Origin of the sequence: Rubrivirga sp. S365 (assembly GCF_032248475.1) — a bacterium.
Classification (GTDB): Bacteria; Bacteroidota; Rhodothermia; order Rhodothermales; family Rubricoccaceae; genus Rubrivirga; species Rubrivirga litoralis.
The window spans coordinates 1-115,343 of record NZ_JAVTTN010000001.1 but is presented as its reverse complement, the minus strand read 5'-3'; the positions used below and the strand labels follow the sequence as shown (position 1 = coordinate 115,343).

Genomic DNA, 115,343 nt, shown 5'->3' with positions numbered 1-115,343 from the left:
CCCCAACTGCCCCGGGCTCCTCACGCCGGGCGCGTCGGTCAAGGTCGGCATCATGCCCACCATGATCTTCTCGCCGGGCAACGTCGGCGTCGTCTCGCGGAGTGGCACGCTCACGTATGAGGCCGTCGACCAGCTCACGCGTGCCGGCCTCGGCCAGTCGACCGCCATCGGCATCGGCGGCGACCCCATCATCGGGACCCAGTTTATCGACGCCATCCGCCTGTTCAACGACGACCCCGAGACCGAGGCCATCGTGATGATCGGCGAGATCGGCGGGTCGGCCGAGGAGGAGGCCGCGCAGTTCGTGAAGGAGAGCGTGAAGAAGCCGGTCTTCGGCTTCATCGCCGGCCGCACCGCCCCGCCCGGGCGCCGCATGGGCCACGCCGGCGCCATCGTCTCCGGTGGCAAGGGCACGGCCGAGGCCAAGCTGGAGGCCATGTCCGAGGCCGGCATCACGACCGTCGAGAGCCCCGCGGCGATCGGCGAGACCGTCAAGGCTCACTTCGAGGCCGTCGCGTAGAGGTTCGGGGTTCCAAGGTTCAGAGTTCAGGGTTCTGAACGCGAGCCCTGAACCGGATAACCCCGAACCCCGAACCATGAGAGTCCGAGACGCCCAGTTTGTCGGCGCCGCCCCGACGTGGGCGGCGCTCCCGCCCCCGGGCGCCCCCGAGGTGGCGTTCGCGGGGCGGTCCAACGTGGGCAAAAGCTCGCTCCTCAACGCGCTCCTCGGCCGCAAGCAGCTCGCGCGCACGAGCGGGACGCCGGGCAAGACGCAGGCGCTCAACTTCTACGCCGTCAACCCCGCCCCCGACCGGGGCGGGGCGGGCGGGGTGAAGGAGCCCGAGCTCTACCTCGTCGACCTCCCCGGCTACGGCTACGCCAAGGTGTCGCAGGGTCAGCGAGCCGCGTGGCAGCGGCTCGTCGGCCGCTACGTGACCGAGCGGGCCGAGCCCGCGCCCGACCACCCCGCCCCGCTCCGCGCGGTCGTCCAGCTCATCGACAGTCGGCACGGGGTGACGAAGATGGACGAGGAGCTCATGGCGGTGATGTTGGAGAGCCCCGCCCCGCACCTCGTCGCGCTCACGAAGGCGGACAAGCTGTCGGCGAACGCGCGCCAGAAGGCGGTCGCGGGCATCCACAAGCACTTGCGGCCGTACGGGCTCGAGCTCCCGGTCGTCCTCACGTCGGCCGAAAAGAAGACGGGGATCGACGAGCTGTGGAGCTGGATCTGGCGGGTGATGTAAAAGGGAAAAGGGACGCGCGGGCGGGGCGGCGCCGCATTTGTTCCGCCCCGCCCCGTGTAGGCATGGGCGGGGCGGTGACAGCAACGCTGCCGTCAACGGGAGGCGGCGGCAGCCCCCCTCCTGGCCAGGAGGGGCTAGGGGTGGTTGTGACGAGGGCGGGGCGGTCCGGCATGACGCCACCCCGCCCGGTGAACGACCCGCCGCCCCGCCCGTCGCCGCCCCGCCCCGACGCCGCGACGGCGTTGCATGCAACGCCGCTACGGCGGCCGCCCCGCCCTCATGCACCGCGGGCGGGGTGGGGCACCTTCGCTGCCCGCTGCCCACCGATATTCCGGTCGTCCGCCCCGCCCGTGGCGCCACCCCGCCCCGCCCGGCACCTTTCTCACTTCTTACAGCCGCACGCGGACCGTCTCCGCCCCGCCCGCGAGGCTCTGGAGGCGGAGCGTGTCGCCGTCGAGGCGGACGCGGAAGCGCTCGGCGCCCTGGGCGTCGGAGAGCGTGAGGACGGAGTCGCCGGCGACCTCGTAGCGGGCCTCGAACGACTGCGGCTCGCCGACCGGCGGGCGCTCGACGAACCGGGCCGTCCCGTCGCCGAGCAGCGTCATCCGCGAGCCCAGCGTGTCGGCGCCGGCCGGCCGCCACGTGCCGACGTAGGCGCCGCGGCCGTCGCCGCCGCACCCCGCGAGCGCCGCCGCCCCGCCCCAGAGCGCGGCGAGGGCCAGGAGCGTGAGGGCGGGGCGGGCGGGGCGGAGCATCGGCGGGGCGCGTACGTCGAAGGTAGCCGTTTCCCACCTCGCCCCTTGGGTCCGCCCTCTGGGTCCGCCCCCCGGCCTGATCCCGGGGCCGCACCGCTGCTCCGCATGATCGACGTTACCTCGATGCCCCCCGTCACGCTGTTCTTCCTGCTCCTGAACGGGGTCGTGGGGGCGTACACGCTCCTCGTCAACCCGGAGCTCATCGACCGCTGGGCGTTCAAGCCGTTCCGCGTCGTCCGCGATCACGAGTGGTCGCGGTGGCTGACGGCCGGGTTCGTGCACGTGGGGTTCGCGCACCTCGCGTTCAACATGATCACGCTCTACTTTTTCGGGCCGTACGTCGAGGCCGCGCTGGGGTCGGGGCGGTTCCTCATCGTGTACCTGGGGTCCGAGCTTACGGCGAACGCGCTCACGTACTGGCGGCACAAGGACAACCCGGCGTACTCGGCCGTGGGCGCGTCGGGCGCCATCTCGGGTGTCCTGTTCGCGTTCTGCTTGTTCGAGCCGTTCTCGCTGCTCTACATCTTCTTCGCGATTCCCATCCCGGCGATCCTGTTCGCGGTCCTCTACGTGGCGTTCTCGGTCTACGCCTCGCGGCGCCAGGTGGGGCGCGTGGCCCACGAGGCGCACCTGGGCGGCGCGCTCGGCGGCCTCGCGCTGACGATCCTGTTGTACCCGGGGGCCGTCTCCATCTTCCTCCAGCAGATCGGGTTGGGGTGACGGGGAGGGTAGCCGGCCGCCCCGCCCTGCGCGGGCGGGGCGGTGGAAAGGGGATTGACGAGGGCGGGGCGGTGATGTAGCCTCGGCCGCCCCGCCCGCCGGGTCCGCCCTGCCTGACTATGCGCGCACTCTCGCTCGTCGCCGCCGCCCTGCTGCTCGCCGCCTGCGACTCGGGCGGTCCTGACGCGCCTGGATCCGGCCGGTTCGAGGCCGAGATCAGCGGCGGCCTCTCGCGCTCGCTGGAGGGGACCGCTGGGCTCCTGTCGGTCTTCGACGGACCCGGTGAGGAGCCCATCCTCTCGGTCACCATGCTCGATCAGAGCGTCCTGATCCGCTCGATCTCGCTCTCCGATGAGGAGGGCGTCCTCGACGGGGAGGGGACGTACGGCCTCGGCGGTGGCGGGCCGCTCCAACTCCTCTACCAAGACGGGCTCGGGGCCGATGGAGGCTCCTACGTGTCCGCCTCGGGCACCCTCCGCGTGACGCGCTACGGCGACGACCGGATCGCGGGCACGTTCACCGCGGAGCTGGCCCCCGCGTTCGGGCGGGACGAGGGCGCCGCCGCGTCCCTCTCCGGCACGTTCGACGCCGTTCGGATCCCGGCGCCGTTCTAGCCGCCGGGGCGGGGCGGCGCCCTACGCGATCTCCAGCAGGTCCAGGAGCGCCCGCCAGTCCTCGACGACGGCCGCGCCTTCGGGCGCCCGCGCGTCGTCGCCGCGGAGCCACGCGACGCGCCACCCCGCCCCGACGCCGCCCTCGACGTCGGAGTGGAACGAGTCGCCGACGTAGAGGACGTCGGCGGGCGCGAGGGCGGGGCGGTCTAGGACGCCGCGGGCGAGGCCGAGGACGTGCTCGAACAGGCGCGGGTCCGGCTTGCGCACGCCGACCTCGTCGGAGATGACAGCGAACGCCGCCAGCGCTTCGACCTCGGGGAGTCGGGCGAACTTGGCCCGCTGCTGCTCTGAGAACCCGTTCGTCAGCACGCCCACGGGGAAGCGCGTGGCGACGGCGCGGTAGGCGTCGAGCGCGCCGTCGGCCCAGCGCCAGTGCTCGGCGTAGCGGGCGAGGTAGTCGCGCGAGAACGTCTCGGGGTCGAGGTCGTGGGCCTCCAACGCGTGCAGCACGCGCTCCGACCGGAGCCGCTTGAGGTCGGCGGCCGTGATCCGCCCCGCCCCGAAGTCGCGCCACAGCGGCACGTTGTGGGCGTGGTACGTGTCCTGAACGTGGCCGACGCCGTGGTGCCCGAGGTGCGCCGCGTGCATCCGGTGGACGTCGGCGAGCGCGGCCCGCTCGGCGCCGCGGTGGTCGAGCAGCGTGTCGTCGAGGTCGAAGACGACGAGGGCGGGCATGAAGGATGCGGGATAGAGAGACGGAGGGATGAGCAGAAGGCGGGCAGGGCGGCGGCTCTGCCCACCCCCCGCCACATTTCTCAATCCCTCTCCAAAAGACCGCCCCCGACGCGCAGGGCGCCGGGGGCGGTCACAGCCTCGGGGGCGGGGTGGCCTACGCCTCGACCGGGTCGATGTGGACGAACTTGCGGCCGCCGCGCGACGCCGCGAAGCGGACGCGGCCCGACGCCGTCGCGAACAGCGTGTCGTCGCCGCCCCGCCCGACGTTGATGCCGGGGTGGAACTTGGTCCCGCGCTGGCGGACGATGATCGAGCCGGCCGGGATGACCGCGCCGCCCGGCGACTTCACGCCGAGCATGTTGGGGTTCGAGTCGCGCCCGTTCTTCGACGAGCCGACGCCTTTTTTGTGTGCCATCTGGGGTACCTGCGGGTTGGTGAACCGGCCTCGCCCGGGGGCGGGGCGGCGGGGGCGCTAGTTGACGGAGAGCCCGCCGATCTTGATCTGCGTGTACGGCTGCCGGTGGCCGTTCTTGACCTTGTAGCCCTTCCGGCGCTTTTTCTTGAACACGATCACCTTGTCGCCCTTGACGTGGTCGAGGACCTCGGCCGTAACGGTCGCCCCGCCCACGACGGGGGCACCCACCTGGACGCCGTCGGCGCCGGAGACGAGGAGGACGCGGTCGAACGTGACCGTGTCGCCGACCTCGGCCTTCATGCGGGGAACGTAGAGGCGGTCGCCTTCGGCGGCCTTGAACTGCTTGCCGGCGATCTCGACGATGGCGTACATGCGTGTGCGGGCTTGTGGAACCCTCCGTGTGGCGGTCCCGGCGGCGTGCCGGGCAGGCCCACGGAGGGGCGCGGGACAGAGCGGACGAATCTAGGGCGGGGCGGGGCGGCCGTCCATCGCGGGGGCTTCAAAATGGCGGGGCTCACTGCGCTCGCGGGACTGGGGGGTGAGGGACTGGGGGGAGAGCGCGCCTGCGCGGGCGGGGTGGCATGGGCGGAGAGTGCGGCCATCTTCCACCGTCTCTCCACCCCGCCCGTGGCGCGAACCGGGCGGGGCGGCCATCTTCCAGTCCCCAGTCCCCAGTCCCCAGTCCCCAGTCCCCAGTCCCCAGTCCCCAGTCCCCGTGCCCTCTCTTGCCCTTTTCGGCGGCTCGTTCAACCCGCCCCACGTCGGGCACCTGGCCGTGGCCGAGGCGTGCGCCGAGGCCGTCGGACTCGAGCGCGTGCTGTGGGCGCCGGCCGCCACCCCGCCCCACAAGCGCGGGCACGCGGACATGGCGCCGGCCGCGGACCGGCTCGCGCTCGTGCGCGCGGCCGTCGCCGGGAACGAGCGGTTCGAGGCGTGGGGAGGAGAGGTCGAGCGGGGCGGGACGAGCTACACCGTCGACACGCTGCGGGCGCTCGCGGAGCAGCACCCGGGCGCCGAGATCGCGCTGGTCCTGGGCGGCGACAGCCTGGCCGGCTTCGCCTCGTGGCGCGAGCCCCGCGCCATCCTCGACTTGGCGCGGCTCGTCGTCTACGACCGCCCCGGCGCCGACCTCGCCGACGTGCCGGCGTGGGTGACGGACCACGCGACGCGTGTCGCCGGCCCGCTCGTCGACCTGTCCTCGACCGAGCTCCGCGCCCGCATCCGGGCGGGGCGGACGGTCCGCTACCTCGTGCCCGACGCCGTCCGCGCCGAGATCGCGGCGCGTGGGCTCTACGCCGCCCCGCGCGACCGCCCCGCCCCGGACGCCGGTGAGAACACGGCCCGCCGTGTCCGGGCGGGGTGATCCACCATGACCGCCCCGCCCCGGGCGCGCGGGTGGGGTGGGGTGGGGGGGATCGGTGCCCTGGCCGGGCCGTAGGAACGGGGCGCCCCGCCCACCAGCCGACCCGCCCGTGCCGCTCTCCCTCGAAGACAAGGCCGCCGGCCTCCTCGTCGTCCGCCTAGGAAACAACCTGCCGCCGGCGAAGACCGCGAGCGAGCAGGAGGACGAGGTCGCCGCGCTCCTCGACCGCTACGCCGTCGGCGGGCTCATCCTGTTCAACGGGCGCTGGCCTGAGACGCGCGACACGCTCGCGCGCCTCCAGGCGCGCTCCGACCGCGGCCTCCTCGTCACGACCGACATGGAGCGCGGGTTCGGGCAGCAGGTGCTCGGCGGGACGGTGTACCCCCACGCCGCCGCGTTCTCGTACGCGGGCGGGGCGGACGACGTCCGCACGTTCGCGCGCCAGGCCAGCGAGGAGGCCCTCGCGTGCGGCGTCCAGGTGACGTACTCGCCCGTCGCCGACGTGGACCGCAACGAGCGCAACCCGATCATCGCCTCGCGCGCGTTCTCCGACGACCCGGCGCGTGCGGCCGAGCTGACCGCCGCGTTCGTCGAGGGCGTTCACGAGGCGGGCCAGTTCGCGACGGCCAAGCATTTCCCCGGCCACGGCGGCACGTCCGGCGACTCGCACGCCGAGATGCCCCAGATCGACGACGACCGGGCGACGATCGAAGCCGTCGATCTCGCCCCGTTCCGCGCAGCCATCGCCGCGGACGTCGACCTCGTGATGACGGCGCACGTGGCGTACCCGGCGCTCGACCCGTCGGGCTTGCCGGCCACGCGCTCGCGGCCGATCCTGCGCGGCCTGCTCCGCGACGAGCTCGGGTTCGAGGGCGTCGTCGTCACCGACAGCCTCCAGATGGCGGGGGCCAAGGACGCCGACCAGACCGAGGGCGACCTCGCCGCCGGCCTCCTCGATGCCGGCGTCGACCTGTTCGTCGACGCCGTCGACCCCGAGGCCGTGATCCGCGGGCTGGCCGAGGCCGTCCGGGCGGGGCGGCTCGACGAGGCCCTGCTCGACGCCGCGCTCGCCCGCGTCGAGCGCCTCCGCGAGCGGTTCCGCGCCCGGTTCGGCGCCGACGCCTTCCGCACGCCGCCCCGCCCCGCCCGCTTGGTGGGGGCGGATGAGCACCGGGCGCTCGCCGAGCGCGTGGCGCGGGACGCCGTCGAGGTCGCGCGCGGCCCGCTCCCCGACCTGGGCGACGGGACCGGCACGCTCGTCGTCCTCATGAAGCGCGCGCCGCTCCCCAACGAGCCCGAGACGATGCCAATGGGCGAGGCCGTCGCCCGCCTCCTCCCCGGCGCCGTCTACCGCGAGCTCGAACCGACGCACGAGGACGAGGACGACCCGTTCGACGAGATCCGCGTGCTGGCCCGCGACGCCGAGCGCCTCGTCGTCGCGACCATCGTGCGGCCGGCGGCGTGGCACGCGTTCGGGCTCGAAGCCCGCGAGCGCCGGTTCGCGCAGCGGCTCATGGAGGCGCACCCGACCACGCTCGTCGTCCTGGGCGGCGACCGCGGGCTCCGCGGGTTCGACGCCTGCGACTCCGCGCTCGTGACGTACAGCGACGTCGGCCCGTCGCAGGTGGCGGCCGTCGAGCGCCTGGCGGGCCGGTAGGTCTGCGAGTTCGTAGAGCAGAAACGGCGCCGGGCGGGGCGGCCGGCTCCTCCTGCCCGCCCCGCCCTCGCCCTCGATACGGACCGCTGTTCTACAAGCGGGCGGGGTGGAGAGAGCCGTGGGCGCCGCCCCGCCCTTCGCGCCGCACGGGCGGGGCGGGCACTCCGGCCTTCCCCTACCGCTTCCAGAACGCCGGCGAGAACAGCAGGAGGACCGTGAAGATCTCCAGCCGCCCCGCCATCATGAGCAGCGAGAGCACCCACTTGCCCACCGCCGGCACGTGCGTGTAGTTCTCGGTCGGCCCCATGGCCCCGAACGCCGGTCCGACGTTGCCGACGCACGAGAACGTGGCGCTGAACGCGCTCCAGATGTCGAGCCCCAGGGCGCCCATGATCAGCGTCCCCAGCCCGATGAGGCCGACGTAGAAGACGACGAAGGAGAGCACGGTCCGCATGATGCCCTCCGGGACCACGCGGTGGTCGAGCCGGATGGGGAGGATGGCCTGCGGGTGGACGAGCTGCCGGAGCTCGCGGAACGCGTTCTTCAGGATGAGCACCACGCGGACCACCTTCACCCCGCCCCCCGTCGACCCGGCCATGCCGCCGACGAAGAACAGCGCGAACAGGACGACGAGCGCCAGCGGCGGCCACAACTCGTAGTCCGCCGTCCCGAATCCGGTCGTCGTGATGATCGACGCCGCCTGGAAGGCCCCGTAGCGGAGGGCGTCCCCGAACGAGTCGTAGCGGACGACCGTCCGCCCGCGGACCTCGGCCGGGGCGAGGTCCGCCCCGCCCCCGATGTCCTCGCCGCCCGCCCGGTCCCCGTCGCGCGTGGCGAGCTCGTCGCCGACGGCCTCGCCGTCGGTCCGCTCGGCGGCCACCTGCTCGGTCACGATCTCGCCGTCGAGCGTGACCGGGTGGAACAGGAGGTCGCCCGTGGGCGCCCAGAGCGCGAGCGTGAGCAGGACCGTCGCGAGCCCGATGATGGCCCCGTAGGCCCGGAGCTCCTCGTTTTTCGCGACCGCCGTCACGTTCCGGTGGAGGAGCTGGTAGTGGAGCGCGAAGTTCATGCCGGCGAGCACCATGAACACCGTGATCACCCAGTCGATGTAGGCCGAGTCGTACTGGCCCACGCTCCCGTTCTCGGTCGAGAACCCGCCCGTGGCCATCGTCGCGAACGCGTGGTTGACGGCGTCGAAGAGCGACATGGCCGGGAGCAGCAGGAGCACCTCGACGAGCGTGAGCGCGAGGTAGATCGCCCACAGCCGCTTGGCCGTCTCCGTCACGCGCGGCGTGAGCTTGTCGGCCGACGGGCCGGGCACCTCGGCCTTGAACAGCTGCATCCCGCCCACGCCGAGCAGCGGGAGCACGGCGATCGTGAGCACGATGATGCCCATGCCGCCCAGCCAGTGCGTGAGGCTCCGCCAGAACAGGAACCCGTTGGGGACCGCCTCGATGGCCGGCGTCGTCGCCCCGCCCAGGATCGTGGCGCCGGTCGTGGTGAACCCGCTCATGACCTCGAAAAAGGCGTCGGTATAGCCGGCGAGCACGCCGGTGATCACCCAAGGCAGCGCGCCGACGAGGGACAGCACGAGCCACGCGAGGGCTACGATCGCGAACCCCTCGCGCACGCGGAGCTCCTGCTGCGGCCGGAACGCCCACCACAGCGCCCCGCCCCCGACGAGCGACGCGGCGGCCGTCGCCGCGAACCCCCACCACTCGGCTTCGCCGTAGGCCAGCGAGACCACGGCCGGCGCGACGAGCGACACGCCGAGGGCGACGAGCAGCACGCCCAGCACGCCCACGACCGCTTTCCAGTCGATGATCATGCGTGTGACGGGTGATGAGTTACGGGCGATGGGTCAGAGCGGTAGCCCCGAGCGCCCCGCACTCGCAGGGGCGGGGCGGTCCTCCTCCGGGATCCGCCGCCCCGCCCCCGGCGGCCGCTCCGGCGCCCGTCCCCCTCCCCGGCCGTTGGGTCCGGCCCTCGTCCGGTGGGGGAGGGGGAACCTCCATCAAACAGTTTGTGAGGGGAAACGCCAGTGCGCTCGCCTCCAGACGGACGGGGCGGGGCGGCCTGGGGCGGGGCGGGGCGGAGAGCCCGGCCACCCCGCCCGACGATCCCGAGTCCGCGGTCGCTCGTCCCCATGGTCCCCACGTCGCTAGGCCGAAAACAGCGGCTCGACCTCCTCCACACGCGCGGGCGTGGCGAAGACGACGGCGCGGGCGCCGGGCTGCACGACGGTCTGGCCCGTCGCGATCTCGACGCGCTTGCCGACGACGGCGCCGATGAGCACGCCGCTCGGGAGCCGCTGCTCCGCGAGCGGGGCGCGCGTGATGGGCGCGCCGGGGTCGGCGACGAGCTCGAGGATCTCGGCGTCGAGCCCGGGCACCGTGGCGACCGAGCGGACGTGGGCGCCGCGGAGGAACCGGAGCACCTCGCGCGAGACGGCCAGCTTCTGGCTGACGGCGGCGTCGAGCCCGATCGACTGCGAGATGGGGATGTAGGCGCTCTTGGACAAGAGCGCGACCGTCTTGCGGACTTCGAGGTGCTTGGCCATGAGGCACGACACGAGGTTCGACTCCTCGTCGGCGGTGACGGCCACGAGCGCGTCGGTCTCGGCGAGCCCCTCGCGGGCGAGCAGGTCGATGTCGCCGGGGTCGCCGTGGATGACGAGGACGCCTTCGAGCGTCTCGGCGAGCGCCTGCGCCCGCGCGCGGTCGGCCTCGACGACCTTGACCTCCATCCCGCCCCCCTTGCGCGGGCGGCCCGAGAGCCCGGCGGCCACGCGTGCGCCCACGCTCGTCCCGCCCAGGATCATGACGTGGCGGAGCCGTCCGGCCTCCTTGCCGAGCACGCGGGCGGCCTCGGCGACCCGGCCCGTCTCGACGAGCACGAACACCTGGTCGCCGGCCTGGATCGTCGCCCCGCCCGAGGGCAGGATCGTCCGCACGCCGCGCGAGATGCCCATGACCCGGAACGGGAGCGGGCTGCGCCGGGCGAGGTCGACGAGCGTGAGCCCGGCGGCCGGCGAGTCCCGCTCGATGCGGATGCCGACGAGCTGGACCCGGTTGCCGCAGAACTCGATGATGTCCGTCGCCGCCGCCCGTCGCAGCAGCGAGACGACCTCGTTGGCCGTCGACTGCTCGGGGTGGATCAGGTGGTCGATCCCGAAGTCGGAGAGCCGGAGGACCGAGTCGGAGCCCGTGAACTCGGCGCTCCGCACGCGGGCGATCGTCGTCGTGAGGTCGGCGGGTTTGCCGACGCGCTCGGCGAGCATCGACGCGATGATGTTGACCTCGTCGACGTCGGTGACGGCGACGACGAGGTCGGCGTCCTCGATGCGGGCCTCTTGGAGCGTCGTCGCGCTCGTCCCCGACCCGACGATGGCGAGCACGTCGAGCGTCTCGCGGACGGCGGCGACGCGGTCGGCGTCGGTGTCGATGACGGTGACGTCGTGGCGCTGGAGGGAGAGGAGCCGGGCGACGTCGTACCCGACGTCGCCGGCCCCGACGACGATGGCGCGCATTCGCGGACCGGGGCGGGGAGGTGCCGAAGCTACGGGTGCAGCCGGGGGGTAGACGCCCGCCCCGCCCGTGAGGAATCGGCTTGGGCGGGGGGGCGGCTCCGACGCGGTCCGTCACCCCGCCCACGCTGACGGAGGCGGGCCGGGGCGGGGTGGCGCGGCTCGGCTGGGGAGCACCCTCCGCGCTCCCTATGGAGCTGCCGAGGCCGGCGGCCGCTCGGCCGGCGAGTCCGACCGCCCCGCCCCGAGGTTCTGTCGCGGCCTTGCTGCGCGGTCCGCCTACCGCTGGTTGTCGCGCACGACGCGCTGCCCCCACACCAGGAACACCAGGATGCCCAGGACCGGGACGCAGAACAGGGCGATCAGGAGCACCTTCGTCCCGATCGCGAGGTACGTCTTCCACGTCGCCAGCGCGGCGAGGAGCGCGAGCACGCCGTTGAGGACCGCGATGAGCGTGACCAGCAGGGTCTTGGCGAGACCGGCGAGCGAGGCGGCGAGGACGAGCGACATGGGGAGGTAGAGAAAGACCCCGCCCTACGGCGCGGGCGGGGCGGAGTTGCACGCGGTGGCGCGGCGCGCGCGGGCGGGGCGGCGGCGATTCGGCCGGTTTCTCACCGAGCAACCCGCCCCGCCCGCGTAGGTTACGGCATGCGCATCGGCGACATCGACCTCGGCCCCCGCCCGCTCCTCCTCGCACCGATGGAGGACGTGTCCGACCCCCCGTTCCGCCTCATCTGCAAGCGGTACGGGGCGGACATGCTCTACACCGAGTTCATCTCGTCGGGCGGCCTCCTGCACGGGGCGGCCGGGTCCGTGCAGAAGCTCGAGTTCTACGAGGAGGAGCGGCCGGTCGGCATCCAGATCTTCGGCGGCGAGGTCGAGCAGGTCCGCGAGGCGGCGCGGATCGCGGACGCCCAGGGGCCGGACCTCATCGACATCAACTTCGGGTGCCCCGTCAAGAAGGTCGTCTGCAAGGACGGCGGGGCGGGCATCCTGCGCAACCTGGGCAAGATGGAGGCCATCACGCAGGCCGTGGTCGAGGCCGCCACGCGGCCGGTGACGGTCAAGACGCGGCTGGGGTGGAACGACGAGTCGATCCGCATCGAGGAGGTCGCCCGGATGCTCGAAGCGACCGGCGTGTCCGCGCTCGCCGTTCACGCACGGACGCGGGCGCAGATGTACCGCGGCGAGGCCCGCTGGGAGTGGTTCCCCAAGATCCGCGCCGCCCTCCGCGACACCCCGTTCATCGGCAACGGCGACGCGACGACGCCGGAGCGCGCGCGCGCCATGTTCGAGGAGACGGGCGTCGACGCCGTGATGATCGGGCGGGGCGCGATCGGCAACCCGTGGATCTTCCGCGACGCGCGCGCGCTCCTGGACACCGGCGAGATCCCCGCCCCGCCCTCGTGGGACGAGCGCGTGGCCGTCGTCGCCGAGCACCTCACGCTCAAGTGCGCGTGGCTGGGCGAGCGGAAGGGGGTGCTGGAGATGCGGCGGATGTACGGGGGCTACTTCAAGGGCCACCGCGGCGCGAGCGCGCTCCGCATGCGGCTCATGGAGCACACCGAGCGCGACGCGGTCCTGGAGGTGCTCCTCAACTGGCGTCCTGAGGACGAGGAGACGTCGGTGCTCGTGGCGCGGGCCGTCCGCCCGGCGGCGGTCGCGGCGCGGCTGCCCCGCCCCGCCCGGCTGCCCGCGAAGGCCCGGCTCCCCGAGCGGCCGGCGGCTTAAGCGCAGGGCCGAGGAGTCTTCTGCTTTGTCAGCGTCTCAACCGGGCGGGGCGGGGTGGGAGGAGTCCCCCCTCCTGGCCACCGCGAAGCGACGGCGCAGCCAAGAGGGGCCAGGGGTGATTGTCGAATCGAGCGCCTGACTCCAACTCCGCGTGAGACCTCTTGCCGCTGCACGAGCGCGGCCCCGCGCGCGAGGGCGGGGTGGAGGCACCCCGCGTGCCGCGCGACGGTAGGACGGGCTCACACCGGGTTAAACCTATGCCTTTCCGCCTCCTCCTCGTGCTCCCCCTCCTCGCCGGTCTGTTCGCCGTCGCCGCCGGGTGCGACACCGACGACGGCGAAGACGCAGACCTCCCCGACCGCCCAGGGCTCGCCGTGGCCGAGAGCGACGCGGGCGTGGCTACGTCGTTCGGCCGGCTGACCGACGCCCTCGACGCCGCCCCGCCCGTGTCGATCGTCGCCCGGGTCGACCACGCCGCGAACGCGGCCTCGGCGGGCCTCGACCTCCGCCCGACGCGCGTGGTCCTGTTCGGCAACCCGGCGCTGGGGACGCCGCTCATGCAGGTCAACCAGCAGGCCGGGCTCGACCTCCCGCAGAAGGTGCTCGTGTTCGAGGACGCCGAGGGCCAGACGGTCGTCGGCTACAACACGACCGACTACCTCGCCCAGCGTCACGGCGTGGGCGGGGCGGAGACGCTGGGCCGGATCGCCGGCGCGCTCGCAACCTTCGCGGGCGTGGCCGCTGGCGACAGCACGGTAAACGTCGAGGTCGGCGGCGGCCCGGTCTCGCGGGACGAGGGCGTCGTGACCGCGACGAGCGCGAACGACGTCGGGGCGACGTACGCCGGCCTCGTCTCGGCCATCGAGTCCAACCCGAACCTGACGGTCATGGCCGAACTGGACCACGCCGCGAACGCGGCGTCGGTCGGCCTGGAGCTCCGCCCGACGCGGCTCGTCGTGTTCGGCAACCCCGCCCTCGGGACGCCGCTCATGCAGGACGAGCAGACGGTCGGGATCGATCTCCCGCAGAAGATGCTGGTGTATGAGGACGCCGCCGGCCGCGTGGTCGTCGCCTACAACGACCCGGGCTACCTCGCCGAGCGTCACGACCTCGACGACAGCGACGAGGTGATCGACAGGGTCCGGGGGGCGCTCCGGGCGCTCGCCGCCGCGGCCGTCTCGGGCGACACCAACGACTAGAGCACCCTTCGGGTGGGTACGGGGTACTGGGTACGGGGTACGGCCCGATCTGACTTCGGCGCGTGCGTACCTCGCACCGAGCACCCTGTCCCTACCTCCACGGTGCTCTAGGTCCGCGCTCCGGCGGCCCTGGCCGCCCCGCCCTCGGCCATCCGCCCCGCCCTCGGCCGTGAGGGCGGGGCGGCGTGGGTTAGACTCCGGCTCCCACCATCCCGCCCCGTCCTATGCGCCTCGCTATCGCTCTCGTCCTCGCCGCCGTCGTCGCGGCCCCCGCCCTCGCCCAGACCGCCCCGCCCGCGCGCGTGCTCGTGCACTGCGGGACGCTCCTCGACCCGGCCGCCTCCGACGAGCCCCTGGGCGAGCGGACCGTCGTCGTCGAGGGCGGGGTGGTCGCCGCCGTCGAGGCCGGCTACACCGCCGCGGGCGGGGCGGACGAGGCCGTCGACCTGCGCGCGGCGACGTGCATGCCGGGCCTCATCGACATGCACACGCACCTGACGAGCGAGAGCCGGCGCGGCGGCTACATCGACGACTTCCGCCTGAGCCCGGCCGACAAGGCGTTCAAGGCGGCGCAGTACGCGCTCTCGACCGTCCTCGCCGGCTTCACGACGGTCCGCGACCTGGGCGGGTCGGAAGGCATCGACCTCGCGCTCCGCGACGCCGTCAACCGCGGCGACGTGGTCGGGCCGCGGATCTTCACGGCCGGCAAGAGCCTGTCCATCACCGGCGGCCACGCCGACCCGACCAACTCGTACCGCGAGGACATCGTGGGCGTCCCGACCGAGACGCTCGGCGTGGTCGACGGCGCCGACTCGGCGCGGCGTGGGGCGCGAATCGCCATCAAGCGCGGGGCCGACGTGCTCAAGATCACGGCGACCGGCGGCGTGCTCTCGCTCCAGGGCGACGGCTCCGGCCCGCACTTTGCCGAGGACGAGATCCGCGCCATCGTCGAGACGGCCGCCGACCGCGGGCTGAAGGTGGCCGCCCACGCCCACGGCGACGAGGGCATGCAGCGGGCGATCCGCGGCGGCGTGGCGTCGATCGAGCACGGGACGTACATGTCGGACGAGACCATGCGGATGATGCGCGAGCGGGGCGTCTACCTCGTCCCCACGATCACCGCCGGCAAGTCAGTCGCCGACTCGGCCCGGATCGCCGGCTACTACACGCCGCGCGTGACCGAGAAGTCGCTCGAAATCGGCCCGCTCATCCAGGACACGTTCCGCCGCGCCTACGCCGCCGGCGTGCCGATCGCGTTCGGGACCGACGCGGGCGTGTTCCGCCACGGCCGGAACGCGAACGAGTTCGCTTACATGGAGGAGGTGGGCGTGCCCTTTATGGAGGCCCTCCGGTTCGCGACCGTCAACGCCGCCGACCTTCTGGGGCGGGGTGGCGAGCTGGGCTCGCTCCAGCCGGGCTTCGCCGCCGACCTCGTGGCCGTCGCCGGCGACCCGCTCGCGGACGCGGCGGCGATGCAGGACGTGGCGTTCGTGATGAAGGGCGGGGCGGTCGTCAAGCGCGATGGCCAGTTCGTGCCGCCGCCGCCGCGCGCGCGGTGACCGCCCCGCCCCGCCCGGACGTGGGCGGGCGGGGTGGCTGCGCACTCCTCGCGCTGGCGAGCGTTCTGGCATCCGGGGTGTTCGCGGTAGGCCTCGGTGCGGCGCCGGACGTCGCGCCGGGCTTGCGCGGGGTCGAACGGGAAGCGGCGCGGCTCGCGGTCGAGGCGGCGCGAGGCCTCACGGCCGGGCCGCCCGAGAGCCTCGTCACGACCGGGCTCCGGGTGGTCCGTCTGGAGCCGGACCCGGCGTGCGGGCCGGGCGGCCGACCCGCCGAGGCCTACCGCGCCGAGGTCGAGCTGCGGACGGCGTTCGGGCTCCCGTACCGGACGGTCTGGACGTGCGGGGGCGGGGCGGCGTACGATTCGGCGGCGCTGGCGCGGTAGGTCTGCCGCCCCGCCCGGAGCGAGCGCTGGGGTTGCTCTCGAGCAACCGGTAGTTCTCCCGAGCCAGCTTCTGAACGGTGCTCAGGTTGAGCGTCGAATCGCTTCCAGAAACCGGCCGTCGTACGGTGCTTCACGGGAGCGGACGGGTGCGCCCGGCTGAGATGTCCGCTTGAGCGTCGCGGATCAGCGAGTTGAGCCGACCGCCCCGCCCGTAAGTCGATTCCGATCCCCCTCCCCGGCCCTCCCCCGCTGGGGGAGGGGGATCCCAAACAGCCTCTCAGGAGTGCACGTCGGAGTTGTACTCGTCCATCAACTCACGCAAACGCCGGTAGTCGGCTAGAAGCGAACCTCGATTCGCCCAGTTGTTGTGCTCGTCCTCCACGCTCGGGTTGATAAACGTGCCGCTCGGGGAGACGAAATGTTCGTCTGCGATCCGGTCCTTCGTCACGTCCCAATCGTTGTCGAAGACTAATTCGAAGGAGGAGGCGAAGGCGCCGAGAGCTTGTTCAAACTCGTGACGCCGATCTTGCTCTTGGGACATTATTTCGAGATGAGTGCCAGGGGCTACGCATCACCATGAGTAGCGTAGGAGCCGGTTTCGCTCCGCTCCACCGCTCATGGCTCTGCTTGGAGGTCACTTCGACCTCATCCCCGACCCGCGCCGAGACCACGGCAAGCGCCACGCGCTCTCCGACATCTTCGGCCTCGCGCTCTGCGCCATCACGGCCGGTGCCGACAGCTTCCTCGCCATCGAGGCCTTCGGCAAGGCGCGCCTCGACTGGCTCCGGCGCTGGTTGCCGCTCACCCACGGCGTCCCGTCGCACGACACCGTCCGCCGTGTCTTCGCCCTCGTCGACCGCCGACACTTCGAGCGCTCGTTTGCCGCCTGGGCGCAGGAGGCCTTCCGCAAGACCGACGGCCGGGTCGTCGCCGTCGACGGCAAGCGGCTCCGGCGCGCCCGCGACGCGGGCGAGCCCATGCTGACGGTCGTCTCGGCGTGGGCCACCGAGGCGGGCGCGGCACTCGGACAGGTCACCACCGACGACGGCGAGGGCGAGGTGTCAGCCGTCCCGCGCCTGCTGGCGCTCTTGGACCTCTCGGGCTGCATCGTCACCACCGACGCGGCCGGGTGCCAGACCGACATTGCGAAGCAGATCGTCGACGGCGGCGGGGACTACGTGTTCGGCCTCAAAGGCAACCAGGCCGGGCTGCGCGAGCAAGCCGAGCGCTGGATGATGGAGGCGACGCTCTCGGGAGACGTGGACGCCTTCGAGACCTCTGAGCGTGGCCACGGCCGCGTCGAGACGCGGCGCTACTGGTCGGCCGCTGTGCCGGACGAGGCGCTGCGGAGGCTGCTCTGGGCCGGACTGACGAGCGTCGGGATGGTGGAGTCCACGCGGACGGTGGGCGGCAAGACCTCGACCGAGCAGCGCTACTTCGCGACGAGCCTGGCGGTCGACGCCGAGACGCTTGCGCGGTCGGTGCGTGGGCACTGGGGCGTCGAGAACGGGCTGCACTGGTCGCTCGACGTGAGCTTCGGCGAAGACGCGAGCCGGACACGGACCGATTACGCAGCGGCGAACCTGGCGGTAGCGCGGCGGGTGGCGCTGACGCTGCTGCGCGCCGAGACAACGGCCGAGGGCGGCGCGCCGACGAAGCGGATGCGATGCGCCTGGGACGCCGACTACCTCGCGACGGTGCTCCGGCTAGAGTGATGCGTAGCCCCTGGATGAGTGCTGCCTAACCTGAACGTTGGCTACCCCGCCCGTCGGCATAGAAGGCGGATCCAACCATGATACGCCACACCAATCTGCGTAGAAGGCGGAGTTCGTCCATCGTGTGGAACCGCCCCGCCCCGCCCAGATCAAGCCGCCCCGCCCTCACCTGGGCGGGGCGGTCGTTACGCCCGCCTCCGGCGCGCGCGGACGAGGGCCTCGTCGAGCGCCCACAGCGCGAGCCCGACGACCGCGAAGCCGGCGAGCGCCTCGGCCGGGCGCCAGATCACGAGCCCGCCCAGCACGCCGAGCACGGCGCCGAGGTACTTGATGTAGTTGAGCTGCTCGTTCGACGTCGACTTGAGGAGGTCCTCGAGCTGGCTCTCGTCGAAGCCGCGCGCGCGCTCCTGGATCATCGTGCGCACGTCGAAGCCCTCGACGAACGAGAGCACGGCGCGCGTGGCGATCTCCTCGATCTCGTCGGCCCGCGCCTCGACCTTGGCCGGGACGGCGTCGAGCGCCGTGTCGATCCGGTCGAGGAGCGGGGTGACGGCGCCCGGGAGCTCGTCGAGCGCGCGGTCGAGCCGGCGCTGGAAGTCGTCCTCGGCGAACGTCCGGTAGAGCCCGAGCGCCACCCCGCCCAGGCCGCGCCCGGCCGTCTCGACGCGCTGGAGCGCCAGCCGCGCCACCTCGCGGCGGACCGGCTCCGAGCCCAGCACCTCGCTCGCGTAGTCGGTCGCGAGGCCCTTGAGGTCGGCCCGGAAGCCCGGGTCCTCGACCGTCCCGCGGACGACGCCCAGCGCGAGGTCGCGGTAGCGCCCGATGACGCCGCTCTCCTGGATCTTCTGCTTGATGATGTCGGCGTTGATGAGCTCGCGCGAGATGGCCTCGCTCAGCCGGTAGATCACGCGCTCGCGCTGGGCCGGGATGAGCCCCTGCGGCACGATGGCCCGCTTCTCGCGCGGCTGGAACAGCATGGTGATCGCCAGCCAGTTCGTCGCGAACCCGATCAGCCCGCTCACCGAGAGCACGCGGAGCAGGCTGCCCTCGACGTCCCACAGGAAGCTGGCCGCGAACACGACGGCGAGGAGCCACGGCACCACGCGGAGGACGGGGATCAGCTGCCCGACGCGGCCGACCATCCGCGGCGGCCCGGCGTCCGGGCGGGGCGGGGCGGCCTCGGGCTGCGGCACGTGCGCGCGCCCGTAGCGGAGGACGAGCTGGACGAACTCGCGGCCGCGGCTCCGCGTGGCCTCCTTGGCCGAGTCGACGACGTCGCGGGGGGGCGCGAGCCGACCGCCCCGCCCCGCGCCCGCCGGTGGGGCGGGCTCCGGCTCGGCGCGCCGCGGCTCCGCCCCGCCCTCCAGCCCCGGCGAGAGGTCGGGCTGCGCGGGGTCGGGCGCGATGGGCGGGGCGGGGGAGAAGGGGTCGGGGACGGCCGGCGGCGGCACGAGCGGCTCGTTGGGGACCGCGTCCAGGTCCTCGTCCGGCGGCGGCTCCGGCTCGGCCGGCGGCGGCTCGTCCGCGGCCTCCTGGACCGGCTCGGCCGGGGGCGGGGCGGCCTGAAGCGGCTCGGCCCGGGGCGGCTCGGCCGGAGCCGCCGGGGGCGGGGCGGTCGGGGCGGTCGCGCGGGGCGGGGCGCCGAAGGTGTCCGGCTCGGCGTCGGGCTCGGCGTCGGCGCGGGCGGCGGCGTCGAGGTCGTCGGGCTCGAGGTCGTCGAGGTCGATGACGCCCGGCACGGGGACGAAGCGGCGGGGGCCTTGCGGCCAGGAGTCGGACATGGGCGGGCGGGGTGGGGCGGCGTCGGGGGCAGCGGCGGGGGCTCCTACGCGAACCCGAGGCGCGAGGCTTCCCGGCGCATCCCGTCGATCACGATCTGGACAAGGTCGCTCAGGTCGAGGCCCAGCTCCTCCGCCCCCTGGCGGATGTCGTCGCGGCTGACGGCGGCGGCGAACCGCTTGTCCTTCAGCTTTTTCATCACCGACCGCGGCGTCATCCCCTCCAACCCGCCCGGGCGGACGTGGGCGACGGCCGTGACGAACCCGCTCAGCTCGTCGGCGGCGAAGAGCGCCTTCGCCATGTCGCTCTCGCGGGGAACGCCGAGGTAGGGCGCGTGCCCGAGGATCGCTGTGCGCACGGCCTCGGGGTACCCGCGCCGCTCCAACTCCGCCACGCCGACTTCGGGGTGCTCCTCGGGGGCGGGGTGGCGCTCGTAGTCGAGGTCGTGGAGGAGCCCGGCGATCCGCCACGTCTCGACGTCGGCGCCTTGCCGCCGCGCGAGCTCGGCCATCGACGCCTCGACGGCGTAGCCGTGGCGCCGGAGGCTCTCGGTCTGGGTCCACTCGTGGAAAAGGGCGAGGGCGTCCGAATAGCTGGGCACGGGGAACGGGGGAACGAGGAACGGGCAGGAGGAGCGGGGCGGCCAGAGCCGACCGCCCCGCCCCCAAGAGGGTACCGCCGCTCGGGGGGAAGCGGTGGCGTACGACGAGGGGCTCCTCTGCCCGTCCCCTATTCCCCGCCCCCCGTTCCCGCGAGCGAAGCGAGCCCCGGCCCGCCGTAGCGCTCGAACCACGCGAGGATGTAGCCCACCTTCCGCATGAGCCCGCTCGGCCGCGCCGCGATCCCGTGCGCCGCGCCCGGCACGCGGACGAGCGCCGACGGGACCCGCTCGATCTGGAGCGCCTGGTAGTACTGCTCCGACTCCGACATCGGCGTCCGCGTGTCGTCCTCGCCCGTCAGCACCATCGTGGGCGTGGTCACGTTGCCGACGTAGGCGAGCGGCGAGCGGTCCCAGTAGGCGTCGGGGGCCTCCCAGGGGAGCGTGTCGAACCAGTACTTGGCCCCGAACGGGTACATGTCAGCGGTCAGGAGCCAACTCGCCCAGTTGATGACCGGCTTCGCCACGACGGCCGCCGCGAAGCGGTCGGTGTGGCCGACGATCCACGCCGTCAGCACGCCGCCGCCCGAGCCGCCCGTCACGTAGAGCCGGTCCGGATCGACGGTGCCGCGCGCGACGAGCGCGTCGACGCCGCTCATCAGGTCGTCGTAGTCCTGGCTGGGGTAGTTGTTGTGGATGAGGTTGCCGAAGTCCTCGCCGTAGCTCGTCGACCCGCGCGGGTTCGTGTAGAGGACGACGTAGCCGGCGGCGGCGTAGAGCTGGGCCTCCATGGAGAACCGCGGGCCGTAGTTGGCGAACGGCCCGCCGTGGATCTCCAAGATCAGCGGGTACCGCCGCGACGCGTCGAAGTCGGGCGGGGTGAGGACCCACCCCTCGATCTCGCGGCCGTCGGCCGACGACGCGAACGTGATCTCCTCGACGGCGCCCGGCCGCTTGGTGGCAAACAGGTCGCCGTTGAGGTCCGTCAGCCGCTCGACCACCCCGCCCTCGAGCGGGACAACGGCGACGTCGGCGGGGTGGCTCGGATCGGTCATCGTGAACGCGACGCGCCCGCCGCCGACCGAGAAGGAGCCGCCGCCGTAGGGCCGCCCGATCGACGTGCCGCCTACGTCGGACGCGATCTCGCGGGGGCCGCCCCGCCCGTCGGCGCGGGCGGCGGCGAGCCGCGTCGTGCCCTCGTCGTCGTACTGGAAGACGATCTCGTCGCCGCTCCACGTCGGGTCCTGCACGTCGCGGTCGAGGGCGGGGAGGAGCCGGCGCGGCGTGCCCCCGTCGAGGTCCATGACGTAGAGGTGCGACACCTGGTAGCCCAGCCCGCGGTCGTCGGTCCCGACGTAGGCGAGGCGCCGGCCGTCCGGGCTCACGGCCGGCTGCCCGTCCGGCCCCACGCGGTCGGTGAGCGCCGTGAGCGCGCCCGTCCGCAGGTCGACGCGGTAGAGCTCGGAGTTGCCCGGGTCGAACTCGGCGCCGTCGCGGCGGTCGGCCGAGACAACGAGGGCCGCGCCGTCGGGCGTCCACGCCGGCGTCCCGCCGTGGTCGTACGGCCCGCGCGTGACCTGGCGCGGCGTCCCGCCCTCGGCCGGCACCACAAAGACGTGGACGTTCCCGGGCGTCGTGAAGCCCTGCCCGTCCTGCCGGTAGATCACCGACTCGATCACGCGCGGGGCCTCGGCCCACTCGGCGCCCTCGGGCGGGGCGGGGAGCGTGGCGAGCGGCGTGGCCTCCCCCTCGACAAACCGCGTGAACGCGATCTGCGTCCCGTCCGGCGACCACGCCACCCCGCCCGGCGCCGTCTCCAGGCGGGCAACGGGGACCGTCGCGCCGGTTTCGAGGTAGCGGACCACGAGGTGCCGCCGGTCCTCGTCGGCGTCCCGAGCCACGTAGGCGAGCCGCGTCCCGTCCGGCGACCACCGCGGCGACGACGCGTCGACGCCGGTCACGAGCGGCCGGTGGTCCTGGCCGTCCGCGCCCACGGCCCACAAGTCGCCGCGGACGCGGTCGGTCTGCACGTCGAGCCGGTTCCGGCGGTAGACGACCGTCCGCCCGTCGGGCGAGACCTGGGGGTCCGACGCGTACTCGAGCTCGAACACGTCCATGAGCCCGAGCCGTCCCGCCCCGCTCGCGCCCGTCGTTGGCGGGGCGGTCTGCGCCACGGCGAGGGCGGGGAGGAGGACGAGGAGAGCAGCAAGGGCGGGGCGGCGCATCGGGTGGGGCGGGGTGGGGTCCCCGATGGTACGGCCGCCCCGCCCTCACCGGCGGGCACCTGTAGAGACACGACGTGTCGTATCCGGCGCGACGCACCCAACGGGCGGGGCGGTCCGGGATACGCCGCCGCCGCCCCGCCCGGTGCCGCCCCGCCCGGTGCCGCCCCGCCCGGTGCCGCCCCGCCCGGTGCCGCCCCGCCCGGTGCCGCCCCGCCCGGTGCCGCCCCGCCCGGTGCCGCCCCGCCCGGTGCCGCCCCGCCCGGTGCCGCCCCGCCCGTGCCGTGGGCGGGGCGGTCGAGCCCTAGAGCAGCGCGCAGGGAGGTACAGGGCACTCGGTACGGGGTCCGCGCGCGCCGAGGTCAGATTGGGCCGTACCTCGCACCCGGTACCTCGTACCCACCCGGAGGGTGCTCTAAAACACCTTCACGATCCCGTCCACCTCGCGGAGGTAGCGGCCGGGGTCCGCCTGGAAGTCCTGGAGGATCTGCTGGAGGCTGGCCGCCGCCGCGTTCGCGTTGTAGTACAGCGAGGGGTCGTTGAGGAGCAGGCCCGCCGTGCCCTCGGTCGAGTTCAGCGTCGAGTCCAGGTCGGCCGTCAGCGACGACAGGTTGGTCGTGAGGCCGTCGAGCGTCTCGAGCTGGCCGTCGACGCGGCGCAGCGCGGCCGAGAGGTTGTTGACGGCGGCCGTGACCGAGTCCGCGTTGGCCTCGGCCAGCGAGCGGACGACGGCCGACGTGGCCACGACGTCGTTGCCGACGACGACCGAGAGGTCCTCGACGTTGCGGCCGACCCGCTCCGAGACCGCGCTCGCGTTCGCGGCCCCGGCCTCGAGCGAGGCCAGCGTCCGGTCGATCCGCTGGCGCTCGTCGATGAGCGTCGTGGTCGCGGCCTGCGTGAGGAACCGGAGCTGGGCGAGGATGGCTTGCACGTCGTCGCCCGAGTTCGAGAGGATCTGGTCGAGCGTCGTGAACGTGTTGACGGCCCCGATGAGCGCCGTGTCGGCCCGGGCCGTGAGGCTGTTCGACTCGCCCGCGATGAGGTCGAAGATGTCGGGCGTCGTCGAGGCCACGAGAGTGTCCCCGCTCGTCAGCGGCCGCCCCGCCCCTGCTCCCAGCGGCGGCGTGACCTCGACGTTGACCTCGCCGAGCGCGCTCAGCCCCGACGTCTGGAGCGTCGACCCGCGCGGGATCTGGACGCCGTCGTTGATGGCCAGCGTGACGAACACCTCACGCGCGCCCGGCCCCAGCCGGACCGACGACACCTCGCCTATGCGGACCCCGTTCAGCCGGACGGCCGCCCCGGGGGTGAGCCCCTGCGCGTCCTGCCACATGCTCACGACCTCGTACCCGCCCCCGAAGAGCGACTGCCCCGACAGGAACCGGACGCCGACGAAGACGACGACGGCGGCGAGGATGACGGCCAGGCCGACCTTGATCTCGTTGGTCATGGGTGCGGGTAAAGGGTGACGAGTGAAGGGTGACGAGCAAGAGGGGCGGGTCGGGCGGGGCGGTCGAGAGGGGAGCGCCAACCCGTCGCTCGTCACCCGCGACGCGCCGCCTCACGCCGTCCGAGACGGCGCCCCGATCTTGTACTCGTTGGCGCGGACGAACGACAGCAGTGTCGGGTCCGTTGCGTGGTGGAGGTCGTCGACGGTCCCGGTCCACGGGATCTGGCCGTCGTGGACGAACGCGATCCGGTCGGCGATCGACAGGACCGAGTGCATGTCGTGGGTCACGACCACGCTCGTCGTCCCCATCGTCGAGCCCAGCCGCTCGATGAGGTCGTCGATCGTGTTCGAGGTCTCGGGGTCGAGGCCCGAGGTCGGCTCGTCGTAGAGGATGTACTTAGGCTCGATGGCGATGGCCCGCGCGAGCGCCACGCGCTTCTGCTGGCCGCCCGAGAGCTCGGCCGGCATCTTCGGCCCGGCGTCCGGGAGCTCGACCAGCCGGAGGCACTCGTCGGCCCGGGCGCGGATCTCGGTCCGCGAGAGGGCCGTGAACGTGCGGAGCGGGAACTCGACGTTGGCCCGGGCCGACATCGAGTCGAACAGCGCCCCGCCCTGGAACAGGACCCCGAACCGCCGGCGGACCTGCCGGAGCTCGGCGTACGTGAGCTCGTCGAGCGGGGCGCCGTCGACGACCACGCTCCCGCGGTCGGGCTCCAAAAGCCGCACGAGGTGCCGGAGCAGCACGCTCTTGCCCGACCCCGACCGCCCGATGACGCACGTGACCTCGCCCTCGGGCACGTCGAGGTCGACGCCCCGCAGCACGGGCGCGCCGCCAAAGCTCTTGTGCAGGTCGCGGACGGTGATCACGGGCTCGGTACGGGGTACGAGGTACGGGGTACACCACGGGCGGGGCGGTCCGTCTTCGACGTACCCCGCACCCTGTACCCTGTACCCGGCGCTCTCACAGCAGGACGACGGCGCAGAGGTAGTCGGCGAGGAGCACGAACACGCAGCCGAGCACGGCCGCCCGCGTCGTCGCCTCGCCCACGCCCGACGCCCCGCCCTCGGCCTGGTAGCCCGTGTAGCACGCGATGGACGTGATGACGAACCCGAACACGACCGACTTGATGAGGCCGAAGACCACGTCGTAGGGCCGGAAAAAGAGCCGCGCGCCCTCCCAGAACGTCTGCACCGAGATCCCCGAGAACTCGGCCACCACCCCGCCCGTGACCATCCCCACGGTCGCCGCAACGACGTAGAGGACCGGGAACATGAGCACGCCCGCGACCACGCGCGGGACGACGAGGTAGCTCTGCGAGTTGAGGCCCATGGCCTCCAGCGCGTCGATCTGCTCCTTGACCCGCATCGTGCCCAGCTCGGCCGCGATCCGCGCGCCGACCCGGCCGCAGAGCACGAACGCGGTTACGAGCGTGCCCAGCTCGAGCAGGATCGACTGCTCGGCGAACGTGCCGACGATGGTGAGGGGCAGGAGCGGGTTCTCGAGCTGGTAGACGGCCTGGACCACGATCACCCCGCCCGAGAACGCCGTCGCGAGCGACACGATGGGGATCGAGTCGATGCCGACCTTCACCATCTGCTCGGCCAGGTTGCGCGCGTAGAGCCGCGGGCTGAGGTCGCGCGGGAGGTTGAACGCCCGCGCCAGCAGCAGGCAGTACGCCCCGAACCCGCCGACGAGCGCGGCCGGGACCGCCCACAGCGGGGCGACCCCGGCCCGCACCTTCGCCCACGTCCCGTGGGAGACCTCGGGCGGGGTGGACGCGGGCGGGAGGGCGGAGGACTCCATCGGGCGGGCGGGGCGGCGGCTCGGGGCGGATCCGGTGAGCTGCGCCCTGAGGCGAGGCGGTGACGGACGGGTGGCAGCCGCGGGGGCGACCTTCGGGACGCGGCGGGCCGTCTCCGGCTCGTGCCGCGCTCGGCCCCGCCGAAGCTACGCGGGCGCCGCCCCGCCCGCCGGGGCCGCCCCGGTCTCCTTCCCCTCTCGATCTCCACCCCGCCCCCGCGCGCCGCCCGATGGCCAAAGCCAAGACCCAGTACGTGTGCCAGGACTGCGGCCACTCCTCGATCCGCTGGGAGGGCCAGTGCGGCGGGTGCCGCGCGTGGAACACGCTCGTCGAGGAGGCCGTGCCGACGGCCGTCAAGGCGCCCGTGCTGCGCTCCGGCGGGCGGGGCGGGGCGAGCAACGGCGCGGCGGGCGGCGGCGGCTCGGCGCCGCGCATGGCCGGCGCCTACGGGGCGGCCCGGCCGCAGCGGCTCAAGGACGTGACGATCGCCGAGCGGCACCGGATTTCGACCGGGCTCGGCGAGTTCGACCGCGTCATGGGCGGCGGCGTCATGGTGGGCAGCCTCACGCTCGTCGCCGGCGACCCCGGCATCGGCAAGTCGACGCTGATGACGGAGCTCGGGCGCGGGCTGGACGGCGAGACCGTCCTCTACGTGACCGGCGAGGAGAGCGCGCAGCAGGTGAAGCTGCGCGCGCGGCGCATGGGCGTCGACACGGACGCGCTGTTCCTCTTCCCCGAGACCAACGTCGAGGCCATCCTCGCGGCGGCCTACGACCTCCAGCCGGACGTGATGGTCGTCGACTCGATCCAGACTGTCTACCGCCCCGACCTCACGAGCGCGCCGGGGTCCGTGGCCCAGGTCCGCGAGTCGACGGCGGCGCTCCTCGACGTGACCAAGTCGCTGCCCACGACCACGTTCCTCGTGGGCCACGTGACGAAGCAGGGCTCGATCGCCGGGCCGCGCGTGCTCGAACACATGGTCGACACGGTCCTCCACTTCGAGGGCGACCGGCACCACGCCTACCGCATCTTGCGCGCGGTCAAAAACCGTTTTGGGGCGGCCAACGAGCTCGGCGTGTTCGAGATGCGCGAGGGCGGGTTGGAGGAGGTCGGCAACCCGAGCGCGCTGTTCCTGTCCGAGCGCCAGTTCGGGTCGTCGGGGTCGTCGGTCGTGTGCGCGCTCGAGGGCACGCGCCCGCTGCTCGTCGAGGTCCAGGCGCTCGTGGCGCCGACGTCGTACAACACGCCGCAGCGGACGGCGACGGGCTTCGACGCGAAGCGGTTGCAGGTTCTCCTGGCCGTGCTGGAGAAGCGCGAGGGGCTGCGGTTCTCGCAGCACGACGTGTTCCTCAACGTGGCCGGGGGCGTGCGCCTGGAGGAGCCGGCCGTCGACCTGGGCGTGGCGCTGGCCGTCGCGTCGAGCTTCCGCGACGTCCCGCTCGACAGCTCGACGGCGATCGTGGGCGAGGTGGGCCTGGGCGGGGAGGTCCGGGCCGTGGGGCGCATCGAGGCGCGGCTCGCCGAGATCAAGCAGCTGGGGTTCGAGCGGGCGCTCGTGCCCAAGGCGAACCTCAAGGGGCTCCAGCCGCCGGACGGCCTGGAGGTGCTCCCGGTGCGGCGGCTCGCCGAGGCGCTGGACCTGATCGGGTAGCCGCCCCGCCCGGGCGGGGCGGTGACGCGGAGCGGGGCGGGGGTTTTGCCTGCTCGGGACGAGGCGCCCCCCGGGCGCCACCCCGCCCCGACAAAGGTTGCTCCCACAAAAAAAGAAGCCCGACCGCGGGAGGCGGTCGGGCTTCGGAGACGGCCGGGCCGCGGCTAGACGGCGGGCGGGAGCACGGGGCGGGGAGGGGGAGCGCCGAGGCGCCCGGGGCCGCCGTGCCGCCGCCGATGAGGGGGGCCAGGGGGTCGAAGGGCGCGCGGTGTACCGGGGCACCCCCAGGTCGTTCCGCCGCCGAATCGCGTTGGGGGTTTCCCCGCCGTCCGCCTCGGGGACCAGTGGGTCCGGCGCCGACGGCCGCCCCGCACCTGTAGCTTTCGAGACCGCCCCGCCCGCCGCTCCCCGTTGACCCTGCCGCGCTCCGTCTCCACCGCCGCCCTCCGCGCTGCGCTCCGCCTGGGCGGGGCGGTCCAGGCGCTGCCGCCCCGCCCGGCCGCCGTCGTCCGGCGGGCGTCGGCGCTGCGCCTCACGGCGGACGAGCGGGCGGCCGAGGCCCGGATCGACGCGCTCCGCACCACCCTCGCCGGCTCGACGGACACGGTCGAGGTCGTGGACTATGGGGCGGGCACGCGCGGCGGCGCGCGGCCGCCGGCGCGCGCCGTGGCCGACGTCTACCGCCGCGCGGCGACCGGGCCGGCGTGGGGGCGCTTCCTGTTCGGGCTGGCCCGCGCGCTCCGCCCCGCCCGCGTGCTCGAACTGGGCACGAACCTGGGCGTGGGCTCGGCGCACCTCGCCGCGGCCCTCGCGCTCAACGAGGCCGAGCGGGGCGGGGTGGCGGGGCGGCTTGTGACGCTGGAGGGCGCTCCCGCGCTCGCCGCCCGCGCCGAGCGCGCCCTCGCCGACCTGGGCCACGCCGACCGCGCCCGCGTCGTGGTCGGCCCGTTCGCCGACACGCTTGCGGACGTGGCGCGGGCCGAGCGCTGGGACCTCGTCTTTATCGACGGCCACCACGAGGCGGCGGCGGCATTGAACTACGTCCGCACGCTGGCGCCGCACCTCGCGCCCGGCGCCCTCGTGGTCCTCGACGACGTCGAGCCCGGCCGGCCGGTCCGCCGCGCGTGGCGGGCGCTGCGGGCGGGGCGGGTCCCGGCGCTCCGGGGCGCGGCCGCGTTCTACGCCGGGCGCTACGGGCTCCTGTTCGCCGCCCCGCCCGCCCGGCTCGTCGGGGCCACGCCCGCCTCTGAAGATGGGGGCAGTCTGGGGCGGGGCGGCGTGCCCTGGGGAGCCCCTGCGGCGCTCGCGCGTGAGACGGCCGCCGCCCCGCCCGACCCCGCCGGGGCCACCCCCGACTCCCGCGCCTGACCCGCCCTTATGCCTCCCCCTACCGACGCCGACCTCGTCACGGCCTACCTCGACGAGGGCGACCAGCGGGCGTTCTCGCAGCTCCTCGCCCGGCACCAGGAGCGGATCTTCGGCTACCTCATGGGGATGGTCAAGGACCGCGAGGTGGCCAACGACCTGTTCCAGGAGACGCTCTACCGCGCCATCCAGGCCATGCACCGCCGCCGCGGCTCGTACGAGAGCCAGGGCCGGTGGCTCGCGTGGACCATGCGGATCGCCCGGAACGCGGCGCTCGACTGGCTCCGCAGCCGGAAGAAGTTTTCCGACGTCGACGGGTACGGCAATGAGGAAGAGGGGCCGTCGTTCTGGGACCGATTGCCGGACGAGGCCCCCGACGCCGCCGCCCTCCTCAACCGGGGCGACCTGTGGGAGGAGGTCGAGGCGGCCATCGACCAGCTCCCGCCGGAGCAGCGCGAGGTCGTCCTCATGCGGCACCAGTCGGAGCTGACCTTCCGCGAGATCGCCGAGCTCACGGGCGTCTCGATCAACACGGCCCTCGGCCGGATGCGCTACGCGCTCATCAACCTCCGCAAGATCCTCGAGCCCGAGTGGTTCGACGAGACGACGGCCGACGTCCCCGGTGCCCCGAAGCGCGAGCGCGACGAGTCAGTGACGTAATGGCTTACGCGGCTCCGCTCCTCTTCACACACGAGACCGCCGTCCGCGCCGTTCGCTAGGCCCCCCTCCGATCCGATGTCCGACGCCCTCACCCCGCTCCGCCACGTGTACGGCCTGGAGCCCGACGGCGGCTCCGCACCGGGCGCCCCGGGGCACGCCGAGCAAGAGGCGCTCCGCGGGATGGCCCGAGCGCTCGACGCCGCCTTTGCCGCCGCCCCGACCGCGCCGCCGTCCGCGGCCGCTGTCGACGCCGTTCTCGCGTCGGCCGCCGCGGCGTCGGCCGAGCGCGCCGCGGCGAGCGCCGCCGTCCGGTCCGCGTACGACGAGGGGCCGGAGGCGGGCGGGGCGGTCGAGGCGGCCGTCCTCCGCCAGTCGCGCGAGGCCCTCGACCGGGCGGTCGCCGCCCGCCCCCGGCCGCGCCCCGACGCCGCCGCCGTCGACGCCGTCCTCGCGCGTGCCGCCGAGGCCTCGTTCCAGGCCGCCGTCCCGGCGCAGGTCGCCGCCGACCGCCCCGCCCTCGCCCCGCTCGCGGTCGCCTTGGGCGGGGCGGGCGCGTCTTCGGCCGAGAGCGCGCTGCTCGCGCAGAGCCTGGACGCCCTGGACCGGACGCCGCGGCACCGCCCGTCGGCGGCGGCCGTCGACGCCGTGCTCGCCGCGGCCGCCGCGTCGTCGTCGGCCGGTCTGGACGCGGTCCGCTCCGTATACGAGGGCGGGGCGGCGCCCGACGCGCCGGTCGAGCTCGCCCTCTTGTCCCAGTCGCGCGAGGTCATCGACCGCGCGCTCCGCGCCCGTCCGCAACCGCGCCCGTCGGAAGCGGCCGTCGCCGCCGTTCTGGCGCGGGCCGCCGAGGCGTCGGCCGAGCGCGCCGACGAGCCGACGGTGAGCGACCCGGCGCTCGCCCCGCTCGCGCTGGCGTACGGCCTCCCGCTCGCGGTCGAGGCGCCGGCCGGCGGCGCCGAACTCGCGCTCCTCGACGGCACGCAGGCGGCGCTCGACCGTCTCCGCCCCGCCCGCCCCGACGCCGCCGCTATCGAAGCCGTCCTGGCACGCGCCGCGTCGGCCACGCGCCGTCCGGCGCCGCGGGCCGACCGTCCGGCCGCTCGCCCTGAGCGCCGCCGGTTGCCCTCGCGGGTGTGGGCGGGCGGGGCGGCGCTCGTGCTCTCCGCGCTGACGGCGGTCGCCGTGTTCTCGGGCGTGCTGTCCAGTGGCGAGCAAACGCTAGCGCCGGCCGCCTCCGCGGTGGTCGCCGCGTCGGGCGGGGCGGCGAGCGGGCCGGAGCTCGCCGCGGTCGGCGTGGAGGAGGAGGCCGAGCCGCCGACCGCCCCGCCCTCGGCGCCCGCCGTGGCGGCGCCCCAACTCGCCGCCGTCGCCGCGCCGCAGGCCGCCCCGCCCCGCCCGGCACCGGCCGCCGCTCGACGCGCGCCGGCCGCGCGACCGGCTGCGGAGACGCCGCCGTGGGAGGCGAGCGAGGACGTCCGCGCGCTCTCGCTCCGCCTGGAGGAGCTGGACCGATCGAGCGACGGGCTGGCGTGGGACGAGCCCGCCGAAGCGTTCGGGCGGCCCGGCGGGTCGCCGGGCCTGACGTCGATGCCCGGTCTCCAATCCGTCCGCGCGGGTGCCCCGCCGGCCCGCGCGCGCATCGCGCCCACCGATTCGTCCCGGACGCCGCGATGAGCCTTCGCCGTCTCGCCCTCGTTCTGCTGACGCTCGCCGTCAGCACGGCCGCCCGCGCCCAAGACGAGGGCTCCCACACGTTCCAGGTGGTCGGGGGGGAGGTCCACCTCGACGGCCGCGCGCTCCCCGGCGCCGTTCCTCCGTCGCTCGATCTGGCTGGATTGGCGACGGGGGTGCTCGAGTTTAGCGGCCCCGTCGCCCCGGTGCTCCGCGTGGACGGGCGGGCGTACGTGCTGGAGAACGAGAAGCTGGTCCCGCTCGACGAGTCGTCGAAGGCGGGCCAGGGCGTCTACATCCTGGGCGACCTCGGACCCGAGTCTCAGAGCCTCGACAACCTCCCGCAGGACCAGCTGACGCCGATCGTGGAGGCGGCCTACATGCGCAACGTCGAGGAGGCCGACGGGTCGCTCTACTCGAAGATGCGGACCGAACGGACGATGGAGGCCGAGGCCCTCGGCCTCACGCGACGCCTCCTGCGCCTGCCCGACGCCAGCGACGAGCGCGAGCGGCTCCGGGGCGACCTCCGCACGCTGCTCTCGGACGTGCTCGCGCTCAAGCACGAGATCCGCCGGGAGGAGCTCGACCTCGCCCAAGACCGGCTCGACGCCGCCCGGCAGCACCTCCGCGAGCGCGAGGAGAACCACGAGGCCATCGTCACGCTCCGCCTCCGCGAGCTGACGGGGAAGTAGGGCGGGGCGGGAGCCGAGGCACGAGATCGGACGGACGTTGACGGAGCGGGGCAAACTTCCCGTATTCTGTCGTCCGTCGCCGCCGTCCCCCCCATGCGCGCCTTCGCCCTTGCCGCCGCCCTCCTGTGTGGGCCGGCGGCGCCCTCCGTTGCCACCCCGCCCCCGGGCGGAGTGCCCCACGCCGCCCCGCCCGCCCGCGTCGAGGCCGTCTCGTTCGACCGCGACGGCCGCACGGCGACGGTCCGCGTGCACCTGTCGAGCCCGGTCGAGGCGTTCAGCGCCGACGCGCGGGCGGGGCGGCTCGAGATCGTCCTTGACGGCGCCCGCCCCGCCCCGGCGCTCCGGCAGGGCGGGGCGGAGTGGCCGGTCCAGAGCTACCGCGTCGAGGCCGAGGGCGACCGCGTGGTCCTCTCGTTCCGCATCGAGGGCGGGGTGGCGGTCCGGGCGACGGCGGACGCGGGCTCGGACGACGTGATCCTGTCGTTCTCGGACGGCGCCGCGGGTGGGGCTCGGGTGGCGGGGTGGGGCGCCGCCCGCTCGGCTCGGCAGCCGGAGCGCGCCCGGCCCCAGGCGGGCCGAGCGACTCGCAGCGCCGCGGGCTGGCGGCCGGCGGCCGACCCGGTTCGCCCCGACCTCCCCGCGAACGCGGCCCCGGCCCGGACGCCGGCGGCGCGCCCTTCGCCCCGCCCCGCCCCGCGCGCGGAGCCGCCGCGCCGCCAGCCCCCGCGGCCGGCGGCCCCGGCGCCCCGGCCGATGCCGACCGTGGACCCCGCGCCGACGCAGCCCCGCCCCGCCCCGCCCGTGGCGTCCGGGGCGCTGGAGGCTCAGGCCCCGGACGTCGACCTGCCGGACGCCTCGCGGTGGCAGCTCGACACGGTCGTCCTCGACGCCGGCCACGGCGGCCAGGACCACGGCGCGGTCGGGCACGGGACGAGCGACAAGGAGGTGGCGTGGGGCGTCGTGAGCCGGCTCGGCCCGATGATCGAGCGCGAGCTCGGCGTCCGCGTCGTCTACACCCGCGACGACGACACGTTCGTCGAGCTCCGCGAGCGGGGCCGGATCGCGAACCGCTCGAACGGGAAGCTGTTCATCTCGGTCCACGCCAACGCCGCCGGCTCGTCGTCGGCGTCGGGGACGGAGACGTTTTTCCTGGCGCCCCACCGCGAGTCGTCGGCAAAGGACGTCATGGACCGCGAAAACTCGGTCATCGAGCTCGAGAGCCAGCCCGAGCTCTACGAGGACTTCGACGACCAGGGCGACATCCTCCAGGCGATGGCCATGAGCGCGTACCAGGAGGAGAGCCAGACGCTCGCCGGGCTCATCGAGCGCGAGTTCGTCGCGTCCGGCCGGTCGAGCCGGGGCGTCAAGCAGGCGGGGTTCATCGTGCTCTGGGCGGCGTCGATGCCGGCCGTGCTCGTCGAGACCGGGTTCGTCACGAACCCCGGCGACGCCCGGCTCCTGTCCAGCGACGCCGGCCTCGACGCGACGGCCGAAGCCATCTTCCGCGCCGTCCGCGCCTACAAGGAGCGCTACGAGCGCGGCCTCCACCCGCAGCACGGCGGCTGAGGCGTCGGGGCGCGCTCGGCCCGCCCCGCCTGGTTTCGAGCGGTGCCGGATCTGCCCACCCCGCCCTGCGCGGCGGCGCTACAGCCCATGCCCGCCTCGGCGGTCAGGGTGGGGTGGGGCCTTGCCGCCCGAAGCGGACAGGACGCGTCGTGCCCCTCACCACCCCGCCCGTCCCGGTGCGGGCGGGGCGGGGTGGCCGCATCTTCCTTCCGCCTTCCGCCTTCCGCCTTCCGCCTTCCGCCTTCCGCCTTCCGATGCCCGACTTGCTCGCCGCCGTGCGCACGGTCCCCGACTTCCCGAGCGCGGGCGTCGCGTTCAAGGACCTCACGCCGATCCTCGCCGACCCCGCCCTGTTCGAGGCTCTCCTCGACCGCCTGGAGGCGCCGTGGGGCGGGGCGGGCGTCACGCACGTCGTGGGCGTCGAGGCGCGCGGGTTCTGGTTCGGGCCGGCGCTCGCGCTCCGCCTGGGCGCCGGGTTCGTGCCGTGCCGGAAGCCGGGGAAGCTGCCCGCCGCGACGGTCTCGGCGAGCTACGCGCTCGAATACGGCGAGGACGCCGTCGAGCTCCACGCCGACGCCTTCGGACCGGGAGACCGCGTGCTCGTCCACGACGACGTGATCGCGACGGGGGGGACGGCCGCCGCCGTGTGCGCGCTCGTCCGCGAGCTGGGCGCGGACCTCGTGGGCCTGTCCGTGGCGCTCGAAATCCCGTCGCTGGCGGGGCGGGACGTGTTGCCGGACGGCGTCCGCGTCGAGGCCGCGCTCGTGGTGTAGGGGCGGGGCGGCCTAGCGGACGGCGATGCAGCTGATCTCGACCGACGCTCCGCGCGGGAGCTTGCCCACTTCGAGCGCCTCGCGCGCCGGGGCCGCCCCGCTAAAGTAGCGGGCGTAGACCTCGTTGACGGGGGCGTAGTCGTCCATGTCGCGGAGGAAGAGCGTGGCCTGGACGACGTGGTCGAAGTCCATGTCAGCGGCCCGCAGCACGGCCCCGATGTTGTCGAGGATGCGCGTCGTCTCTTCCTGGACGTCGCCCTCGACGAGCTCGCCGGTCGCGGGGTCGAGGCCGATCTGCCCTGAGCAGTAGAGGGTCTCGCCGACGAGGAGGGCCGAGCTGTAGGGGCCGATCGGCGCCGGAGCGCCGGGCGTCTTGATCCGCTCGCGGCGGGAGGGGGGCGGCGGGGTCATAAGTGTAGGATCTCTTGGTCGGCAAGGTCCCTCCCCGCCCGTCGGGGAGGGGCGAAAAGGACGGGAAGCTCTAGCCCTCCACCGGGGGCCGAGCACAGACCGTGCTAGTTTTCCCGCCCCGCCCTTTCCCGCCCCACTCTGACACCATGAGCCGTCACGGCCGTGTCCTCGTCGCCATGAGCGGCGGGGTCGATTCGTCCGTCGCCGCCGGCCTCCTCCACGAGGGCGGCTACGAGGTCGTCGGCGTGACGATGAAGACGTGGGATTATGAGACGTCGCTGGGCGGGTCGGGCGCGTCGCGGAAGCAGTCCGGGTGCTGCTCGCTCGACGACATGAACGATGCCCGGGCGGTCGCCGTCGCCCTCGGCGCCTCACACACGGTCGTCGACATCCGCGACGAGTTCGGCGGCTGGGTCGTCGACCGCTTTGCCGGCGACTACCTGGCGGGGCGGACCCCGAACCCGTGCGTGCTCTGCAACACGCACATCAAGTGGGCCGCGCTCCTCAAGCGGGCCGACGCCCTCGGCTGCGAGCACATCGCGACCGGCCACTACGCCCGCGTCCGCGAGGCCGCCCCGCCGGAGGTGCCCGCCCCGCCCTCGCGTGTGGGGCGGGGCGGGGCGGGGCGGTTCGTGGTCTCGCGCGGGCTCGACCGCGCCAAGGACCAGTCGTACGTGCTATGGGGCGTGGCCCAGGACCACCTCGCGCGGACGCTCCTCCCGCTCGGCGGCCACGCCAAGCCCGAGATCCGCCGGCTGGCGGCCGAGATGGGGTTCGACCACGTGGCCGGCAAAAAGGACTCGTACGAGATCTGCTTCGTCCCCGACGACGACTACCGCGGCTTCCTACGCCGGCGCCACCCCGCCCTCGGCGACCTCGCGGGCGGACCGCTCGTGCACGTCGAGACGGGCGAGGTGCTGGGGGCGCACGACGGCTACCCGTTTTACACCGTCGGCCAGCGGCGCGGGCTGGGGCTCGCGCTGGGCGAGCCGGCCTACGTCGTCCGCACCGAGCCGGCGACGAACACGGTCGTCGTCGGGCCGCGCTCGGCGCTCGCGGCGCGCGCGCTCACGCTGGACGGCGTCGTCTGGGGCAAGACGCCCGGCCTGGAGGGCGCGGGCGGGGAGGTCGAGGCGTGGGGCCAGATCCGCCACCGCGACCCGGGCGCGGCGGCCGTCCTCCGCCAGACGGGCGCGGACACGGCCGAGGCCGTCTTTGCCGAGCCGCGCGCGGCCGTCGCGCCGGGCCAGGCCGCCGTGTTCTACGACGGCGACGACGTGCTCGCCGGCGGGTGGATCGAGTCGGTCCCCGCCCCGCCCTCGGCCGCCTCGCGCGACGGCGCGTTCGTCGCGCTCCCGACGCTGTGAGCGCCGTCCGCGAGTGCCCGTCGTGCGCGATGGAGGTGCCCGCGGACGCCGCGGTGTGCCCGGTGTGCGGCTACGAGTTCCCGGTCCCCAAGGCCGGCGTCCGCGCGAGCGCGTGGCTGTTCGTGGCGCTCATGGTCCTGTTCGCGGTCCCGCTGCTCGCGTGGCTGCTCGGCTGGTTCGGCTAGCCGCCCCGCCCGCCGAGGGCGGGGCGGCATAAAAAAAGCGGCCCCTCCGCGAGAGCAGAGGGGCCGCCGGAGTCGGGATGGCGGGATTTGAACCCACGACCTCCTCGTCCCGAACGAGGCGCGCTACCGGGCTGCGCCACATCCCGAAAGCCTGCACCCGAAGGGCAGGCGGTCCGCAAGGTACGGCGCGGGCGGGGCGGGCCGACGCCGGGCCGGTGAAGCTGGGGCGAACCCGTGGCGCTGCCCCGCCCACGCCACGGGCGGGGCGGATCCTTTGCCGGCCGCCCCGTCCGGCGCGGCGGGCAACCGCGGGACGCCCCTACGACGGCCACCCCGCCCTCGTGCGGTGCGGGCGGGGTGGCGCATCTTCTGCCCGCTGCCCGCTGCCCGCTGCCCGCTGCCCGCTGCCCGCTGCCCGCTGCCCGCTGCCCGCTGCCCGCTGCCCGCGCTTCACCGCGCCTCCCCGCCCACTCGGCTAGCTTCGGCGGTCCACCCGCGCCCGCCGCGCCTGCATATGCCCGAGACCCGCCCCGCCCCGCCCGCGACGCCGCCCGCCGCCCCGGCCGGCTCCGCCTACGAGCCCGCCGCCGTCGAGCAGAAGTGGTACGCCTACTGGGAGGCCGGCGGCTTTTTCCACGCCGACCCCGAGGCCGTCACCGAGGGCGGGGCGGAGCCGTTCGTGATCCCCATGCCGCCGCCCAACGTGACCGGCCGGCTGCACATGGGCCACGCGCTCCAGGACACGGTCCAGGACCTCCTCACGCGCTACAAGCGGATGCGCGGCTTCGAGGCGCTCTGGATCCCGGGCATGGACCACGCCGGCATCGCGACCCAGAACGTGGTCGAGCGGAAACTGAGGGAGCAGGGGCTCGACCGCAAAGAGATGGGCCGCGAGGCGTTCCTGGAGCACGTCTGGGCGTGGAAGGAGGAGTACGGCGGCGTCATCCTGGAGCAGAAGCGGCGCCTCGGCGACTCGTGCGACTGGCGCTACGAGCGGTTCACGATGGACGAGGGCCTCAGCCGCGCCGTCCAGGAGGTGTTTGTGCGCCTCCACGACGAGGGGCTCGTCTACCGCGGCGACTACCTCGTCAACTGGGACCCCGAAAACCAGACCGTCATCTCGAACGAGGAGGTCGACAACGTCGAGCGGCCGGGGCACCTGTGGACCGTTCGCTACCCGGTCGTGGACGAGGGCGGGGCGGAGACCGGCAGGTACGTCGACATCGCGACGACGCGGCCCGAGACGATCCCGGCCGACACCGCCGTCGCCGTCCACCCCGACGACGAGCGCTTTGCCGACCTCGTCGGAGAGCACGTCAAGGTGCCCGCCGTCGACCGCGTCGTCCCCATCATCGCCGACGACTACATCAAGATGGACTTCGGCGCCGGCGCGCTGAAGGTGACGCCGGGCCACGACGAGAACGACTACGCGATCGGCCAGCGGCACGGGCTGGAGACGGTCTCGCTCATGAACCTCGACGGGACGCTGAACGAGGAGGGCGGCCCGTACGCCGGGCTCGACCGCTTCGAGGCCCGCAAACGGATCGTGACGGACCTGGAGGCGGCCGGCCAGCTCGTCAAGACGGAAGACTACCCGCACACGGTCCCCATCTCGTCCCGGTCGAAGGCCGTCATCGAGCCGCTGCTCTCGCCGCAGTGGTACGTCTCGATGGAGCCGCTGGCCCGCGAGGCCCTCGCCGTCGTCGACGACGGGACGGTCCGGTTCCACCCCGCCCGCTGGGCCAACGAGTACCGGCGGTGGATGGAGGACATCCGCGACTGGCCGATCTCGCGGCAGCTCTGGTGGGGCCACCGGATCCCGGTCTGGTACCCGACGAACGCGGACGGCGAGCGCGACGAGGAGAACTTCGTCGTCTCCGTCGACTCGCCTGGGCCGGGCTACGTGCAGGACGAGGACGTCCTCGACACGTGGTTCTCGTCGTGGCTGTGGCCGTTCGCCACGCTGGGCTGGCCCGACGACACCGATGCGCTCCGGGCGTTCTACCCGGGGAGCGTGCTCGTCTCGGGCTACGACATCCTCTTTTTCTGGATCGCCCGGATGATCATGGCCGGCACGCACTTCCTGGGCGAGGCGCCCTTTACGGACGTGTTCGTCACCGGCATGATCAAGGACAAGCAGGGCCGGTGGATGTCGAAGTCGCTGGGCAACGGGATCGACCCGCTCGACACGATCGAGCAGTACGGGGCCGACGGCGTCCGTTTTACGCTCGCCAAGCTGTGCGCCCAGGGCCAGGACATCCGCCTGGACCCGACGACGTTCGAGGGCGGCCGGAACTTCGCCAACAAGGTCTGGAACGCGTTCAACGTGTTCGGCCGCTTCTTGGAGACCGACGAGGCAGGCCGCCCCGTCCGCGACGTCCGACGGCAGCGAGAATTCTCGGGCCTCACCCTTGTCGAGCAGTGGATGCTCACGCGACTTGACGAGACCATCGTCGCCGTCGAGAAGTCTCTCGACGCTTACCGCGTTTCGGAGGCAGTCCAGACCGTGTACGACACAGTCTGGAGGGACTTCTGTGATTGGTACCTGGAGTTGGCGAAGCCTGGTTATGGCGCGGAGATGGATCAGGAGACGCTTGCGTTCTCCGTAGAAGTGTTTGATGCGATCCTGCGGCTCCTGCACCCGTTCATGCCGTTCCTCACTGAGGAGCTGTGGTGGAAGCTTCGTCCACGAGATGAAGGGGAAGCTTGCATCGCTGCCGAATGGCCCTCAGTGAGCGAAGAGGCCGTTGCTCTAAACAAGAGATATCAGGGGGCTCCGCTTCGCTACGCTGATGAGGCCAAGAAGGCGATCGAAAGCTTCACCCTAGTTCAGGAGGTCGTTACGGCCGTCCGCCAGGTGCGGGCGCAGTACAACGTGCCGCCGTCGAAGGCCATCGACGCGCGCGTCCGCGTGGGCGGGGCGGAGGCCGAGGCGACGGTCGCGGCGCTGGAGTCGGCCCGGGGCGACCTGGAGCGGCTGGCGGGCCTGGGCGCGCTCCAGATCGGGGCCGACCTGGACAAGCCCCAGGCGGCGGCGGCCGTCGTCGTGGACCGCCACGAGGTGTTCGTCCCGCTCGCGGGCATGATCGACCTGGACGTCGAGCGCGAGCGGTTGGCGAAGGAGATCGAGTCCAAGCGGCAGTTCCTGGGCGGGGTGGAGAAGAAGCTCCGCAACGAGCAGTTCACGAGCCGCGCGCCCGAGGCGGTCGTCGAGAAGGAGCGCCAGAAGGCGGCCGACGCGCGCGCCGAGATCGACGCGCTCAAAGCGAACCTGGCCGACCTCGGCTGACCCGCCCCGCCCGTGACCCGCTCCGCTGCCCTGGTCCTCCTAGCGCTCGCGCTCGCGGGCTGCGACGGGTCCGGCACCGATCCGGTGGGGGAGGGCGTCGAGGGGCGGACGCCGGCGTCGCTCGCCGAGGCCCGGGCGGCGTGGGAGGCCGGCGGTGTGAGCGCGTACCGGATCGTCTTCGTCCGGCACTGCGAGTGCTCCCACGCCGTCGCCGGCCCCTGGACAGTCGAGGTCCGCGGCGGGCAGGTCGTCGCGGCCACGTCCGAGGGGGGCGCCGGGCAGCGGGTGGAGCCGCGGACCGTCGCCGGCTTCTTCAGGGTCCTGGACGAGGCCTTCGCCGCCGACACAGTCGCCGTCCGGTTCCGCTACGATCCCGCGACGGGCCTGCCCCTCTCCCTGCTCGTCGACTACGCGGCGGAGGTGGCGGACGACGAGCTGTCCGTGCAGGTCCTCGGCTTCCGCGCCCTCCCCTGATGGCCCGCCGCGCCCCCGGGGCCGCAACCCACCCCGCCCTCAGGAACTCCTCAGGCACGGGCGGGGCGGGCGGGGCGTTCTTCGGCCTGCCGCCCCACCTCCTCGGTCCGCCCGTGTCCATTCCGCCGTCCTTCCGCCCCGCCCGCTTTGCCGCCGCGCTCGCCCTCGTCGGGCTGACGGTCCTCGCCGCCTGCGGCGATGCCCCAGACCAAGTCGGCGTCCACGGCCTCGAACTCCAGCGTCGGGGCGGCGGCTACCCGTCGGTCTCGGGCCACGTGGTCAACGAGGGCGGGGCGGCCGCCCGCTCGGTCGACGTTTCGATCACGCTCTACGACAGCGACAGCCGACCCATCGAAGACCTCCTGCTCCAGGTCCGCGACGTGCCGCCTGGGGACTCGGTCCGGTTCGAGCGCGACCTCGACGTCGTGCCGAACTCGGTCAAGCTGAAGTACGTCGGGGTCAACTGAGGCCGCCCCGCTCGGGCGGGGTGGAAGGGGCGGGGCGGTGCCGTAGCGGCGGGCTAGGTTTCCCTTCACGGAATCCTTATCTTGAGGGGCCGGGTCTCGTTCCCAGTGCTCCACGCCGTCTATGACCCGCCCCGCCCGCGTGTTCGCCGCCGCTGCCGTCTGCGTCACGGTAGGGGAGGCGCGCGGAGCGGCCGGGGGCGCTGCTGAGGAAGGCGTGGGCCGATCGGCCCGAGCGGGGTGGCGTCGCGTCCTGGCGCCGGCGCTCGCCGCGGTCCTGGCCGGGTGCGCCGGGGGCGGGGCGGCCGGAGACGACGGACGGCCCCGCTCGAACCGCAACACGATCACGGCGGCCGAGGTGGCCGAGGCGACCACGGTCGGCAACGCGTACCTCCTGGTCGAGCGGCTGCGCCCGCTGTGGCTGCGCAAGCGAGGACCGAGGAGCATCCTGTTCGACCCGGGCATCATCGTTTACGAGGGGACCATGCGGTTCGGGGACGCTGAGTCCCTCCGGTACATCCCCACCATCGATGTCGAGTCGCTCCGGTTTCTTCCCCCTGACCGCGCCATGCTCATCCACGGCGCAGGCCATCCACATGGAGCGATCGTTGTTGAGGTCAAATCGGGTCCCGACGAGGTCTAGCCTTAGGGGGCAGTAGGGGCGCTTCTCATGGGGAGTTGATGAAGGGCGGGGGGCGAGTGTTTTGACCCTGCTCAAGCTCCTGGGGCGCGGGAGAGCCCTATGGTCCTGATTTGGTGAAGGCTGGGCTCAGAGTAAAGCGCTTCCACGTTCCCCCGGCAACGAGAGAAGTGGGCGGAGTGGGTGTGGCGCGGGCCGCAAGAAGGGCTAGCTTCGGCCCCCGACAGAGAGCGGACCGTCCGTGGCCGGCATGGTCCGTGGTTCCGCCCCGCCCGCGGATGGGCGACCGCCTTCCCCTACTCCTTCATGGTCATGTCTAGACTGTTCACCTTCGTCGTCCTCGCCTGCGCCATGCTCGTGGCCGCGGACGCCGCCTCTGCGCAGGCCACGGGCACCGTCCGCGGCGTCGTCACCGACAGCACGTCGGGCGTCGGCCTCCCGGGCGTGAGCGTCCGGCTCACATCGGACACCTCTGTTGGGGCCGCGACGGACGTCAACGGTGAGTACGAGATCCGTGGTGTCCCAACGGGCGCCCAGGTCCTTATCGCCTCCTACATCGGGTACGAGACGCAGACCGTCCCGGTGGTCGTGGGCGAAGGCGAGACCGTCGTCGACATCCAGCTCTCCGACTCCATCTTGCTCGGTGAGGACGTGATCGTCACCGCGCTCGGGATCGAGCGGGCCGAGCGGTCGCTGGGCTACGCCGCGCAGGCGGTCGAGGGGGATGAGCTGAGCAAGGTCCGCGAGACGAACGTGATCTCGTCGCTGTCTGGCCGCGTGGCCGGGGCCAACGTCTCGCAGGGGAGCACGATCGGCGGGTCGGCCCGGATCGTCCTCCGCGGGCCGAGCTCGGTGTCCGGCAACAACGAGCCGCTGTTCGTGGTCGACGGCATCCCGCTCGACAACTCGAACATCTCGGCCCCAGGCCAGTCGACGGGCGGCGGCGGGTACGACTACGGCAACGCCGCCTCGATGATCAACCCGGACGACATCGCCTCGGTGTCGATCCTCAAGGGGGCCTCGGCCGGCGCGCTCTACGGCGCCCGCGCCTCGAACGGCGTCATCCTCATCACGACCAAGAGCGGCCGGCGGGGCCAGGGCATCGGCATCACGGTCAACCAGAGCGTCACGACCGAGAGCGTCTACAACCTCCCGCCCTACCAGAACCTCTACGGCGGCGGCTCGAACGCCCCGTTCAACGTCAACGGCCAGGGCCAGCAGGTGGTCGATTTCGCGACCGACGAGTCGTGGGGGCCGCGCCTCGATGGTCGCCCCGTCCGTCAGTGGTACAGCTACGACGAGGTCAACGGCCTCATGGGGCAGACCACGCCGTGGGTCGCCGCGCCCGATAACGTTCGAGACTTCTTCGACACCGGCGTCACCTCGAACACGAACCTCGCATTCTCGCAAGGCGGTGAGAACTTCAACTACCGGCTCTCGCTCACGAACGTGTCGACGGACGGCGTCTTCCCGGGCAGCCAGCTCGACCGTCGCCAGGTGAGCTTTAACGGGTCGCTCGACCTCACGCCGCGCCTGAACACCACGTTCACCGGCAACTACATCAACAACGGCGCCGAAGGTCGGCCGGGCACGGGCTACGACGGACAGAACGTGTTCCTCCAGTTCAACCAATTCGGCCAGCGCCAGGTCGACCTCGGCGACGGCAGCTACTCGTTCGAGTACGTCCGCCCGAACGGCGTCCAGCGCGGCTGGAACTGGCGCAACCCGGTCGCGGGGACGCTCCAGTACGCGGACAACCCGTACTGGATCTCGTACGTGAACCAGCAGGAGGACTCGATGAACCGGCTCTACGGCAGCTTCGCCGTCGGGTACGACTTCACCGACGAACTCAACCTCCGGACCAACGTCCAGACCGACTACTACACGCAGCGCCGCGAAGAGCGAATCGCGTTTGGGAGCCAGGCGACGCCGCAGTACCAAGAGGGGATCTACGAGGTCCAGGAAACGAGCGCCCGCTCGCAGCTGACCTACGAGACGGATCTGACGCAGGACGTCTCGCTCAATACGTTCGGCGGCGGCGAGGTCCGGTACAACGGGTACTCCCGCAACCGAGGGATCACGCAGGGCGGCCTCAGTGTGCCGGGCCTGTTCACGCTCGAAAACTCGGTTGCCCGCCCGTTCCTGGAGGACTACTTCGAGGAGCTCGCCGTCTACAGCCTCTACGCCGATGCGACGGTAGGCTACCGGGACCTCGTCTACGTCAACGCCTCGCTCCGCAACGACTGGTCGTCGACGCTGCCGGACGGTGACAACTCGTACCTCTACCCGTCGGCGAACGTGAGCCTCGTGTTCTCTGAACTCGCCCCGCTCCGCAACCAGAGTCTTCTGTCGTTCGGGAAGGTCCGGGCCGGGTTCGCGATCGTGGGCAACGACACCGACCCGTACCGGGTCAACCTGACGTACCCGCTCTCGCTCCCATTCGCTGGATCTCCGCTCCAGCGGCTCCCGACGACGCTCCCGAACCCGGACCTCCGGTCGGAGCAGACGACTTCGTTTGAGGCCGGCCTCGAGCTCGCGTTTCTGAACGGGCGGGCTGGTCTCGACTTTACCGCCTACTCCTCGCAGACGGACGACCAGATCCTGGCCGTCGAGGTCTCGCGTTCAACGGGCTACTCGTTCCAGCTCGTCAACGCCGGGACGATCTCAAACCGGGGCATCGAGCTCGCGCTGCGCGCGACGCCGGTCCTCATGGAGAACGGGTTTCAGTGGGACGTCAACGTCAACGCGGCCCGGAACGTGAGCGAGGTCGAGTCGCTCCTCGACGACCTTGAGGTGTACACGCTCGGAAACGCTCCGTTTGGTGCTCGGGTCACGGCCGCCGTCGGCGAGCCCTACGGCGCCATCATCGGCAACGACTTCGTGTACGACGCCAGCGGCAACAAGGTGGTCAACGTCGACGCCGACGGCAACTTCACCAGCTACCGGAGCAACCCGTCCCAGGTCCTCGGGTCCTACCTCCCCGACTGGACGGGCGGCCTCTCGACGACGTTCTCGTACGGGGGGCTCCAGCTGAGCGGGCTCATCGACGCCCAGTTCGGCGGCGAGTCCTACTCGGTGACGAGCCTGTTCGGCCGCTACTCGGGCATCCTCGACGAAACCGTCGAGAGCGACATCCGCGAGCGCGGCATCGTCCCGACCGGCGTCGTCACGCTGCCGAGGGGGACGACGCCGGAGGAAGCGGCCCAGCTGGAGGGGACTCCTGTTGGAGACGGCGCCATTGATGCGGAGACGTACTTCAAGGGGACGTTCGGCCTCCAGGGCGCGCACATCTTCGACATGAGCTTTATCCGGCTCCGCGAGCTCAGCCTCGGGTACTCGATCCCGGCCCGGTACACGCAGCAGATCTCGGTTCAGAACGTCACGCTCTCGCTCGTGGCCCGGAACCTGGCCCTGCTCTACTCGAAGTCCCCGTTCTTCGACCCCGCCGTCGCGCTGAGCGCGTCGAACGTCCAGGGCATCGAGGCCGGAGCCTACCCGCCGGTCCGCTCGCTCGGGCTCAGCATCACGGCCACGCTCTGAGGCCCCGCCCCGCCCCGCCCGCGCGACGCGGGCGGGGCGGCCGTCGCGACCCGTACACCTTCTGACTCTCCTCCCGTGAACCGATCCATTGCCCTCGTCGGTGTCGTCGCCTGCGCCCTCACGCTGAGCGCCTGCGACCTTACCGAGCTCAACGAAAACCCGAACGAGTCGACGCAGCCTGTGACAGGGTTCATCCTGTCCCGTGCGGAGGTAAACCTCGCGCAGAACTACTTTGACAGCTTCAACAACGGCCGCTTCGGGCTCCTCTACGCCCAGTACTGGACGCAGAACCAGTACACGAGCGAGGACCGTTACCAGTACCGCGAAAACGTCGTGGACGCTTACTGGACTGATCTCTACCTCGTGATCAGCAACCTCCAGGAGCTCAAACGGCTCGTGCCGGAGGACGAGGCCGCTGTCAGCCCGGAGAACCAGGTCGCCGTCGCCGACATCATGCAGGTGTTCGCGTTCCACGTGATGACGGATATCTGGGGCGACATCCCATACACGGAGGCTCTGCAGGGGCGGGACAACCGGGTGCCGGCCTTCACGCCACAGGAGGAGATCTACCCCGACCTCATCCGCCGCCTAACGGAGGATCAGGCGATGATTGACGTGGCCGGGACTGTCCCAGGCGATCTCATTTACGGCGGCAACGCGGCTAGGTGGAAGCGGTTCGCCAACTCGCTCAAGATGCGAATCGCCATGCGGATGTCGGACCAACTCCCGGACCAGGCGGCGCAGGCCATCCAAGAAGCCATTGCGGCCGGCCCGATGAACAGCGTGGCTGACGCAGCGATCCTCGACTTTACAACGTCGGAGCCGTACACGAACCCGATCTACGAGAACTACGAAATCACGGGCCGCGACGACTGGGCCGTAACTGAAGGTCTGGTGACGACCCTCCAGGAGCGGAACGACCCGCGCCTCCCGATTTACGTTGCACCCACCCCGCGTTCCGTGGAGGTGACGCCGGGGGCGCCGGTGTACGAAGGACTCCCGTACGGGCTTGCGCAAGGCGTAGCCGCGGCCATTCCACGGTCCAACTTTTCGCGTCCGGGCGAGATCACGCGGGAAGCGACGTCGCCGGCCATCTTCATGCTCTACGACGAGGTCCTGTTCATCAAGGCTGAGGCCGCCGCTCGCGGGTTCATCAGCGGCGACGCTGACGACCTGTTCGAGGACGCCGTCCGCACCTCGTTTGAGTACTGGGGCGTCGACGATCAGGATGTCGTAGAGGACTACGTCAGTGACCTCCCCGATCTCGACGGCTCCAACTACAGGCAGGTTCTGGGTGTTCAGAAGTGGCTCGCCCTCTACATGCAGGGCATTCAGGGCTGGTCCGAGTGGCGCCGGCTCGACTTTACAGGTGTCCTGATCGAGCCGGTCGGAGGTAAGCTGGACTCCTTCGAGGGGCCGATCCCCGTCCGCCTCGTCTACCCCACCCAGGAGGAGGCTCTGAACAGCGATAACCTGGCCGCGGCCATCGCCAGCCAGGGTCCCGACACACAGGGGACCCGAGTCTGGTGGGACGTTGCGCCCATTGGTCTGTAACCACCCCCGCTCGCTCTCCTGAACCGCTTTATCTGTATCGCCTCCATGCCTATCTCCTCCCGCTTTCGCCCCCTCCTCTTGGGGACCCTCGCCCTCGCGGCGGGGCTCACGGCCTGCGACAACTTCGAGGACAACCTCGACTTTGAAGCCGGGGACTCCCGGACGATCGTCGGCGCGTCCTCCGTCGAGGTCGCCCCTGAGATCCGGTACATGGCGGACACGACCGCGACCGGCGTAACGATTACGAGCGTCGACGTCGAGACTGACCCGACGACGACGGTGCCCTACTACATCCAGGCCTACACGATCGACCAGACGTACGCGTGGAATGTCGAAGGACCGGGCAACCCGACCGGCGTGGTTCGGCGCGACGGCGAGTACTACGACGTTACGTTCGGGACCCGGGGCGCCTACACAGTCACCGTCAGTGACGGGACGTACGCTGGCACCGAGGATGTCACGGTGACGGAGCCGCCGTCCGTCGGGGCGTGCGCCGCGACGTCTTCGTCGCTCGTCCGCAACGGAGACAACGTGACGTACCGGGTGGTCGAAGGCGACCCCATCACGTTCAGCGCGGTGACCGCAGGCCGTCTCGACTCCGAGGTCTCAATCACGTACGGCGTGGACGGTCCTGACGCGGACACGGCCCCTGACGTCGTGCCTGTTGCGTCATTCCCCGTCACCTACACGTACCCGGAGGCCGGGTCTTACGACGCGACAATTGTCGTGGAGAACGAGGACGGGAGCGACTCGTGCACCCTCGACATTGAGGTCCGCGAGCCCGTCACGATCAGCGAGTGTACGGCCCAGCCGAGCGCGGTCCCGGTGGGCGGGGCGGTCCAGTTCAACGGCGTCGTCAACAGCCTGGTCGGCGACGCGAGCGTGTCCGTCGACTACGGCAACGGCGTGACGGCCAACAACGTCAGCCTGCCCCTCCAGTACACGTACAACACGGCGGGGACGTACACGGCCACGATCACGGCCGCAAACGCCCGCAGCAACGCGTCCTGCACGGTCGGCGTGACGGTCGGGAGCTAGATCCGAACCCCGGTTCTACGCTATAGCGGCCGGCGCCTCCAGGGGTGCCGGCCGCTCACGTTTCGTCCGCCCCGCCCGACGGCCGCCCCGCCCGGGCGGGGGCGGTCAGGGCTGCCCCACCGCCTCAACGTGAGGGACCGGCCGCCCCGCCAGGTGCGCGGCGATCCGGGCCGCGTGAATCCGGCCGTTCTCGATAAACCAGCGGCTCGTGTTGTAGCCGCCGCAGACGGTCCCCGCGAGGTAGAGGCCGGGCCGCGTCGTCTCCATCGTATCGTCGTCGAAGACGGGGACGCGAGCGGGGCCGTCGAGCTCGACGCCGGCCGCGGTCAGGAACGAGAAGTCCGGGTGGTAGCCGATGAGCGCGAGGACGAAGTCGGCCTCGACGGCGAGCGGGCCGTCGGGTGTGCGGACGTGGACGGTCGTCGGCGTGATGCGCTCGACGGTCGAGTGGAAGTGGGCTTCGATGGCGCCCTCCTCGATTCGGTTGAGGAGGTCCGGGCGGATCCAGTACTTCACGCTCGTCGTGATCTCCCCGCCCCGCACGACCATCGTCACGTCGCCGCCGTGGCGGTTGATCTCCAGGGCGGCCTTGGCCGCCGAGTTTTTGGCCCCGACCACGACCGTCCGCCGCCCGCTGTACAGGTACGGCTCCTTGTAGTAGTGGGCGACGTGGGGCAAGTCCTCGCCCTCGACGCCGAGCCGGTTGGGCTGGTCGAAGAAGCCTGTGGCGACCACGACCGCCCGGGCCGCGTGCGTCCCCCGCGACGTGACGACGGTAAAGTCGCCCGCCCCGCCCTCGACGGCGAGCACGCGCTCGCCGAGGCGGACATCGAGCCCCTCGCGCTGGGCGACGGCGCGGTAGTAGTCGAGGGCCTCCTCGCGGCGCGGCTTGTAGAGCGTGGTCGCGAGCGGGTGCCCGCCGATCTCCAGGAGCTCGGGCGTCGAGAAAAACTCCATGAGCGTCGGGTACCCGACGATCGAGTTGACGAGCGCCTCTTTTTCGACCACGCGCGCCGTGAGCCCTGCGCGCTCCGCCTCGATCGCGCACGCGAGCCCGATGGGGCCGGCGCCGACCACAAGGAGGTCGACGGCGTCGGGGCGGGGCGGGGCGGGGCGTCCGTTGGGCACGGCGGGGCGGGGCGGTGTCCGGCTGCTACCGCCCCGCCCCCGGCGTGTTGCCAAGCGGACGTGGAAACGGGGCCGCGGACCTGTGCCGCCCCGGCCGCCTTGGTCGCCGCTGCCTGGGCGGGGTGGCCCGCCTCGCCCCCTATGCGCCGCCCCGCCCGTCGGGGGCGGGGCGGCGGGCGCGGAAGAACGCGCGCAGGAGGTCGGCGGCGGCGTCGGCCTCGACACCGGAGACCGTCTCGACCTGGTGGTTGAGGCGCCGGTCCTGGGGGATGTCGAAGAGCGTGGAGGCGGCCCCGGCCTTCTCGTCGAACGCCCCGAACACGAGCCGGTCCAGCCGCGCCCACACGAGCGCGCCGGCGCACATGGGGCACGGCTCCAGCGTCACGTAGAGCGTGCAGCCGGCGAGGTTCTTAGTGCCGAGCGTCTGGCAGGCGGCCGAGACCGCGAGCATCTCGGCGTGTGCCGTCGGGTCGGCGAGTCGCTCGACTTGGTTGTGGCCCCGCCCGACGACCGCCCCGCCCTGCACCACGACGGCGCCGACGGGGACCTCACCGGCCTCGTACGCCCGCTCGGCCTCCTTCAGGGCCATCTGCATCCACCGGCGGTCGGGGTCGAGGAGCGAGGCGAGAGACACGGTCTAGAATGCGGAATGTTGAACGCGGAATGACGAAATGGAATGCGCCTGGGCGGGGTGGGGTGGTAGCCCTTCCGCATTCACGATTCCGAATTCCGCATTCGCACGAGCGGCATCGTCATGCAGCGCGGGCCGCCCCGCCCGCGCGAGAGCTCGTTGCCCGAGAGGCGGACGGCGATCCGGTCCTGCGAGGCCGCCGCGGCGTCGCCGTAGAAGCCCAGGAAGTCATCGGCGCTGACGACGTGGAAGCCGGCCCGGGCGAGCGCCTCGTAGGTCGCCCGGTTGCGGGCGTAGCCGACGACGAGGCCGGGGCGGACAGCGAACAGGTTGGCCCCGTCCGTCCACTGCTCGCGCCGCTGGCGGATCGGGTCGGTGCCGCCGCACGGGATGAACGTGTACGACCGGCCGGTTACCTCCTCGAGCGCTTCGCGGACGCTCGGGAGCGGGCGCATGCGGAACTCGCGGGGTCCGTCGCCGCCCCGCTCTGCGCCGGCCTCGATGTGGAGGACGTGGTCCCGCGGCTCCTCGATGATGGGCGGAAAGACGACGCACGTGTCGTCGTCGGCGAACGTGAACACGGTGTCGAGGTGCATGCAGTAGCGCTCCTTCGGGAGGTTCACCATCAGCACGTGCTCGACGGACGTTCGGTCCAGAAGCGCCCGCGCGACGGCTAGCACGCCGCCCAGGCTCGTCCGCTCGCTCTGCCCGATCATCACCACGCGCTCGTCGACGACCAGGAGGTCGCCGCCCTCGAACGTCACGTCCTCCGGCAGCTCGATGAGCCGCTCGCGGGCCGCCGCGAACCGCGGGTGGTGGTGGTAGATCGTGCGGATGATCGCGCTCTCGGGCCGCCGCGCCGCCGTCGCGGCCAGGCTCAGGATCGGGTGGTCGCCGACGACGGCCGAGAGGTCGCGCGTGAACAGGAGGTTGGGGAGCGGCGTGGCCGAGACCGCGAACGGCGCCTGCCCCGTCAGCGCGAAGCGGTGGAGCGCGTCGGGGCCGAGCGCCTTGAGCTCGGCCTCGTACGCCTCGAAGTTGCGCTCGGGGAGGAGCTCGACGAGCGCCTCGACGAACGACTCGCGCGCGTCGGCCCCGTCGAACGCCTCGCGGAGCAGGTCGGACAGCTGGAGGACCGCCCCGCCCTCGGCGCCGGCGTCGCCGATGGCCGCCTCGAACAGGCGGACGAGCGTGGCGTGCTCCTCGCGGGCCTCCTCCACGAACAGGAGGTCGTCGAACAGCAGCTCGTCCTTGTTCCCCGGCGCCACGAGCGCCATTTCCTCGCCCGGCGTGTGGACCACGACCTGCCGGAGCGGGGCGGTCTCGGAGGAGACTTGGAGAGGCGGGGCGGCGGTGGCAGACTCGGGCATCGGGCGGGGCAAAGTGTAGCGCCCAAGCTACCGCCCCGCCCGCGCTCTACCGCCGGCTCTTGTCGCGGACGAGCTCGACGAACCGGAGCCCCGCGGCCACGACCACGAGCACGATGATCACGCGGACGGCCAGCGCGAGGAGCCACCCGACCAGGTCGAGCACGAGCGCGAGCAGGCCGAACGCCGCCACCAGGACGATGGCGACGACGAGGATCTGGAGCAAACGCTGGATCAGCATGGCGGGGCGTCCGGTGCGGCGGCGTGAGAGCCCATGGTTCGGGCAGGGCGCGGAATGGTTGCGTGGAGTTGCCGTCAACGCTCCGCGTCGCGGTCCGGTGCCCGCCCCGCCCCTATAGCGCCGCGGGCGGGGCGGCGGGCGGGGCGGCGAACGCGGGCTCGGCGTAGTCCACGCGCTCCAGGACGAGGCCGAGGGCCGGAGCGGCGGGGCCGGCCGCGCGGCGGTCGCGGGCGCCGAGGACGCGGACGAGGTCGTCTACCGGCCGGCGCCCGCGCCCGACCTCGACGAGCGTCCCGACGACGGCCCGGACCATACCGTGCAGGAAGCGGTCGGCGGCGATCTCGAAGTCCCAGTCGCCCGCGCGCGCTCCGGGCACCCACCGCGCCGTCTCGACGGTGCACACGCGGTTCGTCGTCTCCGACTTCGTCCGGCAGAACGACGAAAACTCGTGGCGCCCCAGGAGCGTCTCGGCGGCCCGGTTCATGGCGTCGACGTCGGGGGCGGGCCGGAAGAGCGCGCGTGTCCGGCGGTCGAGGGCACGGGGCTCGGTCGTGGCCTGGTACGTGTACCGCCGCCGCCGCGCGTCGAACCGCGCGTGGAACCCGTCGGGTGCGGGCTCCAGGGCGAGCACGGCGACGGCCGGCGGGAGCAGCCCGTTCAGCGCCGCCCGCAGCCGGTGCGCGTCGGGCGCCGCGTCGGTCACGAAATGCGCCACCTGCCCGCGGGCGTGGACGCCCGTGTCCGTCCGCCCCGACCCGACGACGGCGACGGGCGCGCGGAGCGCCGTCGCGAGCGCGGCCTCGACGGTGCCTTGAATCGTCGGCCCCGCCGGCTGGACCTGCCAGCCGCGGAAGTCGGTCCCGTCGTACTCGATCAGAAGGCGCGTGGTGGGCAAGGGGGATGGGGGATGGGGGATGGGGGATGGGGGATGGGGGATGGGGGATGGGGGATGGGGCGGGCGCCGTGAAATGTTCCGGCCACCCCGCCCGGCCCGGTCGCCCCTACGGCCCCGCCCAGACGCTGCGGCCCGACGGCGTTGCATGCAACGCCGCTACGTCGGCCGCCCCGCCCCTGGTGTGGGCGGGGTGGTGCATTCTGCCCGCTGCCCGCTGCCCGCTGCCCGCTGCCCGCTGCCCGCTGCCCGCTGCCCGCTGCCCGCTGCCCGCTGCCCGCTGCCCGCGCGATCTTCCGCCTTCCGCCTTCCGCCTTCCTTCCGTGTCCCCCCGCGTCTACCTCACCGGCTTCATGGCCTCCGGCAAGAGCACCGTTGGCCCGCTCGTGGCCGACCGCCTGGGGTACCGCTTTGTCGACCTGGACTGGCTGATCGAGGCGCGGACGGGGCAGACCATCCCCGCCCTGTTCGAGCGGGGCGGGGAGGCCGCGTTCCGCGAGGCCGAGGCCGAGGCCCTCGCCGAGACCACGAACGCCGAGGGCCTCGTCGTGGCGACCGGCGGCGGCGCGCTCGTGGACCTCGTGAACCTGTGGACGGCGCAGTCGGCGGGCGTCGTCGTGTGGCTCCGCGCGTCCGCCGCGACCACGCTCGCACGCCTCGGAGACGCCGGGGGCCGTCCGCTCCTGGCCGACGGGGCGGGGCGGTCGCTCCAGGGCGAGGCGCTGGCCCAGCGCGTCGGTGCGCTCCTGGCCGAGCGCGAGCCGACGTACGCCCAGGCCCACCTCGTCGTGGACGCCGACCGGCTCCCCGCCCTCGTCGCCCGCGACGTGGCCGAGGCCGTCGTCGAGCGGGGCGGCTGACGGGCGCTCCACCCCGCCCGCGTGTGCTCCGCCAGCCGCCGCCCCGCCCGCGCGTTACCGCGTGAGGCGGAACGAGCGCCGGTGGTGCGGGCTCGGCCCGTGCGCCGCGAGCGCCTCGTAGTGCGCCGCCGTCGGGTACCCCTTGTGCCCCGCCCAGCCGTAGGCCGGGAACGCCGCGTCGAGCTCGACCATGATCCGGTCCCGCGTCACCTTGGCCACGACCGACGCCGCCGCGATCGACAGGCTGAGCCCGTCGCCCTTGACGACCGTCTCCTGCGGGCACGGCGCGTCTGGGATCCGCGTGTTGCCGTCGACCAGGACCGCGTCGGGCGGGGCGGGAAGGGCGGCCGCCGCGCGGCGCATGGCCTCCATCGCCGCCCACAGCACGTTCAGCCGGTCGACCTCCTCCGGCGAGCACTGGCCGACGGCGACGGCGACGGCGACGCGTTCGATCTGGGGGACGAGCGCCTCGCGGGCCGCTGGCGAGAGCTTTTTGGAGTCGTCCAGGCCGGGGAGACGGGCGTCCGGCGGGAGCACGACGGCGGCGGCCACGACCGGGCCGGCGAGGCAGCCCCGCCCGGCCTCGTCCAGGCCGGCGACGGCGCGCCGTCCGGCGGCCCAGTGGCGGCGTTCGAGGGAGAGGTCGGGCATGGCCCGAGGATAGCGCCGCCCCGCCCGCGGGGGCCGTAGCCTCCGCCCCGCCCGACGTGGGAGCGGAGCGGCACGTGCGCTTGCTTCCCGTGGGGAAACCGTCTATCTTCTCCGTCGTCAGAACGTGGCCCCACTCGCGAACCCAACCGACGCAGCCGGGGCACTCTAGGGCCGGCAGTCACGTCGTCGCAGCGGAGCGAGACGGAGCGGATGCCTCCGCGGCCGGCCCGATTGTTGTAACCGTTTCGCACAGGCCCGCGCTGAGTTGGGCCGAGTGCTTGTCCGGCCGCACACGCGCCGGACGCCCGAACGATCCGCACGGACCCCTGCGGCCGCACACGCCTGAGCGCATGCTCGGCCCAGGCCGTCTTCCCCCCCGACGCGCCGGCGCCCGCCGACGCCCTGTATCGCCAGCCATCCATTTCATGGCAGACAAGACGAGCTCGTCGGCCCCCGACGACGCGACGGACCGCCCCGACGACGCTGACACCAAGCGCCGGTCGCGGTCGCGGACCAAGGTCATCGACCTCACCGGGAGCGCCAGCGGCACGAACGGATCGTCCGACGCGGCCGATGCGAAAGCCCCCGCCAAGCGCCGCACGCGCAAAAAGAAGGAGGACGCCCCGGCCCCCACAGAGGACGCCCAGGCCGACGGCGGCTCCGAGGCCCCTAAGCGCCGCCGCCGCAAGACGCGCGACGCCGAGCCCGTCGCCTCCAGCGACAGCCTCCCCGACGAGGGCGGCAGCGACGACGAGGGCGGGGGCCGCCGCAAAAAGCGGAGCCGCTCCAAAAAGGGCGGGGACTCCCCGAAGAAAGGCGGCGACAACAGCAAGGGCGGCGGCCACCCCGGAGAGCCGTTCGAGGGCATGCTCGAGCTGATCGGCGACAAGAAGTTCGGGTTCATCCGCGAGCTCTCGACGTCGCTGACCAAGGGCGACAACGACCCGTTCATGCCGCCCCCGCTCATCCAGAAGTACAACCTCCGCGACGGCGTGCTCCTCAAGGGCACGATCAAGCCGGGCCGCAAGGGGGCCTGGCAAGTCTCCGAGGTCGAGGAAGTGATGGGCATGAGCCCGGACGAGTGGGCCGAGGAGACCGAGGACTTCGACGAGGGCCTCGTCATCTACCCCGAGGAAAAGCTCCACCTCGTAACCGGCTCCGACGACACGTCGATGCGCGTCATCGACATGGTCTCGCCGCTCGGGAAGGGCCAGCGGGCGCTCATCGTCGCCCCGCCCCGCGCCGGCAAGACGGTGCTCCTGAAGGGGATCGCCGCCGGGCTCGCCGAGAACCACCCCGAGGTCAAGCTCGTGGCCCTGCTCATCGACGAGCGGCCCGAGGAGGTGACCGACTTCCGCCGGAACACGGAGTGCACCGTCTTCGCGTCGTCGAACGACGCCGGCGAGGACAACCACGTCCGCGTGGCCACGCTCGCGTTCGAGTACGCGCGCCGGCTCGTCGAGCAGAAGAACGATGTCGTCATCCTGCTCGACTCGCTCACGCGCCTCGGGCGGACGTTCAACCTGTTCGGCGGCAACTCCGGGCGGACCATGTCGGGCGGCCTCGACGCCCGCGCGCTCCTCATGCCGCGCAAGATCTTCGGGTCGGCCCGGAACATCGAGAACGGCGGCTCGCTGACCATCATCGCCACGGCGCTCGTCGAGACCGGCAGCCGCATGGACGACGTGATCTTCGAGGAGTTCAAGGGGACCGGCAACGCCGAGATCGTCCTCGACCGCGACCTCTCGGAAAAGCGGATCTACCCGGCCATCAACATCAAGCGCTCGGGGACGCGGAACGAGGAGCGCCTCGTGCCGGACGAGATCGCGAAGCAGCGCAACATGCTCCTCCGCGCGCTGAACTCCCGCTACCCCGACGAGGCCATGCAGGCGCTGCTCAAGCAGATCCAGCTGAGCCCGTCGAACGAGCACCTGCTCAACGAGCTGATCCCTGAGTAAGGCACGAGGCGCCACCCCACCTGTCGACCGGCCGCCCCACCCCGCTCGTCCGGGGCGGGGCGGCGTGCGTTTCGGGCGGGGCGGTGAGGCGCGACGCGGGGCAGACGTGGTACCACCCCGCCCGCAAATCCGCTGTCGCTGCGGGGGCGGGGCGGCCCGGGAGGGTTACGCCGGGCGGGGCGGCGGGTCTAGCGAGGCCCGCTCGCACCCACCCCGCCCATGCCCGCCGACGCCTTCCGCCCCGGGATCTCGCTCCACGAGCCCGAGGAGCCCGACGTCCAGTACGGGTACGTCCCCATCCGCGACCGGCCCGAAGCGGACCGGCCCCGCGAAAAGCTTCTGGCCAAAGGCCCGTCCGCGTTGTCGGATGCCGAACTGGTGGGGCTCGTGTTCGGGAGCGGGACGCGCGTCGGCGGGCGGAGCGTGTCGGCCGTCGAGCTGGGGCAGGCGCTGCTCCAGGCGTACGGGTCGCTGGCGAAGCTGGCCCGGCGCGACGCGGCCCAGGTGGCGCGGTCCACGAAGGGCGTCGGCCCGGCGAAGGCGGCGCAGCTGGCGGCCGTGTTCGAGATCGGCCGCCGCGTCGAGGCCGCCCCGCCCGCGGGCCGCGTCCAGGTGCGGAGCCCGGCCGACGTGGCCGCCGCCTACGGCCCGCGCCTCCGCGACCTGCCCCGCGAGGTGTTCGTCGTGCTCCACCTCAACACGGCCAACGTGGTCACGTCCGAGTACACGCTGACGACGGGCGGACTGGCGGCCTCCATTGTCGAGCCGCGCCAGGTGTTCGAGCGGGCCATCCTGGAGCACGCCGCGTCGGTCGTGTGCCTCCACAACCACCCGTCGGGCAACCCCGAGCCCAGCCGCGAGGACGTGGCGGTCACGAAGCAGCTGGTCGAGGCGGGGCGGGTGCTGGGCATCCCAGTCCACGACCACATCGTCATCGCGGGCCGCGGCTTCACGTCGCTCGCCGAGCGCGGGCTGATGGGCGGGGCGGGGTGAGGGGGCGAGAGAGCAGGTAGAGCGGGAGAGCAGGTAGAGCGAGAGAGCAGGTAGAGCAATGGCGATCAGAGAAGTCAGAGAGCTCCACGTCTATGGCGAGGCCTTCGCTTGTGCGATGGCGCTGTTCGAGCAGTCGAAGCGGTGGCCGAAGGAAGAGCAGTATGCGCTGACCGATCAGGTCCGGCGGTCGTCTCGGAGCGTCTGCGCAAACCTGTCCGAAGCGTGGGCAAAGCGCGGGTATCCCAGACATTTTGCGAGCAAACTCTCCGACGCCCATGCCGAGGCCGAAGAGACGCTGACGTGGGTCCGATTCGCGGAGCGTTGCGGCTACCTCGACGCAGACGTCGCCACCGCGCTCGCGGCCCAGTACCGGCAGATCAACGCCGGCTTGCTTCGGATGATCTCGACCCGCGACCGCTGGTGCGCCCCCGCCCACCGGCCGTAGGCTGCTCTACCTGCTCTACCTGCTCTACCTGCTCTACCTGCTCTACCTGCTCTACCTGCTCTACCTGCTCTACCTGCTCTACCTGCTCCCAATCGGCGCCCCCGGCGGCGCGTCCAGCCGCTCCACCCCGCCCTCCGGGTCGTACTCGCGGTCGAGGAAGCGGAAGATCCGGTCGGCCAGCCATCGGTCGAGCGCGCCGTCCGCCCCGCCCCCGTCGGCGGAGAGCTGGGCGCCGAGCGCGAGCGCGTGGTCGACCGCTGCGGCCTGGACCTCGGGGGCTGCGTCGTCGTCGGCCGCGAGGCCGAGCAGGCCGTCGACCCACGCGGAGAGGGTGGCCCGGCGGAGGGCCATCTCGTAGGGCGTCGCCGCCGGCGCCGTGCGGACGGCGGTCGTCGTCCGCTCCAGGACGTCGGCGAGGCCGGGGAGCGAGCCGTCGAGGGTGGGCTGGTACGCGAGCCGCGCCGCGCGGTCGGGGTCGAGCAGGAACCCGAACACCAGCGTCGCCGCCGTCTCGGCCGGGGCCACGGGGTCGAACGTGAGCCCCGTCCGCCGGTCGAACAACTCGCGCGTGGCGCCGTAGCCCGGCGGGCGGGGCGGGATCAACCGGGCCGCGTCGGGCAGCGCGAGGGCCGCTGGCGTGACGGCCTCCAAGAGCGCGCCCAGCGCCGCGCGCTGCACGTCACCCGGGACCGGCGCGGGCGGGGCGGATCCGTCGCCGCGCTCGGTGTACGCGTACGCCACCCCGCCCACGAGGTGGGACGCCGCCTCGACCTGGTAGCGGTGGCCGAGGTAGAGCGGGACGAGGACCTCTTCGAGCGTTGCCAGCGGGCGCCCCTCGCGGACGGCGGCCTCCCCAAAGCGGTCGAGCGCCGCGCGCCGCACGGCCATCTGCGAGCGGAGCGCCGCGACGGCGTCGGCCCCGTTGTCCCAGAGCGCGGCGACGGGCGAGGCGGCCCCGGCGGGGCGGGCGTCGGCGTCGGTGAGGAAGAGGAGCCCGCGTGCGCGGGTCTCGGCCAGGATCGCCGGCAGCGCGCCCTCGTCCGGCGTGTACCCGTAGCGGACGGCCTGCACGTCCCAGTCGCCCAGGCCGACGCCGTAGGCGTCCGACAGGTCCACCCCGCCCTCGGCGACGGCGGCGAGCGGGGCGGGGTAGTCCATGACCGAGGCGCGGCCCTGCGTCGAGGCGGCAAAGTTGTGGGCGAGCCCGATCGTGTGGCCGACCTCGTGGGCCGAGAGCTGGCGGAGCCGCGCGAGCGCGAGCGCGAGCATGGGGTCGCCCTCCGGGTCGAAGCCGGCCGCGTTCTCGCCGGTGTACGGTGCGAGCAGGCCCTCGGCGATGAGGTAGTCCTGGCGCACGCGGAGCGAGCCCAACGAGACGGCCCCCTTCAGGATCTCGCCCGTCCGCGGGTCCGTCACGCTGGCCCCGTAGCTCCACCCGCGCGTGGCCCGGTGGACCCACTGGATCGTGTTGTAGCGGACGTCGAGCGGGTCGACCGAGTCCGGCCGGACCTCGACGCGGTAGGCGTCGCGGAAGCCGGCGGCGCGGAACGCGTCGGCCCACCACCGCGCCCCGTCCAGGAGAGCCCCGCGCACGGGCTCGGGCGTCCCGGGGTCCAGGTAGTACACGATGGGCTCGGCCGGGTCGCACAGGCCGCTCGCGTCGGGCGGGGCGGCGCACTGCAAACGGTGCCGCGTGATAAACCGCCGCTCGACCTCCTCGCCGATGGGGACCGCGTAGTCGGCGTAGCCGGTGGGAAAGTAGCCCGAGGCCGGGCGGAACGGCCGCGGCGTGTAGCCCGGCGGCGGGAGCGCCACGAACGAGTGCCGCACGCGGACCGTCACGGCCGTCGGGTCGGCGGCCACGTCGCGGACGTAGCGGCCCGGCGCGTCGCTGGCGAACGTGAGGCGGGCTTCGAGCTCCGTGTTCTGCGGGAACGCCTTGAGCTCGGCCGGGACGAGCGCGCTCCGCGCGCGGTCGAGCGCGAACGCGCCCTGGCCGGTCCCCTTCAGCCGCTGTGCCACGCCGTGCGCGTCGCGGACCACGAAGTCGGTCGCGTCGAGGAGCACCGCCCCGCCCTCGCCCTCGGCGCCCACGTCGAAGCCCCACACGACCGACGGCGCGAACGCGTCCTCGACGGCCAGCCGCTCGGCCGCGTTGTCGGTGTCGGCCCGGAACCGGAGGTTCGGCTGCACGAGGAGCACGCGCGGCCCGACCCGCTCGAACCGGACCACGCGCTCGCCGCCGAGCTGCCCCCGGTCGAGGCCGACGTCGTTCGACCCCAGCCCGGCCGCCAGCGAGACGACGTAGAGGAGGTCCGTGTCGAGCGCCGGCACTTCGAGCCACGCCTTCCCGGCCGCGGCGTCCCAGTAGACGGGCAGGAAGCCGTCGCGCCGTTCCATGCCGGCCGTCTTCGCGGCGATCGTCGGAAGCGCCGCCCCGCCCGGCGCGTCTGCGGTCGGGCGGGGCGGCGTGGTCGTGGCGCACCCGGCCGCGAGAACCGTGAGGAGGACGAGAGCGAGCAGGCGGAGCATGGCGGCGGGGCGAACCCAAAGGGCGGTCCCAGAGGGCGGGGCGGACGCGGGAGCCGGGCGTAAGGTAGGGCTTATGGCCGCGGCGCCGGGCGCGTCTGACGTCGCCCCCAAACCCCGCCCGCGAACGCGCGGACGGCCAGGAACGCCGCCCGCCGCCGCCATCGTGGCACGCCCTGCTCGCGCATAAGCCGCGCGAACAGCCGGTCGGCGTCGCGGCGCGTCCACCATTTGGGCACCGGCTCCCACCCCGCCCCCGGCGTCCGCCCCGCCCCCGGCGTCCGCCCCGCCCACCGGAGCGTCTCGGCGCGGCCGGCCCGTGCGTAGAGCCAGTCGTGGAAGATGGACGCGATGCCCAGGTCGATGGGCGCGACGAGCGTCCACAGCGGCCGGGGCACGCTCGCAAAGTCGTGCTCGAACCCAGCCGGCACGACGAGCCGGTAAACGCCCTCCGCCCCGCCCTCGGGCGTGTGCCGCCACGTGTACGACGCGTCGTCGGCGAGCCGGAACCGGCGGAGGTCGGGGAGCAGCGTCTGGCGCGGCGCCGTGACGTCGCCGGGGACGCCGGGCAGCAGGGGCGGGGCGGACATCGGGGGCGGGGCGGTTCTGGGGGCGGGGCGGTCCCAACCTAGCCCGCGCTTTTCGACCGCCGTTCGCCGCCCCGCCCCGCCCCGCCCCGATCTTGCGGGCTCCTTACACATCCGACATGGCCGACCTCGACACGATCGTCTCCCTCGCCAAGCGCCGCGGCTTCCTCTACCCGTCGTCCGAGATCTACGGCGGGCTGGGCGCCGTGTACGACTACGGCCCGCTCGGCGTCGAGCTCAAGCGGAACGTCCGCGAGCGGTGGTGGAACGCGATGGTCCGCGAGCACGACAACGTCGTCGGGCTCGACGCCGCCATCCTCATGCACCCGACCGTCTGGAAGGCGTCCGGCCACGTCGATGCGTTCTCGGACCCCATGATCGACGACAAAGCCTCGAAGCGGCGCTACCGGGCCGACCAACTCATCGAGGGCCACGTCGACAAGCTCCGCTCGAAGGGCAAGGACGACGAGGCCGACGCCGTCTACGGCCGCTTCGTGGCCGCCCTCAACGCCGACGACCCGGCCTCGGCCCTCGGCCAGATCATCCAGGACGAGGAGATCAAGAGCCCCGACTCGGGCGCCTTCGACTGGACCGACGTCCGCCAGTTCAACCTCATGTTCGAGACGCGCGTGGGCGCCGTCGCCGGCGAGGACGACCGGATCTACCTCCGCCCCGAGACGGCCCAGGGCATCTTCGTCCACTTTAAGACGGTCGCCGAGACGGCCCGGCAGCAGGTCCCGTTCGGGATCGCCCAGATCGGGAAGGCCTTCCGCAACGAGATCGTCGCGCGCCAGTTCATCTTCCGCATGCGCGAGTTCGAGCAGATGGAGATGCAGTACTTCGTCAAGCCCGGCGAGCAGATCGCGGCCTACAACGAGTGGTCCGAGCGGCGCATGGCGTGGCACCGCGCCAACGGCATCCGCCCCGAGAAGCTGCGGTGGCACGAGCACGAAAAGCTGGCCCACTACGCCGACGCCGCCCAAGACGTCCAGTACGAGTACCCGTTCGGGTGGAACGAGGTCGAGGGCGTCCACAGCCGGACCGACTACGACCTGAGCCGGCACCAGGAGTTCAGCGGCAAAAAGCTGGAGTACTTCGACCCGCAGACGCAGGAGCGCTACCTCCCCTACGTCGTCGAGACGTCGGTCGGCCTCGACCGAACGATCCTCATGGTGCTCTGCGACGCCTACACCGAGGAGGAGGTCACGAACGGCGACAAGACCGAGACGCGGACGGTCCTCCGGTTCCACCCCGCCCTCGCCCCGTTCACGGCCGCCGTGTTCCCGCTCGTCAAGAAGGGCGGGATGCCCGAGGCGGCCCACAAGATCGAGGCCGACCTCCGCCGGCAGTTCAACGTGACCTACGACGAGAAGGGCGCCGTCGGCCGCCGCTACCGCCGCCAGGACGAGGTCGGGACGCCGTTCGCCATCACCGTCGACGGCGACACGCTAGAGGACGGGACCGTGACCGTCCGCGACCGGGACTCGATGGAGCAGGACCGGATCCCGGCCGAGAACGTCCGCCGCTACATCGAGGACAAGGTCGACGCCTGGACGCCGGCGGCGTGAGGGCGGGGCGGCGACCCCGCCCTCGGCCCCAGACAAAAAGAGAGCCGCGCCCGGAGATGGGCGCGGCTCTCTTCGTTTCGTCTTCGCCCCAGCGGGCGGGGCGGGGCGGTCAGGCCTCGGGCCTCGGGTGGGGCTCGCCGCCGCGGCGGAAAGCGGACCGGATCTGGCCGATGATCTCGGCCTCGCGGAGCGTGAGGTGGCCGTCAGCCCGGGCAATCCGGCCGAGGTCGGCGAGCAGCCGGTTCCGGTCCTCGAACGAGAGCGCCTCGCGGAGTTCGCCGACGATCCGGTCGACCTCGTAGCCCGACCGGGCCGCGACGTAAGCCGTGTCGACGATGGCCTCGATGGCCTCCTCGTCGCACCGCGGCTCCCACCGCCGCATCAGGTCGATGGCGAGCTGGCGCTCGTGGGGCTCGTGCTCGCCCGACGCCGTGTCCGCCACCGCGAGGTAGAGGTGGACCACCTGCGTCAGGCGTTCGGTCGATGTGTTGGGAAGGTTCATGTCTACCAGGGTGACGGCCTAACCTTCAGAAGAGGCAGTGTTTGGCCGCGTAGAGCAACTCGCAATCTATTGGGGGCGGGAACCCCGGAGCACCGGGGAGAACCCGAACCTGGGAAGGCGGCCGGCGCTCCGTGCGCCTGTGCCGAGACGCACGCCGTGCGCCGAACCAGGAAAAGCGGGCCGCCCAGGACGAGCCGTGCGCTCCGGCTCTCCGCACCGGCAGGGCGCACGTTCGGCCTCCGCCACCACGGGCGGGGCGGCGTCCGCGCGGGCCGCGTCGGAGCGCACCGCCCCGCCCTCACCGCACGCCGAGCGGACCGCCGCCGGCCGGGCCGGGGCGGTCGCGTCGTGGACAACGGAGGGGGTGGGGTGGCGGACGGTCATGCTCCAAGACAACACACCCGGACGGCGTCGTCAAGGCGCCACGCCGCGCCTCGCGGTGGAGCAGCAACCCTTGGGAGCAGGAAAGAGCGAACGCAGGCCGCCCCGCCCACTTTGAGGAACGTCTGAGCGCCGTCCCTAAGGAAATCCTCAGACGGAAACAGCCCCAGGCAGGGCAGAATCGGCGCTTCGGTGCGGACCTAGCTCGCGTCGCGAGTGGCCTGATCGAGGCGGTCAAACACGGCGTCGGGCAGGTCGAGCGCGGCCGCGGCCGTGTTCTCTTCGAGGTGCTCGACGCTCGACGTGCCCGGGATCGGGAGCATCACGGGCGACCGCTTGAGGAGCCACGCGAGCGCCACCTGCGACGGCGACGCGCTCACCTCGTTGGCCGCGTCGTCGAGCGTCCCGTCGTCGGCCAGCTTGCCGGCGTTGAGCGGGAACCACGGGATAAAGCCGATGCCCTCGCTCTCGCAAAAGTCGACCACGTCCTCGTGCTTCCGGTTGCCCAGGTTGTACTCGTTCTGGACCGTCACGATGGACAGGCCGAAGTCCTGCGCCGCCTTGATCTCGTCGACGTCGACCTCGCTGAGGCCGACGAGGCGGACCCAGCCCTCGTCCTGGAACTCCTTGAGCGCGGCAAACTGCTCGTCGCGGTCGACCTCGGGGTCGATCCGGTGGAGCTGGTAGAGCGGAATGGTGTCCAGCTTCAGCCGGCGGAGCGACATCTGGACGGCCTGGCGGAGATACGACGGCTTGCCCAGGACCGGCCACTCGTTCGGGCCGGTCCGCAGGAGGCCGCCCTTTGTCGCGATCACGACGTCGTCGTACGGCGCGAGCGCCTCGGCGATCAGGTCCTCGCTGACGAAGGGGCCGTAGCTGTCGGCCGTGTCGACAAAGTCGATCCCGAGCTCGACCGCCCGCTTCAGCACGCGGACGGACTCGTCGTGGTCCTTGGGCGGACCCCAGATGCCCTTGCCCGTGATCCGCATGGCGCCGTAGCCGAGGCGGTGGATGGTCAGGCCGTCGCCGAGGTCGAAGGTTCCGGCGTCGAGGGCGGGGCGGTCGGTGGGAGGGGAGAAGATCATAGAGAGAGGGGAATGAGTTCGTCAGGTCCGATCCCGCGGCGGCGCCGTAGTTCCACGCGTCCCTGACACGGCCTCGGCCTCACACGAAGTCCAACCACCCCGCCCGTGCGGACCGGCCCGAACCCGCCCCCGCCCCCAGGCCCTCGGCCTGCTGGGCGGCCGGTCGCTTGGGCTAGCGGTCCGCCCCGCTGGCCTCCGCCCCGCCCGCGCGGAGCGTGCGGAGAACGGCCGGCGTGTGCCGGAGGCGGCTCCCGTACCACGAGAACGCCTCGCCGTCGACGAGCACGACGCGGGCGGCCGGCGCGAGCGCCTGGACCTCGGCCACGTGCTTGGCCTGGAACGGGTACGGCTCGGACGAGAGCATGACCACGTCCGGCGCGAGTTGGTCGATGTCCTGATCTGAGAGCGTCGGGTAGCGGTCGCGGCTGGAGGTCGCGTTGGCCCAGCCGCCCCGCTCCAGCACATCCGAAATGATCGTGTCGCCGCCGACTGCCATCCACGGGTCGCGCCAGATGAGGTAGAGCGCGCGCTCGGTGCGGGGCGGACTCGATGCGGGCGGACTCGATGCGGGCGGGGCGGCCGCGAGGGCAGCGAACCCGCCCTCGACCTCGTCGGCAATCCGCCCCGCCCGCGCCGCGCGGCCGACGAGCGCGCCGACGTCGCGGATCATGGCGACCGCGCCGTCCACGTCGGCCACGTCCGTCACGTAGACCGGGCAGAACGCGGCGACGGCCTCGACCTGCTCACGGACGTTCTCCTCCTTGTTTGCGATCACGAGGTCGGGCCGGAGCCCACGCACGCGCTCGACGTTGACGTTCTTCGTCCCGCCTACGATCGTCTTGGCCGCCTTCCAGCCGTCCGGGTGGACGCAGAACCGCGTGAGCCCGACGACCTCGTCGTCCAGCTCGAGGTCGGCCAACAGCTCCGTCTGCGACGGGACGAGCGAGACGATGCGCCGGGGCGGGGCGGCCAGGCGCACCGGCCGGCCGAGGGCGTCCGTTCGAGGGATGGAGGGATCGGGCATGGAGGAATAGACAGAGACGGCGGCCGCCCCGCCCGGCGGGTTCCTCTCGTGGCGCGGGCGGGGCGGCTCCCCCTTATCCCTCGTCCGCCCCTCCGTTCCTCCCCGCCAGCGCGTCCGCCAGCTTGCCGACGAGGCCGTCGAACGAGCCGTTGGACATGACGAGCGCGAGGTCGCCGTCGCGCAGGTCCGCCAGGAGGTCGGGGAGGAGCGCGTCGGCGGAGGCGTAGGCCGCGGCCGGCGTGCCGCCCTCGCGGACCGACGCGGCGACGGCCTCGGCGTCGAGAAAGTGGGCCGGGTCGTCGTTGTGGCGGAGGGGCGGGGTGGAGAGGAACACGGCGTCGGCGGCGGCGAGCGCGCGGGCGTACGGGGACTCGAAGGCGGCCCGCCGCGACGAGTTCGACCGCGGCTCGAACACGGCCACGACGCGCCGCCCCGGCCACCGCTCGCGGACGCCGCGGACGGTCGCCTCGACGGCCGTCGGGTGGTGGGCAAAGTCGTCGACGACGAGCACGCGGCCATCGTAGGCCACCTCCTGGCGCCGCTTCATGCCGGCGAACGAGGCGAGCCCGTCGGCCACCTGCTGCGGCGTAGCCCCGGCGTCGAGGGCCACGGCCGCGACCGCGAGCGCGTTGAGCGCGTTGTACCGCCCGCCGAGCGGGAGGCGGACGCGCGCGACGGCCTCCCCGCCCACGACGAGCGTGAACCGCTGGGCGCCGTCCTCGGTCGCGAGGTCGCGGGCGGCCACGTCGAACGGCCCACCCGGCGCGCCTTCCTCGCCGTAGAGCCGCACGCGCGCCCACGACCACTCGGCGAGCGCGCGGACCTCGAGCTCCTCGCCGTTGAGGACGAGGAGGCCGTCGGGCGGCGGCAGCGAGACGAAGGCGTGGAACGCCCGCTGGTACTCGTCCCAGTCGGCGTAGATGTCGGCGTGGTCGAACTCCAGCGACGTGACGACGGCCCGGTACGGCCGGTAGAGGATCATCTTGGGCCGCTTGTCGAAGTAGGCCGCGTCGTACTCGTCGCCCTCGACACAGAACGCCGCTCCGCTCCCCAGCCCGCTCGTCCGCGCCTCGCCCACGAGCACGCCGCCGACGAGGAAGCCGGGGTCGAGCCCGGCCTCGCGGAGCACGTGGACGAGCATCCCCGTCGTCGTCGTCTTCCCGTGCGTGCCGGCGACGACGGCGGGGCGGCGCTCGGCCAGGAACAGGTGGGCGAGGGTCTCGGGCAGCGACGCCTGCACGAGCCCGCGCTCGCGCGCTGCCGCCGCCTCGGGGTGCGTCGGCACGGCCGCGTTGCCCACGACGACGAGGTCGGGCGGGCCGTCGGGGCCGTCGAGGTGGGCCGCGTCGTAGCCTTCGAGGACCTCGATGCCGGCCGCGGCGAGGCGCGTCGACATGGGCGGGTAGGCGGCCTCGTCCGACCCGCGCACGGCGTAGCCGGCCTCGGCGAGCAGCTCGGCGAGCGCGCCCATCCCCTTCCCGCAGATCCCGATGAGGTAGACCGAGCGGATGGCGGCCGGCGGCGGCAGGGCGGGGCGGGCAAAGACGCGGAGGTCGGCGTCGGAGAAGTCTTCGAGGCGGCGCATCGGGCGGGGCGGTCGGGCGGGGCGGTCGGCGTGGGCGCAATGTCTCCACAGGCCGCCCCGCCCGGGGACGCCGCACCGGGGCGGGGCGGATTCTTCGCCGGGTGCTGGGATCGGGGACGCGCCGCCCGACCCAGTGGGCGACCGCCGGTCGCCCTTACCGTCCCGCCCCGCCCCCGGGCGATCGCCGGTTGCCCCGACCACCCCGCCCGCGGCCAGGGCGGGGGCATCTGCTGCCCGCTACCTCCGAGGCTCGGCCGGCGAGACCGCCGGCGGCTCGCCGCCCGTGATCCCGTACTGAACCGCCGCCGCCTGCTCGACGGCCGCGTCCACGGCCGCCCCGTCGGCGGGGTCGTCGACCAGGCCGAGTCGCGTGGCCCGCTCGGCCCACTGCGCCCGGGCCGCCGCCTGCATATCGTCGTCGCGGTCGACCTCGTCGACGATTTCGAGGCCGAGGATGGTCTCGACCACGTCCTCGACCGAGACCACGCCGGCCGTCCCCCCGTACTCACCGACAACGAGCGCGAGGTGCTCGCGCCGCTCCAGGAGCCGGTCGAACAGCTTGGGCAGCGGGAGCGAGTCGGGGACCGACAGGAGGTCGCGGGCGACCGTCGAGGACGGCTCGTCGCCCCGTCCGTCGGCCACGGCCCGGAGCACGTCGTCGCGCAGGACGAAGCCGGTCACGGTGTCCTTGGTGCCGCGGTAGAGCGGGAGGCGCGAGAACGGGGTCCCGTCATTGGCGATCTCGCGGAGCGGCGCGCCCTCGGGGTAGGCCACGACGACGGTCCGCGGCGTCATGACGTCGCGGGTCTTGAGCTCGCTAAAGCGGAACAGGCTCTGGAGGATGCGGCTCTCGGACGCATCGAACACGCCCTCCTCGGTCCCGATCTGGGCCAGCGCCGCCAGCTCCTCGCGGCTTACCGAGTCCTCCTTCTTGCCGCGCGCAATGAGCTTCGTGAGGGCCTGCGAGAGCCAGATGAGCCCGGTCCACTTGAGCACGAACACGATGCCGACGAGGAGCCGGGACACGAGCGGGGCGAGGCCGCGCCAGTAGACGGCGCCGATGGTCTTGGGGATGATCTCGGAAAGGACCAGGATGCCCAGCGTGAGGACGGCCGAGAAGATGCCGACCGAGGCCGCCCCGAAGTAGCCGGCGGCCTCGGCGCCCGCGCCGGCCGCCCCGATCGTGTGGGCGATCGTGTTGAGCGTGAGGATGGCCGCGAGCGGGCGGTCCACGTCGGCCTTGAGCTCCTTGAGGCGATCGGCGGCCGCCGCGTTCGTGTCGCCGAGCGCGCCGACGTAGGCCGGCGTCACGCTCAGCAGCACGGCCTCCATGATCGAGCACAGGAACGAGACGCCGATCGCGAGCACGACGTAGACGACGAGCAGCGTCAGCGAGCCGGACCCTTCGACAGCGCCGGTCGGGCCGGGGACGAGGAGGAGCAGGGCGGGGTGGAGAGGCGGCATGCGGGCGGGGCGGTCCGAGCGGGCGGAGCGGGACGTACTCGGGTGGGCGCCGGCAGGGTCCGCCCCGCCCGGCGCCATCGGTGGAACGAGGGCGGGGCGGGTGTGGCAGAGAGAGCGTAAGGCGCCGCCCGCTACAGCAGCGGCGGCGGCGTGCCGGCCGGCGGCACGCTGCCCAGGTCGTCCGGGGGCGGGGCGGCCCCAGCGTCGTCCGCCCCGCCCGCGTCGTCGGCCTTGGGCAGATCGGCGACCGTCGCGGGCAGGGCGGGGAGGTCGCGCGTCGCGCCCGCGTCGTCGCGGCCCTCGTCGAGCCACGCCCGCGCCGCCGCCTCCTGGCCGGCCGCAAACGTCTTGACCTGGACCGGCAGGAGCGGGGCCATCAGCGAGACCGCCTGCCCGAGCCACCCCGCCCCGCCCACGACCGCGTAGCGGCGCGTGACGCGGAGCGCGCGGAGCTGGAGCTGGGCGAGGTCGGTGCCCAGCGCGTCGAGCCCGGGGACCGGCGCCGCCTCGACGACCGCGAGCACGTCCACCGCGCCGGCCGCCGTCGCGGCGTCGAGCCGCTCGCCGAACGCGGCCACGTCCTCGGCCCGGAGCACGCCGCGCACGGCGTACGCCACGAGCGTCGGCCGGTTGGCCGGCAGCCACGCGAGCCCCGGCTGCGAGCGGGGCGGCTCCCCGGACACCCACGCCTCGGCCGCCGCGCGGTCGGCCGGCGAGAAGGCGCGAACCTCGACGCCTGGCAGCACGGCGTTCTCGGCGCCGACGACGGCGCGGAGCCAGCCCTGCCCCGTCACGACGGCCGCCCGGTGGAACCGGGGCAGGTTCTGGACCTGCCCGATCCCGTAGCCGATGTCGCGGACGAGCGCCGCCGGGTCCACGAACCCGACGCCGTCGACGACGAGCAGGAACGAGATCCGGTCGTGATCGGCGAGCGCGCCGTCGAGCGCCGCCTTCGCGCGGTCGACGTCGGCGGTCGTCACGCGGCCGCCCACGCGGAGGGCGACGACGTGGGGGGCGGGCGGGAACAGGCGTTCGATCATGACGGGGCGGGGTGGCAGGCGGTGGGTGACGGGTAAAAGGCACTCGCCCCGAAAGGTTTTGCCCCTCGCCCGTCACGCGTCACCCTTCACGCACAACGGCCGGGAGCGGGCGGCCCTCGGCGGCGCCGTCGCCGTCGAGCACGAGCGCGCCGTCGTCCACCCCGCCCGCGTCCGCCCCGCCCGTCGCCTCGTCGGTGGCTGACGAGAGGCGGACGGCCAGGCTGTCGAACGCCGAGTACATGACGGGCACGATGACGAGCGTGAGGAACGTCGCGAACGTGAGCCCCGAGATGATCGCCGTCCCCATCGGCCCCCAGAACTGCGTGTTTTCCGACCCGATCGAGAACGACGGGTCGAGGTTCACGATGAGCCCGACAAAGTCGATGTTGATCCCGAAGGTCAGCGGGATGAGGCCGATGACGGTCGTGAACGCCGTCAGGAGCACGGGCCGGAGCCGCGTGGCCCCGCCGTCGATAATCGCCTCCTGCTTGTCCTCGCCGCGCGCCCGCAGCTGCTCGATGTAGTCCACGAGCACGATCGCGTTGTTGACCACGATGCCGGCGAGGGAGATCACGCCGATGAACGTGAACAGCCCGAACGGCGTCCGCGTGAGGATGAGCCCCAGGAGCACGCCGATGAGCGAGAGCCCCACGGCGACCATGATGATGAACGGGTTCTTGACCGAGTTGAACTGGGCGATCAGGATGATCGAGATGAGCGAGAGCCCGATGAGGAGCGCCGTCGTGAGGAAGCCGAAGCTCTCCTGCTGGTCCTCGCTCTCGCCCGTGTAGGCGACCGTGTAGCCCGACGGCACGGCGGCCACGTCGTCGGCGAGGTAGGCCTGGACCTCCTGGAGCACGGCCTGCGCGTTCGCGCCCGGCGCGGCGTCGCCCTGGACCGTCACCACGCGCTCCTGGCCCAGCCGCGTCACGCTGCCCAGCCCGCTCGCCGGCACGATCTGGGCGACGGACACGAGCGGGACCTGCCGGCCCTCGGCCAGGACCGTCAGGCTCTCGAGCTGGCGGAGGTTCTCGCGGTCCGCCTCGCGGAGCCGGACCGTCACGTCGTACTCGTCCTTGCCGTCGCGGTACTGGCTCGCTTCGATCCCGTTGATGGCCCCGCGCACGGCGAACGCCACCTGCTGCGTCGAGAGCCCGAACGCCGCCGCCCGCTCGCGGTCGATCTCGACCCGGTACTCGGGCCGCCCCGACCCCAGGTTGTCGCGGATGTCGACGAGGCCCGTAATCGCCCCGCTCTCGACGCCCTCTTCGAGCTTCGCCTTGAGGCCGTCGGCGATGTCCTGGATCTCGTCGAACGCCTCGCCCGACACCTCGATGTTGACGGCGGCCCCGGTCGGCGGGCCGTTCTGGTTCTGCTCCACCTGGAGGTCGACGCCCGGGAGCCCGGCCAGCCGGTCGCGGATGCGGCGGAGCGTGATGCTGGACGGCTCGGCGCGGTCGGCGTAGTCGACCAGGTTGAGCGTCACGCGCGAGCGCTCGGCCGAGGCCGCCCCGCCCCCGAACGCGGCGTCGCCGCCGACCCCGACGCTCGTCGAGATGTTCTCGGTGTTGGCCGCCGAGGCCGGGTCCTCCTCGACGAGCGCCTGGACGCGCCCGAAGACCTCGCCGGCCACCTCGTTCGAGCGCTCGATCGTGGTCCCGGTCGGCGCCTCGGCCGTGATCTGGATGAGGTTGGGGTCGGTCGTCGGGAAAAACTCGACGCCCGTCGGCGCCACGAAAAACAGCGCGATCACACCGACGAGCAGCCCCATCGTCGCCGTGAGGAGCCGCGCCCGGTTGTCGGTGAGGATCAGGTACGGCTGGCCGTCGGCCGTCGTCCGCCCCGCCCCGTTCCGCCCCGCCCCGCCCCGCTCGTTGCCGTTCCGCCCGTTGTGCGCGGCGTCCCCGTTCCGCGTCGCGTCGCGGCGGCCGCCCGGCCCGAACACGACGCCGAGCGCGCCGGCGCCGGCGACGAGGGCGGGGAGGAGGAACATCCCCACGATCACCTCCACGCCCTCAAGCGTCGACACGTCGATCCGCCCCGAGAGCACGAGGAGCACCACGAGCACCGCCACGACGGCCCCGAACACGAGCCCCACGCGGACGCTCGTGCGCCCGCCCAGGAACGCCGTCTCCAGGCTGTGGACCACGAACCCGAGCAGGCCGGCCACCAGCGCCACCCCGCCCGGCGCGATCAAAATCCACCCCGCGGGCGGGGCGGCGGCGTTGACGGCCGCCCCGGCGACGAGGAGCAGGAAGCCGACCGTGAAGGCGCCCAGCGCGAACGTGTTGCGGAGCATGGCCCGCGGGGCGTCGTAGTCGCGCTGGAGCATCCAGGCGAGGAACGCCCGGTAGCGGGCCGTCATGGCCGGCACCGTCCGCCGCGCGAAGCGGTGGTGGGCGGGCTCCAGCGCGTACTTGTAGAGGGCGTAGAGGCCCGGCACGGCGACGGCCAGGAACACGAGCGTCTTCCAGTTCGCGACGCCGACCACGAGCGCCGTGAACGCGACGAGGCCCAGCCCCACCTTCCGCGCCGTCGGGCTGGGCGGGGCGGCCCGCCGCGCCGTGGCCTCCTCGTCGGTCTCCATGAAGTAGCCCGTGATGACCGGGTTGATGACGAGCGCCACGAACAGGCTCGAGAGCAGCGTCACGATGAGCGTGAGCGGCATGTAGCTCATGAACTTGCCGATGATGCCAGGCCACAGGAGCATCGGCGCGAACGCCGCAACCGTCGTCGCCGTCGACGCGGCCACGGCCAGGCCGACCTCGTTCGTGGCCTCGCGCGCCGCCTCCCACCGGCCGTAGCCCTCCTCCCGGTAGCGGTAGATGTTCTCGATGATGACGACGGCGTTGTCGACCAGCATCCCCAGCGCGATGATGAGGCTGAAGAGGATGATGAAGTTGAGCGTCTCGCCCATGACGCTGAACACGAGGAAGCTCAGGAACATGGACAGCGGGATCGCCACGCCCACGAGCGCCGCGTTCCGCACGCCGAGGAAGAACAGGAGCACCGCGATCACGAAGAGGATGCCCGCGATGATGTTGTTTTCGAGGTCCTTGACCAGCGACTCGACCTCCTCGGACTGGTCGCCGGTGAGCACGTAGCTCGTCCCCGACGGGAGCGCGTAGTCCTCGATGGCGCGCTCGACGCCGTCGACGACCTCGATGATGTTCTCGCCCGCCTGCTTTTTGACGTTGAGCCGGATGACCTGCAGGTCCTCGGCGCCCTCGACCGGGACCGGCTCGCCGTCGGCGTTCTCGCGCTGGAGCACTTCGAGCCGCGCGTAGCTCTCGCGGTCCTTGTACCCGAACCGGACGTCGGCCAGGTCGCGGACGTAGACCGGCACCCCGCCCGGGGCGGCGACCACGAGGTCGAGGATCTCGGACGGGTCGTCGAACTCGCCGTCGACGCGGACGAGGTAGTTTTCGGGGCCGACGTCGATGGAGCCGCCGGGGATGTTCGTGTTCTCGGTCTGGACGGCCGTGACGAGGTCGTTGATCGACAGGTTGTAGCCCTGGAGCGCCGTGAGGTCGGCGTCGACCTGGACCTCGCGCTCCAACCCGCCCAGGAGGTCGACTTCGAGCACGCCGGGGACGCCCTCGATCTCGTCCTGGAGGTCCTCGGCCGTCTCGCGGAGGTCGGAGAGGGAGCCGGCGGTGAGGAGGTTGACGGTGAGGACTGGGAACTCGCTCACGTCGATCTCGGACACGATCGGCTCCTCGACGTCGGCGGGAAACTCGGTCTTGGCCAGGTCGACGGCCTCGCGGACCTCGCGGCTGGCCTCGTTGATGTCCTTGTCCGGCAGGAACTCGGCGATGACGGTCGAGACGCCCTCGGTGCTCGTCGACCGTAGCTCGTCGAGACCCGAAATCGAGTTCACCTCGCGCTCCACCTCCTGCGTGATGATGGCCTCGATGTCGTCGGGGCTCGCGCCGGGGTAGATCGTGGTCACCACGATCGTTGCGAATTCGATCTGCGGCTGGCTCTCCTTCGGGAGCGCCACGTAGGCGACGAGCCCGGCCAGCGTGAGCGCCACCGTCAGCACGACGACGGCGACCCGGTTGTTGATGGCGAGGTCGGGGATGCTCATGGCGGGGCGGGGGACGGGCGAGGAGCGCTGGGCGGGGCGGGCGTGCGCTAGGCGGGGCGGTGCGCGTTGGGCGGGGCGGGCGCCGTTGCATGCAACGGCGCTACGGGCGGCTGGGGCGGGGCGGTAGGAGGTCGGTGCTCATCACCCCTCGCCCGTCACTCGGTCCGCGCCACGCGTTCGTCGATGCGGACGAGGTCGCCCTCGGCGAGGTCGGCCTGGCCGGACACGATGATCCGGTCGCCGGCCTCGACGCCGGACGTGAGCACGACCTCGTCGCCCGACGACGGGCCGAGCTCGACGACGCGCCGCGCGGCGACGGTGCCCGTGCCCTGGGCCGGGACGGCGACGAACACGCTCGTGCCCCGCTCGTCGCGGACGACGGCCTGCTGCGGGACCGAGATGGCGCCGTCGAGCACGTCGCGCGTGACGTCGAGGCGGACGACCATCGACGGCTTGAGCGCGCGGTCGGCGTTCTCGACGGCGACCTCGATGGGGAACGTCCGCGAGGCGTCGTCAATGGCGAGGCCGACGAACGAGACGCGGCCCCCGCGCGGCTCGACCGTGTAGGCGTTGGGCGCCACGCGGACCTGCGTGCCGACCTCGATCTCGCCGGCGTACCGCTCGGGCACGCCGGCCGTCACCTTGACGCCGCCGCCGCCGACCAGGCGCACGACCGGCTGGCCCGGGCTCGCGAGCTCGCCGGGCTCCATCAGCCGGGCCTCGACGACGCCGGCGAACGGGGCCACGATGCGCGTGTTGGCGAGCTGCGACTGCGCGCTCTGCACGCCCGCGTTCGCGGCCGAGACCTGGGCGCGCGAGGCGCGGAGCTGCCCCTCCGCCTGGGCGATCCCGGCGTCGGCCTGGGCGACCTGGGCGCGGGCCGACGCCAGCTGCTGCTCGACCTGGCGGAACTCGAGGGCCGAGAGGATGGAGTCGCGGTAGAGCGGGAGCTGGCGGGTGTACTGCTCCTGCGCCAGGTCGAGCTGGGCCTGGGCCGCCTGGCGCTGGGCGCGGGCGGCCTCGACGCCGGCCTGGGCCTGGGCGATGCCGGCCTCGGCCGTGCCGGCCTGGGCGCGCGCCTGGCTCACGCCGGCCTGCTGCGACGCCGCGCGGACCCGGGCGACGGTCTGCCCCGCCCGCACCGACGTGCCGACGGCGGCCACGTAGGTCAGCGTGCCGGGCACGTCGGGCGAGAGCCTCGCGTCGTTGTCGGCCTGGACGGTGCCCGTCAGCTGGATGGCGTCCTCGAACAGGCCGGGCTGGGCCACGAGCACGTCGACGGGGACCGCGCGGTCGGCGGGGGCCTCGGCCGTCTCGGCGGGCTCCTCCCCGCCGCAGGCGGCGAGCACGAGGCCGGCGGCGAGCACGAGGCCGGCGGCGAGCACGGCGGGTCGGAGAGGGAGGAAACGCATGGGGAGGAGGAGTGGGGGCGCCCCGTGGACGCCCGTGCAGACGGGGGAGTCGGCCGCCCCGCCCCGCCCGAGCGGTACGGGCGGGGCGGCGGTCTCAGCGGGCGGCTGTCGGCGGAGCGGGGCGGACCGTCTCGTCGAGCGGGGCGGGGAGGATGGTGCCCGTCGCCCGCTCGTAGTCGCTCCGGGCGACGAGCGCGTCGTAGACGGCCTGGAGGTAGTTGAGCCGGGCGAGGTCCAGGTTCTGCGTCGCCACGCGGACATCGACCTGGCTGGCGACGCCTTCTTCGAGGCGGGCCGAGGCGAACGCGAACGCCGTCTGGGCCGTCTCGACCGTCTGCGACTGCGAGCCCAGCCGCGACTGCGCGCTTTGGAGCTGGCGGATGGCGGTCGCCACTTCGAGTTGGGCCGCGTTCCGCACCTGCTCGAGCTGGACCTGGGCCTGGTCGATGACGATCTGATCCTGCTGCGCCCGGTACCGCGTCTGGAACCCGTCGAACAGCGTCCAGCCCAGGCGGACGCCGACGGCCAGCGACGGCTGCCAGTAGTCGCCCGAGAAAAACCCGGACGACGACTCGGTAAACGTGAACGGGTCGCGCGGGTCGGGCGCGAACACGGCCGTCCGGTCGTCGGGGACGTTGCCCGAGTAGCTGGCGGTCGCGAACGCGCTGAGCCGTGGGTAGGCCGCCGCGCGCGTGATGTCCCGCTGGACCTCGTTCAGCCGCACGGCCAGCGCCGCCTGGCGGACGTCGGGGCGGAGGTCGAGGGCGGTCGCGGCGGCGGCCGCGAGCCCGACGGTTTGGAACAGGGCGGGGCGGGGCGGGGCGAGGTCGCTCTCGAGCACGACCGGCGCCGTCACCGGGAGCCCCAGCGCGAGCAGGAGCTGGTCGCGGGCCGTCGACGCCTGAGCGTCGGCCTGGGCGAGCTGGGTCTCGGCGTTGGCGAGGTCGACTTCGGCGTTGAGACGCTCCAGCACGGGCCGCACGCCCTGGGCCACGAGCAGCGACGCGTCCTCGAACGTTTCGCGCGCGCGCTCGACCGACGCCCGCTGGACGGCCGCCTGCCGCCCCGCCAGGAGCGCGCCGTAGTAGGCCACGCGCGCCTGGTGGATGGTCTCGTCGCGGCGCTGCTCGACGGCCGCCTCGTTGATCTCGACCAGCCCGCGCGCGCCGCGGACGGCCGCGAACGCCGAGCCGTTGTAGATCGGCTGGCTCAGCGAGAGCGTGTTGAGAAACTGGTTGTCGGTCCCGAACGGGTTGCCCGACTCGGCAGCCGGGTCGAACCCGATGGCCTGCTGGCCTTCGAGCACGCGCCGGTTGTACTCCGTGAGCGTGAGCGTCTCGGTCGTCGGGTCGCCGTCGGTCCGCGCGACCTCGTTGTACTGGAGCCACCCGATGGCCCCGAGCCCGCCGAACAGGCCGCCGGCCGCCGAGCCCGCGAACGGGTTGGCCTGGACCACGTTGCGCGTGTACGAGCTGGCCACGTCGACGAGCGGGAACAGGCCGCCGTACGCCTCGCGGACCTGCGCGCGCGCGTTCGCCACGTCGAGCTCGGCCAGGCGGATGGCGTAGGCCCGCTGGAGGGCGATCTGGATGGCGTCGTCGAGCGACAGCGAGACCACCGCCCCGCCCGCGTCCAGCGCGGGCAGAGCCGTGGCGCGGTCGGGGAACCGGGCCGGGTCGGTCACCGCCCCGCCCACGGCGGCCGGCGCGGCGGGGGCCGAGCGGGGCGGGGCGGCCGGCGGGTCGGTCGTCTGGGCCGGGGCCGGGGCGGCGAGCGCGAACCAGACGGTCAGCGCGGCGGCGAGGGCCGCGGGGCCGCCGGGGCGGAGCGGGGCGGGCATGGCTAGGGGGCGAGGAGGCCGTCGAAGAGGACGGTCGTGAGGAACTCGGCGGCCTCGCTAGAGGAACCGAACGGGGCCGGCTCGAACGTGCCCGACGGGTCGCACTCGGCGTCGACTTCGGCCATGAGGTAGCCGCGGACGTTGCCCATGAGCACGTGGGCGACGGTCCGGGCGGGGAGGGGGCGGAGCGCGCCGGCCGCGACGGCGGCCTCGATCGGCCGGGCGACGGCCTCGATGACGCTCAGGAAGTGCTGGCTGAACGCCGCCTCGTGCTCGACGTCGAGCCGCGTCCGGTAGCCCTCCTTCATGAACATGAGGAGCGCCTCGCGGCTCTCGCTGAACTGGCGGAGGAGCGCCCCAATAAACCCGCGGAAAGCGGCCCGCGCGGCGGGCGGGGTGGACAGGTCCGTGTCGTCGGGAAACGAGCGCGCGACGACCTCGTGGAGCCAGCCGACGACGCGCTCCTCGAACAGCGTCAGGAACAGCTCGTCCTTGCCGCCGGGGAAGTAGTTGTAGATCGTCCCCTTCCCGAACTCGGCCCGCTCGGCGATCTCGTCGACCGACGCGCCGGCGTAGCCGTTCTCGGCGAACACGGCGAGGGCGGCGTCGAGCATCGCCGCCCGTCGCAGGAGCCGCTCGCGTTCGCGGCGGCCGAGCGTGGGGGCGGGCGGGGTGGAGGTCGGCACTGGAAACGACGGGTTCAACAGGTGACTTCCTGGTCACTTTAGAAACGAGCGGGTCAGTACGTGGCCTCCTCTGCCCGGTTTCTCCAGCCGAGTCAAGACCAAGAGAAGGGGGCGCGGTGACAGGTCCCCTTCATCAGGTGCGGCCTATGTGCGTCCGCCCCGCCCTCTTCTACCAGCTCTGGAGGTTCGTGCCTTACCCGCCCCGCCCCGTCGTTGCGTCTCCAGCGCGGGGCGGGGCGGAGGCCCGCTCCTGAGCCAGGAGGAGCGGGCGCGCACGCGGGAGCGGCCTCCGCCCTCGCGGACCGTCCCGCCCCCTTTCTGCCGGCGCCTCTCTCCGCAGCCGCGTCTCCGCCGTGGGGCGGGGCGGGCAGATCCGCGCGGCGGGCCACCCCGCCCGCGGCCGCCCGCGGCCACGTCCGGCTTAGGTGTAGTCGTCCATGCCGTGGACGCCCAGGAAGTCGACGACGTCCTTCACCTTCTGGGCCTGCTCGCGGTGGCACACCAGGACGGCGTCGCCCGTGTCGACCACGACGGCGTCCTCCATGCCGACGAGGACGAGGAGCCGGTCCTCGGTGCTCCGCGCGAAGCTCCGCGCCGTGTCCTTGAGGATCACGTTGCCCTCGGCCCGGTTGCCGGCCTCGTCCTGGTCCGAGAGCTCGTGGACCGCCCGCCAGTCGCCGACGTCGCTCCACCCGAACGAGCCCGGGACGACGAGCACGCTGTCGGCCTGCTCCATGACCCCGTAGTCGATCGAGATCTTCGGGCTCCGCTCGTAGGCGTCGGCGATGGCCTCGGCCTCGCGCGGGGTCCCAAACGCGTCCTCGAGCGGGGCGAACAGGGCGTAGACCTTGGGGAGGTAGCGCTCGAAGGCGGCCAGAATGGCGTCGGCACGCCAGATGAACATGCCCGAGTTCCAGAGGAAGTCGCCGGCGTCGAGAAAGCGCTCGGCCGTCTGGAGGTCGGGCTTCTCGGCGAACGTGAGCACGCGGTGGGCACGCGGCGCGTCGTCCGTGCCGTCGTCGGCGATGCCGTCCGTGTCGCCGTCGGCGTCGAACTGGATGTAGCCGTAGCCGGTCTCGGGGTGGGTCGGGCGGATCCCGATCGTCACGAGCGGGCCGGGACCGTCGCCCTGCGGCTGGGCGGCCTCGGCGGCGGCCTGGAGCACCTCGTGGAACCGCTCGACGTTCGTGATGAGGTGGTCGGCCGGGAGCACGACCATCGTCGCGTTGGGGTCGAGCGCGTGGAGCCGCGCGGCGGCCAGTGCCACGCACGGCGCTGTGTTCCGGGCGACCGGCTCGCCGAGCACGTTCTCGCGGGGGACGGCCGGGAGGTGCGCGTGCGTCTGCTCGATGTAGTCGGCGTTGGTCACTACGAGCACGTTCTCGGGCTCGACGAGCGGCTGGAGCCGAGCGAACGTGTTCTGAATCATCGACGCCTCGCCGAACACGTCGAGAAACTGCTTGGGGGTGGCGCGGCGGCTGCGCGGCCAGAACCGGCTGCCGATGCCGCCGGCCATGATGACGGCGTGGAGGGACATAAAAAACCAGAGGGCGGGGTGGGGGAGGGGCAAGGGCCGCCCCGCCCGCGCCTTGCGGGCCGGGGCGGACCCGGAGAGCGGCGGCGGCCGGTCGGGCCGCCCCGCCCGGCGTGCCCACCGTGTCGTGGGCGCCGCCGGACGGGTCCGCGCTTCCTGAGACGGGCGGGGCGGGGCGGGGTTCGGAGTGGGCGCCTGTCGGGTCGTCCTGCACCGTGGGCTCCCGCCCCACCCGCCGCGTGACTGAGCGGGGCGGTGCTGTTTTGGTGGGGGATGACCTGCGCGGTCAGCCCTTTGCGTACAGGAGGGTAGACCTCCCTCCCCGCCATGCCCCGCCTCCCGCTCCTCGCCGCCCTCGCCCTCCTGGCCGCCCCGCTCGCCGGGTGCGGCGGCTCCGACGACTACGGCGGCGACGTCGAGGATACGGGCGAGACCGGCCTGTTCGGGCGCGCTCAAGAAATGGCCGCCGCCGTCGAGCAGATGGAGGAGACGGCCAACCAGGCGCCCGCCGAGCCCGTCGACTTCCGCCGCCTCCGCGACCTCCTGCCCGAGACCCTCGTGGGCCTGGAGCGGACGGACGTCGAGGGCGCTAAGCAGGGCTCGATGGGCTTCTCGATCTCCGAGGCCTCGGCCGACTACGGCGCCGGCGACTCGACCGTCAGCGTCAAGGTCACCGACATGGGCGCCGTCCCGGCGATGGGCATGATGGGCGCCGCGTGGACGATGACCGACGTCGACCGCGAGACGGCGACGGGCTACGAGAAAACGGTCCGCCTGGGCGAGAGCAAGGGGTACCGCACGTACGACACCGGCTCGCGGCGCGGCGAGTTCAGCCTCGTCGTCGCCGACCGCTTCCTCGTCAACGTGACCGGGCGGGGCGTGGACGACGCCGACCTGGAGGCGGCGCTGCGGGCCGTCGACCTGAGCGCGCTCGCGGCCATGCGCGACGACGGCCGGCAGGAGGCGTAGGGGAGGGATCGAGGGATGCGGGACGGAGGGATGGGCAGAGCGGCCGCCCCGCCCCCGCGCTCGCACCGAGGGCGGGGCGGCTCGGGCGACCGTCCGAGGGCGGGGTGGTCCGGCACCGCCCCGCCCCATCTCTCGATCCCTCCATCCCGTATCCCTCCCCTTACGTCGGGTCCGCCGAGAGCGGCTGCGTCGTGTCCACGTCGGGCGGGGCGGCGGTCGTCTCGATGTGGAGCTCGGCGAGCTGCTCGGGGTCGACGGCGGCCGGCGCCGACGACATGAGCTCGGTCGCCTGCTGCGTCTTGGGGAACGCGATCACGTCGCGGAGCGACGTCGCCCCGGTGAGGAGCATGACGAGCCGGTCCAGGCCCAGCGCGATGCCGCCGTGGGGCGGGGCGCCGTAGCGGAGGGCGTCCAGCAAAAACCCGAACCGCCGCTCGGCCTCCTCGTCCGAGATCCCCAGCAGGTCGAACATCCGGCGCTGCACGTCGGCGCGGTGGATGCGGATGGAGCCGCCGCCGACCTCGGACCCGTTGAGGACGAGGTCGTAGGCGCGGGCTCGCACCTCGCCCGGGGCGCTGTCGAGCTTGCCCATGTCCTCGGGCGCCGGGCTCGTGAACGGGTGGTGCATGGCGTAGTAGCGGCCGTCGTCCTCGCTGTACTCGAGGAGCGGGAAGTCGGTCACCCAGAGGAACCGCCACGGGCCATCGGCGCCCTCGGGGACGAGCCCGGTCTCGCGCGCCATGTGCAGGCGGAGGCTGCCCATCTGCTCGAACACCGTCGGCTGCGGCCCCGCCAGAACGAGTACGAGGTCGCCCGCCTCGGCGCCGACCGCGTCGATCACGGCCTGCATCCGGTCGCGGCCGAACACCTCGTCCTTGACGGACTGCGAAAACTCGGACCCGTCGCTCGGGAGCTTGGCGTAGAACAGGCCGCCGGCGCCGATCTGCTTGCGGACGACGTCCTTGTCCAGCTTGTCCATCGGCTTGCGCCCGCGGTCGCCCTCGCCCTCGACGCGGATCGCGACGACCGCCCCGCCCGCGTCCAGGATCGAGTCGAACACCGTGAAGCCCGAGCCCTCCACCGCCCCGCTCACGTCGGCGATCTCCATGCCGAAGCGGAGGTCGGGCTTGTCGGACCCGTAGCGGCGGAGCGCCTCGGCGTAGGTCACGTGGGGGAACGGCGTCTCGATCTCGATGCCGCGCGTGTCGCGCCAGACGTCCGCGATGAGCCCCTCGACGAGCGCGTAGACGCCCTCCTCGGTCGCGAACGTCATCTCGACGTCGATCTGCGTGAACTCGGGCTGGCGGTCGGCGCGGAGGTCCTCGTCGCGGAAGCACTTCGTGATCTGGACGTAGCGGTCCATGCCGGCCACCATCAGGATCTGCTTGTACGTCTGCGGCGACTGCGGGAGCGCGTAGAACTGGCCCGGGTGGACGCGGCTGGGCACGAGGTAGTCGCGTGCGCCCTCGGGCGTCGACTTCATGAGGACCGGCGTCTCGACCTCGACAAAGTCGCGGTCCGCGAAGTAGCGGCGGACGCTCTGGTACAGCTTCGAGCGCAGGAGCAGGTTCTTCTGGAGCGCCGGCTTGCGGAGGTCGAGGTAGCGGTACGTCAGGCGGAGCTCGTCGCCGGCCTGCGTCGACTTCGGATCGCCCGCCGACACCACGAACGGGGGCGTGTCGGAGACCGCGAGCACGTCCAGGTCCGACACGTAGACCTCGACGTCGCCCGTCGCCATGTCGGGGTTTTTCCGCTCGCGCACGCGGACCTCGCCGCGCACCGAGATCACGTCCTCGCCGCGGAGCTTCTCGGCGAGATCGGCGAGGTCGGCGTCGATCTCGGGGCTGAACACGAGCTGCGTGAGCCCGTAGCGGTCGCGGAGGTCGATAAACTGGAGCCCGCCGAAGTTGCGCCGCGTGTCGACCCAGCCCTTGAGGACGACGGTCTGGCCGGCGTCGCTCTCGCGGAGCTCGCCGCTCGTGTGCGTGCGGTCGCCGTGGTCCGAGGCGTCGGTGGGCGTGAGGGCGCGGGCGTGCGGGGCGTCGGGCATGGGGCCGGGGGCGGGGAGGGCCGGCCAAGCTAGGCGGCGCGACCCGCGGGGCGGGGTGGAGAGTGGGCGGAATGCGGGAGCGTAGGCTGCGGGCGGGGTGGCGGGCGCAGAAAGGGTCCAGGCCGCCCCGCCCAGCAGGTAGAGCAGGTAGGGCGGGGTGGCGGCCGAGGCGTCGTCCAGCGCTCCCGCCCCGCCCGGTGGCGCGGCGAGGGCGGGGTGGGCACTGTGCCGTCGTGCCCGCGCGATCTTCCACTCGCCCCGACACCCTCGACCGCCCCGCCCTGCGTGCCCGACGCCCCCGACCGCCCCGCCCTCGCCGACGACGTGCTCGCCGGCCGCCGCCGCGCCGTCGCCCGCGCGATCACGGCCGTTGAAACCGCCGCAGGCGACGGCGCAGCGGGCGACCTGGGCGGGGCGGACGCGCTCGTCGACGCGCTCTACCCGCACACCGGCCGCGCGTGGCGCGTCGGCGTGACCGGCCCGCCCGGCGCCGGCAAGTCGACGCTCGTGGACCGGCTCGTCGGCGCGTTCCGGGCGCGGGGGCAGACGGTCGGCGTCGTCGCCGTCGACCCGTCGAGCCCGTTCACGGGCGGGGCGCTCCTGGGCGACCGCGTGCGCATGGACCGCTGGGCCGAGGACGACGGCGTGTTCGTCCGCTCGCTGGCCGCGCGCGGCGCGCTGGGCGGGCTGAGCGAGGCGGCCGAGGCGGCCTGCGACGTGCTCGACGCGGCCGGCTACGACGTGGTCCTGGTCGAGACGGTCGGCGTGGGGCAGGGCGAGATCGACGTGGCCGAGACGACCGACACCACGCTCGTGGTCCTGGTGCCGGAGTCCGGGGACGCGGTCCAGGCGATGAAGGCCGGGCTCATGGAGGTCGCCGACGTGTTCTGCGTCAACAAGGCCGACAAGCCCGAGGCCGGGCGGCTCGTCCGCGCGCTCCGCCAGGCACTCCACCTGAGGGCCGCCGCCGCCCCGCCCGTCGTCACGGCGTCGGCTTTGAACGACGAGGGCGTGGGCGGGGTGGTCGAGGCGCTCGACGCGCACCGCGCCGGTCTCGACGCCGAGGCGACGCGCGAGGCCCGGCTGCGGCGCCGCGTCCGGCGGCTCGTCGAGGCGCAGTGGCGCCGCCAGTTCTGGGCCGGCGGGCGCGGCGCGGCCCTCGCCGACGCGGTCGCCGCGCTCGACCCGGCCGAGCGGGCGCCGCACCGGCTGGCCGCCCGCCTTCTGGCCGCCCCGCCCGCCCCGTCCGTGGAGCCAGGGCGGGGCGGGGTGGAGCGCGAGGCGTAGCCCCGGCGGCCCCGTCTGACACGAACTGGGGGATTCCGCGGCGGAGTCGCTCGGGACGAGCGCGCGAGGCTCTTCTGAAACGCTCGCGCTATCGCGGATCACACGTCGAGTCCCGACCGCCGATCCTGGCGTCGGAGAGCCGGAACGGGAGGAGTCGCCGGGCGGGGCGGGTGGAGGGGCCGGCAATTCACCAGACCACCGCCGCCTTCGCTTGACCCTGAGAGGGCAACCCCGTACACTCGCTGTAACCGATTACAGTCGGCTCCTCTACAGCGTGAGGGGCCAACGCCCTGCTTCTCAAACCCCCTGGCCACAGGCGCTCCCGGACAGTGGCCGTTACCATGCGCGAGGTAGCCCGACAGGCCGGCGTCTCCGTCGCCACCGTGTCCCGCGCGCTCAACGCGAGCGGGCCGGTCGGGGAGGAGACCCGCCGCCGGATCCTGGAGACGGCCGAGCGCCTCCGCTACGTCCCCAACCGGACGGCCCGGAACCTGAAGCGGGTTGCGACCGAGACCATCGGGGTCCTGCTCCCCGACCTCTACGGCGGCTTCTACTCCGAGGTCATCCGCGGCGCCGAGCGGGCCGCGCGGGCGGCGCGCTACCACACGCTCCTCGCGAGCGCCCACGACGGGCTGCCCGAGCTGGTCCGCGCCCTCCGCACGCTCGTCGGTCGCGTCGACGGGCTCGTTGTCATGTCGCCCGACATCGAGGCCGACGTGCTCCGCAAGAACCTCCCGCCCGGCCTGCCCGTCGTGGTTTTGGGCGGGGCGGTCGCCGGCCACGGCTCGGTCGCCATCGACAACGCGGCCGCGGCGGAGGCCGTGACGCGCCACCTCGCCGGGCTCGGGCACCGCCGGATCGCCCTCGTCTCTGGCCCCGCCCCGAACGCCGACGCCCGCGCCCGCCGTGACGGCTACCGGCGCGCGCTCGCCGAGGCGGACCTCGCGCCGGACCCCGTGCTCGAACTGGCCGGCGACTTTACCGAAGCCTCGGGCCGCGCCGCCGCCGCCTCTTTTCTGGCCCTCTCGCCCCGCCCGACGGCCCTGTTCTGCGCCAACGACGCGATGGCCGTCGGCGCCCTCCAAGCCCTCCGCGACGCCGGCCTCCGCGTGCCGGCCGACGTCGCCCTCGCGGGCTTCGACGACATCCCCCTCGCGCGCTACGTGACACCGGCCCTGACCACGGCCCACGTGCCCATCGACGAGATGGGGTCGCAGGCCATCGACGCCGTGCTCCGCGCCGTCCGCGGCGACGCGCCCGCCCCGCCCGCCGTCACCCTCCCCACCCGGCTCGTCGTGCGCGAGTCGTGCGGCGCGCGCCTCTAGTGGCCGCCCCGCCCCTCGCGCCCACTGCGGGCGCACCCTCCGCCTGAGCCCCCGGCTCCCACCCCGCCCGCCTTTCCCCGCTCCCCATGAACATGGTGACCCTGCGCCTCCGGCCGCCCGCCGCCGGACTCTCTGCCCGCCCCGTCCGGCGGCTCCTCGCGGTCCTCGCGCTCGTCCTGGGCGGGGCGGTCGCGGCCCAGGCCCAGACGGGCCAGATCGCCGGCGTGGTGACGGACTCGCTCGACGCGACGACGCTCCCGGCGGCCAGCGTCGTGGTCCTGGACGACGACGGGCAGGCGATCCCCACACTCGGCGCCAGCACCGGCGCCGTCGGCGAGTACGAGATCCGCGGCGTCCCGGCCGGTGCCTACACCGTCCGCGCCTCCTTTATCGGCTACGCCCCGCAGGAGCGGGCAGTCGTGGTCCGGGCCGGCGAGACGGCGATGGCCGACTTCGCGCTCGTCTTCGCTGATGCCTCGCTGGGCGAGCTCGTGGTCGTCGGCTACGGCGAGCAGCGCCGCCGCGACGTAACCGGCGCCGTGTCCTCGGTGTCCGGTGAGGAACTCGCCGAGCAGGCCACGCCGTCGGTCGCGCAGGCCCTCCAGGGCCGCGTCGCCGGCGTCCAGGTCACACCGTCCAGCGGCGCGCCTGGCTCGGGCGCACAGATTCGGATCCGCGGCGTGGGCACGCTCAACAACGCCAGCCCGCTCTACGTCGTCGACGGCCTGCTCCTCGACGACATCGACTTCCTCAACCCCAACGACGTCGAGTCCATCGAGGTGCTCAAGGACGCCTCTGCCACGGCCATCTACGGCTCGCGCGGCGCCAACGGCGTCATCCTTATCACGACGAAAAAAGGCGGGTTCGAGGCCGGCACGACCGTTAGCGTCGACGTCTACAACGGGGTCCAGAGCCTCCAGCGCGAGATCGCCCTCGTCAGTGGGGCGGAGTACGCCCAGCTGGCCAACGAGCTTGCGGCCAACACCGGGCTCGACCCGTTCTTTGCCGACCCCTCCGCCGTTGTGACGAGCACGGACTGGCAGGACCAGGTCTACCAGACGGCCCCCATCCGAAACCTCACCGTTTCGGCACGCGGCGGCAACGAGAACATCTCGTACTACGTCAGCGGCGACGTGATCTCGCAGGACGGGATCCTTCAGGGGTCTTCGTACCAGCGGGCGACGCTCCGCTTGAACAACGAATACCGGCTGGGCGGGGCGGCCCAGATCGGTCACAACATCAACCTCATCTACCGCGACGGCGAGCGCTCGGCTGGCGTCGTGCGGGCGGCCCTCCTCGCCGACCCCACGGTCGCGCCCATGACCGACGGCGTGTTCAACGACGCCGGCGTGCGGTCCTCGGCCGGCAACCCGGCCGCGTCCATCTTCTACAACCGGAACGACGAGGGCGGCTTCCGTCTGGCGGGCAACGTGTTCCTCGACCTCGACCTCCCGGAAGGGATTGGCTTCCGGTCCAACTTCGCCGTCGACCTCGACGACGCCGAGTACAAAAACTTCGTCCCCGTCTTCCTCGTCTCGCCGACGCAGCAGAACGAGACCAGCCGGCTCCTGGTCGAGCAGGGAAACACGGACACGTGGCTGTGGGAGAACACGCTGACGTACGACCTCCTCACGCCCGACGACCGACACCGGCTGGACGTGCTGGGTGGGTTCACGCTCCAGTCGTACTACACCGAGGAGATCCGGGGTCGGCGGCAGAACCTGATCGGCGAGGATCCCTCGTTCTGGTACCTCCGGGCGGGCGAGGAGGACGGGCAGACGGTCGAGGACGAGGCCTCGAGCTGGACGATGCAGTCCTACCTCGCCCGGGCCAACTACTCGTTCCTCGACCGCTACCTCGCCACCGTTTCGGTCCGTGTCGATGGGTCGTCGCGGTTCGGTGAGAACAACCGCTACGGCACGTTCCCGTCGATCGGACTGGGATGGAACGTGGCAGACGAGCCGTTCATGGACGGCGTCCCCTACGTCTCGGCCTTCAAGCTCCGCGGGAGCTACGGCCGGATCGGCAACGACAAGATCGACCCGTACGCCTCGCTCGCGCTCGTCGACAACAACCTCAACGCTGTGTTCGGCGGCGACCCCACGCTCAACTTTGGTCAGACGCTGACGTCGCTGGCCAACCCCGACATCCAGTGGGAGAGCGTGGTCCAGACGGACGTGGGGCTCGACGCCGCGTTCTTCGACGACCGCCTTACGGCCACGTTCGACTACTACCGCCGCGACACCGAGGACATCCTCGTCCGCGTGCCGATTCCAGACTACGTCGGATCAGCTCAGAACCCGTTCGTGAACGCGGCGTCCGTTCGCAACTCGGGGTTCGAGACCAGCCTCGGCCTCAGCGGCACGGCAGGCGACTTCCTCTACGGCGTGCGGTTTAACGGATCGACGATCCACAACGAGGTGCTCGCGCTGGGCGAGGGCAACGAGGAGATTCTCGCCGGTGGGCTTGGCAACGAGGTGACGAACACCAACCGGACGATCGTTGGCGAGCCTATCGGATCGTTCTATGGCTTCCAGGTCGAAGGCGTGTTCCAGACGCAGGAGGAGATCGACAACGCACCGACGCGCGGAGGCGAGAGGCCCGGCGACCTCCGGTTTGCCGACACGAACGGAGACGGCACGGTCACGAACGACGATAAGGTCAACCTCGGGTCGCCCATCCCGGACTACACGCTCGGGTTCGGCGTCGACCTCGGGTGGAACGGGTTCGACGTGAGCGCGGCGTTCACGGGCTCGATCGGAGCCGACGTCTACAACGCCCGGACGTCGGTCCGCTTCGGGGTCGAGAACTACGAGGAGTCGTTCCTCGACCGCTGGACCGGCCCCGGCACGAGCGACACCGAGCCGCGCATCACGAACGCGGGCCACAACTTCCTGGCGTCGAGCCGCTTTGTCGAGGACGCCTCGTTCCTCAAGCTCCAGACGCTCCAGGTGGGCTACGCCATCCCCGCCCAGTACGCGAACCGCATCCGCGTTGACCGCGCACGGATCTACGTGAGCGGGACCAACCTGTTCACGCTCACCGGCTACGACGGCTACACGCCCGAAATCGGCGGCAGCAGCGTCCTCGGCCCAGGCATCGACAACGGCGTCTACCCCATCGCGCGGACCATCACGGTCGGCCTCAACCTCTCCTTCTAGTCTGCCTGGGCGGGGCGGCGACCACCCCGCCCGCGCTCCTGACAGGACCCCCTTTGTTATGACCTTCCGATCCTTCCCCCTCGCGCGCCCAGCGACCCTCGTCGCCCTGCTGGCGACGGCCGGTCTCCAGGGCGGGTGCGACTCGTTCCTCGAGCCCGAGCCCCGCGGTGAGCTCACGACCGACAACTTTTTCGAGACCGAGGCCCACGCGGTCCAGGCCACGAACGCGACGTACAGCTACCTCCGCAACTGGAACGTCCACGTGTTCGGGTGGATCGGCATGACGGACATCGCCTCGGACCAGTCGGTGAAGGGGAGCACGCCGGCCGACGGGAGCTTCCTCCTGGACCTCGACAACCTCACGTTCGACCCGGGCAACAACGCCTTTAGCGGCACCTGGGCCGGGTACTACCGCGGCATCTTCCGCGCGAACGTGGCCCTGGAGGGGATCCCGCGCGTGCCCCAGATGGACGAGGCGCTCCGCGCGCGGCTGATCGGGGAGAACCAGTTTCTCCGGGCGTACTACTACTCGTTCCTCGTCCGCGCCTACGGCGGCGTTCCCCTCGTCACTGAGCCCCTGGAGCCGGACGAGCTGGAGCAGCCGCGCGCGTCGCGCGAGGAGACCTACGCGCTCATCGAGTCCGACCTGCGCGCGGCGATCGAGGCGCTACCGGAGGAGAGCGCGTACGGCGCCGCCGACGCCGGCCGGGCGACGAAGGGCGCTGCGAGGTCGCTGCTCGCAAAGGCTCACCTGTACCAGGAGGAGTACGAGGAGGCGTACCAGCAGGCGACGGCCGTGATCAACTCGGGCGAGTACGCGCTGTACCCGGACTACGCCGAGCTCTTCTCGTACGCGGGTGAGAACTCGTCGGAGTCTGTGTTCGAGGTGCAGACGGTGTCGACGGCCGAGAACAACGCAGGCTCGCAGTACTCCCAGGTCCAGGGCGCGCGCGGCAACCTCAACCTGGGCTGGGGCTTCAACCAGCCGTCGGACCAGCTCGAAGAGGACTTCGAGCCGGGCGACCCGCGCCGCGAGGCCACGATCCTCTACCCCTGGGAGCAGATCCCCGACGGGTCGGGCCGGGTGCCCTACCTCAACCCGCAGATCCAGAATCAGCGCTTTAACCAGAAGGCGTTCGAGTCGCCGGACCGGGCGGGCAACCAGGGCAACAGCGGCGTCAACATCCGCCGCATCCGCTACGCCGACGTGCTTCTGGTCGCCGCCGAGGCCGCCGCGCGGACGGGGCGGGACGCCGAGGCGCAGCGCTACCTCAACGAGGTGCGCGCGCGGGCGCGCGGCGAGATGACGGCAACGCTCGGGCTCCAAGTCGAGGCGCTCGCCCCCAGCATCGCCCAAGTCTTGAACCTGGGAGGCGTCGACAGCCGCGTGTTCGCCCGCCGAGTGGAGGGCGCCGCCGCCGAGGCGGGCCTCGTGCCCCTCGACGCCGGGCTCGACACGGAGGTAGAGCCGGCCCCCATCGTCGTGCGCAGCATCGACCTGGTCACGTCGGTGGACGGCGCGGCGGTTCAGAGCCTGGCCGACTACGAGGCCGCGATGGCATCCGTCACGCCCGGGCAAACCGTCTCGGTCGGCGTGGTCCGCCTCCGCCAGGCGGACGCCGGCGCGGCCCCGACGCGCGAGGACCTCACGCTCTCCGTCACGGCCGAGGCCCTGCTCCCCGACGTCACCGCCTCCGGCGATGCCCTCGTGCAGGCCATCTGGCGCGAGCGCGGCAGCGAGCTCGCGATGGAGCAGCACCGCTGGTTCGACATCATCCGCCAGGGCCGCGCGCCCGAGCTGATGGCCGCCGCCGGCAAGACGTTCATCGTCGGCAAGCACGAGCTGTACCCGATCCCGCAGGCCGAGGTCGAGAGCTTCGGGCTCCAGCAGAACCCGGGCTACTAGACGCCGCCCCGCCCGCTCTCGACCGGCCACCCCGCCCCGCCCGCGTGTGGGGGCGGGGTGGTTCGGGTGGCACCCGCCCCGCCCGTAGCGCCGCCCGCGTGGGCGGCCACCCCGCGCTCCTCCTTTCGCCGCCCCGCGCGTGGGCGGGGCGGTCTGGGGCACCCGCCCCGCCCGAGACATCGCCCTGCCCACGTGGGCGACCCGTCAGCGGGCGACCGCCGGCCGCCCCTACGGCCACCCCGCCCCGCCCTCTTTTCAGGCTTCCCATTCTGACTGTGCGTTCTGCCCTCCTTACCGCCCTCCTCCTCGTCGCCACGGCCGCTCAGGCGCAACGGCCGCCCGTGTTCGAGCGGGGCGGCTACGACGCCGCCGCCGAGGCCGCGTTCGTCGACAGCCTGCTCGCGCAGATGACGGTCGAAGAAAAGCTCGGCCAGCTCACGCAGTACACGGGCCAGTGGGCCGTGACCGGACCGGCCGTGACGCAGGGCGGGGAGGAGGACATCCGGGCGGGGCGCGTCGGCTCGTTCCTCAACGTGTACGGGGCCGAGTACACGCGCCGCGCGCAGACGGTGGCCGTCGAGGAGAGCCGGCTGGGCATCCCGCTGATCTTCGGGTACGACGTGGTCCACGGGTTCCGGACGATCTTCCCCGTCCCGCTCGCCGAGGCGGCGTCGTGGAACCTGGACGCCATCGAGCACGCGGCGCGCGTGGCGGCGCGCGAGGCGGCGGCCGTCGGGCTCCACTGGACGTTCGCGCCGATGGTCGACGTGGCCCGCGACGCGCGGTGGGGGCGCATCGTCGAGGGCGCCGGCGAGGACCCGTTCCTGGGCAGCCGCGTGGCCGAGGCCCGCGTCGTCGGGTTCCAGGGCCGGTCCCTCACCGGCCTCGCGGCCGACACGACGGTCGTGGCGACGGCCAAGCACCTGGCCGGCTACGGGTTCGCCGAGGGCGGCCGCGACTACAACACGGCGGACGTGTCGGAGCGGACGCTCCACGAGACGATCCTCCCGCCGTTCCGCGCGTCGGTCGACGCCGGCGTGCAGACGCTGATGTCGGCGTTCAACGAGATCGGCGGCGTCCCGGCGACGGCCGACGAGGACCTCTTTACAGACGTGCTCCGGGACGACTGGGGCTTCGACGGGTTCGTCGTCGCCGACTACACGGCGGTCCGCGAGCTGATCAACCACGGGATCGCCGCGAACGACGCCGAGGCCGGAGTCCAAGCACTCCGCGCCGGCGTCGACATGAGCATGGTCGACGGGATCTACGTCGAGGACCTCCCCGCCCTCGTCGAGAGCGGGGCGCTGTCGATGGACGTGGTCGACGAGGCCGTCCGCCGCGTGCTCCGCGTCAAGCGCCGGGCGGGGCTCTTCGAGGACCCGTACCGCTACGGGAGCGAGGCGCTCGAAGCGTCGGTGCTCCTCGCGCCCGAGCACCGGGCGGCGGCGCGCGACCTCGCGCGGCAGTCGATCGTGCTCCTCAAAAACGAGCCCGGGCGGGGTGGGCAGACGGCCCTCCCGCTCCAGCGCGGGCTGGGCTCGGTCGCCGTGATCGGCGCGCTCGCCGCCGACTCCATCTCGGCGCTGGGCTCGTGGGCCGGGGCGGGGCGGCGCGAGGACGCGACGCCCATCCTCCCCGCCCTCCGCGACGCCATGCCGGGCACGGACGTCCGCTACGCGCCGGGCTACCCCGCCCCGCCCCGCGACGGGTTCCTGCCCATCGTCGACGCGCTCCTCAGCGACGACACTGCGGGACACGCCGAGGCCGTGGCGCTCGCGGGCGGGGCGGACGCCGTGGTCCTGGTCCTGGGCGAGCACCGCGAGCTGACGGGCGAGGCCGCGAGCCGCGCGTCGGTCGACCTGCCGGGCGCGCAGCTCGAGCTGGCGCGGCGCGTGATCGCGGCGGCCGGCGACAAGCCCGTCGTCGTCGTCCTCACGAACGGCCGGCCGCTCGCGCTCGGCGCCCTCGACGCGGTCGCCCCGACGATCCTGGAGGCGTGGCACCTGGGGACCGAGATGGGACCGGCCGTCGCCGACGTGCTCCTGGGCGACCACAGCCCGGGCGGCAAGCTGCCCGTCTCGTTCCCCTACGTGACCGGCCAGGAGCCGCTCTACTACAACCGCAAGCGGACCGGCCGCCCCGCCGACGTGCCGGGCGCGAGCGAGAAGTACGTCTCGCGCTACCTCGACGTGCCCGTCGAGCCGCTCTACCCGTTCGGGCACGGCCTCAGCTACACGACCTTCGAGACCACCCCGCCCGTCCTCAGCGCGGACCGCCTCGCGATGGGCGGGGCGGTCGACGTGACGGTCGAGGTCACGAACACGGGTGACCGGGCCGGCGCCGAAGTCGTCCAGCTCTACGTCCGCGACGAGGTGGCGAGCGTGACGCGGCCGCTCCGCGAGCTGAAGGGGTTCGAGCGCGTCGAGTTGGCGCCGGGCCAGACGCAGCGGGTCGCGTTCACGCTCACGCCGGACGACCTCCAGTTCTGGGGCGAGGGCGGGGCGTGGACCGTCGAGCCCGGGTGGTTCACGGTCTACGTCGGCGGCTCGTCGGCCGCGACCGAGTCGGCCCGCTTCGAGCTGGTCGCCGAGTAGGCCGCCCCGCCCACGCCCGCCACGAGTTCTGTTGTGACCACCCCGCCCGCGTCGGTCCACCACCCCTAGCCCCTCCTGTCCAGGAGGGGGACTTTGCACAAGACGTCCCGCTCGATCCATGCGCTTCCGCCCCGCCCTCGCGCTTTTCGTCGCCCTCGTCCTGTCGCTCGTCGCGGGCGGGGCGGTGCGCGCGCAGAGCGCTCCGCGCAACGTGGTCATCATCCTGTCCGACGACCACCGCTACGACTTTATGGGGTTCATGCCCCAGGCCCCGGACTTTCTGCGGACCCCGAACATGGACCGCATGGCGGCCGGCGGCGCGCACGTCGCCAACGCGTTCGTCACGACCTCGCTGTGCTCGCCGAGCCGGGCGTCGATCCTGACGGGCCAGTACGCCCACAACCACGGCGTCGTCGACAACACGAGCCCGATCCCCGAGGGCACGCGGTTTTTCCCCCAGGACCTCCAGGCCGCCGGCTACCAGACGGCGCTCATCGGCAAGTGGCACATGGGGGAAGACGACGACCAGCCCCGGCCCGGGTTCGACCGCTGGGTCTCGTTCCGCGGGCAGGGCGTCTACGTCGACCCCGTCCTCAACGTCGATGGCGAGCGCGTCGAGCGCGAGGGGTACACGACGGACCTCCTCACGGACTACGCCCTCGACTTCCTGAAGGAGCAGAGCGGCGACCGCCCGTTCTTCCTGGAGCTCTCCCACAAGGCCGTCCACGCCGAGTTCATCCCGGCCCCGCGCCACGCCGGCGCCTACGCCGCCGACGCGATCCCGTACGCGCCGTCGATGTGGCTGACCGAGGCGAACTACGCCGGCAAGCCGCGGTGGGTGCGCGAGCAGCGCGGCTCGTGGCACGGCGTCGACTTCGCGTACCACGGCGACCTCGGCCCGGGCATGACCGGGTTCGACAATTTCTACCGCCGCTACGCCGAGACGGTCCTGGCCGTCGACCAGTCGGTCGGCCGCGTCCTCGACTACCTCGAGGAGAGCGGGCTGGCCGAGAACACGCTGGTCCTCTACCTCGGCGACAACGGGTTCCTGCTCGGTGAGCACGGGCTGATCGACAAGCGGAACGCCTACGAGGAGTCGATCCGGATCCCCTTCCTGGCGTGGTCGCCTGGGTTCGTGCCAGCCGGGAGCCGCGTCGACGGCCTCGTCCGCAACCTGGACATCGCCCCGACGCTCCTGGAGATGACGCGCACGACCTCGCCCATCGACATGGACGGGACGTCGTTCCTCGGCCTGCTCGCGAACGCCGAGAGCGGGGCGGCCACCCCGCCCGACGCCGCCCCGCTCCCGACTGACCCGCTCCAGGCGGCGGGCGACCCGGGCCGCGAGTTCCTCTACGAGTACTACTGGGAGTACGCGTTCCCCCACACGCCGACCACGTTCGCGCTCCGCGGCGACCGCTACAAGTACATCACCTACCACGGCGTCTGGGACACGTCCGAGTTGTACGACCTCCAGGCCGACCCGCGCGAGCAGGTCAACCTCATCAACGTCCCGACGCTGAAGCCCATCGCCGACGCCATGCGTCGGCGCCTGTTCGACCGCCTCGAGGCCGACGACGCGATGCGCGTGCCGATGCGGCGCGGGAACTGGCAGGCCGCCGAGCGCCTGCTCTACGACTGATGCCCGCCGCCCCGCCCCAACAGTCGCCGCGCCGGTGGGGGAGAGGGCGGGGCGGTCCGCGCGCCCTGGACGGCGCCACCACCCCGCCCCGCTCCACCCGTTCTCTGCGCCTGTGGGCGGGGTGGACGCTCGCGGCCCTGTGCCTGCTGGCGACGCTCGCCCCGCTCCGCGCCGAGGCCCAGGCGCCGGACACGCTCGTCGTCGTCACCCTCAACATCTGGCACGACCAGGGCGACTGGCCGGCGCGGCTGGACCTGATCGAGCGCGACCTGCGGGCGCTCCGGCCGGACGTGGTCTTTCTCCAGGAGGTCCTGCAAAAGGAGGGGCTCCCCAACCAGGCCCGGACGATTGCCGACCGGCTGGGCTTCGCCCACGTCCACTTTGTCTCGGTCGACTCGGCCGGCGCGCCGAAGCGGTACGGCAACGCCATCCTCTCGGCCCACCCGTTCGCCGAGACCGCCGAGCGCCGGCTCCCCCCGCTCGACGCCTTCCGCACGGCCGCCTACGCCCAGATCGAGGTCGGCGGGCGGCCCGTCCGCCTCTACACGACGCACCTCCACCACCCGGCCACGCCTGAGGGGCGGGGCGTGCGCGCGATGGAGATCGCCCACCTCCTCGACTTCGTCGCGTCGACCGGCGGCGACGCCCCGCTCGTGCTCGGGGGCGACTTCAACGCCGAGCCGTCGTGGCCCGAGATGCGGATGCTCGGCGGGCTCCGCGACCTGGGCGGGGCGGGCATCACCTGGGGGCCGCCGTACGCCGGCGCCGCCGGCCGCCGCATCGACTACCTGTTCGACGCCGCCGACGCGCGGCTCGTCCCCGTCGCCGCCGGCGTCGCCCTCGACCGCCCCGCCCGCGACGGTGACGGGGCGGGGGCGGGGCGGTACCCGAGCGACCACTTCGCCGTCTTCGCCCGCTTCCTCCTCCCGTGAGCCACCCCGCCCGCCCGTTCGCCCTCCTGCTCGCCGTTCTGGCCGCCGCCGCGTGCGCGCCGCCGGCGGCCGTGGCCCCCGAGTCTGCCCCGCCCGCCGTGGGCGGGGTGGAGGTCGCGCTCACGGCCGACGACGAGGTGTTTCTCGACACGCTCCAGGCCCGCACGTTCCGCTGGTTCTGGGAGTCGACGGACCCCGAGACCGGGCTCGTCCCGGACCGCGCGCCGACGCGGGCGTTTTCGAGCATCGCGGCCATCGGCTACGGGCTCCCGGCCTACGGGATCGGCGCCGAGCGCGGCTACGTCACGCGCGGCGAGGCCGCCGAGCGGACGCTGAACACGCTCCGGTTCCTCTACACGCGGCCCCAGGGGACGGAGCAGGTGGGGACGGCCGGGCACCGCGGCTACTTCTACCACTTCCTCGAATACGACGGCGGCACGCGGTTCGGCAACACCGAGCTCTCGACCATCGACACGGCGCTCCTCATGGGCGGCGTCCTGTTCTCGCGCGAGTACTTCGACGGGGGCGGGGCGGACGAGGTGGCGATCCGGGCCTACGCCGACTCGCTCTACCAGCGCGTCGACTGGCCGTGGCACCGGCGCGCGGGCGAGACGCGGCTGACGATGGGGTGGTACCCCGAGGTCGGCTACGGCCCGGCCGTCTGGCAGGGCTACAACGAGGGCATGATCCTCTACCTCCTCGGGCTGGGCTCGCCCACGCACGCCCTCGACGAAGACGTCTGGCCCGCGTGGACCTCGACCTACGAGTGGGAGGACTTCTACGGCTACGAGCACGTCAACTTTACGCCGCTCTTCGGCCACCAGTACAGCCACCTTTTCGTCGACTTCCGGGACATCCAGGACGAGTGGATGCGCGGCAAGTCGGCCGAGCTGGGCGAGCCGTACGACTACTTCGAGAACAGCCGCCGCGGCACGCTCTCGCAGCGGGCCTACGCCCAGGACAACCCGCAGTCGTGGACCGGCTACGGCGGCGACGTCTGGGGGCTGACCGCGAGCGACGGGCCGTCGAACGAGGCCCACGAGTTTCGCGGCGAGCGCCGCCAGTTCCACACCTACTGGGCGCGCGGCGCGAGCGCCGACCACGTCAACGACGACGGGACGATCGCGCCGACGGCCGCGGGCGGGTCGCTCCCGTTCGCGCCCCGCGAGACGCTCGCGGCGCTGAAGGAGATGGCCCGGCGCTACCCGGGCACGCTCTGGACCGACGACTACGGGTTCCGCGACGCGTTCAACCCGTCGTTCACCTTCCGCGACGCCCGCATCAAGCAGAACTCCGAGGTGACGGACGAGGGCTGGTTCGACCACGACTACTTGGGCATCGACCAGGGGCCGATCCTGATCATGGCCGAGAACCTCCGCACCGGGCTCGTCTGGGAGACCATGAAGCGGAGCCCGTACCTCGTGCGCGGGCTGGAGCGGGCCGGGTTCCGGGGCGGCTGGCTCGACGGCGCCCGCCCCGCGCAGGCCGCCCCGCTCGACCTGCCGCCGGCCGCCGACGCGGGCGGGGCGGCGGAGGACGCCCTGCTCGTCGTGGTCCTGGGCTCGTCGACGGCCGAGGGCACGGGACCGGAGCACGCGGACAGCACCTGGGTCAACCGGCTCCGCGTGTACCTGGACGACGTGGACCCGCGGTTCGAGATCCTCAACCTCGCGCGCGGCGGCTACACGACGTACCACGTGCTCCCCGAAGGCTCGACGGTCCCGGCCGATCTCAACGGTGCGCCCGACCCGCTCCGCAACATCGACGCCGCCCTCGCCCGCGACCCCGACGCCGTCATCATCGGGCTGACGTCGAACGACGCGGCGCGCGGCTACGGCGAGGCGACGCAGGAGGCGAACTTCGAGGCCGTCGCCGCGCGGGCCGCCGCCGCCGGCGTCCCGCTCTACGTCACGACCACGGCCCCGCGCAACCTCGACGCCGCCGGGCGCCGGAGCCAGGCCGCCGTCCGCGACTGGATCCTCCAGCGCTTCGGCGACCGCGCCGTCGACGTGTGGACGGGCGTCGCGCTCCCGGACGGCCGCCTCGACCCGCGCTGGGACGCCGGCGACGGCATCCACCAGAACGACGCGGGCCACCGGCTGATCTTCGAGCGCGTGCGCGACGCGGGCCTCGCCGAGGAGGTCCTGAGCGGGGCGGAGTAGGGGCGGGGCGGTCCCTCCTGAGGAACGCGGGGCGGGCGGGGCGGTCTGCTGCACCGCCCCGCCCTCGGAGCCTGCCCGCTCTGGTCGGCCTCCCCTCTCGCTCCACCCCGCCCATGCGCCCCGTCCTCTTCTGCCTCGCCGCCGTTCTCGGCCTCGCCGCGTGCGGCGACGACCGTACGCCGCTCCTCGTCTACTCGCCCCACGGCAAGGAAATGCTCCGGGCCTACGAGGAGGCGTTCGAGGCCGAGCGCCCGGACGTCGACGTGCAGTGGATCGACCTGGGCAGCCAGGAGGCGTACGACCGGGTCCGCGTGGAGCAACAGAACCCGCAGGCCAGCGTGTGGTGGGGGGCGCCGCAGACGCTGTTCGCGCAGGCGGCCGACGAGGGCCTCCTCCAGCCGTTCGAGCCGTCGTGGGCCGCGGCGGTCCCCGCCGACGCGAAGGACGCGGGGGGCCGGTGGTACGGGACGTACCTCACGCCCGAGGGCGTCCTCTACAACACGGCCGCCGTCGACTCGGCCGCCGTGCCGGCGACCTGGGACGACCTGCTCGACCCGCAGTGGCGCGACCGGCTCCTCATCCGCTCCCCGCTCGCGTCGGGCACCATGCGAACGATCTGGGCGGCCATGATTCTCCGCCAGCCGACCGTCGAGGACGGCTACCGCTGGCTGGCGCGGCTCGACCAGAACACGAAGGGCTACGCCGCCGACCCGACGCAGCTCTACCTCCGCATCGCCCGCGGCGAGGCCGACCTCACGCTCTGGAACCTCCCCGACACCTACCTCCAGGCCCAGAGCTACCCGTTCGCGTTCTCGGCCCCGGCGCCCGCCGTGCCCGTCCTGGTCGACGGCGTCGCGATCCCCAAGGGCGCCCCGCAGCCCGACCTCGCCCGCGAGTTCGTCGAGTTCGTGACGACGCCGGACGCCCTCGTCCGCCAGGCGCAGGAGTTCGGCCGCATCCCCGCTCGCACCGACATCGCTCAGGACCGCCTCCCCGCCTGGATGGCCGCCCAGATCTACACGCCGATGGACCTCGACTGGGAGCGGATCGCGGCGGAGGGGGCGGGGTGGATGCAGGTCTGGGACGAGCGCATCAAGGGCCGCGGCGCGGAGTACCTCGCAGAAACGGGCGGGGCGTGAGGGACGGGAAAAGGGAAAAGGGAAAAGGGAAAAGGGAAAAGGGAAAAGGGAAAAGGGAAAAGGGAAAAGGGAAAAGGGAAAAGGCGTGCGCGGGCGGGGTGGTGCCCGCTTTTGTTCCGCCCCGCCCCGTGTAGGCACGGGCGGGGCGGTGATTAAGCGAGGCCGCCGTTAACCGGAGGCGACGGCAGTCCCCCTCCTGGACACCGCGCAGCGTCGGCGCAGCCAAGAGGGGCTAGGGGTGGTTGTGACGAGGGCGGGGCGGTCAGAGAAAGGCACCGCCCCGCCCGACGCCGCCCCGCCCAGCCCACGTTGCGGGCGGGGTGGCGGATCTTCTGCCCGCTGCCCGCCGCGGCTGTACGTTCCCCCGACGCCGCTCCGCCCCCGCCTCTCCATGCGCTTGCTGTTCGTTGCCCTGGGCGGGGCGGTCGGCGCCGTCGCGCGCTACGGCGTCGGGGTGGCCGCCGTGCGGCTGGCCGGGGCCGGGGTGCCGGCGGGGACGTGGGCCGTCAACGCGCTCGGGTGCCTCGCGATCGGGCTCGCCGTCCCGCTGGTGACCGACGACCGCGCCCGGCTCGCGCTCGTGGTCGGCGTGCTGGGGTCGTTCACGACGTTCTCGACCTACAGCGCCGACACGGTCCTGCTGTGGGAGGCCGGGCGGCGCGGCCTCGCCGTAGCCAACGCGGCGGGGAGCGTGGTCGTCGGCGTCGGCTTCGTGGCGCTCGGGCTGGCGCTGGGGCGCGCGTGGGGCGGGGCGGGGTAGGGCGGCGGCCGCCCCGCCCGCGCATCACCGCCGTGTTCACCGGGGCGCCTTGCGCTGCCGGGGTCGGAGGGCCAACTTGCCGGTCCCCCGGTTGCTCCCCCGCCCCATGCCCACTGCGCCGCCCGCCCGGCTCCGCCCCGCCCTCGCCGTCCTCGTTGCCCTGATGGCGCTCGCCGGCCGCCCCGCGGCCCAGCCGGCCGTGCCCGACCGCGTGCCGGCGTCGGACGCCGCCTTCGAGGAGGGTCTGGCGGCGTACCAGGCCGGCGACTACGCGGCGGCCGAGCGCCTGTTCACGCGCGCGGCGACCGAATACGGCTACACCGAGCGCACGACGGCGGCGACGCTTATGGCCGCCAAGGCGGCCTACGCCGCCGGCGACCCCGAGCGCGCCGCCTCGGCGGCCACGCGGCTCGTGTCCCGCTACCCCGCCAGCCGGTACGCCGCCGACGCCCGCGCGCTCCTCCCGCGCGTCGCGGAGTCCGCGCAGGGCCAGGTGTTCGACCTGGGCATCGTGCTCCCCGTGGGCGGCGAGCGGGGGTACCTCGGGCAGGCCCTGTTCAACGGGGTCCGCATCGCGGTCGACGAGCACAACGCGCGCGTCGCCGGGGGCGGGGCGGGGCGCCGCGTGCGGATGGTGTTCCGCGACTCCGAGGGGACGGGTCCGGGCGCGGCCGAGGCCGTCGCCGCCGTCGTCGCCGCGGGCGCCGACGCCGTCGTGGGGCCGCTGTTCAGCGACGAGGCCGAGCCGGCCGGGGCCGCTGCCGAGGCCGCCGACGTGACGCTCCTCGCCCCGCTCGCGACCGACCAGGCCGTCAGCCAGGGCCGGCAGTTCGTGTTCCAGGCCAACCCGACGTTCCCGGCCCGGGGCCGCGCGATGGCCCGCTACGCCGTCGGGCGGCTCGGGCTGGGCCGTCTGGGCACGGCGTCGCGGTCGGGCGCGCTGAGCGCCGACATGGCCGGCGCGTTCGCGACTGAGGTTCGCCGTCTCGGGGCGTCGGTCGCGTTCGAGGAGGGGCTCGAGAATGCCAGCGCGTGGGAGGACCTCGACCGCGAGATCGGCGAGGCCGCGCTCCGCTCGGTCCAGGCCATCTACCTCCCCGTCACCGGCGGCGACGCGCCGCGCTACGCCTCCGACGCCCTCCGCGCGCTCGACGCGCTGGGCTCGCTCGGGCGGACGCCCCGCCCGCTCGGGAACACGGAGTGGGAGGGGCTCGCGCCGAGCGCGGCCGACCGGGCCACGCGGCTCGGGGCCGTCTTTACGCAGGACTTTTTCGTCGCCCCGGGCGCGACCGACGCGTTCGGCGCCCGCTACCGGGCGCTTGCGGGCATCCCCGTCGACCGCCTCGCGCTCATCGGCTACGACCTCACGCGGTTCCTCCTCGCTCAGGTCGGCGGGGGCGGGGAAGGCTCGCTCGCCGACCGCGTCCGCGCGGCGCCCCGGTTCGACGGCGTGGCCCACCGCTTCGCGTTCGACGGCGGCCAGGTGAACGAGGCGCTCTTCATCCTGGGCTACCGCGACGGCCGCTCCGTGCTGCTGGAGTAGGAGGGAAAAGGGAAAAGGCATGCGCGGGCGGGGTGGTGCCCGTTTTTGTTCCGCCCCGCCCCGTGTAGGCACGGGCGGGGTGGTGAAAGCTGAGGCCAACGTCAACTGGAGGCGGCGGCAGTCCCCCTCCTGGCCACCGCGCAGCGTCGGCGCAGCCAAGAGGGGCTAGGGGTGGTGGACGACGTGGGCGGGGCGGCCTGGAAAGGCACCGCCCCGCCCGTTACGCCCGCCCACGGTCGACCGCCGGTCGCCCCTACGGCCGCCGCCCCGCCGGACACCGCGGCCCGACGGCGTTGCATGCAACGCCGCTACGGCGGTCGCCCCGCCCGTATCGTGGGCGGGGTGGGGCACCTCCGCTGCCCGCTGCCCGCCTCCGTCTTCGCCCCTTCTCGTCGGCCGGGCGGGGCGGGGCGGGGTACCCTGGGAGGCCCCTTGCAATAAGCCAAAACGGGCCTCGTTCGTCCCCGCATCGCGCTCCGCCCCCCGCCCATGCCCGTTCGTCTTGGACTCCTCGCCCTCGTCGCGGCCCTCGTCGCCGGGTGTGGCGGCGGCCCCCGGACCTTCGCCTCGGCCCAGGAGGCGTACGAGCAGGGCGTCGAGGCGTTCAAGGCCGAGAAGTACGGGCGCGCCATCGAGTCCTTCCGCGCCACGCTCGACTTTGGGCGGACGAGCGACATCGCGGACGACGCGCAGATCCTGCTTGCCCGGTCCTACGCCGGCGACGGCCAGTACCTCCTGGCCGGCACAGAGTTTACGCGGTTTATCGAGTTCTACCGCGCCGACCCGCGCGTCGAGGAGGCCGCGTTCGAGCGCATCCAAGCCTACGCCGCGCTCAGCCCGCGCTTCGAGCTCGACCAGACCGACACGCGGCAGGCGCTGACCTACATCGCCCTCTTCCTCCAGCAGTACCCCACGGGCGAGTACGCCGTGGCGGCGTCGGAGCTGGCCGACGAGCTCCGCGAGAAGCTGGCCCGGAAGCAGTTCGAGTCCGGCCGGCTCTACGAGCGCCGCGAGCTCTACGGGGCCGCTGTGATCGCCTACCTCACCGTGCTCGACGAGTACCCGACGAGCGTCTACGCCGACGACGCCCTCCTCAGCGCGCTCCGGGCGCAGGTCGCGTTCGCCGAGGGCAGCGTCCCGGCCCGCCAGGAGGAGCGCTACCGCGAGGCGACGGATATCTACGACCAACTGACGACGCTTTTCCCCCAAAGCGAGACGCTAGGCGAGGCGCAGGCGTTCTACGACCGGGCCTACCAGGGCTGGCGGGCGGCCGGCGGCGAGCCGATCAGCACGCGGCAGTAGAGCGGGCCGCCCCGCCCGCGGGGTGGAAAACGGTGGCCGCCCCGTTCGGCCTCGACCTGCGAGGGCGGGGTGGTCGGCGTGAGCGGGACTCGGTAGGGGCGGAGGCGCGCGGCCCTCGTGCAAGGCGTGGCCGTGGGCGGGGTGGCTTGCGCCCGCCCCGCCCCGTCGGCACCTTCCGGGACTGCCCCGCCTTTGCGCGGCGCCGTGTGACCCGGCGCGCCTGGGCGGCGGCTCGCGTGGTGCCCCTCCTATGAACCCTCTCGACCCCCAGACGGTAGCCCGCGCCCAGGCGGGCGACGGCGCCGCCCGCGACGGGCTGCTGGCCGCCGTCACGCCCGTGCTCCGCTCGTTCTTCTGGGGGCGCATCGGGCGCGGCCCCGACGCAGACGACCTCGTCCAGAACGCGCTCGTCCGCGTCCACCGCGGGCTCGAGAGCCTCCAGCGTCCCGACCGCTTCAAGGCGTTCGCCATGAAGGCCGCCCTCTTCGAGCTCCAGGACTTCTACCGCGGGCGGTACTCGTCGCGCGAGGCCCTGTTCGACCCCGACCTCCCCACGCCCGGCCGGAGCGAGCCCGACGACGTCGCCCTCCACATCGACCTCGAACGGGCGCTCGCCGACCTCAGCGAGCACGCCCGGGCCATTCTCGAAATGCGCGAGCTGGGGTACCCCTACGTCGAGATCGCCGAGGCGCTCGACACGACCGAGGCGGCCGTCAAGATGCAGGTGAAGCGAGCCTTCGAGAAGCTCCGCACCGCGCTCGCCGGCGCCGCCGTCGTCCTCGCCGTCCTCCTGGGCGCCGCCGCCCTTTAGACTCCGCGACCATGTCCACGCCCCTCGACCGCCTCGCCCTCTACGACTCGCTCCCGCCCGAGGAGCGGGCCGCCGTCGCGGCCGCGCTCGCCGACCGCCCCGCCCTCGCCGAGGCGTTCGCGCGGTGGCGCTCGCTGCGTGCCGAGGTCCGCGCCGACCTGTCGCGGGACCTCCCCGACCGCGCGCTCCTCGTCCTCTACGCGCTCGCCGACGACGACCTCCTGAGCGACGCCGAGCGGTCGCACCTCGACGCCTCACGCGCCGACCTCGACGCCGCGCTCGCAAAGCACCCCGGCCTCGCCGCCGCCGTCCGCCGCATCCGGGCGGACCGGGCCGCGTTCGAGCGGGCCTGGGCCGAGGCCGCCGCCCGGCCCGCCGTCCCCTCAGTGCCGGCCGCCTCCGCACCGCCTCCTCCGGCGCCGTCCGCCCCGCCCGGCCCGACGCGCACGGCCGCCCCGCCCCGCGCGCTCGACCGGCCGCCGGCGCCCGCCCGCCGGGGCGGGGCGGGGCGGTGGGTCTGGCGGACGGCGGCGCTCGTGGCCGTCGCCGCCTTCGTCGCCCTCCTCACGAGCGTGGCCCTGCGCGACGCCGGCTGGGAGACCGTCACGGCGTCGGAGGCGCAGACGCTCGCGTTCGCCGACGGCTCGACGGTCGAGCTGGCGCCCGGCGCCCGGATCATGGTCCCCGAGGGCGGGGCGGGCGACGGCCGCGCGGCGCGGCTCCTCGGCGGCCAGGCCCTGTTCCGCGTCGTCCGCGACGCGTCGGACCCGTTCGAGGTGACGACGCCGAACGCCGAGGTGACCGTCTTGGGTACGACGTTCTCGGTCCGCGCGACCGACGTCCGCACCGAGGTCGTGCTCGCGAGCGGGGTGGTCGCGCTCGCGCCGCGCGCGAAGCCGGAGGCCGCCGTGCGCCTGGCGCCGGGCGAGCGGGCCGAGGTCCTCGCCCTCGACGCGCCCTCGGCGCCGGAGCGGGCCGACCTCGGCGCGGCGCTCGCGTGGGTCGGGGAGGGCGTCCGCTACCCGCTGGCCGGGCACGTGGCCGAGCAGATCGGGTGGAGGTACGGCGTGCCGGTCAGCATCGACCCGGCGCTCGCGGGCGAGCCGGTCAACGGCGGGCTCAGCGGCGACGACCTCCGCGGCGCCGTCGACCACCTGGCGCAGGCGCTCGGCGCCCGTGTCGAGACCCGGGGCGACGGCTTCCACATCGCGGCGGAGTAGGCCCCCGGACGCTGGGCGCGGACGGGCGGGGCTCGGCCGTTGGCCTGGCTCCGCCGCCCCCATGCACCACCCCGCCCGCGTGCTCGCGCTCGTGGCCGCGCTCGCGGTCGGGGGCGGGGTGTGCGCAGCGCAGACCGCCCCGCCCACCGCGTGGCCCGAGCCGGGCGGGGCGGAGCTGGTCTGGACCGACGCCCCGCTCGCGGACGCGCTCTACGAGCTGGCCGAGGCGACGGGGCTCGAACTCGTGTTCGCCCTCCGGCTCGTCCGCGAGGCCCGCGTGAGCGGGCGCTACCGCGTGACGGACGACCCCGACCGCGCGCTCCGGCTCCTGCTCCGCGACACGGGCGTCCGCGCCGAGCGGGTCCGGCACCGCCAGTACGTCCTGATCCGCGAGCCGCTGGGCGTGCGCGAGGGCGACGGCCGTGAGGCGTACACGGGCACGCTCGACGGCCGCGTGGTCGACGCCGAGACGGGCGCGCCGCTGTGGGGCGCCCACGTGTGGCTGGTCGACCTCGGCCTGGGCAGCGTGGCCGGCGAGACCGGCGCCTTCGCCGTGCCCGACCTGCCGACCGGGACCTACGCCGTCCGCGTGTCGCACGTGGGGTACCAGGCTGTCCGCCTCGAGCTCGACGTATTCCCCGCCTCCCCGCGCCTCCCGCCGACGCTCCGGCTCCAGGCCGAGACGGTCGAGACGCCGGACGCGGCGGTCGTGGCCGGGCCGGAGGCGCCCGGGTCGGCGCCCGGCGTGACCGACCTGGGCGCACGCCAGGCGGCGGCCGTCCCCTACGCGCTCGGCGAGGGCGACCTCTCGGCCACGCTCTCGTGGCTCCCCGGGCTGAGCCGCACGGGCGGGGCGTCGGGCGCCGTCGTCGTCCGCGGGGCGGACCCGTCGCGGACGCGGTACGTCCGCGACGGCGTCCCGCTCTACGAGCCGTGGCACGCCTTCGGGCTGTTCTCGGCGTTCCAGCCCGAGGCCCTCGCGCGCGTCCGGTTCCACCGCGGCTCGCTGCCCGCCCCGCTCGGCGGCGGCCTCGCGGGCGTCCTCGACGTCGAGACGACGGACGCGCTGGACGGCGACACGGCCCGCGTGGTCGAGGTGGGCGCCGTCGCAGCGCGGGCCGTCGCCGACGTGCCGCTGGGCGGGGCGGTGGGCGTCCACGTCGCGCTCCGGCGCTCGACGCTGGGGGCGCTCCTGGAGCCCGGGCTGCGCCTGGACGGCGGCGCCCTCGTGCTCGACCCGACCGGCGGGCGCGCCCCGGACGGCCCCGAGCCGACCGTCTCGTTCGACGACGCGGCCGTCAAGGTGAGCGCGCGGCTGGGTGCGCAGGCGCGGCTCGACGTCGCCGGCACGCTCGGCCGCGACGACGTGGCCGTCGACCTGGATGGCCCTGCCCCCGTTCGTCCCGGCCCCGACCGCCCCGCCCTCGGGCGGATGGCCTACGGGTGGCGCACGTCGACGCTCTCGGCGCGGGTCCGCGCGCTCTACGGCTCGCGGACGTACCTCACGGCGACGGCCTACCGCTCGGGCCACGGCGCCCGCGAAGAGCGGGACCTGGTGGGCGGGGCGGAGGACGTGGAGCAGACGCTCGTCGACGTCGGCGTGTCCGTCGGCGTCGAGCACGTCCGGTCGCTCCGCCACGAGGTCGAGGGTGGCGTCCAGGTCGCCGCGCGGCGCGTCGACGGGGCCGACGCCGGCGGCGTGGCGGCGCAGCGGGCGACCGAGGTGGCCGTCTACGCCGTCGACACGTGGCGGCCGTGGCCGTCGTGGCAGCTCCAGCCGGGCCTCCGCGCCGAGCTCGTCGCCGACGGCGCCGACGGCGCCGACGTCCGGGCGTCGCTCAGCCCGCGCCTGTTCGCGCGGTGGTCGCCGGACGCCCGGCTCGTGGTGCGGGGCGGGGTGAGCCGCCAGACGCAGGCGGTCCACCGCCTCCGCGGCAGCGCCGGGCGCTACGACCTGGCCGCCTCGCGGTGGGTGCTGGCCGGCGCCCGCGCCCCGGTCGCCGTCGCGTGGCAGGGCGGGGTGGGGGCCGAGTGGGCGCCGTCGGCGGCCCTCGCCTTCAGCGCCGACCTCTACGCGCGGCGCTCGTCGGGCCTCCTGGAGCCGACGGCCCCGGCCGCCGCCGACCCGGGCGTGGACCTCGACGGGCTCCTCCGCCAGTACGCCCCGCACGCCGGCCGCGCGGCGGGCGTCGAGCTGGCCGCCCGCTACCTCCGCGGCCCGTGGACGCTCGGCCTGAGCGGGGCGCTCGCCCGCGCCGACGTCCGGCCGGAGGTCGGCGAGCCCACGGGCGGGGCGTGGCGGCCGTCGCGCTACGGGCGCCCGCTCACGCTGGGCCTCCTCGCCGAGCGCCGCGCCGGCCCGTTCACGACGGCCGTCCGCCTCGACCTGGAGTCGGGCCTGGTGCGGCCGGACGGGACGCGCGAGGGCGCCGAGGTGCGCGCGAGCGCGGCGGTGGGCGCCGGCCTCACGCTCCTCGGCCTCCGGTGGACGGCGCTGGCCCAGGTCACGGCCCGCCCCGTCGGCGCCGACCCCGCCCCGCCCGCCGTCGCGGCCGATGGGCTCCCGCTCGCGACCGACGCCCGCGGCCTCCCCGCCCTCCCGCTCGTGACCCTGACGGCGAGGTGGTGAGTGGAAAGTGGAAAGTGGAAAGTGGAAAGTGGAAAGTGGAAAGTGGAAAGTGGAAAGTGGAAAGTGGAAAGTGGAAAGTGGAAAGTGGAAAGTGGAAAGTGGAAAGTGGGCGGGGTGGCGCTGGATTTGTTCCGCCCCGCCCGTTTATACCTGGGCGGGGCGGTGACGGGCGAGGTCGCCGTCAACTGGAGGCGGCGGCAGTCCCCCTCCTGGCCACCGCGCAGCGTCGGCGCAGCCAAGAGGGGATAGGGGTGGTGGACGATGCGGGCGGGGCGGTCGGAGAAGGCGCCGCCCCGCCCCTTGTCACCCCGCCCAACGACGGGCACCCGTAGGGACACGACGCGTCGTGTCCGACGAGGGCGGGGTGGTTCTGGACGACGCCGCCCGATGCCGCCCCGCCCCGCCCGCGCGCGTTGCGGGCGGGGTGGCGCATCGTCGCTGCCCGAACCCGGACGCGTGGACCCGGGTACCCTCGGCATGGCCTTCTCGACCCAGCAGAAAGAGCGCCCTGACCCCGCCGACCTCGACCTGAAGGACGGGACCGTCACGCGCGTGGCCCAGCAGAAAAAGGACCTCGACCGGGCCAGCGTCTTCATCGACGACGCCTTCGCGTTCGGGCTCGCCGTCGACCTCGTGATCGAGGCCGGGCTCCGCAAGGGCGTCCGGCTCACGGCCGACGAGCAGCGGGCGCTCCTCGTTCGCCAGGAGGCGTTCGCGGCCAAGGCGTCGGCGCTGGCCGGTGTGGCGAACCGGGCGCGGACATCCGAGGAGGTCCGCCGGTCGCTCCTCAAAAAGGGGTTCGCCGAGACGACCGTCGAGGACACGGTCGCCCACCTCGAAGGGCTCGGCTTAGTCGATGACGCGGCCTACGCGCGGGCGTTCGTGCGCGGCCGGTTCGAGGGCCGCGGCTACGGCCCGGCCCGGCTCCGCCAGGACCTCCAGAAAAAGGGCGTCGACCGCCGCACGATCGACGAGGCTCTGGAGGAGCTGACCGAGGCCGAGGACCTGGGCGCCGAGGCCTGCGGGCAGGCCGAGAAAAAGTGGCGCGCCCTCCGCTCCGAGGACGACCTCCGCAAGCGGAAAAAGAAGACGATGGACTTCCTGGTCCGCCGCGGGTTCGGGTTCGACACCGCCCGCGAGGCCGTCGACCGCGTGGCCGAGGCCGAGGACGACGAGCCGTGGGAGGAGTAGCGCCCCGCCCCGCCCCCCAGGCCTGCTCGGCCGGGGCGGACTCCGAGGGCGGGGCGTGACCGGCCGGACCGCCCCGCTCGTCGCGGCCGCGTACGCCGTCGCGGCGGCCGTCCTCGCGTGCGGCGTGGCGTACCCTTTCGCCGCCGAGGCGCTCCGCCCCGGCCCCGTCGCCGCGACGCTCCCGACCGTGCTCCGCAGCGCGGGGTGGGCCGCGGGTCCCGCCGCCGCGCTCCTCCTGGCCGCCCGGTGGGCGGGGCGGCGGCCGCTCGCCGCGTGGGCGGCGCTCGTGGGCGGGCTCCTCGTGCTCGCCCTCGGTTTCGCCCTCTACGCCTCCGCCCTCCAATCTCCTCGCGCGTTCGCGCCGGCCGTCGCCCTCCGCTTCGTCCCCCTCCGCCAGCTCGCCGCCGCCGCGTTCGTCGTGTGGGCTGTTTGGATCGCCCGCCGCGTCCGGTAGAATCGGTGAGTCAGTGGGGCCGTACGATCAGTGGGTCAGGGGGGAGCGGGGCGGTTCATGCCGGGTGCGGCGCTGTGGACAACTCCCCGACTCCCCGACTCCCCGACTCCCCGACTCCCCGACTCCCCGCCCATGATCGCCCCGACCGCCGCCCCGCCCTTCGACCCCGACCTCGACGCCCAGCAGGTCGACGAGGCCGTCGCCGCCATCCGCGCCCGCACGGACCTCCGGCCCGACATCGTGCTCGTCCTCGGCTCCGGCCTGGGCGCGCTCGCCGACGAGGTCGAGGACGCCGTCGTGATCTCGACGGCCGACGTCCCGCACTACCCGCAGTCGACGGTCGAGGGCCACGCTGGGCAACTCGTGCTGGGGCACCTGGCGGGGCGGCCCGTTCTCGTGGTGCAGGGCCGCGTGCACCTGTACGAGGGGCACGCCCCGCGCGACCTGGGCTTCCCGGTCCGCCTGGCGCACGCGCTCGGCGCGGGCGGCCTGCTGCTCACGAACGCGGCCGGCGGGATCAACCCGGCGTTCGGGCCGGGCACGCTCATGCTCATCTCGGACCACCTCAACCTGGCCTTTGCCAGCCCGCTCGGCGGGGCCGTGGCGCGCGGCGAGACGCGGTTCCCGGACCTGTCGGACCCGTACAGCGAGGCGTGGCGCGAGCAGGCGCGCGCGCTGGCGCTCCGCGAGCGGGTCGCATTCCGGGAGGGCGTCTACGTGTGGGTCTCCGGCCCATCGTACGAGACGCCCGCCGAGATCCGCTTCTACGCCGGCGCCGGCGCCGACGCCGTCGGCATGAGCACGGTGCCGGAGGCGGTCCAGGCGGCGGCCCTCGGGCTCCCGGTGCTCGGCATCTCGACGATCACGAACCCCGCGGCCGGTCTCCAGGACGCCCCGCTCAACCACGAGGAGGTGCTGGAGGTGGGGCGGCAGGTCCGCGACCGGCTCGCCACGTGGGTCCGCGCGATCGTGGCCGAGACCACGCTCCCAAGCCGGTAACGCCCCGCCCCGCTCGGCCGCCCCGCCCGCGACGGCCCGCCCGCGACGGCCCGCGGGGCGGGGCGGTGTCCACCGAAGTAGACGGATTGAAGGGCCGCCCCGCCCGCTGGGCGCGTCTGCTACGGGCGGGGCGGGGTGGAATGGGCCTTGCACGCTCGGGTGTGACCCTGGGCGCTGGCGGCGCGGCTCAAGGTCCGGCGCGGCCCTCGGCGGCGCCTCGTCCCCTTGCCCCCCACCAGCCATGACCCGCACGACCTTCCTGCTCGCCCTCGCCGGACTCTTCGCCCTCAGCGGGTGCGCCGGGCTCGGCGCCTTTGGCATCCCCTACGGCGACCGGCACGACGGCGGCTACTACGAGACCGACCGCTACAGCGACCGCTACGACCACGACTCGGGCTACTACCGCGCCGTCCAGCGCGACGTCCGCGACTACGCCGACGCCCTCGACCGCTACCTCCGGATCTCGAACCGCGAGGAGCGGGCGGTCCGCGAGATTCTCGAGTACCGGACGTACCAACTCCTCGACCAGACGCGGGCGCGCGACCACGCCCGCGTCTACCCGTTCCCGCGCCGGCCGGGCCGGGCCGAGCGGTTCTGGGCCTACGCGGACCGCGACATCGAGCGCGTCCTCGACCGCCGCTACCGCGAGCCCTACGCTTACTACAACCGCTACGGCGCCGAGCGCTACCGCGAGTATTACCGCTACCGCCGCTATGACGAGCGCCGTGGCTGGGTCGACACGCGCCGCGACGGCACCCGGCGGGCGCCCCGCCGCGCCGCCGAGGACCGCCGCGACCGGCGCGAGGACGCCCGCGAGACGCGCCGCCGCGAGGCGCAGCGCGAGGAGGCCCGCCGCAACGACCGCCGCGAGCGCGCCGAGCAGGAGCGCCGCCGCGTCCAGGAGCGCCGGGCCGAGCAGGAGCGCGAGCGCCGCCGCGAACAGGCCGACCGCGACCGCTCCAGCCGTGAGCGGACCGACCGCGAGCGCGCGGACCGAGACCGCACCGACCGCGCCCGCCGTGGCGACCGCCGCTCGGTCCCACGCCGCGCCGACCGCGACCGCCGCGCCGACGACGACAAGGACTCGAAAAAGGACGAGTCGTCCGACCGCCGCCGGAGCCGGCGCGGCGGCAGCGACTAGCCACCCCGCCCGCGCACCGAGCGCCGCCTTCGTCCCCCCGGGCAGGTGCTCGACGGCCGCCCCGCCCGACAGATTGGGCGGGGCGGCCGCGTGTCTGGGCGGGGCGGCGGCGGCCGCGCGGAGGCGGGGCTAGGGCGCGGTCGGCAGGCGCTCGCCGGCCGTGACCGGGAGTTCGAGCCGGTTCTCGGCCGGCGGGAGCGGGCACGAGAACGACACGTCGTACACGCAGTACGGGTGGTACGCCCGGTTGAGGTCGAGCGCGTAGCGGCCCGAGGGCTCCAGGTCGACGTCGAGGTACCGGCCGCCGCCGTACGTGTCGCGCCCGCTCGTCGCGTCGCGGAAGGGGACGAACAGGCGGAGCGGCCCGTCGTCGAGCGTCTGGAACGCCTCCAGCCGCCGCTGCACGCCGCCGGCCGTGAACACGAGGTGGCCGGCCGTGATCATCGGGCGGAGCTCGCCCGACGTCGTGGGGAAGCGGACCGTGTCCTGGGACAGCGTAGGCACGAGCGCGGCCGGGACGGCGAGCGTCGAGTCGTAGGCGAAGTAGGGGAGCCCGTCGAACGAGGGCCGGTCGGCCGGCAGCAGCGGCGAGCTGGCCGAGCGGAACAGGGAATCGCGCGAGGCCACCCACTGCCCCCACTCGGCCCGCAGCGCGGTCTGGTCGAGCGGCTCGGCGGTGTCCGTCCCGCACCCGGCGAGGGCGGCGCACGCCAGCAGGAGCGCTGCGAGCCCGGTCCGGGCCGGCGGAGCCAGGGCGGGGCGGGGGGACGGCGGAGTGGGCACGGGCGGTACGGTCTGGGAGCGAGAGCCTGTACGCCCCGCCCCGCCCGGAGTGCCACGCGCGGCGGGGCGGTCGGCCCGCTCCGGCCCCGGAGCGTGAACCGCGCGGGATGGTCGGCGGGGCGGGGCGGGGGTAGGTTTTCCGCCCCGCCCGCCCCCGAGAGTCATGGCCGATCCGTTTGTCCCGCCCTACGCCAAGCCCGACGACCCCGGCGTCCACATGGGGTTCGACAACACGGTCGCCGTGTACTACGTGGTCGGCGCCGCCGAGACGTTCGAGGAGGCGGCCGTCGGCGTGTTCGACCTCGTTCGCGACGCGCAGGCCCGGTTCCCCGGCTGGCCGCGGTCGTTCTACCTCGACGTCCAGGGCCACGAGGGCGAGGCGGCCGGGTTCGACGCCGACTTCTACGAGTTCCAGCAGGACTTCCTGTTCTCGACGATCGCCCCGTTCGTGACCGCGCTGGAGACGCCGATCACCGGGCCTCTCCTGAACCCGAACCCCCAGCGGGACGACGTCCCCGACCGCCTGAACATCGGCCCCGACGTGCGCCCGCACGCGGGCCGCGTGCTCCCGGACCACGGGCCGGGCGCCGCGTGAGCCGCCGCCCCGCCCGCCGCGCCGCGTGGGGCGGGGCGGCGCTCCTTGCCCTCGCGCTGGCCGCCCCGCCCCGGGCGCAGATTGCCGTTGGCGCCGACGTCTCGGTCGGCCCGAGCGTGACGGCGCTGGGCACGCGCGGCGTCGTCCGGGCGGGCGGGGTGGCGCTCCCGCTGGGCGAGGTCTCGTTCCCGACCTCGGTCGGCGTCGACGCCCGCGTGCGCGTCGAGGTGCGCGGCCCCTCGCTGGGCGGGCGGTTCGGCGTCGGCTACCTCTCGGCGAGCGACGTGTTCGACGGCGCCTCGCTCCTCAACCAGCGCGGGCTCGACCTCCAGTTCCTCCTCGCCAGCGCCGAGCTCACGCTCCGCCAGCCGTTCCAGGGCGGGACGCTCCTCGTCGGCGTCGGGCCGGAGGCCCGCGCGCTCGTCGGCGGCGGCGGCGGCCTCACGCGCTACCTCGGCGACGTCCGCGACGGCCACCTCGCGCTGGGCGCCTCGGTCGGCGCGCGGTTCGCCGTGGGCGGGGTGGTCGTGGGGCCGGAGGTCCGGGCGGGCCTCGCGCTCACCCCGTTCTCGGACGGCACGATCACGGCGCTGGGCGGGGCGGTCGAGCTCGACGGCTCCTTCCGGTTCGACCACCTCAGCGCGAGCGTGACGGTGGGGCTGTAGGCTCGCTGCGCTCGCGGGGATGGGGGATGGGGGATGGGGGATGGGGGATGGGGGATGGGGGATGGGGAGCGCGCGCCGGTCCGCCGTGCCAGGTTTGTTCCGCCCCGCCCCGCTCGGGCGGTCGGCGAGGGCGGGGCGGTCGGAGGCGAGACCGCCGTTAATTGGAGGCGGCGGCAGTTCCCCTCCTGGCCACCGCGCAGCGTCGGCGCAGCCAAGAGGGGCTAGGGGTGGTTGTCGGGCGGGCGGGGCGGTTCGGCCCGATGCCGTCCCGCCCGGCGAAGACTGCCTGGGCGGGGCGGTGCGTCGTGTCCGACGCGGGCGGACCCCAAGGGCGGGGTGGCCCTGAACGCGCCGCCCCGCCCTCGTGCATCGCGGGCGGGGTGGAGCACCTCCGCTGCCCGCTGCCCGCTGCCCGCTGCCCGCTGCCCGCTGCCCGCTGCCCGCTGCCCGCTGCCCGCTGCCCGCTGCCCGGTATCTTCGGCGCCACCCCGCCCTCGCGCCCCGTGCTCATGCCCCGATTGCTCACCGCGCCGCCCCCCCGGCTCCGCCCCGCCCTCGCTCTGCTGACGGTCATCGGGCTCGTGGCGCTCTGGCTGGCGCCGGCCGCGTCGGCCCAGGTGCCGACGCTGACCGTCGAGCAGATCACGCAGCGGCCCGAGACGTGGATCGGCGCGTGGCCCAACGCCCCGTTCTGGACCGACGCCGGCGACTCCGCCTACTTCGAGTGGAACCCGCGCGGCGAGATGCCCGCCGACTCGCTCTTCCGCGTCCCGGCCGCCGGCGGTGTGCCCGAGCGCGTCCCGGCCGCCGAGCGGCGAGCGCTCCCGCCCCGCTTCGAGGGGTGGCACGCCGAGGCCGGCGCCTACTCCGCCGACCGCCGCCGGCACGTGTTCGAGCGGGGCGGCGACCTGTTCGTCTACCACCTCGACGACGACCGCCTCGAACGCCTCACGCAGACGACGGCCCGCGAGTCGAGCCCCGCCTTCCTCGCCGACGGCAGCGTCGTTTACCGCCAGGGCGACGACCTGTACCGGATCGCCGAGGGCGGGGCGGTCCGCCAGGTGGCGGACGTCCGGGAAGGCCGGGAGACGCCGGAGCCGGAGCCGTCGGAGCAGGCGGCGTACCTCCGCGACCAGCAGCGGCGGCTGTTCGACGTGATCCGCGAGCGCGTCCGGCTCGACTCGCTCGGCGAGGCCGAGGGCGAGCGCGACCGGGAGGCGCTCGGGCTCCCGACGCCGATCTACACCGGCGACCGGGCGCTCTGGAACCTCGCCCTCGACCCGACCGGCCGGTTCGTGACTTACACGCTCGCGTCGAAGGACCGGCCCGACCCCACGCTCATGGTCGACTACGTGACCGAGACGGGCGTGGCCGCCGAGATCAAGGCGCGGCCCAAGGTCGGCGCGGTGCGGGGCGGGGTGGCGCTCTTCGTCCAGGACACGGACCGCGACACGACCTACCAGATCGACCTCACCACGCTGCCGGGAGCCTACGACGCGGCCGACTACGCCCGCGAGCGCGGCGAGACGGCCGACTCGTCGCGCGGGCTCGTCCCCTGGGGGCCGTACTGGAGCCCCGACGGCCGGTTCGCCGTCCTCGACGTGCGGACGGTCGACAACAAGGACCGTTGGATCGCCCGGCTCGACGCCGAGACGGGCGCGCTGACGAGCCTCGACCGCCAGCGCGACGAGGCATGGATCGCCGGCCCGGGCATCAACTGGGGCGGCGGCCCGAGCGCGGTCGGCTGGACGGCCGACGGCCGCCGGTTCTGGTTCCAGAGCGAGCGGACCGGGTGGAGCCACCTCTACGCCGTCGACCCGGTGACGGGCGCCGTCGACGCGCTCACCGAGGGCGCGTTCGAGGTCGAGAGCCCGACGCTCTCGCGCGACGGGCAGACGTGGTTTTTCCAGTCGTCCGAGGGCGACCTCGGCCAGCGCCACGTCTACCGGATGCCGGCGGGCCGCGACGGCTTCGCCCAGCGCGAGCGGCTGACGGACGGCGTGGGCCGGTGGGACTTCGCGCTCGCGCCGTCTGGCAACCGCCTGGCGCTCCTCTACTCGCAGGCCGCCGCCCCGCCCGAGGTCTACCTGCAAGACGCGGCGCCGGGCGCTGAGCCCGAGCGCGTGACCGAGAGCACAACGGCCGCGTGGCGGGCCTACCCGTGGCGCGACGCCGAGATCGTCGAGGTCCCGGCGTCGGACGGCGCGCTCGTCCCGGCCCGGATCTACCGTCCGCGCGAGGGCGTGACGCCCAACGGCGGGGCCGTCCTCTTCGTCCACGGTGCGGGCTACCTCCAGAACGCCCACCGCTGGTGGAGCAGCTACGCCCGCGAGTACCAGTTCCACAACCTGCTCGCGGACCTGGGCTACGTCGTCCTCGACCTGGACTACCGCGCCTCGGCTGGCTACGGCCGCGACTGGCGGACGGCCGTCTACCGCCACATGGGCGGCCGCGACCTCCAGGACTACGTCGACGCGAGCGACTACCTGGGCCGCGAGTTCGGCATCGACCCGGAGCGCGTGACGATCTACGGCGGCTCGTACGGCGGCTTCCTCACGCTCATGGCGCTCTTCACCGAGCCCGACCACTTCGCGGGCGGGGCGGCGCTCCGCAGCGTGACCGACTGGGCGCACTACAACGACACGTACACGCGGAACATCCTCAACACGCCGCTTCAGGACCCCGACGCCTACCGCCGGTCGTCGCCCATCGAGTTCGCGGACGGGCTCGACGACCCGCTCCTGATGACGCACGGGCTGGTCGACGACAACGTGCAGCCGCAGGACATCTTCCGCCTGAGCCAGCGGCTCATCGAGCTGGGCAAGCGCGACTGGGAGCTCGCGGTCGCGCCCGTCGAGCCCCACGCCTACGCCGAGCCGACGTCGTGGGCCGACAAGCTGGCGCGCGTCCTCGACCTCGTCGAGCACACGGCCGGCCCGGAGCGCGCCGACGGGTCCGAGGGGTAGGCCGCCCCGCCCACACCGCCCCGCCCTCGCCTTGGCACGCGCCCCGCCCTCGCCTCTGCATCCACCCCGCCCTCGCGCCCGCCCCGCCCGAAGTGTGCGGGCGGGGTGGGAAGAAGACGGGGGCGGGGCGGACGCCGGCTGGGGGCGGGGCGGGCGTAGGTTCGTCGGCCGCCACCCTGCCCTTTGGGTCCGCCCTTCAGGTCCGCCATGCACCGCCCCGCCCTCGCCCTGTTGGTCCTCGCCCTCGTCTGGGGGACGTCGTGCCGCGCGCAGCGGTCGCCGGCGCCCGCGCCCGTGCGGGCCGAGCGGGGGATGGTCGTCTCGGCCGAGGCCCACGCCTCGCAGGCCGGCGTCGACGTGATGCAGGCCGGCGGGAACGCCGTCGACGCGGCCGTGGCGACGGGTTTCGCGCTCGCCGTCACGTTCCCCATCGCCGGAAACGTCGGCGGCGGCGGGTTCATGGTGGTCCGGTTCCCCGACGGGACCGCCACGGCGGTCGACTACCGCGAGACGGCGCCGGCCGCCGCCACGCGCGACCTGTTCATCGACGACTCGACCGGGGCCATCCGGCCCGACCTCAGCCGGCGCGGGGCGCTCGCGTCGGGCGTGCCGGGCGCCGTCGCCGGGCTCCTCTACGCGCACGAGCGCTACGGGCGGCTGCCGCTCGCCGACGTCCTCGCCCCGGCCATCGGCCTCGCCCGCGACGGGTACGCGCTCTCGCGGGCGCAGGCCGAGCGGTTCGACAGCTACGCGCGGTCGTTCTCGTCGACCGGCGCCGCCCGCTACTTCGTGCGCGAGGGCGGCTTCGCCGAGGGCGACACGTTCCGCCAGCCCGACCTCGCGGCCGTCTTGGAACGCGTCCGCGACGGGGGGCGCGACGGGTTCTACCGCGGCCGCACGGCCGACCTCCTCGTGGCCGAGCAGGAGCGGGGCGGTGGGCTCATCACGCACGCTGACCTGGAGGCGTACCGGCCCGTCGAGCGCGCCCCGCTCGTGGGCCACTACCGCGGCCACCGCGTGCTCTCCATGCCGCCGCCGTCGTCGGGCGGGGTGGCGCTGATCCAGATGCTCGACGCCGTCGAGCCGTTCGACCTCGCTGGCATGGGGTTCAACTCGTCGGCGTACGTCCACCTGCTGGGCGAGGCCATGCGGCGGGCGTTCGCTGACCGCGCCGAGCACCTCGGCGACCCCGACTTTTCGGCGGTCCCGACCGGCGCCCTTATCGACCCGGCGTACACGCGGCGGCGGATGGCCAGCTTCAACCCGCACCGGGCCGACACGAGCCGCGCGCTCGGCGCCGGCGACCCGCGGGCCTACGAGAGCGCCGAGACCACGCACTACTCGGTCGTCGACGACGACGGCCTCGCGGTCTCGACCACGACCACGCTCAACGGGGCCTACGGCTCGCGCGAGGTCGTGGGCGGGGCGGGGTTCTTCCTCAACAACGAGATGGACGACTTTACGTCGGCGCCGGGCGTGCCCAACATGTTCGGGCTCGTGCAGGGCGAGGCCAACGCGGTCGGGCCGGGCAAGCGGATGCTCTCGTCCATGACGCCGACGATCGTCGAGGACCCCGAAGGCCGGCTGATGCTCGTCGTCGGGAGCCCGGGCGGGCCGCGCATCATCACGGCCGTCTTCGAGACGGTCCTCAACGTGGTCGACCACGGGATGGACGTGCAGGAGGCCGTCGCCGCCCCGCGCGTCCACCACCAGTGGCTCCCGGACGTGCTCTCGGCCGAGCGCGCGGCGCTGGCCGCCGACGTGGTCGTCGGGCTCCGCCAGCGCGGCTGGGCCGTCGACGAGTCGGACGGCTACTG

General features: G+C 73.6%; 92 protein-coding genes and 1 tRNA gene (1 of these 93 running past the window's edge). 56 read left to right on the top strand and 37 right to left on the bottom strand.

The window, feature by feature from the left end; all coding sequences use genetic code 11:
- Positions 1-520, top strand: partial view of a succinate--CoA ligase subunit alpha gene (sucD, locus tag RQM47_RS00465; protein WP_311665114.1) — the 3' portion only. It extends 362 nt beyond the left edge of the window; 520 of the gene's 882 nt are visible here — the last part of the coding sequence; its start codon lies beyond the left edge, outside the window; the stop codon is at positions 518-520.
- A gap of 76 nt (positions 521-596) precedes the next feature.
- Positions 597-1,244, top strand: a complete 648-nt coding sequence (yihA, locus tag RQM47_RS00460; RefSeq protein WP_311665112.1) for a ribosome biogenesis GTP-binding protein YihA/YsxC — start codon at positions 597-599, stop codon at positions 1,242-1,244.
- Between the two features lie 389 nt (positions 1,245-1,633).
- Here yihA and RQM47_RS00455 read toward each other — a convergent pair whose 3' ends face one another.
- Positions 1,634-1,999 carry a hypothetical protein gene (locus RQM47_RS00455; protein ID WP_311665110.1) on the bottom strand — a complete coding sequence of 122 codons (366 nt, stop codon included), beginning with the start codon at positions 1,997-1,999 and terminating at the stop codon, positions 1,634-1,636.
- A 105-nt stretch (positions 2,000-2,104) separates the two neighbouring features.
- Here RQM47_RS00455 and RQM47_RS00450 point away from each other — a divergent pair, with 105 nt between their 5' ends.
- Positions 2,105-2,719, top strand: coding sequence for a rhomboid family intramembrane serine protease (locus RQM47_RS00450; protein ID WP_311665108.1), 615 nt, complete (start codon positions 2,105-2,107; stop codon positions 2,717-2,719).
- A gap of 119 nt (positions 2,720-2,838) precedes the next feature.
- Positions 2,839-3,333, top strand: coding sequence for a hypothetical protein (locus RQM47_RS00445; protein WP_311665106.1), 495 nt, complete (start codon positions 2,839-2,841; stop codon positions 3,331-3,333).
- Positions 3,334-3,354: 21 nt separating this feature from the next.
- Here the strand turns inward: RQM47_RS00445 and RQM47_RS00440 are convergent, their stop codons facing one another.
- From RQM47_RS00440 to rplU, 3 genes are all read right to left on the bottom strand, one after another.
- Positions 3,355-4,068, bottom strand: a complete 714-nt coding sequence (locus tag RQM47_RS00440) for an HAD-IA family hydrolase (protein ID WP_311665105.1) — start codon at positions 4,066-4,068, stop codon at positions 3,355-3,357.
- A 154-nt stretch (positions 4,069-4,222) separates the two neighbouring features.
- Positions 4,223-4,483, bottom strand: a complete 261-nt coding sequence (gene rpmA, locus RQM47_RS00435) for a 50S ribosomal protein L27 (RefSeq protein WP_311665103.1) — start codon at positions 4,481-4,483, stop codon at positions 4,223-4,225.
- A 57-nt stretch (positions 4,484-4,540) separates the two neighbouring features.
- Entirely contained in the window at positions 4,541-4,855 is a 315-nt protein-coding gene (gene rplU / locus RQM47_RS00430) for a 50S ribosomal protein L21 (RefSeq protein ID WP_311665101.1), read from the bottom strand.
- A gap of 343 nt (positions 4,856-5,198) precedes the next feature.
- Here rplU and nadD point away from each other — a divergent pair, with 343 nt between their 5' ends.
- Together nadD and RQM47_RS00420 are read left to right on the top strand one after the other, a co-directional pair.
- Complete coding sequence (nadD, locus tag RQM47_RS00425; protein WP_311665099.1) at positions 5,199-5,846, top strand: nicotinate (nicotinamide) nucleotide adenylyltransferase; 648 nt, start codon at positions 5,199-5,201, stop codon at positions 5,844-5,846.
- Between the two features lie 109 nt (positions 5,847-5,955).
- On the top strand, positions 5,956-7,503 hold the full coding sequence (locus tag RQM47_RS00420; protein ID WP_311665097.1) for a glycoside hydrolase family 3 protein: 1,548 nt from the start codon (positions 5,956-5,958) through the stop codon (positions 7,501-7,503).
- Between the two features lie 175 nt (positions 7,504-7,678).
- On the opposite strand, the gene RQM47_RS00415 is transcribed toward RQM47_RS00420, so the two are convergent.
- The 3 genes from RQM47_RS00415 to RQM47_RS00405 all read right to left on the bottom strand — a co-directional run bounded on the left by RQM47_RS00415 (position 7,679) and on the right by RQM47_RS00405 (position 11,539).
- Positions 7,679-9,331, bottom strand: coding sequence for a TrkH family potassium uptake protein (locus RQM47_RS00415; protein WP_311665095.1), 1,653 nt, complete (start codon positions 9,329-9,331; stop codon positions 7,679-7,681).
- Positions 9,332-9,664: 333 nt separating this feature from the next.
- On the bottom strand, positions 9,665-11,032 hold the full coding sequence (gene trkA, locus RQM47_RS00410) for a Trk system potassium transporter TrkA (RefSeq protein ID WP_311665093.1): 1,368 nt from the start codon (positions 11,030-11,032) through the stop codon (positions 9,665-9,667).
- A gap of 276 nt (positions 11,033-11,308) precedes the next feature.
- Positions 11,309-11,539: a hypothetical protein gene (locus RQM47_RS00405; RefSeq protein ID WP_311665091.1), complete on the bottom strand. Its 231-nt coding sequence runs from the start codon at positions 11,537-11,539 to the stop codon at positions 11,309-11,311.
- A 138-nt stretch (positions 11,540-11,677) separates the two neighbouring features.
- Here RQM47_RS00405 and dusB point away from each other — a divergent pair, with 138 nt between their 5' ends.
- From dusB to RQM47_RS00385, 4 genes are all read left to right on the top strand, one after another.
- The gene (gene dusB, locus RQM47_RS00400; protein WP_311665089.1) at positions 11,678-12,760 is read left to right on the top strand and encodes a tRNA dihydrouridine synthase DusB; all 1,083 of its coding nucleotides are present in this window, start codon (positions 11,678-11,680) and stop codon (positions 12,758-12,760) included.
- A 257-nt stretch (positions 12,761-13,017) separates the two neighbouring features.
- On the top strand, positions 13,018-13,959 hold the full coding sequence (locus RQM47_RS00395; protein ID WP_311665087.1) for a DUF302 domain-containing protein: 942 nt from the start codon (positions 13,018-13,020) through the stop codon (positions 13,957-13,959).
- A gap of 224 nt (positions 13,960-14,183) precedes the next feature.
- Positions 14,184-15,518 (top strand): amidohydrolase family protein, encoded by a 1,335-nt coding sequence (locus RQM47_RS00390; RefSeq protein WP_311665085.1) that lies wholly within the window; start codon positions 14,184-14,186, stop codon positions 15,516-15,518.
- Positions 15,515-15,901 (top strand): hypothetical protein, encoded by a 387-nt coding sequence (locus RQM47_RS00385; protein WP_311665083.1) that lies wholly within the window; start codon positions 15,515-15,517, stop codon positions 15,899-15,901. Before RQM47_RS00390 ends, RQM47_RS00385 begins: the two co-directional genes overlap by 4 nt.
- Before the next feature lie 277 nt (positions 15,902-16,178).
- On the opposite strand, the gene RQM47_RS00380 is transcribed toward RQM47_RS00385, so the two are convergent.
- On the bottom strand, positions 16,179-16,442 hold the full coding sequence (locus tag RQM47_RS00380; protein WP_314006944.1) for a hypothetical protein: 264 nt from the start codon (positions 16,440-16,442) through the stop codon (positions 16,179-16,181).
- A 76-nt stretch (positions 16,443-16,518) separates the two neighbouring features.
- Between RQM47_RS00380 and RQM47_RS00375 the strand changes: the two genes are divergently transcribed.
- On the top strand, positions 16,519-17,616 hold the full coding sequence (locus tag RQM47_RS00375) for an ISAs1 family transposase (RefSeq protein ID WP_314006942.1): 1,098 nt from the start codon (positions 16,519-16,521) through the stop codon (positions 17,614-17,616).
- A 185-nt stretch (positions 17,617-17,801) separates the two neighbouring features.
- On the opposite strand, the gene RQM47_RS00370 is transcribed toward RQM47_RS00375, so the two are convergent.
- The 6 genes from RQM47_RS00370 to RQM47_RS00345 all read right to left on the bottom strand — a co-directional run bounded on the left by RQM47_RS00370 (position 17,802) and on the right by RQM47_RS00345 (position 25,469).
- Positions 17,802-19,397 carry a DUF445 domain-containing protein gene (locus RQM47_RS00370; protein WP_311665993.1) on the bottom strand — a complete coding sequence of 532 codons (1,596 nt, stop codon included), beginning with the start codon at positions 19,395-19,397 and terminating at the stop codon, positions 17,802-17,804.
- Positions 19,398-19,441: 44 nt separating this feature from the next.
- The gene (locus RQM47_RS00365) at positions 19,442-19,996 is read right to left on the bottom strand and encodes an HDIG domain-containing metalloprotein (RefSeq protein ID WP_311665991.1); all 555 of its coding nucleotides are present in this window, start codon (positions 19,994-19,996) and stop codon (positions 19,442-19,444) included.
- Between the two features lie 128 nt (positions 19,997-20,124).
- Complete coding sequence (locus tag RQM47_RS00360; protein WP_311665989.1) at positions 20,125-22,218, bottom strand: S9 family peptidase; 2,094 nt, start codon at positions 22,216-22,218, stop codon at positions 20,125-20,127.
- A 412-nt stretch (positions 22,219-22,630) separates the two neighbouring features.
- The gene (locus RQM47_RS00355; protein ID WP_311662401.1) at positions 22,631-23,665 is read right to left on the bottom strand and encodes an MlaD family protein; all 1,035 of its coding nucleotides are present in this window, start codon (positions 23,663-23,665) and stop codon (positions 22,631-22,633) included.
- A gap of 111 nt (positions 23,666-23,776) precedes the next feature.
- On the bottom strand, positions 23,777-24,532 hold the full coding sequence (locus tag RQM47_RS00350) for an ABC transporter ATP-binding protein (protein WP_311662400.1): 756 nt from the start codon (positions 24,530-24,532) through the stop codon (positions 23,777-23,779).
- Positions 24,533-24,626: 94 nt separating this feature from the next.
- Complete coding sequence (locus tag RQM47_RS00345) at positions 24,627-25,469, bottom strand: ABC transporter permease (protein ID WP_311662399.1); 843 nt, start codon at positions 25,467-25,469, stop codon at positions 24,627-24,629.
- Positions 25,470-25,696: 227 nt separating this feature from the next.
- Here RQM47_RS00345 and radA point away from each other — a divergent pair, with 227 nt between their 5' ends.
- The 7 genes from radA to RQM47_RS00310 all read left to right on the top strand — a co-directional run bounded on the left by radA (position 25,697) and on the right by RQM47_RS00310 (position 33,845).
- Positions 25,697-27,118 carry a DNA repair protein RadA gene (radA, locus tag RQM47_RS00340; RefSeq protein WP_314006940.1) on the top strand — a complete coding sequence of 474 codons (1,422 nt, stop codon included), beginning with the start codon at positions 25,697-25,699 and terminating at the stop codon, positions 27,116-27,118.
- Positions 27,119-27,529: 411 nt separating this feature from the next.
- Positions 27,530-28,486 carry a class I SAM-dependent methyltransferase gene (locus RQM47_RS00335; protein ID WP_314006938.1) on the top strand — a complete coding sequence of 319 codons (957 nt, stop codon included), beginning with the start codon at positions 27,530-27,532 and terminating at the stop codon, positions 28,484-28,486.
- Positions 28,487-28,495: 9 nt separating this feature from the next.
- Positions 28,496-29,143, top strand: coding sequence for an RNA polymerase sigma factor (locus RQM47_RS00330; RefSeq protein ID WP_311662396.1), 648 nt, complete (start codon positions 28,496-28,498; stop codon positions 29,141-29,143).
- Between the two features lie 75 nt (positions 29,144-29,218).
- Positions 29,219-30,817 carry a hypothetical protein gene (locus RQM47_RS00325; protein ID WP_314006937.1) on the top strand — a complete coding sequence of 533 codons (1,599 nt, stop codon included), beginning with the start codon at positions 29,219-29,221 and terminating at the stop codon, positions 30,815-30,817.
- The gene (locus RQM47_RS00320) at positions 30,814-31,506 is read left to right on the top strand and encodes a hypothetical protein (RefSeq protein ID WP_314006935.1); all 693 of its coding nucleotides are present in this window, start codon (positions 30,814-30,816) and stop codon (positions 31,504-31,506) included. The genes RQM47_RS00325 and RQM47_RS00320 overlap by 4 nt, the downstream gene beginning before the upstream one ends.
- A gap of 93 nt (positions 31,507-31,599) precedes the next feature.
- On the top strand, positions 31,600-33,072 hold the full coding sequence (locus RQM47_RS00315) for an N-acetylmuramoyl-L-alanine amidase (RefSeq protein ID WP_314006933.1): 1,473 nt from the start codon (positions 31,600-31,602) through the stop codon (positions 33,070-33,072).
- 254 nt (positions 33,073-33,326) lie between these two features.
- Positions 33,327-33,845 (top strand): adenine phosphoribosyltransferase, encoded by a 519-nt coding sequence (locus RQM47_RS00310; RefSeq protein WP_314006931.1) that lies wholly within the window; start codon positions 33,327-33,329, stop codon positions 33,843-33,845.
- A 12-nt stretch (positions 33,846-33,857) separates the two neighbouring features.
- Here the strand turns inward: RQM47_RS00310 and RQM47_RS00305 are convergent, their stop codons facing one another.
- Positions 33,858-34,256, bottom strand: a complete 399-nt coding sequence (locus RQM47_RS00305; protein WP_314006929.1) for a RidA family protein — start codon at positions 34,254-34,256, stop codon at positions 33,858-33,860.
- Positions 34,257-34,402: 146 nt separating this feature from the next.
- Here RQM47_RS00305 and mnmA point away from each other — a divergent pair, with 146 nt between their 5' ends.
- A complete protein-coding gene (gene mnmA / locus RQM47_RS00300; protein ID WP_314006926.1) occupies positions 34,403-35,623 on the top strand; it encodes a tRNA 2-thiouridine(34) synthase MnmA in 1,221 nt (406 codons plus the stop codon).
- Positions 35,620-35,808 carry a zinc ribbon domain-containing protein gene (locus RQM47_RS00295; RefSeq protein ID WP_314006924.1) on the top strand — a complete coding sequence of 63 codons (189 nt, stop codon included), beginning with the start codon at positions 35,620-35,622 and terminating at the stop codon, positions 35,806-35,808. Before mnmA ends, RQM47_RS00295 begins: the two co-directional genes overlap by 4 nt.
- Before the next feature lie 72 nt (positions 35,809-35,880).
- Here RQM47_RS00295 and RQM47_RS00290 read toward each other — a convergent pair.
- A tRNA-Pro gene (locus RQM47_RS00290) sits at positions 35,881-35,954 on the bottom strand.
- 368 nt (positions 35,955-36,322) lie between these two features.
- Between RQM47_RS00290 and RQM47_RS00285 the strand changes: the two genes are divergently transcribed.
- The 7 genes from RQM47_RS00285 (at position 36,323) to RQM47_RS00255 (ending at position 46,807) form a co-directional block, all read left to right on the top strand.
- The gene (locus tag RQM47_RS00285; RefSeq protein WP_311662388.1) at positions 36,323-39,097 is read left to right on the top strand and encodes a valine--tRNA ligase; all 2,775 of its coding nucleotides are present in this window, start codon (positions 36,323-36,325) and stop codon (positions 39,095-39,097) included.
- Between the two features lie 12 nt (positions 39,098-39,109).
- Entirely contained in the window at positions 39,110-39,571 is a 462-nt protein-coding gene (locus RQM47_RS00280) for a DUF6174 domain-containing protein (RefSeq protein ID WP_311662387.1), read from the top strand.
- On the top strand, positions 39,571-40,038 hold the full coding sequence (locus RQM47_RS00275; RefSeq protein ID WP_311662386.1) for an FxLYD domain-containing protein: 468 nt from the start codon (positions 39,571-39,573) through the stop codon (positions 40,036-40,038). The genes RQM47_RS00280 and RQM47_RS00275 overlap by 1 nt, the downstream gene beginning before the upstream one ends.
- Positions 40,039-40,159: 121 nt before the next feature.
- Complete coding sequence (locus RQM47_RS00270; RefSeq protein ID WP_311662385.1) at positions 40,160-40,678, top strand: hypothetical protein; 519 nt, start codon at positions 40,160-40,162, stop codon at positions 40,676-40,678.
- A gap of 309 nt (positions 40,679-40,987) precedes the next feature.
- Positions 40,988-44,215: a SusC/RagA family TonB-linked outer membrane protein gene (locus tag RQM47_RS00265; RefSeq protein ID WP_311662384.1), complete on the top strand. Its 3,228-nt coding sequence runs from the start codon at positions 40,988-40,990 to the stop codon at positions 44,213-44,215.
- A gap of 75 nt (positions 44,216-44,290) precedes the next feature.
- Complete coding sequence (locus tag RQM47_RS00260; protein WP_311662383.1) at positions 44,291-45,769, top strand: SusD/RagB family nutrient-binding outer membrane lipoprotein; 1,479 nt, start codon at positions 44,291-44,293, stop codon at positions 45,767-45,769.
- Between the two features lie 45 nt (positions 45,770-45,814).
- Positions 45,815-46,807 carry a PKD domain-containing protein gene (locus RQM47_RS00255; RefSeq protein ID WP_311662382.1) on the top strand — a complete coding sequence of 331 codons (993 nt, stop codon included), beginning with the start codon at positions 45,815-45,817 and terminating at the stop codon, positions 46,805-46,807.
- Between the two features lie 105 nt (positions 46,808-46,912).
- Here RQM47_RS00255 and RQM47_RS00250 read toward each other — a convergent pair whose 3' ends face one another.
- The 5 genes from RQM47_RS00250 to truA all read right to left on the bottom strand — a co-directional run bounded on the left by RQM47_RS00250 (position 46,913) and on the right by truA (position 51,069).
- Positions 46,913-47,935, bottom strand: a complete 1,023-nt coding sequence (locus tag RQM47_RS00250) for a YpdA family putative bacillithiol disulfide reductase (protein WP_311662381.1) — start codon at positions 47,933-47,935, stop codon at positions 46,913-46,915.
- Positions 47,936-48,074: 139 nt separating this feature from the next.
- Entirely contained in the window at positions 48,075-48,569 is a 495-nt protein-coding gene (tadA, locus tag RQM47_RS00245; protein ID WP_311662380.1) for a tRNA adenosine(34) deaminase TadA, read from the bottom strand.
- Positions 48,570-48,649: 80 nt separating this feature from the next.
- Positions 48,650-49,936 carry an arginine deiminase family protein gene (locus RQM47_RS00240; protein WP_314006922.1) on the bottom strand — a complete coding sequence of 429 codons (1,287 nt, stop codon included), beginning with the start codon at positions 49,934-49,936 and terminating at the stop codon, positions 48,650-48,652.
- Positions 49,937-49,982: 46 nt separating this feature from the next.
- On the bottom strand, positions 49,983-50,174 hold the full coding sequence (locus RQM47_RS00235; RefSeq protein ID WP_311662378.1) for a hypothetical protein: 192 nt from the start codon (positions 50,172-50,174) through the stop codon (positions 49,983-49,985).
- Between the two features lie 112 nt (positions 50,175-50,286).
- Complete coding sequence (gene truA / locus RQM47_RS00230) at positions 50,287-51,069, bottom strand: tRNA pseudouridine(38-40) synthase TruA (RefSeq protein WP_314006920.1); 783 nt, start codon at positions 51,067-51,069, stop codon at positions 50,287-50,289.
- A gap of 320 nt (positions 51,070-51,389) precedes the next feature.
- Between truA and RQM47_RS00225 the strand changes: the two genes are divergently transcribed.
- On the top strand, positions 51,390-51,926 hold the full coding sequence (locus RQM47_RS00225) for a shikimate kinase (RefSeq protein ID WP_314006917.1): 537 nt from the start codon (positions 51,390-51,392) through the stop codon (positions 51,924-51,926).
- 54 nt (positions 51,927-51,980) lie between these two features.
- Here the strand turns inward: RQM47_RS00225 and RQM47_RS00220 are convergent, their stop codons facing one another.
- Complete coding sequence (locus RQM47_RS00220) at positions 51,981-52,577, bottom strand: ribonuclease HII (RefSeq protein ID WP_314006915.1); 597 nt, start codon at positions 52,575-52,577, stop codon at positions 51,981-51,983.
- Positions 52,578-53,002: 425 nt separating this feature from the next.
- Between RQM47_RS00220 and rho the strand changes: the two genes are divergently transcribed.
- From rho to RQM47_RS00205, 3 genes are all read left to right on the top strand, one after another.
- A complete protein-coding gene (rho, locus tag RQM47_RS00215; protein ID WP_311662374.1) occupies positions 53,003-54,535 on the top strand; it encodes a transcription termination factor Rho in 1,533 nt (510 codons plus the stop codon).
- A 219-nt stretch (positions 54,536-54,754) separates the two neighbouring features.
- Positions 54,755-55,528: a RadC family protein gene (gene radC / locus RQM47_RS00210; protein WP_311662373.1), complete on the top strand. Its 774-nt coding sequence runs from the start codon at positions 54,755-54,757 to the stop codon at positions 55,526-55,528.
- A gap of 58 nt (positions 55,529-55,586) precedes the next feature.
- Positions 55,587-55,973, top strand: coding sequence for a four helix bundle protein (locus RQM47_RS00205; RefSeq protein ID WP_311662372.1), 387 nt, complete (start codon positions 55,587-55,589; stop codon positions 55,971-55,973).
- Positions 55,974-56,051: 78 nt separating this feature from the next.
- On the opposite strand, the gene RQM47_RS00200 is transcribed toward RQM47_RS00205, so the two are convergent.
- On the bottom strand, positions 56,052-58,505 hold the full coding sequence (locus RQM47_RS00200) for a zinc-dependent metalloprotease (protein WP_314006913.1): 2,454 nt from the start codon (positions 58,503-58,505) through the stop codon (positions 56,052-56,054).
- A 71-nt stretch (positions 58,506-58,576) separates the two neighbouring features.
- The gene (locus tag RQM47_RS00195) at positions 58,577-59,092 is read right to left on the bottom strand and encodes a DUF1353 domain-containing protein (RefSeq protein ID WP_314006910.1); all 516 of its coding nucleotides are present in this window, start codon (positions 59,090-59,092) and stop codon (positions 58,577-58,579) included.
- Between the two features lie 116 nt (positions 59,093-59,208).
- Between RQM47_RS00195 and RQM47_RS00190 the strand changes: the two genes are divergently transcribed.
- Positions 59,209-60,657, top strand: coding sequence for a glycine--tRNA ligase (locus RQM47_RS00190; RefSeq protein ID WP_314006907.1), 1,449 nt, complete (start codon positions 59,209-59,211; stop codon positions 60,655-60,657).
- 109 nt (positions 60,658-60,766) lie between these two features.
- On the opposite strand, the gene RQM47_RS00185 is transcribed toward RQM47_RS00190, so the two are convergent.
- From RQM47_RS00185 to RQM47_RS00135, 11 genes are all read right to left on the bottom strand, one after another.
- On the bottom strand, positions 60,767-61,159 hold the full coding sequence (locus RQM47_RS00185; protein ID WP_311662368.1) for a TerB family tellurite resistance protein: 393 nt from the start codon (positions 61,157-61,159) through the stop codon (positions 60,767-60,769).
- A 581-nt stretch (positions 61,160-61,740) separates the two neighbouring features.
- Complete coding sequence (locus RQM47_RS00180) at positions 61,741-62,625, bottom strand: aldo/keto reductase (RefSeq protein WP_311662366.1); 885 nt, start codon at positions 62,623-62,625, stop codon at positions 61,741-61,743.
- Positions 62,626-62,797: 172 nt separating this feature from the next.
- Positions 62,798-63,649, bottom strand: a complete 852-nt coding sequence (locus tag RQM47_RS00175; protein WP_311662365.1) for a helical backbone metal receptor — start codon at positions 63,647-63,649, stop codon at positions 62,798-62,800.
- Between the two features lie 73 nt (positions 63,650-63,722).
- A complete protein-coding gene (murC, locus tag RQM47_RS00170; protein WP_314006906.1) occupies positions 63,723-65,234 on the bottom strand; it encodes a UDP-N-acetylmuramate--L-alanine ligase in 1,512 nt (503 codons plus the stop codon).
- Positions 65,235-65,471: 237 nt separating this feature from the next.
- The gene (locus RQM47_RS00165; protein WP_311662363.1) at positions 65,472-66,698 is read right to left on the bottom strand and encodes a hemolysin family protein; all 1,227 of its coding nucleotides are present in this window, start codon (positions 66,696-66,698) and stop codon (positions 65,472-65,474) included.
- Between the two features lie 131 nt (positions 66,699-66,829).
- Positions 66,830-67,738 carry an STAS/SEC14 domain-containing protein gene (locus RQM47_RS00160; RefSeq protein ID WP_311662362.1) on the bottom strand — a complete coding sequence of 303 codons (909 nt, stop codon included), beginning with the start codon at positions 67,736-67,738 and terminating at the stop codon, positions 66,830-66,832.
- Between the two features lie 79 nt (positions 67,739-67,817).
- Entirely contained in the window at positions 67,818-71,828 is a 4,011-nt protein-coding gene (locus RQM47_RS00155) for an efflux RND transporter permease subunit (RefSeq protein WP_314006904.1), read from the bottom strand.
- A gap of 155 nt (positions 71,829-71,983) precedes the next feature.
- Positions 71,984-73,240: an efflux RND transporter periplasmic adaptor subunit gene (locus tag RQM47_RS00150; protein ID WP_311662359.1), complete on the bottom strand. Its 1,257-nt coding sequence runs from the start codon at positions 73,238-73,240 to the stop codon at positions 71,984-71,986.
- Positions 73,241-73,334: 94 nt separating this feature from the next.
- Positions 73,335-75,080 (bottom strand): TolC family protein, encoded by a 1,746-nt coding sequence (locus tag RQM47_RS00145; RefSeq protein WP_314006901.1) that lies wholly within the window; start codon positions 75,078-75,080, stop codon positions 73,335-73,337.
- Positions 75,081-75,082: 2 nt separating this feature from the next.
- Positions 75,083-75,766, bottom strand: coding sequence for a TetR/AcrR family transcriptional regulator (locus tag RQM47_RS00140; protein ID WP_314006898.1), 684 nt, complete (start codon positions 75,764-75,766; stop codon positions 75,083-75,085).
- A gap of 421 nt (positions 75,767-76,187) precedes the next feature.
- The gene (locus RQM47_RS00135) at positions 76,188-77,303 is read right to left on the bottom strand and encodes a mannose-1-phosphate guanylyltransferase (RefSeq protein ID WP_314006896.1); all 1,116 of its coding nucleotides are present in this window, start codon (positions 77,301-77,303) and stop codon (positions 76,188-76,190) included.
- 324 nt (positions 77,304-77,627) lie between these two features.
- On the opposite strand from RQM47_RS00135, the gene RQM47_RS00130 reads away from it, so the two are divergent.
- Positions 77,628-78,269 carry a hypothetical protein gene (locus RQM47_RS00130; protein ID WP_314006893.1) on the top strand — a complete coding sequence of 214 codons (642 nt, stop codon included), beginning with the start codon at positions 77,628-77,630 and terminating at the stop codon, positions 78,267-78,269.
- A 160-nt stretch (positions 78,270-78,429) separates the two neighbouring features.
- On the opposite strand, the gene aspS is transcribed toward RQM47_RS00130, so the two are convergent.
- Entirely contained in the window at positions 78,430-80,319 is a 1,890-nt protein-coding gene (gene aspS / locus RQM47_RS00125) for an aspartate--tRNA ligase (RefSeq protein WP_311662354.1), read from the bottom strand.
- A gap of 285 nt (positions 80,320-80,604) precedes the next feature.
- On the opposite strand from aspS, the gene meaB reads away from it, so the two are divergent.
- From meaB to RQM47_RS00030, 19 genes are all read left to right on the top strand, one after another.
- Positions 80,605-81,606, top strand: coding sequence for a methylmalonyl Co-A mutase-associated GTPase MeaB (gene meaB, locus RQM47_RS00120; protein WP_311662353.1), 1,002 nt, complete (start codon positions 80,605-80,607; stop codon positions 81,604-81,606).
- Positions 81,607-81,947: 341 nt separating this feature from the next.
- A complete protein-coding gene (locus RQM47_RS00115; protein WP_311662352.1) occupies positions 81,948-82,931 on the top strand; it encodes a LacI family DNA-binding transcriptional regulator in 984 nt (327 codons plus the stop codon).
- Positions 82,932-83,017: 86 nt separating this feature from the next.
- The gene (locus tag RQM47_RS00110; RefSeq protein ID WP_311662351.1) at positions 83,018-86,092 is read left to right on the top strand and encodes a TonB-dependent receptor; all 3,075 of its coding nucleotides are present in this window, start codon (positions 83,018-83,020) and stop codon (positions 86,090-86,092) included.
- A gap of 58 nt (positions 86,093-86,150) precedes the next feature.
- On the top strand, positions 86,151-87,998 hold the full coding sequence (locus RQM47_RS00105) for a RagB/SusD family nutrient uptake outer membrane protein (RefSeq protein ID WP_314006890.1): 1,848 nt from the start codon (positions 86,151-86,153) through the stop codon (positions 87,996-87,998).
- Between the two features lie 275 nt (positions 87,999-88,273).
- The gene (gene bglX, locus RQM47_RS00100) at positions 88,274-90,592 is read left to right on the top strand and encodes a beta-glucosidase BglX (protein ID WP_314006887.1); all 2,319 of its coding nucleotides are present in this window, start codon (positions 88,274-88,276) and stop codon (positions 90,590-90,592) included.
- Positions 90,593-90,710: 118 nt separating this feature from the next.
- Positions 90,711-92,234 carry a sulfatase gene (locus RQM47_RS00095; protein WP_311662348.1) on the top strand — a complete coding sequence of 508 codons (1,524 nt, stop codon included), beginning with the start codon at positions 90,711-90,713 and terminating at the stop codon, positions 92,232-92,234.
- Positions 92,234-93,166, top strand: coding sequence for an endonuclease/exonuclease/phosphatase family protein (locus RQM47_RS00090; protein WP_311662347.1), 933 nt, complete (start codon positions 92,234-92,236; stop codon positions 93,164-93,166). Before RQM47_RS00095 ends, RQM47_RS00090 begins: the two co-directional genes overlap by 1 nt.
- Positions 93,163-95,328, top strand: a complete 2,166-nt coding sequence (locus tag RQM47_RS00085; RefSeq protein WP_311662346.1) for a glucoamylase family protein — start codon at positions 93,163-93,165, stop codon at positions 95,326-95,328. The genes RQM47_RS00090 and RQM47_RS00085 overlap by 4 nt, the downstream gene beginning before the upstream one ends.
- Before the next feature lie 113 nt (positions 95,329-95,441).
- A complete protein-coding gene (locus RQM47_RS00080) occupies positions 95,442-96,467 on the top strand; it encodes an extracellular solute-binding protein (protein ID WP_311662345.1) in 1,026 nt (341 codons plus the stop codon).
- A gap of 391 nt (positions 96,468-96,858) precedes the next feature.
- Positions 96,859-97,227, top strand: coding sequence for a fluoride efflux transporter CrcB (gene crcB / locus RQM47_RS00075; protein WP_311662344.1), 369 nt, complete (start codon positions 96,859-96,861; stop codon positions 97,225-97,227).
- 106 nt (positions 97,228-97,333) lie between these two features.
- Positions 97,334-98,770: an ABC transporter substrate-binding protein gene (locus RQM47_RS00070; protein WP_311662343.1), complete on the top strand. Its 1,437-nt coding sequence runs from the start codon at positions 97,334-97,336 to the stop codon at positions 98,768-98,770.
- Positions 98,771-99,259: 489 nt separating this feature from the next.
- A complete protein-coding gene (locus RQM47_RS00065; protein ID WP_311662342.1) occupies positions 99,260-100,072 on the top strand; it encodes an outer membrane protein assembly factor BamD in 813 nt (270 codons plus the stop codon).
- A gap of 250 nt (positions 100,073-100,322) precedes the next feature.
- Positions 100,323-100,883 carry a sigma-70 family RNA polymerase sigma factor gene (locus RQM47_RS00060; protein WP_311662341.1) on the top strand — a complete coding sequence of 187 codons (561 nt, stop codon included), beginning with the start codon at positions 100,323-100,325 and terminating at the stop codon, positions 100,881-100,883.
- 11 nt (positions 100,884-100,894) lie between these two features.
- Complete coding sequence (locus tag RQM47_RS00055) at positions 100,895-102,103, top strand: FecR family protein (RefSeq protein WP_314006885.1); 1,209 nt, start codon at positions 100,895-100,897, stop codon at positions 102,101-102,103.
- Positions 102,104-102,164: 61 nt separating this feature from the next.
- Positions 102,165-104,732, top strand: a complete 2,568-nt coding sequence (locus tag RQM47_RS00050) for a TonB-dependent receptor (protein ID WP_314006883.1) — start codon at positions 102,165-102,167, stop codon at positions 104,730-104,732.
- Between the two features lie 477 nt (positions 104,733-105,209).
- Positions 105,210-105,923, top strand: coding sequence for a regulatory protein RecX (locus RQM47_RS00045; protein ID WP_311662337.1), 714 nt, complete (start codon positions 105,210-105,212; stop codon positions 105,921-105,923).
- Between the two features lie 55 nt (positions 105,924-105,978).
- Positions 105,979-106,377, top strand: coding sequence for a hypothetical protein (locus tag RQM47_RS00040; RefSeq protein WP_311662336.1), 399 nt, complete (start codon positions 105,979-105,981; stop codon positions 106,375-106,377).
- A 132-nt stretch (positions 106,378-106,509) separates the two neighbouring features.
- Positions 106,510-107,376, top strand: coding sequence for a purine-nucleoside phosphorylase (locus RQM47_RS00035; RefSeq protein ID WP_311662335.1), 867 nt, complete (start codon positions 106,510-106,512; stop codon positions 107,374-107,376).
- A gap of 241 nt (positions 107,377-107,617) precedes the next feature.
- Entirely contained in the window at positions 107,618-108,517 is a 900-nt protein-coding gene (locus RQM47_RS00030) for a hypothetical protein (protein WP_311662334.1), read from the top strand.
- Positions 108,518-108,646: 129 nt separating this feature from the next.
- Here the strand turns inward: RQM47_RS00030 and RQM47_RS00025 are convergent, their stop codons facing one another.
- Entirely contained in the window at positions 108,647-109,300 is a 654-nt protein-coding gene (locus RQM47_RS00025; protein ID WP_314006879.1) for a DUF1684 domain-containing protein, read from the bottom strand.
- Between the two features lie 163 nt (positions 109,301-109,463).
- On the opposite strand from RQM47_RS00025, the gene RQM47_RS00020 reads away from it, so the two are divergent.
- From RQM47_RS00020 to ggt, 4 genes are all read left to right on the top strand, one after another.
- A complete protein-coding gene (locus RQM47_RS00020) occupies positions 109,464-109,895 on the top strand; it encodes a hypothetical protein (RefSeq protein ID WP_314006876.1) in 432 nt (143 codons plus the stop codon).
- Positions 109,892-110,560 carry a hypothetical protein gene (locus RQM47_RS00015; RefSeq protein WP_314006873.1) on the top strand — a complete coding sequence of 223 codons (669 nt, stop codon included), beginning with the start codon at positions 109,892-109,894 and terminating at the stop codon, positions 110,558-110,560. The genes RQM47_RS00020 and RQM47_RS00015 overlap by 4 nt, the downstream gene beginning before the upstream one ends.
- Before the next feature lie 509 nt (positions 110,561-111,069).
- Positions 111,070-113,526, top strand: coding sequence for a prolyl oligopeptidase family serine peptidase (locus RQM47_RS00010; RefSeq protein ID WP_314006871.1), 2,457 nt, complete (start codon positions 111,070-111,072; stop codon positions 113,524-113,526).
- Positions 113,527-113,733: 207 nt separating this feature from the next.
- On the top strand, positions 113,734-115,343 hold a 1,610-nt coding region (gene ggt / locus RQM47_RS00005; RefSeq protein ID WP_314006868.1), incomplete at its 3' end, for a gamma-glutamyltransferase.

Excerpts from the sequence above, each read along its gene's own strand:
- trkA (WP_311665093.1), bottom strand. The coding sequence starts at position 11,032 with ATGCGCGCCATCGTCGTCGGGGCCGGCGACGTCGGGTACGACGTCGCC.
- RQM47_RS00315 (WP_314006933.1), top strand. The coding sequence starts at position 31,600 with ATGCGCGCCTTCGCCCTTGCCGCCGCCCTCCTGTGTGGGCCGGCGGCG.
- RQM47_RS00220 (WP_314006915.1), bottom strand. The coding sequence starts at position 52,577 with ATGCCCGACCTCTCCCTCGAACGCCGCCACTGGGCCGCCGGACGGCGC.
- RQM47_RS00450 (WP_311665108.1), top strand. The coding sequence starts at position 2,105 with ATGATCGACGTTACCTCGATGCCCCCCGTCACGCTGTTCTTCCTGCTC.
- RQM47_RS00255 (WP_311662382.1), top strand. The coding sequence starts at position 45,815 with ATGCCTATCTCCTCCCGCTTTCGCCCCCTCCTCTTGGGGACCCTCGCC.
- RQM47_RS00130 (WP_314006893.1), top strand. The coding sequence starts at position 77,628 with ATGCCCCGCCTCCCGCTCCTCGCCGCCCTCGCCCTCCTGGCCGCCCCG.
- yihA (WP_311665112.1), top strand. The coding sequence starts at position 597 with ATGAGAGTCCGAGACGCCCAGTTTGTCGGCGCCGCCCCGACGTGGGCG.
- RQM47_RS00055 (WP_314006885.1), top strand. The coding sequence starts at position 100,895 with ATGTCCACGCCCCTCGACCGCCTCGCCCTCTACGACTCGCTCCCGCCC.
- RQM47_RS00190 (WP_314006907.1), top strand. The coding sequence starts at position 59,209 with ATGGCCGACCTCGACACGATCGTCTCCCTCGCCAAGCGCCGCGGCTTC.
- RQM47_RS00240 (WP_314006922.1), bottom strand. The coding sequence starts at position 49,936 with ATGCCCGAGTCTGCCACCGCCGCCCCGCCTCTCCAAGTCTCCTCCGAG.
- RQM47_RS00345 (WP_311662399.1), bottom strand. The coding sequence starts at position 25,469 with ATGGAGTCCTCCGCCCTCCCGCCCGCGTCCACCCCGCCCGAGGTCTCC.
- RQM47_RS00195 (WP_314006910.1), bottom strand. The coding sequence starts at position 59,092 with ATGTCCGCCCCGCCCCTGCTGCCCGGCGTCCCCGGCGACGTCACGGCG.
- RQM47_RS00165 (WP_311662363.1), bottom strand. The coding sequence starts at position 66,698 with ATGCCGCCTCTCCACCCCGCCCTGCTCCTCCTCGTCCCCGGCCCGACC.
- RQM47_RS00395 (WP_311665087.1), top strand. The coding sequence starts at position 13,018 with ATGCCTTTCCGCCTCCTCCTCGTGCTCCCCCTCCTCGCCGGTCTGTTC.
- RQM47_RS00320 (WP_314006935.1), top strand. The coding sequence starts at position 30,814 with ATGAGCCTTCGCCGTCTCGCCCTCGTTCTGCTGACGCTCGCCGTCAGC.
- RQM47_RS00370 (WP_311665993.1), bottom strand. The coding sequence starts at position 19,397 with ATGTCCGACTCCTGGCCGCAAGGCCCCCGCCGCTTCGTCCCCGTGCCG.
- RQM47_RS00105 (WP_314006890.1), top strand. The coding sequence starts at position 86,151 with ATGACCTTCCGATCCTTCCCCCTCGCGCGCCCAGCGACCCTCGTCGCC.
- RQM47_RS00110 (WP_311662351.1), top strand. The coding sequence starts at position 83,018 with ATGAACATGGTGACCCTGCGCCTCCGGCCGCCCGCCGCCGGACTCTCT.
- RQM47_RS00115 (WP_311662352.1), top strand. The coding sequence starts at position 81,948 with ATGCGCGAGGTAGCCCGACAGGCCGGCGTCTCCGTCGCCACCGTGTCC.
- RQM47_RS00090 (WP_311662347.1), top strand. The coding sequence starts at position 92,234 with ATGCCCGCCGCCCCGCCCCAACAGTCGCCGCGCCGGTGGGGGAGAGGG.
- RQM47_RS00265 (WP_311662384.1), top strand. The coding sequence starts at position 40,988 with ATGTCTAGACTGTTCACCTTCGTCGTCCTCGCCTGCGCCATGCTCGTG.
- dusB (WP_311665089.1), top strand. The coding sequence starts at position 11,678 with ATGCGCATCGGCGACATCGACCTCGGCCCCCGCCCGCTCCTCCTCGCA.
- rpmA (WP_311665103.1), bottom strand. The coding sequence starts at position 4,483 with ATGGCACACAAAAAAGGCGTCGGCTCGTCGAAGAACGGGCGCGACTCG.
- RQM47_RS00180 (WP_311662366.1), bottom strand. The coding sequence starts at position 62,625 with ATGATCTTCTCCCCTCCCACCGACCGCCCCGCCCTCGACGCCGGAACC.
- RQM47_RS00010 (WP_314006871.1), top strand. The coding sequence starts at position 111,070 with ATGCCCCGATTGCTCACCGCGCCGCCCCCCCGGCTCCGCCCCGCCCTC.
- RQM47_RS00415 (WP_311665095.1), bottom strand. The coding sequence starts at position 9,331 with ATGATCATCGACTGGAAAGCGGTCGTGGGCGTGCTGGGCGTGCTGCTC.
- RQM47_RS00045 (WP_311662337.1), top strand. The coding sequence starts at position 105,210 with ATGGCCTTCTCGACCCAGCAGAAAGAGCGCCCTGACCCCGCCGACCTC.
- RQM47_RS00095 (WP_311662348.1), top strand. The coding sequence starts at position 90,711 with ATGCGCTTCCGCCCCGCCCTCGCGCTTTTCGTCGCCCTCGTCCTGTCG.
- aspS (WP_311662354.1), bottom strand. The coding sequence starts at position 80,319 with ATGCCCGACGCCCCGCACGCCCGCGCCCTCACGCCCACCGACGCCTCG.
- radC (WP_311662373.1), top strand. The coding sequence starts at position 54,755 with ATGCCCGCCGACGCCTTCCGCCCCGGGATCTCGCTCCACGAGCCCGAG.
- RQM47_RS00380 (WP_314006944.1), bottom strand. The coding sequence starts at position 16,442 with ATGTCCCAAGAGCAAGATCGGCGTCACGAGTTTGAACAAGCTCTCGGC.
- RQM47_RS00235 (WP_311662378.1), bottom strand. The coding sequence starts at position 50,174 with ATGCTGATCCAGCGTTTGCTCCAGATCCTCGTCGTCGCCATCGTCCTG.
- RQM47_RS00175 (WP_311662365.1), bottom strand. The coding sequence starts at position 63,649 with ATGCCCGATCCCTCCATCCCTCGAACGGACGCCCTCGGCCGGCCGGTG.
- crcB (WP_311662344.1), top strand. The coding sequence starts at position 96,859 with ATGCGCTTGCTGTTCGTTGCCCTGGGCGGGGCGGTCGGCGCCGTCGCG.
- RQM47_RS00360 (WP_311665989.1), bottom strand. The coding sequence starts at position 22,218 with ATGCGCCGCCCCGCCCTTGCTGCTCTCCTCGTCCTCCTCCCCGCCCTC.
- RQM47_RS00155 (WP_314006904.1), bottom strand. The coding sequence starts at position 71,828 with ATGAGCATCCCCGACCTCGCCATCAACAACCGGGTCGCCGTCGTCGTG.
- RQM47_RS00050 (WP_314006883.1), top strand. The coding sequence starts at position 102,165 with ATGCACCACCCCGCCCGCGTGCTCGCGCTCGTGGCCGCGCTCGCGGTC.
- RQM47_RS00020 (WP_314006876.1), top strand. The coding sequence starts at position 109,464 with ATGGCCGATCCGTTTGTCCCGCCCTACGCCAAGCCCGACGACCCCGGC.
- RQM47_RS00270 (WP_311662385.1), top strand. The coding sequence starts at position 40,160 with ATGACCCGCCCCGCCCGCGTGTTCGCCGCCGCTGCCGTCTGCGTCACG.
- RQM47_RS00405 (WP_311665091.1), bottom strand. The coding sequence starts at position 11,539 with ATGTCGCTCGTCCTCGCCGCCTCGCTCGCCGGTCTCGCCAAGACCCTG.
- radA (WP_314006940.1), top strand. The coding sequence starts at position 25,697 with ATGGCCAAAGCCAAGACCCAGTACGTGTGCCAGGACTGCGGCCACTCC.
- murC (WP_314006906.1), bottom strand. The coding sequence starts at position 65,234 with ATGCGCCGCCTCGAAGACTTCTCCGACGCCGACCTCCGCGTCTTTGCC.
- RQM47_RS00135 (WP_314006896.1), bottom strand. The coding sequence starts at position 77,303 with ATGTCCCTCCACGCCGTCATCATGGCCGGCGGCATCGGCAGCCGGTTC.
- RQM47_RS00355 (WP_311662401.1), bottom strand. The coding sequence starts at position 23,665 with ATGACCAACGAGATCAAGGTCGGCCTGGCCGTCATCCTCGCCGCCGTC.
- rho (WP_311662374.1), top strand. The coding sequence starts at position 53,003 with ATGGCAGACAAGACGAGCTCGTCGGCCCCCGACGACGCGACGGACCGC.
- RQM47_RS00160 (WP_311662362.1), bottom strand. The coding sequence starts at position 67,738 with ATGATCGAACGCCTGTTCCCGCCCGCCCCCCACGTCGTCGCCCTCCGC.
- RQM47_RS00375 (WP_314006942.1), top strand. The coding sequence starts at position 16,519 with ATGGCTCTGCTTGGAGGTCACTTCGACCTCATCCCCGACCCGCGCCGA.
- mnmA (WP_314006926.1), top strand. The coding sequence starts at position 34,403 with ATGAGCCGTCACGGCCGTGTCCTCGTCGCCATGAGCGGCGGGGTCGAT.
- RQM47_RS00285 (WP_311662388.1), top strand. The coding sequence starts at position 36,323 with ATGCCCGAGACCCGCCCCGCCCCGCCCGCGACGCCGCCCGCCGCCCCG.
- RQM47_RS00390 (WP_311665085.1), top strand. The coding sequence starts at position 14,184 with ATGCGCCTCGCTATCGCTCTCGTCCTCGCCGCCGTCGTCGCGGCCCCC.
- RQM47_RS00145 (WP_314006901.1), bottom strand. The coding sequence starts at position 75,080 with ATGCCCGCCCCGCTCCGCCCCGGCGGCCCCGCGGCCCTCGCCGCCGCG.
- RQM47_RS00060 (WP_311662341.1), top strand. The coding sequence starts at position 100,323 with ATGAACCCTCTCGACCCCCAGACGGTAGCCCGCGCCCAGGCGGGCGAC.
- RQM47_RS00185 (WP_311662368.1), bottom strand. The coding sequence starts at position 61,159 with ATGAACCTTCCCAACACATCGACCGAACGCCTGACGCAGGTGGTCCAC.
- RQM47_RS00325 (WP_314006937.1), top strand. The coding sequence starts at position 29,219 with ATGTCCGACGCCCTCACCCCGCTCCGCCACGTGTACGGCCTGGAGCCC.
- RQM47_RS00445 (WP_311665106.1), top strand. The coding sequence starts at position 2,839 with ATGCGCGCACTCTCGCTCGTCGCCGCCGCCCTGCTGCTCGCCGCCTGC.
- RQM47_RS00035 (WP_311662335.1), top strand. The coding sequence starts at position 106,510 with ATGATCGCCCCGACCGCCGCCCCGCCCTTCGACCCCGACCTCGACGCC.
- RQM47_RS00275 (WP_311662386.1), top strand. The coding sequence starts at position 39,571 with ATGGCCCGCCGCGCCCCCGGGGCCGCAACCCACCCCGCCCTCAGGAAC.
- RQM47_RS00305 (WP_314006929.1), bottom strand. The coding sequence starts at position 34,256 with ATGACCCCGCCGCCCCCCTCCCGCCGCGAGCGGATCAAGACGCCCGGC.
- RQM47_RS00150 (WP_311662359.1), bottom strand. The coding sequence starts at position 73,240 with ATGCGTTTCCTCCCTCTCCGACCCGCCGTGCTCGCCGCCGGCCTCGTG.
- RQM47_RS00200 (WP_314006913.1), bottom strand. The coding sequence starts at position 58,505 with ATGCTCCGCCTGCTCGCTCTCGTCCTCCTCACGGTTCTCGCGGCCGGG.
- RQM47_RS00065 (WP_311662342.1), top strand. The coding sequence starts at position 99,260 with ATGCCCGTTCGTCTTGGACTCCTCGCCCTCGTCGCGGCCCTCGTCGCC.
- RQM47_RS00310 (WP_314006931.1), top strand. The coding sequence starts at position 33,327 with ATGCCCGACTTGCTCGCCGCCGTGCGCACGGTCCCCGACTTCCCGAGC.
- RQM47_RS00205 (WP_311662372.1), top strand. The coding sequence starts at position 55,587 with ATGGCGATCAGAGAAGTCAGAGAGCTCCACGTCTATGGCGAGGCCTTC.
- RQM47_RS00440 (WP_311665105.1), bottom strand. The coding sequence starts at position 4,068 with ATGCCCGCCCTCGTCGTCTTCGACCTCGACGACACGCTGCTCGACCAC.
- RQM47_RS00330 (WP_311662396.1), top strand. The coding sequence starts at position 28,496 with ATGCCTCCCCCTACCGACGCCGACCTCGTCACGGCCTACCTCGACGAG.
- RQM47_RS00455 (WP_311665110.1), bottom strand. The coding sequence starts at position 1,999 with ATGCTCCGCCCCGCCCGCCCCGCCCTCACGCTCCTGGCCCTCGCCGCG.
- RQM47_RS00030 (WP_311662334.1), top strand. The coding sequence starts at position 107,618 with ATGACCCGCACGACCTTCCTGCTCGCCCTCGCCGGACTCTTCGCCCTC.
- RQM47_RS00080 (WP_311662345.1), top strand. The coding sequence starts at position 95,442 with ATGCGCCCCGTCCTCTTCTGCCTCGCCGCCGTTCTCGGCCTCGCCGCG.
- RQM47_RS00070 (WP_311662343.1), top strand. The coding sequence starts at position 97,334 with ATGCCCACTGCGCCGCCCGCCCGGCTCCGCCCCGCCCTCGCCGTCCTC.
- rplU (WP_311665101.1), bottom strand. The coding sequence starts at position 4,855 with ATGTACGCCATCGTCGAGATCGCCGGCAAGCAGTTCAAGGCCGCCGAA.